Consider the following 111,329-nt stretch of genomic DNA (forward strand, 5'->3'; position numbering starts at 1 on the left):
ACACGATCATGAATTGCGTCGACGTGTGCCCGAAGGGGCTCAACCCGACCAAGGCGATCGGCAAGATCAAGGAATTGATGGTGCGCCGGGCGGTTTGAGGAAAGGCAAGCAGTCAACGCGAAAGGCGCGGTCCCTCAAAAGGCCGCGCCTTTTTGTTTGGCGTGCACAGAAGGGCTCCTGGTCCGGCAGAGTACTATTCCCGCTTGCGAAGCCAACCGTCCCAGGTGCGTTCATGCCGCGCTCACTTCATCTCAGCAACCTTCGCCTGGCCGATGGCCAGCGCGTGTCCGTCACCATCGAAGACAAGCGCATCGCCGCGCTCGGTTCCGACCTCGCCGCGCCGCCTGGCATGCCGGTTGAAGACGGCGGTGGCGCATTGCTGTTGCCGGGCTTCGTCGAGGGCCACACGCATCTCGACAAAACCCATTGGGGACTGCCGTGGTATCGCAACGAAGTCGGCCCGTTGCTGACCGACCGCATCAGTAACGAACGCGCGTGGCGCAGCACCTCAGGACACAGCGCAGAAGCCCAATCGCTCGCACTCGCGCATGCATTCGTGCAGGCCGGGACCACGCGTTTGCGCACGCACGTGGACATCGATACCGATGCGGGCCTGCGCCATCTTGACGGCGTGCTCGCCACGCGCGACACCTTGCGCGAGATGCTCGACATGCAGATCGTCGCGTTCCCGCAGTCGGGCATGCTGATTCGTCCGGGCACGGCCGAGCTGCTCGATCGCGCGCTCGCCGAAGGTGCGGACGTGCTCGGCGCGCTCGATCCCGCCTTGATCGACCGCGATCCGGTTGCCTCGCTAAACATGACATTCGCGCTCGCGCAGCGCCATGGCAAGCCCATCGACATCCATCTGCACGAACCGGGCGAAGTGGGCGCATTCACGCTGCGGCTGCTGCTGGACCGCGTCGAGGCAACGGGCATGCAAGGGCAAATCGTCATCAGCCATGGCTTCTGTCTGGGGGCGCTTCCGGAACGCGAACGCGAACCCTTGCTCGATCGCATCGCGCACCTGCGCGTGGCATTGATGACGAGCGCGCCGCCGTCAGTTACCGTGCCGCCCTTGAAAACATGCGTCAACAAGGGCATCACGATATTCGGCGGCAACGACGGCATACGCGAGACCTGGACACCCTACGGCGTACCCGACATGCTCGAACGCGCGATGCTGATCGGCATGCGCTACGACCTGCGGCGCGACGACGATCTGCAGCTTGCGTTCGATACCGTCAGTGAAGCCGGAGCGCGCGGCTGCGGTTTTGCGGACTACGGCCTGCGCGTCGGCGCGCGCGCGGATCTCGTGCTGGTCGATGCGGAGTCCGTCGCACAGGCGGTCGTCGCGCGGCCGAAGCGCAAGCTCGTGATGGCGAACGGGCGCATCGTCGCGCGCGACGGCGCACTCGTCGCGTCCTGAAGCGATATCAACGCCGCGCGCCGAGCGTGAGCTTCACGTGGCGGTTGACGTCCTTGTACAACAGATAGCGGAAGCGTCCCGGTCCGCCTGAATAGCACGCCTGCGGACAGAAGGCGCGCAGCCACATGAAGTCGCCGGCCTCGACTTCGACCCAGTCCTGATTCAGCCGATACACCGCCTTGCCTTCCAGCACGTAGAGACCGTGTTCCATCACATGCGTTTCCGCGAACGGAATCACGCCGCCCGGCTGGAATGTGACGATGTTCACGTGCATGTCGTGACGAATGTCCTCGGGATCGACGAAACGCGTCGTCACCCAGCGGCCTTCGGTGCCGGGCATTGGAATCGGCTCGACGTCGAGTTCATTGGTCACGAAGGCGTCGGGAAGCGGCACGCCATCGACGGCTTCATAGTGCTTGCGCAGCCAGTGAAAGCGCGCGGCATCCTGATGACGATTGCGCAACTGCCATGGCACGCCCGGTGGAATGAACGCATAGCCGCCGGGCTTGAGCACATGCAGCGCGCCCTGCAGCGTCAGTTCGATTTCGCCTTCGACGATGAACAACACGCCTTCGGCATCGGGATCTTGTTCGGGCTGCTCGCTGCCGCCACCGGGCGCGACTTCCATGATGTACTGCGAGAACGTCTCGGCGAATCCGGTCAGCGGGCGCGCCAGCACCCATAGACGTGTCTTGTCCCAGAACGGCAGATAACTGGTGACGATGTCGCGCATCACGCCTTTCGGAATGACGGCATAGGCTTCGGTGAACATCGCACGGTCGGTCAGGAGTTCGGTCTGCGCCGGATGGCCTCCATGCGGCGCATAGTAGGGTTGGCTTGACATACGAGAGTCTCCGTAAGGGTGGACGTCGCATGCGCGTGGCGGAGCCGTGATCGTTGCGCCGTGCCGCGCATCGAACCATCATAGTCTTTTCGGCGCTTCCCGATGGCGCCTTCGCCGTGACCGCTTACAGCGGGACGTCTTCGATCAGCGCGAAGCGCAGTGCGCGAATGCGACGATCCACGAAGTAACCGCCGCCTTCCGTGTAACGCAGATAGAGGCGCCCGCAGACCGAGCATTCCCACACGCCGCAGCGGTTATACGGGAAGTAGCGCGGCGCGATGGGCGCATCCGCTGACCAGTACTGAATCTTGTTGGGCAAGTATTCAGCGAAGGTGGGCTCCGGATCGTCTTGCGGCCACAAGGTGCCGATCTCGCGCAGCAACGATTCGTCGAGAGAAAGCGGTTGTGATTGCCAGCCGTCGAGCGGAGTCTTTGTGCAGGCGCACGGGCCGGGATCGCCGGCCTCGGCGCGTCGTGCTAGTTCGATGAGTGCTGCAGTGTCCAGAGTGTCGGGCATGACGCGTGAAGTCGAAGAGGCGAACGCGTCATCATGCGCGCGCACGCCTGGGTTCGGCAAGTCCTCAACCGTTCATCATCCGGTCACGCTGCAGCGCGACCCATGCGCGATCGAAGCGGCCTTGCGCGATGGCTTCGAGCTGTGCCGCTTCCTTCTCCGCCTGCTTGCGTGCGCCAGCGATGACCGCTTCGACATCGCCGGGCGCGATGGCCAGCACGCCGTCCTCGTCGCCCACGACGATATCGCCTGGATGCACCACCATGCCACCCACTGTCACCGGCACGTTGATCTCGCCGGGTCCGCTCTTGTAGGGCCCGCGATGCGTGACGCCGCGCGCATACACCGGAAAATCACGCTGGCTCAGTGCGCCGACGTCGCGGATTGCGCCATCGATCACGAGGCCCTGCACGCCGAGGCTCGCGGCATAGCTCGCCATGATGTCGCCCATCAGCGCCTGCGTGAGTTCGCCTGCGCCATCGATCACGAGCACGTCGCCGGGGCGGCAGTAATCGAACGCGCGATGAATCGCGAGATTGTCGCCACCGCGTGTGCGCACCGTGACCGCGGTGCCGGCCATCGGCCGCGGCCGATGATACGGACGCAGCCCGGTCGTGCCGCTCACGCGGGCCATGTTGTCGCTCAGAAGCGATACCGCGAGTTGGCGCAACGCGTCGAGCGTCGCGGGGCTCGCCTGTACCGCTGATTCATGTTCGCGCCAGCCGGCCGGGTTCATGTCGTTGCTCCTTCGATGGATGGTTGTTGTCGGTCGAGCTGCGCGTTGAGGCGTCCATACACAGTCCGCGCGTTGTCTTCGTAGATGCGCTGGCGGTCTGCATCGGCGAGCCATTCGATGGCGTCGATATAGCGGCGCGTATCGTCGTAATGATGGCCGGTCTCGGGATCGATGCCCGGCACCGCGCCAATCGTCTCCGATGCAAACAGAATGTTCTTCGCAGGAATCACCTTGGCGAGCAGTTCGGCGCCGGGCTGGTGATAGACGCAGGTATCGAAGAACACGTTGTTGAGCAGATACTCGGTGAGCAGCGGCCGCTTCATGTCCTGCGCGAGTCCGCGATAGCGTCCCCAGTGATAGGGCACCGCGCCGCCGCCGTGCGGAATGATGAACTTGAGCGTCGGGAAGTCGGCGAACAGGTCGGCGCTCAGCAACTGCATGAACGCGGACGTATCGCCATTGATGTAATGCGCGCCTGTTGCATGAAAGTTCGGGTTGCACGATGAAGAGACGTGGATCATGGCCGGCACGTCGAGTTCGACCATCGCTTCATAGAGCGGATACCAGGACCGGTCCGTGAGCGGCAGCCCGGACCAGTGCCCGCCCGATGGATCCGGATTCAGATTGCAGCCGATAAAGCCCAGCTCTTCCACGCAGCGTCGCAGTTCGGCAATGCAATTCTCCGGCGCCACGCCGGGCGCCTGCGGCAACTGACACACGCCGACGAAGTTACGCGGAAACAACTCGACCACGCGATGCACGAGGTCGTTGCATGCGCCTGACCAGACGGCGTTGGCTTCGGCGGTGGCGAGGTGATGTCCCATGCCGGCGGCGCGTGGCGAGAAGATGGTGAGATCGGTGCCGCGTTCGCGCTGGATGCGCAACTGTCCGCCTTCGATGCTCGCGCGAATCTCGTCATCGGACACGCTGGGCAGCGGGGGCGGCGTATGGCCGTCCTTCAGCGCGGCGATCTGTTTCGCGCGCCATGCTTCGTGCTGCGGGGGCGAGGTCGTATAGTGGCCATGGCAATCGATGATCATGCGTTAAGTCCGTTGCGTTGAATGCGGATTCAGGTGCGCGCGGCGGGGTCGCCGGCGGGCAGGGTGGAGGCTTCATCGTCGGCGGGCTTGACGCGCATGACCAGCGCGATCACGGTGGCCACGACGAGGAACGCCGCGATGGTCAGCAACGCAAGCTTGAAGTTGCCGGTTGCGTTGCGCACGAGGCCGATGCTCCACGGCCCGACCAGCCCGCCGAACTGCGCGATCGTGTTGATGAGCGCGATGGTCGCTGCGCCCGCCGCGCCGGTCCGGAACGACGACGCGAGACTCCAGAACAGCGGATTGCCTGCGTAGATAAAGAGGCCGGTCACGCACAGCAGCACATAGGCGATGACGGGGTTGGGCGCATAGGCGCTGCCCGCGATGGCCACGGCGCTCATGCCATAGACGAAGGCGAGATGCTTCTTGCGGTCGCCGGTGCGGTCGGAGCTGCGGCTGATGATGAAGGTGCCGAGCACGCCCAGCAGCGGCGGTGCGGCCGAGAGAAAGCCGACTTCGATGTTGCTCAGGTGGCCAAGGCTCTTGACGATCTGCGGCAGCCAAAGAAAGAGCCCGTAGATGCCGACCAGCGCGCAGCCGAACAGGCAGGCGAGGCTCCATACGCGGATGTCGCCCGCGACGCGCAACAGCGGAAAGTGCGTGGCCCCGCCCACGGCTTCGCGTTCGGCGGCGAGCGTGGTTTCGAGCCACTGCTTTTCGTCGTCGCGCAGCCAGTCGGCTTCGGCGGGCCGCTCCGTCATGATGCGCAGCGTGAGCAGGCCGAGCAGCATCGCGGGAATGCCTTCGAGGATGAACATCCACTGCCATCCTTGCAGACCCAGCACGCCGTTCGCATAGGTCATGAGCATGGTCGATATCGGGCCGCCGAGCACGGCCGAGAACGATCCCGCGATGATGTAGCCGCCCACCGCGCGCGCCCGGTAACGCACCGGAAACCACTTGGTCAGATAGACCGCGACGCCTGGCAGGAAGCCCGCTTCCATCACGCCGAGCAGGAAGCGCAGCACGTAGAAGCTCTTGTCGTCGAAGACGAAAGCGGTGGCTGCGGCCACGGCGCCCCAGGTCAGCAGGATGCGGGCAATCCAGCGGCGCGCGCCCACGCGATGCAGCAGCAGATTGCTCGGCACTTCGAGCACCATGTAGCCGACAAAGAAGATGCTGCCCGCGAAGCCGAACACGGCCGGGCTGAAGCCGAGCGCCTTGTTCATGTCGAGCGCCGCGAAGCCGATGTTGATGCGGTCGAGATAGTTGAAGAACATCATCGCGAAGAGCAGGGGCATGAGGCGCCCGTAGACCTTTCGCATCGTCTCCGCTTCATTGAAGGGGGTCATGCCGTCTCCAGGTTCTTTCATCGGATCACAAGGGCTCTGCGGCCCCGCTTTACAAACAGCCTGCGCCGTCCTTGCATTCGGGCTGGCTGACGCGCACAGCAAGCCAGCCTGTACGTTCGATCGATGATAAGAAGCGCGGCGGCGCGCGTCCAAGACGCGTTGCTTATGCTTCTATAAGCTTTCGCTTATAGTGCGGGAGGATCGAGGGAGGGCGGAAGACAGTGCAGGAAAGCGTGCAGATGCGCTGAATCGTCCTCGCTGCGAAAGGTGGCGGCGAGCGTCGACCAGAGCGATGCGCCGGGGCCCGCGAGCGGGCGGAACACGACGTCCGCGCGCCCGTGCCGCGCCACGGATTTTCCGACGAAGGTCACGCCGAGCCCGGCGGCAACGAGTGCGATCGCGGTCTGGATTTCATAGGCCTGATGCGCGATGAACGGCGTCACGCCCGCATCGCGATACAGCGACTGCACGGTGTGCTTGAACTGCGCGTTCTGGTGTTTCGGATAGACGATGAGCGGGGTATCGGCGAGTTCGGCGATGCGGACTTTCTTCCGTGCCGCGAGCGGATGATCCGGCGAGAGCACGGCCACCACGTGCTCGCGCAGCAGCGTGTAGGAGGTGCAGCCCGGGATATCGAGTGGCTGTCGCCCGATGCCGACATGGATGCGCAAGTCGCGCAAGGCATCGGTCTGCTCCTCGGTGAGCATCTCGAAGAGTTTCAGTTCGACTTCGGGGTAAGCCTGATGAAAGGCTTTGAGCGCGGGCGGGAGGATGCTGTACATAGCGGAGCGCGTGAAGCCGATTGCGAGCCAGCCCCGTCGCCCGACGCCAATCTCCTGTGCGCCGAGGCTCGCCTGCTCCCATGAGCCGAGGATCTGGCGCGCTTCCGTGCAGAGGTAGTGGCCTGCTTCGGTAAGCCGCAGCGGCCGTCGCGCGCGGTCGACGAGTTGCGTGCCGAGCCGGTCTTCCAGCAGGCGGATCTGCTGGCTCAAGGCGGGTTGCGCGATGTGCAGGCGCTCCGCTGCACGGCTGAAGTTCAGTTCCTCGGCGAGAATGACGAAGCATTGGAGGGATCTGAAGTTCATCGGGCTGTTCCTTGGGACAAGACCTCATGATGTCACAAGGCATACCTGACGCGCGCCGCTCGCTAGCCCAATCCCCCGACCAGCCGCGCCAGAAACGCATCACACGCATCCAGCTGCGCTAGCTGGACATACTCATCCGGCTTGTGCGCAACAGCGATATCCCCGGGACCGCACACCAGCGCCGGTACCGAGAGCCGCGTCGAGAACAACCCGCCTTCCGTACCGAACGCGACCTTGCGCGTGTCCGTTCCCGGTGGCAACAGCGCCTCCAGAAAGCGCACCGCGTCGCTTGCGAAGTGCGTATCGAGACCGGGATAAGCATTCACTTCCTCGATCTCCGGCAACGGCGCGCTACTGTCCGCCGCGGCGCGCGCCCGAATGCCATCGAGAATCGCTTCCGCGCGATCCGCTGCCAGCGTGCGGATCTCGAAGTCGAGCGTGCATTCGTTCGGCACGATATTCAGCGCACGGCCGCCGTGAATCGTGCCGACGTGAATGGTCGAATAAGGCACGTCGTAGCCATCGTCCTGTGCGCCGTGTTGCGCAAGCTGCTGCTGCGCCGCGCGCATCGCCGTGATCCAGTCGGTGGCGACGTGAATCGCGTTCGTGTACTGCGGCGCGAGGGCCGAATGACCTTCCTCGCCGCAACAGACCGCGCGATACGCGGCCTTGCCCTTGTGACCGGTGGCGATCTGCATCATCGTCGGCTCGCCGACCACGCACAGCTCGGGCCGCACCGGCGCGCTCTCCAGTACGTCGATCAGCCGCCGCACGCCCAAGCAGCCGATTTCCTCGTCATACGACAGCGCGAGTTGCAGCGGCTTCCTGAGCGTGCGCGTCGAGGCATCGAGCATCGCCACGACTGCGCACGCCACGAAGCCTTTCATGTCGGCCGCGCCGCGTCCGTACAGGCGTCCGTCGCGCACGGTCGCCTCGAAGGGCGGCACGGTCCACGGCTGGCCTTCGACCGGCACGACATCGGTATGGCCCGAGAGCATCACGCCGGGCACATGCGCCGGTCCGGTGCTCGCGAACAGGTTGGCGCAGGTGCCCGCATCGTTCCTGACGAGCGTGCAGGCAATCCCCGCCGCGCCGAGCAGCCCCGCGACATGCTCGATCAACGCGAGGTTGGGCGTGCGCGAGATCGTCGGGAAGGCGATCAGCGCCTTCAGCAACTCGGCGCTACGGCTTGCTGTCATGCCGGCTTCACCGCGGTCACGTCAATCTCGACCACCCATTCGGGCCGCGCGAGCGCCTGCACGACGATGCCCGTGGAAACCGGAAACACGCCCTTGAGCCAGCGGCCCATCACGTTGTAGACGGCCTCGCGATAGCGCGGATCGATGATATACACCGTCACCTTGCAGATGTCTTCGAGCTTGCTGCCGCATTCGTCGAGCAGCATCTTGACATTCGCCATCGCCTTCTCGGTTTGCGCGGTGACATCGCCGATGCCCACCGACTCGCGCGTGTCGAGGTCCTGGCCAATCTGGCCGCGCAGATAGATCGTGTTGCCGGCGATCACGGCCTGGCACAGGTCGTTATCGAGCTTCTGTTCCGGATAGGTTTCGCGCGTATTGAACTTGCGGATGCGGGTATGCGTGGTCATGTCGTGTCGAAAAAAAGTGGAATCAGTGCTGAAGAATTTTCGAAAGAAAGCGTTTCACCGCAGGGCTGGCCGCGTCCTGGAAGAACGCATCAGTGGGGCTGTCCTCGATGATCGCGCCGTCCTCCATGAACACAACGCGATGCGCGACACGTCGCGCAAAGCCCATCTCGTGCGTCACCACCATCATGGTCATGCCTTCACGCGCGAGCTCCACCATCACGTCGAGCACCTCGTTCACCATCTCGGGATCGAGCGCGGAGGTCGGTTCGTCGAACAGCATGGCCATGGGGTCCATCGAGAGCGCACGCGCGATGGCGACGCGCTGCTGCTGGCCGCCCGACAGTTGCCCGGGATGCTTGTGCGCATGCGCCGAGAGTCCGACGCGATCGAGCAGTTCGCGCGCCTTCTCACGCGCACGGGTCTCGTCGCGGCCCAGCACGATGCGCTGCGCGAGCGTCAGATTGCGCGTCAGGTCGAGATGCGGAAACAGCTCGAAGTGCTGGAACACCATGCCGACGCGGCTGCGCAGCTTCGGCAGGTTGGTCGACTTCGCGGCGAGCGAGGTGCCGTCGACGAGAATGTCGCCTTTCTGGAACGGTTCCAGCGCGTTCACCGTCTTGATGAGCGTCGATTTTCCGGAACCGGAAGGCCCGCAGACCACGACGATCTCGCCCTTGTTCACGTGCGTGGAACACTGCTTGAGCACGTGATGCGCACCGTACCATTTGTCGATGCCGCGAATCTCGATGACCGGTGTCGTCATTTGTCGAAATACCCCGCGCGGATCGACGCGCCGATCAGATTGAGAATCAGGCGGCCCGCCGTGATGCACGAGATCAGGTTTTTATCGTCCTTCTCCGGCTGGATCTCGACGATATCCATGCCGACCACGCGCCCCTTCTTCACCAGACCGTGAATCAGCTTGCGTGCCTGTACGAAGGTCACGCCGCCCGGCGCCGGTCCCGCGACCGCTGGCATCACCGAGGGATCGAGACCGTCCGCGTCGATGGTCAGGTAGTAGTTGCCGCCATCGGGAATGCGGGCGAGCACCGCTTCCATGCCGATGTCATGCAGCTCGTAAGCCGTCACCAGGTCCGCGCCATACGCGCGTGCCGCGACCAGTTCCTCCGGACGGCCGCTGCCTTGCGCGCGCAGACCGATCTGGATGATGCGATCGACGTGCGCCATTTCGGAGGCGCGGCGGATCGGGCTCGAGAGGCCTTCACGCACGCCGTTGACATCGTCGCGCCAGTCGAGGTGGGCATCGATATGCACCAGCGTGATCGGGCCTTTCTGGTCGAGGCCGCGCAGCACCGGCGTAGTGATGCCGTGATCGCCGCCGAGCACGATGGGCATCGCGCCGCCCGCCGCGATGCGGCGCACTGCTGCTTCGGCGCGCGCATAGTGTTCGCCGGGCTTCGTCAGGTCGGGGATGATGTCGCCGCAATCGACGAAGCGCACATCGGTGCGGCCTTGCAGCAGCGGACCGTCGATATCGAAGTCGTAGTGATAGGGCTTGCGCACGACGCGATCGGTCGCCTGGCGGATCGCCGAGGGCGCGTTGGTCTGGTCGTTGCTGAAGTCGGACGGGTCATAGGGCGCGCCATACGGCATGCCGAGCACGGCGATATCGGCCTTCAGGTTGTCGATGTCGAGATCGAGTTCCGAGTACAGCAGCGTGGGATGACCGACGCGCGGCGCGACAGTGTATTGGGTCATGGGGTGTCTCCAGAGTGAGGGGAGGGCGCGTCAGACATGACGCGTGCGGCGGCCGATCACGGTCTCCAGGCGCCGGCCGACGCCCGCCAGCAGAACGCTGCAGATCCAGTACATCAAGGCCGTCGTGCCGAGCACTTCGACATAGGCGAACGTGTTCGCGGTGAGCAGGTTGCTCTGGTACGTCATCTCCGGGAGGCTCATCACGGAGAAGATGGCGGAGTCCTTGAACATCATGATGACGAGGCTCGTGGTGGGCGGCGTGATGAAGCCGAACAGCTGCGGCGCGATGATGTGACGCTGCGCCTGCCAGAAGGTCATGCCGAGCGACAGCGACGCGAAGGTCTGGCCGCGCGGCACGGAGCGCAACGCGGCGCGCAGGATCTCGCAGAAATAGCCGCCGGTGTAGAACACCGTGCAGCCGATCGCGACCGACATCGCCGAGGCCGGCACACCGAGCTTCGGCAGGCCGAAGAACGCGAGATACACGAGGATCAGGTACGGAATGTTGCGCACCAGTTCGACGTAGGCGAGCGCCACGGGCCGCAGCACGGTACGCGACTGCGCCGCATAGGCCGCGGCGATGCCGGCCACGATGCCCAGCGGAATCCCGGTCACGCTGACGAGCGCGGTGATGCGCAATCCTTCGAGCAGCGGGGGAATGGCTTCACGGACGATCGAGAAATCAATGGCCATGGGGAAGCATCCTCGCAACGCGGCGTTCGCATACTCGCGAAGCAGCGGAAATCAGGAACAGGATCACGAAATACACGGCGGCCGTGATCGCGAAGACCTGCAGCGGCAAGTCGGTCTGCAGTGTCGCGTTGCGCGCGACGGTCGCGAGCTCGGGCACCGCGATGATCGACATCAGCGACGACGCTTTCAGCAGGATCGTGAACTCGCTGGTGAGCGGCGGAATCGAGCGATAGATCACTTGCGGCAGCAGTACATGACGCCAGACCTGCGAGGTGCGCATGCCCACCGCATAGCCTGCGGCGCGCTGACCCCAGGAGATCGTGCCGAGCGCGCCGCGCAGGATTTCGACGATATACGCGCTGGTGTTGCAAGCCAGCGCGGCGATCCCCGCCGTGACCGGCGAGACCGAGATGTCGAGCAGCGCGGGCACCATGTAGTACGCGATCAGCATGTGGATCAGCGCGGGCGTGCCGCGAATCAGGCTGACCCACAGAATGACCAGCGAGCGCAGCGGCGCGAATGGTGAAATGCGCGCGAGCAGCAGCACGATGCCGAGTGCGAGCCCGATCACGAAGGCGCACGCCGACGCGCCCAGCGTGAGCGCCGTGCCAGACACGACGCCGTCGAGGAAGGGCGCAATGACGCCGCCCGGGTCGATCCAGTCGAACATGGCGTCAGATCGAACCGGCCGGCAGATAGCCGCTGCGCGGCGTGTCCATCGCGGCGCCGAACCACTTCGTCTGCAGCGCGGCGAGCTTGCCGTCGTTCCGGAAAGATTCGAGCGAATCGTTGATGAATTTGCGGATCTCGAGATCGTTCGGATTCGCCACCCACGCGAGCAGCTTCGGCTGGCCGATGGTGCCCGCGATACGGAACGCGTTCGGCTGGCGCTTCATCTGCACCGCGGCGATGTTGGACGGCATGAGCGCGACATCGATGGTCTTGTTCGCCAACGCGTTCGATACGTCCGGATAGGCCTGGAACAGCTTGGTGTCCGCGTAGCCCTTGCCGGTCTTGACCTTCAGTTCCTTCTCGAACTCGGTGGCCACCGGCTGCGACGACGAACCCATCTGCGTGCCGATGATCTTGCCGCCGATGTCGAGATCGCGGTTGATGCTCTTGTCGTCCGCGCGCACCATCAGCACCGAACGCACGACGCCCACCGGCTCGCTGAATGCGAAGCGCTTTGCGCGCTCCGGCGTGATGCCGACGCTCGTCGCGACGAAATCGAACTTGTGCGACATCAGGCCCGGCAGCAAACCCTGGAACGGCAGGTTCATTTGTTCGAGCTTGACGCCGAGTTTCGCCGCCATCAGTTCCAGCACGTCATGCCCATAGCCGACGATCTGGCCGTTCTCGACGAATTCGAACGGCTCGTACGCGGCCTCGGTGCCCACCACGAGCTTGCCGCGCTTCTTGATATCGGCGAGCGTGCCGCCTTCGGCGCGCGCGATACTCGGCAGCGCCAGCGCGGCGCCCGACGCGAGCGTCGCTTTCACAAAGGATCGTCTGGACCAGTTTTTCATTGCTTTCTCCGCTTGAGGGACGGCTTGAGGGACGCTCGGGGGCGAGGCAGCCGAAATGTATGTCGCCATAAAGAGAGTGAAAAATGATTTTTTTATCGGTATGGTTCCGAAAAACGTAACCTTTTCCCTGAATTTTTTTCTCGCTGCCATGTCCGAACGATGTGCCGTCAAACATCCCGCTACCAAGCGCCCCGACTTCAGCGAACGCGACCTGCGCTCGTTGCGCATCTTCTGCTCGGTCGCGCAAGCGAACGGTTTCGCCGCCGCCGAGAAGCAGCTGAACATGTCGAAGGCGTCGATCAGCCGGCATATCCGCGAGGTCGAAGAGACGCTCGGCGCGCGGCTGTGCGAGCGCGGGCCGTCCGGTTTCGTGCTCACGCATGCGGGCAAGGTGGCGCTCGAACTCGCACGCGATGCGCTGATGTCGCTCGCGCGCATCCGTCCGGAAATCGATGCGGTGCGCGGCGTGCTGTCCGGAACGCTCGCCATCGGCATGGTCGAGCACATCGTCAGCGACGAAGGCTGTCATCTGGCGGAAGCGCTGGCCTCGCTGAAGGAACTGGCGCCGGACGTGAGCGTGGAATTGCGCGTGATGACGTTCAACGAACTCGATCTCGCGTTGCGCGAGCGTCGCGTGCAGGTTGCGATTCGCGGGATGTACCGGCGCGAGGCCGGCTTTCACTACCTGCCGCTTTTCATCGAGCGTCAGCAGCTTTATGTGGTGCGCCGCAGTCTCCGCGATGCCGCGACGCTGCCGCTGGTGTATCGCTCGCAACCCTTCGTGCACGAGGCGCTCAACACGCTCGGCATGGTGCGCGGGCCTTCGGCTTCGGGTCTGGAGGCGGTTGCGATGCTGGTGCTGTCAGGGCACTATGTCGGCCTGCTGCCGCAGTTCTATGCGGCTTCGTTCGCGAAGCGGCAGGCGCTCGTCAAGGTGCCCGGCGTGCCGGTGTACGAGAATACGATCAGCGCCATCACCGAGATTTCGCGACCACGCACGCGTGCGCTCGATCTGTTCCTGGATCTCTTGCAGCAACTGCATGGCAATGTATAGAAGGAGGGTGCCATGTGCTCAGACGACGCGGTTCATGCGATCGACGACGAGCTCGCCACAGGCGGCAATCGCGCCGGCCACGACAGGAACGAGATGATCGGGCACGTGCCACTCGGCGGCGGTCGTATCGGAGAGCAACTGCTCGGAGAACAAGTGGAAGACTTCGGAGCAGGCAACCTCGGGTCGCGGGTCACGGCTGCCGTGCTCCCGGTAAAGACAGGCAAAGTGCAATACGCACCGGCTGAGCGAAGCACTGGTCAATTGCGCCCATGAACAATCCTCCCGGCCCGCCAGACTCATCTGCATCTCGCGCACGGTAGCCCACAGCACGCCGGCCAGACGCTCGGGAATCCCGAGATAGCTGTAACCCACGCTTCCGCTTTCCATGATTTCGTTCTCCATCCAAACGTGTGACTGGCGCGACCAATGTGCAATCGTCATGCCGAGTAATACGCCGGTAAGGCGGGATTCCTTTTCTAACCACGCGTCCTTTCCGTTACTCGCGATATGCAGCGGCGGAGAGGGCCCATTCCCGTTCCTTTCGCAGGACCCACCGATAACATCCTGGGTCATTAATGCAATACGTACGCGCGGGACGAATGGACGTAACACCTGTGTGCATGTAACGTAACGGACCCCGTGACGCCCGCCGCGCATGGGTTACGCGGCGCCCGTTTTTGGTAAGACAATTGGCATGGAACCTGCATAAAGCTTTATTCGGAAACAGACCGTTCGAACGTTTCATCACGGGCTGATTTAGTGCACGAAAATGCTGTGACAGTTGCGCACGTTCGGTTCAGAATGTCGCGTGCATCTGTTTCGGACGCAGATAGGCACGAGGTTGAAGCTGTTCATTCTTGGAACACCAGCAACACACAAGCGTTGCTGAAAAAAAAGCAATCCGGAATAAATGCTCGCCACTTCCTATAATCCGCTCCTCGTCGTCTGCTCGCTGCTCGTAGCGATCCTGGCTTCCTATACGGCGCTCGACATGGCCGGCCGCGTGGCATCGGCCAAAGGGCTGGCCGGCTATCTCTGGCTCGTCGGCGGCGGTTGTGCAATGGGGCTTGGCATCTGGTCCATGCACTTCGTCGGCATGCTCGCCTTCGACCTGCCCATCCCCGTGGGCTACGACCCGACCATCACTTTTCTTTCGCTGCTGATCTCCGTCGCGGCGTCCACCTTTGCCTTATGGCTCGTCAGCCAGTACGGCTTGCCGTGGCGCCGGCTGATGCTGGGGTCGCTGCTCATGGGCCCTGCCATCGCCGGCATGCACTACACGGGCATGGCCGCCATGCAGATGAACCCGGTCATCGACTACGACTGGAGCCTGGTCGCGCTGTCCGTTGTCATCGCCGTTGCCGCTTCGGGCGCGGGCTTGTGGACGGCTTTCCATATACGCGGCAGACAAGCCGGAGTATTCCTGTTTCGCGGCGGTGCGTCGCTGCTGATGGGATCGGCCATCGTCGGCATGCATTACACCGGCATGGCGGCCGCGCATTTTCCGCTGGGCACCATTTGCGAGGCGGCCAGTCATGGGACCAACACGTCATGGCTGGCGGCCATCGTGATTGTCGTGACCGTGGCGGTGCTGAGCATCGCGCTGATCGTATCGGTGCTGGAACTCAGGCTCGAACTGCGTACTGCCGCGCTCTCCCGGTCGCTCGCGGAGGCCAACAAGGAGCTGATCCATCTTGCCCTGCATGACAGCCTGACCAAGCTGCCCAACCGTGTCCTGCTGGATGACCGCCTGAACCAGCTCATCCAGCAGGGCCGGCACTTCACGCTGATGTTCCTGGACCTCGACGGCTTCAAGGCGGTGAACGACGCGTTCGGGCACCAGATGGGAGACCGCCTGCTGGTCGATGTCTCGCGGCGCATCGGCGCGAGCGTGCGCGCGAATGACACCTTCGCCCGCGTGGGCGGCGACGAGTTCGTCCTGTTGTGCGACGTCACCCGGCCGGCGGACGTGGCGAACATCGCGGCCATGCTGATCCGCATCGTGGAGGAACCCTATTCGGCGGGCGAGCATGAGATTCAGGTGTCCACGAGTATCGGCATTGCCTGTCATCCCGAGCATGGCAGGACCCAGAGCGAGTTGCTGACGAGCGCCGATACGGCGATGTACCGCGCCAAGGCCATGGGCCGCAACAACTACTGCTTCTTCGAGCCCTCGATGCACGCCGACGCCTACGAGCACATGCAGCTGGCGCGTGATCTGCGCGTGGCGCTGTCGGGCGGCGAACTGATGCTGCACTATCAGCCGAAATTCCAGGCGCGGGGCGGCCCCGTGGTGGGGGCTGAGGCACTGCTGCGCTGGAAGCATCCGTCGCGGGGCCTGATGGCGCCGGACGAGTTCCTCCCGATCGCCGAAAAGAGCGGACTGATGGTGCCCATCGGCGAATGGGCCCTCAATGAAGCCTGCCGTCAAATGCGCATCTGGGTCGAGGCGGGGCACACGGACTGGAGCGTCGCCGTGAATCTCTCGGCCACGCAGTTCGTCCACACCAGCCTCGTGCAGGTCGTGCGTCAGGCGCTCGTTCAGCATCGGCTCGAACCGCGTCACCTGATTCTGGAGATCACCGAATCCACCGCGATGCACGACGTCGAACTCAGCCTCAGCGTGTTGAAACAGTTGCGCGAGACAGGCGTGCGGATTGCTATTGATGATTTCGGAACGGGTTATTCCAGTCTTCTTTATCTGAAGCGCTTGCCTGCCCATGAACTGAAAATCGACCGGGGCTTCATCCGCGATCTGCGGCGCGATACCGAGGACGCGGCCATCGTGGCGGCGATCGTCGCACTGGGACGCACCCTGAATCTGCGCGTCGTTGCGGAGGGCGTCGAAACAGAGGAGCAGCAGGCCTTCCTGGGCCAGCTGGGCTGCGACATGTTGCAGGGTTTCCTGCTGGGACGGCCCATGGCGCCGGAACAGTTCATGAAAACCGTCGAAGCCGGCAGGGTCGTGTCCGATTAGCCCCAAGCAGCCGCTGTCCACCGGAATGGCGTCCGAAACGTTAGGATGCGAGGCTGTTCCGGAAAAAACCGGAACGGCGGACGAAAAATTATTCAAACGAGAGAGGGCGCGCGGTCTCGAACAGAGCCGCGTTCGCGAAGGAGAGCACGGTTGAAGCAGTCATCAACCCTCGGAAAGGAATCACGCTGGACGATGTCCTGGGTCGACAGGCACGCGATTCTTATCGCGCTGTGCACGACCTTCGTCTGCTTCGTGGTTCTGGTCACGACCGCCGTGGTCCTGGTGTCCGGCAGGCAGGAGGCGGTGGACAAGGCGCGCGAGACCTCAGCCAACGTGGCCGCCGCTCTTGCGCGCGACATGAGCCGCAACCTGCAGGTCTACGACCTTTCCTTGCAGGCCGTGGTGGACGGCGTGTCGAATCCGGAGATTCTCGCGTTGCCGCCGGAGTTGCGCAGGCAGATGCTGTTTGACCGCGCGACCATGGCGCCCCACGTGATGGGCATCTACGCCGTGGATGAGGAGGGCCGGATCGTGCAGGGACGCGCACGGCTCTTTCCGACGCTGAACTTCGCCGATCGCGATTACTTTCTCGTGCACAAGAACCGCGACGACTTGGGGCTGTACATCTCGAAGCCGTATGAATCGCGGCTGAGGAACGGCAGCCCGTCCATTGCGTTCAGCCGCCGCATTTCGAAGGCTGACGGCAGCTTCGGCGGCATCGCGCTGATTGCGCTCGATCTCGACTACTTCCAGCAACTGGTCGATGGCGTCAAGCTGGGCAAGCATGGCGCCGCGACGATCATGCAGACCGACGGTTTCATCCTCGCGCGCTATCCGCAGGTGAGCCGCAACCGGCTGCTTTCGGTTGCCTCGCCTTCGTTCCTGTCGATGCTCGGACCGAAGGGCGGCTCTTTCGTCGCGACGTCGCCGGTAGACGGTGTCGAACGCCTGTCCACCTTCGCGAACGTGGAGGGCAGCAATCTCGTTGCCATGGTCGCGCCGGCCATGGATGAAGTCACCGAGGAGTGGAAACATCGTTCGCTCATCATCGGCGCATTGAGTGTCGTGGTGTCGTGCGCGTTCACGATCGTCGTGTGGCTGCTCGTGTTCGCGGTGCGGCAGCGCGATGCGGCGCAGGCGCGGCTCATCGCGATCGCAGACACGGACGGACTCACGGGCGTCGCCAACCGTCGCGGGCTGGACGCAACGCTGCCGGCAATGTGGGCGCGGGCCGTGCGGCATCGGCTGCCGATGGCGATCATGTTCGTCGATGCCGATCACTTCAAGGCCTATAACGACACGCATGGCCACGTGGCGGGCGACCGGGCGCTGCGCTTCGTCGCGCATTGCCTGACGAGACGGGCGCGCCGGCAGAACGACATCGTCGCGCGCTATGGCGGCGAAGAGTTCATCGTCGTGCTGGCCGACTGCACGCCGCGCCGCGCCGAGGATGTCGCCGACGCCATCCTCACCGACGTCGCCGCATGCGCGGAAGAAAACGACACGCCGCAGACCATGCCGCTCGCGCCGGTGACGGTGAGTATCGGCGTGGCGCTTTGTCAGCCCGATGACGGCGCGAGCCTCGAAACCGCGATGCGTCGCGCCGATGAAGCCCTGTATGACGCAAAGCGCGACGGCCGCAATCGCGTATCGATCGTCACGGTGGGAGTGAACCCGGTCCGCAAGGCGAAGGTTTCGCGCGACACGCTTCACGCCGATCCGGCGCGCGGATCCCGCAGCCTCGCGGACGAGGCCGTCAAATGACACGCGTCTCTGCTCTCGACATCGAACGATGCGTGCTCGATCTGCTGCGCAGTCGCGCCGGGACGGCTTCCATTTGTCCGTCGGACGTCGCGCGCGCGCTCACCAACGATGAAGACGGCTGGCGCGAACTGATGCCTGCAGTGAGGGACGTGGCTGCACGGATGGCGCATCGGCAGCGCTTGCGGATCACGCAGGGAGAGGCAACGCTGGACCCGGATCAGATCAGCCATGGTCCGATCCGGTTGCGGCGCGGACCGGGCTTTCCGGCGCGCGACTGACGCCAGGCTCAGAGGTCGTGCAACGGATCGGGCGACGGCCGGGCAGCGCGCGCGCTTCATCTGCCAGACGGTGCAGGGAAACCCCGGTACGTTCGCGCCCTCGCGTGGCCAGCGTCATCGACGTATCGAGTTTCTTGCTGTCCGTATCCCTCACGTCCCATGCGCTGAGCCTGGAACATGCCGTCGTCCGACATTCGTCCATGACCACGCACCCCCCGCGTGAAAGACGTTCCTTTTCCCGCCCGACTCGCGCGCAAGCTTATGACATGCTTCTGAAAGAAAGCGCGTCCTGAGCGCTGCGGCCTCATCCCACAGGCACCGAATTTGCGGACCGTGAAAGCTCATCGATCACGCCATCCGCACCCAACACGAACATGCTTTCGTCTGTTACCTCCTGGCTGAGAGACATGGCCGGTACCGCTGTGCCTGTCCTTGCGCTGGTGGCCATCGCGGGGGGCACCGACGCGCTCATCATGCTTCACAGCAAGGACCTGCTGGCTGTGTACATGACCGGCAATTCGACCAGGCTCGGCCAGTCATTGATCGCCGGCGCATGGAGCAAGGCGCTGCCGCTCGCGAGCGTGATCGCCTGCTTCTTCGTAACGGCGACGTTTGCCGCGTGGCTCGCATCACGGCTGCCGAACTGGCGCGCGCCTGTTTGCCTCGCATCCACCGCATTGCTGCTCGCATGCGCCGTTCCGTTGGCGGGCACAGCGTATCCAACGACGGCGACCTGTCTGATCGCGGCGGGCATCGGTGCGATCAATCAGACACGCGCCGATGAACCGGGCATTTCGTTCATCACGGGCAATTTCATCCGCGTCGCGCGGCATCTTGGTGAAGGGAAGTTCAGCGCGGCAGCAGCCGGCGTCGTGCGATGGATGGCGTTCGTCGCCGGCGCGGCGCTCAGTACGTTGCTCGATTTTTTATATGGCACGGGTGCGCTTGCGATTCTCGCGGCGACGGTGCTCGCGGGTGCATGCGTCGCGCTGCTCGCACGCGACGCGCAGCAAGCCCGAACCGAATGAATCACTCAACGCAGGAGGATGCTTCATGTCCACACACGACAAAACCGAGTTCAACGTCACCGGTCCCGGTACGCCCGATGGTCCGATGCTCCCTGCATCCGGGCAGCCGCAGCCGCCCGCCGCCATCGATCTGGGCACGGTCGAGGACGGCAAGGTTCGCTTCGGGAACTGGAAGGGCGACGCCGACAAACCTTCGCCGCCACCGCCCGCGCCTTCAGCGCCGGAGCAGCGCGTGGGCTTTGCGGTCGTCGGTCTGGGCCGTCTGGCGCTGGAGCAGATCCTGCCCGCCTTCAGCGCCTGCAAGCACGCGCGCGTGACGGCGCTCGTCTCGGGCAGCCCGGACAAGGCGCGGGCAGTGGCGAAGCAATACGGCATCGACGAGCAGTCGATCTATTCCTACGCCGAGATGGCGCGCCTCGCCGGGAATCCGGATGTCCACGCGGTGTACGTCGTCACGCCCAACGGTCTGCATCTGGAACACGTGAGCGCTGCGGCGCAGGCGGGCAAGCACGTGCTGTGCGAGAAGCCCATGGCCAACACCGCCGACGAGGCGCGGCAGATGATCGACGCCTGCGCCAAGGCGGGCGTGAAGCTGATGATTGCCTATCGCTGTCAGTTCGAAGTCTTCAACAGCGAGGCCATGCGCCGCGTGCAGTCGGGCGAACTCGGCAAGGCGCGCGTGATCGAGGCGACCAATGCGCAGGTGCAGGGCTCGGGCGAGCAATGGCGCCTGCGGGCCGCGCTTGCCGGGGGCGGCGCATTGCCCGACATCGGGCTGTATTGCCTGAACGGCGTGCGCCATGTGCTCGGCGAAGAGCCTGTGGAAGTCTTTGCGCAGATCGTCAATCCAGCGGCGGACGAGCGCTACCGCGAAGTGGAAGAGACGATTGCGTTCATGCTGCGCTTCCCCTCCGGCGCGCTTGCGAACTGCGCGGCGAGCTATGGCGCGCATGAGTCGAAGGACATGCGCATCCGGCTTGAGAAAGGCTGGATCGACGTGGAGAATGCCTTCGCTTACAAGGGACAGCGCATGCGGATCGCGCATCGCGCAGGTGACATCGAACAGGTCGATGAGCCGCGGCTCGAATTCAAGGATCAGTTCATGCTCGAAATCGATCACTTCGCCCGCTGCGTGCGCGACGGAAGCGAACCGGACACGCCCGGGGAAGAAGGTCTGCGCGATCAGGTGCTGATGGAGGCGCTCTACCGCTCGGCGCGGGAAGGCCGGCCAGTGCGGCTCGACGAGTAAGGGGCCTGCATGCCTCGTTCAAGCACCTGAGAACCGCTCGGCCCGAAACGGAAACGGGTCCGCCACCGGCGCGGCGCCCGTCATCATCTCCGCGATCAACCGCCCGGTCACGGGGCCGAGCGTCAGCCCGTGATGCGCATGACCGAACGCGAACCACAGGTCCGCATGACGCTGCGCCCGGCCAATGACCGGCATCATGTCCGGCGTGCATGGACGCCGGCCGAGCCATGGCGTGTCATCGAGACGTTCGCCCAGCGGGAAGGTCGCGCGCGCGATGGGTTCGAGCGCGTCGAGCTGCGCCGGCGTGGCGGGCGCGTCGCAGTACGCCAGTTCCGCGCCCGTCGTCAGGCGGATGCCGCGCGCCATCGGCGTGATCAGATAGCCGCGCTCCGCATCCAGCACCGGTTGATGCAGTTGCGCGCCATCGGCCGCCGCGTAGTGCATGTGATAGCCGCGCTTCACGGCAAGCGGCAGCGTATAACCCAGACGTGAAGTCAGCCGGTCCGACCATGGCCCCAGCGCGATCACGGCCGCACGCGCCTCGATGCGTCCCGCTACCGTCTCGACCTGCCATTGCGGCGCGAGCGTCGCAGCATCGCCGCTGAAAACACGGCCCCCCAGCTGCTCGAAATAACGCGCGTAGGCGGTCACGAGTGCATTGGGATCGCTGACGGACACGGCGTCGGTATAACGCAGCGCCCCGCTCAGCCCGTGACTCAGCGAGGGTTCTTCACGCTGCAACTGCGCAGCATCGAGCACCTGAAACGAGACGCCGTATTCGTCATGCCAGCGCTGAGCCGTGCGCCATTCCGCGTCCTGCGCGGCCGCGCTGCGAAAGACCTTGAGCCAGCCGCCCGGACGCAGCAGCGCTTGCGCGCCCGCTGCTTCGGCAAGCTCCCGATGTTCACTGACGCAGTGCTCGATCAACGTGGCGTATGACCGCGCAATAGCCGCATGCCGGTCCGCGCGCGAGTGATGCCAGTAGCGCAGCAGGAACGGCACGTAGCTGGGCAGGGCGCGCGGGTGATAGCGGACATCGGGCGAACGGTTGCCGGCATAGCGCATCAATGTGGCGGCGTCGCGGGGCAGCGCATACGGATACACGCCTTCGCGCTGGATCAACCCCGCATTGCCCAGCGAGGTTTCGTTGCCGGGCGCCTTGCGGTCGACCAACGCAACCGCGAGCCCGCGGCGTTGCAGATGCACGGCAACCGATACGCCCACCATGCCGGCGCCGAGTACGAGGGTATCGAACTTCATTGCAAAGGCTCCGTGCAGGCGTGGCGCATAAGATGTCCCGGAAGGTGTGAACGGATTGTCTCAGGTCAAGCCCGTTTCGGGTGACGTGACGATCAACGCCGAGTTGCTTTCATTGAGCAGAGGTGAAACAGGCTAGACTGATGCCGCGCTGCTTCCTTTCAATTTTCTGCGACGGCCCTGCGGCCATTCCGACAGCCCGATCATGCCCGGCTCCCCGTTCGACAGCGGTCCTGCCGACGACGCGACAGCAGTGGTCTATCTGTTCGCGTCGTTCAGGCTCGTTCCGTCGCAGCAGATGCTGCTCGATGGCGATGTGCGCGTGCTCATCGGCGGGCGGGCGTTCGAGCTGTTGACCGCACTGGTGGAACGTCGCGGGGAGCTCGTCACCAAGCAGGAACTGATGGCGCGCGCCTGGCCGCGCGCCGTGGTGGAAGACAGCAACCTCAAGGTGCATATCGCCGCGTTGCGCAAGGCGCTGGGCAAAGCGCCCAACGACCAGCGTTTCGTCGCGACGGTAGTGGGCCGCGGTTATCAGTTCGTGGCGCCCGTCGAGCGCGAGGCGATTCCATCCGGCGCAGATCTGCCGCAGGCCCCGCACGCGGCGTCGCACAACCTGCCTGCGGCGCTGGTGCGTCCCGTCGGCCGCACGGGGACGATCCGCACCCTGCTGGACCGGCTGACGCGAGCGCGGATCCTGACGGTGGCCGGTCCCGGCGGGATCGGCAAGACCACGGTCGCGCTGGCGGTCGCGCATCAGAGGGAGCAGGCGGGACGGCACGATGTCTGGTTCGTCAATCTGTCGCGGTTGTCCGATGCGCGTTTCGTTCCTCATGCCGTCGCGCACGCGATGGGTCTCGCCGTGCATTCGGACGACATCCTGCAGGCGCTGACGAACACCTTCCGCTTGCAGCGCCGCCCGCAACTCGTGGTGCTGGATAACTGCGAGCACGTGATCGAAGCCGCGGCGGTCGTCGCCGAGAAGCTGATCGCGGCGGCGCCCTGCCTCACGGTGCTGGCGACGAGCCGCGAGCCGTTGCAGGCAACCGGCGAACATGTGTACCGGCTGGAGCCGCTCGAAAGCCCGCCCGACTCCGTCAGCCTCACGATGGCCGAAGCGCTGCGCTATTCGGCCGTGGAGCTCTTCGTGGCGCGTGCCGAGGCCGCGCGCGGCGGCTTCATGCCGACCGACGAGGAAGCGCCGCTGCTCGCCCGCATCTGCCGCAGGCTCGACGGCATTGCCCTGGCGATCGAACTGGCCGCCACGCGTCTGGATGCGTTCGGCGTCCGCGAACTTTTCGAGCTGCTCGACGACCGCTTCGGGACGCTCGCTCAAGGCCGCCGCACCGCCCCCGAGCGCCAGAAGACGCTGCTCGCGACACTCGACTGGAGCCATCAGCTATTGCCCGAGGCCGAACGTGTCGTGCTGCGGCGGCTGGGCGTGTTTCCGGCGGCGTTCTCGCTGGAATCCGCCGCGGCCGTGGCGAGCGACGCGCAGTTGACGCACGCCGGCGTGATCGATGCCATCGCAAGTCTCGTGGCGAAGTCGATGCTGTCGGCGAATCTGAGCCATGCCAGCGTGCGCTACCGCTTTCTCGACACGATGCGCGACTACGCGCGCCGCAAGCTCGCGGAGGCGGGCGAGCTGAATGCGCTGCGCCGCCGCCACGCGGAGCACTTCGTGGCGCTGTATGCACGCGTGGAAGACTGCTGGAACCGCCCGCCAGACGAACGCTGGCTGAGCGACCATCTCCCGACCATCGACGACGTCCGCGCGGCCCTTGGCTGGGCCTTCTCGCCGCAGGGCGACGCAGCGCTGGGCATTGGACTGACGGTGCTGGCGATTCCGGCGTGGATTCGTGCGTCATCGCTGGAAGAGTGCCGCGGCCGCGTGGAGGAGGCGTTGCGCCATGCGCAAGCGTTGCCCGCGCTCGAAGCCGAGCGCATGCGGCTCTATACGGCGCTGGCTGCGTCGGCGCTGTACACGCGCGGCATGGTGAGCCAGGTGGAGGCGGCGTCGCGCCATGCGCTGGCCATTGCGCAGCGGCTGGGCGATACCGGTTTTCAATTGCGCTCGCTGTTTCCGGCCTGCTGCGGGCTCGTGTATGCGGGCAGGCATCGCGATGCCGATGCGCTCCTCGAAACCTTCCGCGCGATTGCCAGCACGTCTGGCGATGAAGACGCGATGTCGGAAGGCAGCCGGCTCACGGCCTTCGCGTGGCATCACATGGGCAGGCAGGCCGAAGCGCGGCAGTTGCTTGCCGGTGTGCTCGAAGCCTTCGACGCCCAATGCCGCCAGTCGCAACTGTCCGACAACCACGTGAGCGGACGCGAGGGAACGCGTTCGCTGATGGCAAGCGTCCTGTGGTTCCAGGGCTGCGCGGAACGCGCGCTGGAAGAAGCCTACCGGGCGCGCAGGGATGCCGAGGCGAGCGGTCATGCGCTGACCATCGGCTACGTGCTGGTGTTCGCGTTCATTCCGCTGACCTTCCATGCAGGCGATCTCGACGCCGCTGAAGAAGCGCTCGACATCCTGCAGGACTGTGTGGCAAAGAACGGGCTGGCGCTCTTCGATGCCATGGCGCGCGGTCTTCATGGCGCCTTGCTGATCGAGCGGAACGAACGTCAGGGCCTGACGATTCTTCACGATGCGCTGGCGCAGCTCGAACGCGAGCATCTCGGCATGCGCCAGACGCTGTTTGCCGGGCTGTACGCACATGGTCTGCTGCGCTTCGGGCGGCGTGCGGATGCGCAGGCGGCCATCGACGACGCCCTTGCGCGCGCGAAGCAGCACGACGAACTCTGGAATCTGCCGGAGCTGTTGCGCATTGCGGGCGAGATTCGCGCGGCATCCGGCGGCGGCGCTGCCGAGGGCTTGTTCACGCAGGCGCTCGACGTCGCGCGCCAGCAGGGTGCGCTGTTTCTCGAACTGCGTGCGGCGAAGAGCCTTGCGCGTCTCAAGCACGCACAAGGTGAGAGCGATCATGCACACGCACTGCTATCCGCTGTGTGCGAGCGGTTTCCGTCGAACTGCGCGATCGTCGATGTCAGGGAGGCGCGGGCGCTGCTCGACAGCTTGCGCGCAGCTGATTGATTGACGGCCGGGTGACCGCTTCAGAACCTGCGCGGTCTCAGTCCGCCCTGGAACCACTGCACCATGCTCACGATGTCATAGACCGCCACGCCGAAGCGCTCCGCAATCAACCGCTCGACATCAGCGCGCCCGAGGGATCGATCCTCAACGTGCAACGGCCCTGGCCCGTGTGCGCGCGACACATCATCGGGCAGTTCCTTCCGGATGTCGTGTTCGGTGCGCTTGCCGGCGTGCTGCCGGATCGGGTGCCGGCCGAAGCCGCGTCGTGTGTCTGGGGCGCGCAGTTGCGCGGCGGCGCGGCGGCGTGGATGGCGGCGGACGAGGCCTTGCCCGATGCATCGTCGGCGCAGCAGCCGCGCGCGTTCGAGACGCTGTTCTTCAACAGTGGCGGCGCGGGCGCGCGTACCGGCGACGACGGCATGTCGGGCACCGCATTCCCGAGCGGCGTGCGGGCGATTGCATGCGAGATCGTCGAATCGCTTTATCCGGTGGTGATCTGGCGCAAGGAATTGCGGCCCGACAGCGGCGGCCCCGGACGCTGGCGCGGCGGACTGGGACAACGGCTGGAGATCGCATCCGTCGATGGCGCGCCGTTCCAGTTTTTTGGCATGTACGACCGCATCGTCCATGCAGCGCGCGGTCGCGACGGCGGAGGTTCAGGTGCGCCGGGCGCCGTGACGCTCGATGACGGCACGCCGCTGGCCGCAATGGGCCTGCAAACCGTGCCGCGCGGACGGCGCTTGTGTCTGGACCTGCCGGGCGGCGCGGGCATTGGCGCGGCGCGTGAGCGGTCACGCGAACAGGTTGCGGAGGATGTACGCCTCGGCTATGTCAGCGAGGCGTGCGCCGTGCAGGCGTATGGCCTGGGTTGAGCCTGGAATATTGGCTCGTTAGAAGCCATCGCTAGAATGGACGCCCTGTTTCCGACGATGGAACCGCGCCGCGCGGTGGCATTCATGGATCGAGCTTCAACTTCTGGCAACGCTTCCGTGGAAGCGCAATCGCTGGACCTCAACGACGAACAACGCGCCGGTCTCTTTCGCACCGCGCTTGCCCATGCAGGCGCGCCGCTGACCGAAGCGTACCGGCGCCTGCGCAACGATGCGCGTTGCGTCGAAGCGCAGGCGCTGGGGCTGTATGGACGCATCGTCGAGGTGCCGGGCGACGGTCAGGAAGGCGCCTGGAAGATGATCTCGATCCGCGATGAGATCTACGTCGCGGTCTCCGATTGCTGCTACGCGCACGCGCGCACCGAGCCCGTGCCGCCCGAGGGCTTGATCGAATTCCACTATCTCGTGACCGGGACGGCGAGCGTCGGCGTGGACGATGCGGATGACGTGCAGGTCGAGGCGCCCAATTTCGTCATCTGTTATCAGGGCAGGGAGCTTCGCTATCAGATCACCTGCCCCGAAGGGCCGCGCCGCACCGCGCGCTTGCGCTGTATGTCGCGCCTTCGTGCTTCCGGCGCGTGCTCGACGCGCTGGGCGGCGAAGGCGAGGTCATCCGCGCGCGCCTGGCCGCCGTGCAGCCCGACGAGTTGTATCACCGCCGGATGCGTCTTACGCTGGACGCGGTGCAGGCCATCGAGCGGCTGCTCGCGAGTCCATACCAAGGGGCGCGTGACCTGTTGTTTGTCGAGGCGAAATGCATGGAGATCTTGTATGCGAGCGTCGGTGTATGGATCGACGGCTTGCAGAGCGATGCACCCGACGAGATTCTCTCGTCACGCGACCTGACGCTGATGGAGCGCGCCCGCGCGATGATCGACGCGGACCTCAAGCGCACCATGACGATTCCCGATCTGGCGCGCGCGGTGGGCACGAACTCGTCCAAGCTGAAGCGCGGCTTCAAGTTCCTGCATGGCGTGACCGTGTTCGACTACAGCCTGCGGCGGCGGATGCAGGAAGCCTTGCGTCTGCTCGTCGATGAACGGCAGTCCGTGGGCGAGGTCGCGGCGGCGGTCGGCTATCAGCATCCGACCAGCTTCACGACTTCGTTCCGCGACTTCTATGGCTTCGCGCCCAAGGACGCGCGGCAGTTGCGGGGCGCGCAGCGGCCGCGCTAACGTTGCGCGTTGGCGTTCAGCCCGGCCCGTCGCTGGCGGCGGCCAGCAGCGGCACGATGAGATCGCTGATGGGTGTCGCCATGCCGTGCGCGCGGCCACGGCGCTGCACCACGCCGTTGCGGCAATCCCATTCGAGCGGGCGGCCCGCTTGCCGGTCGGCGAGGATCGACGTGCCCAGGTCGGCCGGCGAACGGCGAAAGCCATCGACGACTTCCTGCGCCACTTCATCATCCAGTGTCGCGCCCTCGGCCCGCGCCACCGCGAGACATTCCTTTGCGTAAGCGAGCGCCAGCGCGGCGATATCGTCACGGGCAAACATGCCGGCGCGGCGGCCGCTCAGCACCATCAGGCCCGCAACCGCATTCAGCAGCAGCTTGCGCCAGGCGAAGGAGGTGTAGTCTTCGGCGATGTCGGCCCGGCAGCGCGTGCCGTGCAGCGCTTCGATCACGAGGCGGCTTTCCGGCAGGTCCGGCAAGGTGAGACGCGCCTCGCGGCGCAGCCACACCGAGGCGTCCGGTTCGCGTTGCGCGGGAAACCAGACGACCGAAGGCAGCACCGGATTGCCCGACAGATACGGCGCGAAGAGCTGCTGCTGTTCGACGCCGTTCTGCAGCACGCAGACCACGGTCTTGTCATGGCACAGGACGGAGAGCCAGGGCGCTGCGGCTTCGATCTGCGTCGACTTGACGGCGACGAACACCAGGTCGTAAGTGTCCGCGATCTCTTCCGGACGGGTCAGCACCGGTCCCGGCACGATGATGCGCTCGCCTTCGAAGCGCAGTTCCAGTTGCGGGAGCGCGGAGCGGCCGCACAGGGTGGGCGTGCGGCCAGCCTCATGCAGCGAGGCGGCGACGGTGGTGCCGATCGCCCCCGGGCCGATCAGAGCGATTTTCATGGTGTCACGCTGGGTCATCGTCTCTTGGCGTCCCTTGTGTGTTTGCCGGGCGAAGGCCCGGGCGTCAGCACGCGAGGGTAGCGCAACTTGCTTCGGGCTGCCCGAGGATGCGCAGGCTGCATGCTTGCTGTAAGCGTGGCTGCCCAGATACCCGATGCGGCACACGTCTCTCACTCACACGCCGCCCGAATGAACTCCGGTATCGCCACCGCCTTGAGCGTGCCATCCGCCTGCTTGACGCACAGCGCGCGCGTCGCGCGAAACTCGCAGATCAGCGTCTCCCCGCGCAGGATGCGATGCGCCTGAATGAAGACCTTGTTGCGCCATTCCTCGGTGGCCGTATGAATCTCCAGCGTCTCGCCATACGTGGCCGACGCATGAAAGCGGCTGTGGATTTCCAGCAGCGGCGCACCGACGCAACCGGGCAATGCTTCCAGATTTCGCCACGGCGGCAGACCGCATTGCATGAAGTAATCGTGCGATGCGGCATCCATCCAGCGCGAGAAGTTCGGGAAGAACACGATCCCCGCAGGATCGCAATCGCCGAACTGCACCTCGACACGAAAAATCGTTTCCTTGAGCACGCGTTCGACCTCGGAACAAGTTGAGCAAGCCGTATGGTAGTGCGCTGGATCGGCCAGCGTCCAGCCAATCCGTCCGTGAATTCATCGACTTGCTAGATCGATCTACTTGGCATAGAGTAACGCTCACGGATCAGCCGATCACGGCACTGAAACGCAGGTTCACAACCGAGGAGACGAGGTGATTCTGTCCACCGAGCATCAACAGGTCGCCGACATGGCCCGGCGCTTCGCCAACGAAGTCATTCGTCCGCAAGCGGAGCGGCTGGACCGCGAAGAAAGCTTTCCGGCGGAGATCTACCGGCAGATGGGCGAGACCGGCCTGTTCGGCATCACCGTGCCGGATTCACTGGGCGGCGCGGGGCTGGATTGCCTCGCGTATGCCATCGTGATGGAGGAGTTGAGCCGTGGCTATGCGTCCGTCGCGGACCAGTGCGGGCTGGTCGAATTGCTGGGTACATTGTTGAGCCGGCACGGCACGCCGGCGCAGATCGACCGCTGGCTCGGACCGCTGGTGCGTGCCGAAACACGGGGCGCGTATTGCATCACCGAGGCCGGCGCGGGCAGCGATGTCTCCGGCGTGAAGACCACGGCCGTGCGCGACGGCGAAGGCTGGCTGCTCAGCGGCTCCAAGCTGTGGATTCACAACGCGCCCGTCGCCGACGTGGCGCTCGTGCTGGCCCGCACGGACCCCGCGGCGGGCAAGCGTGGCATGAGCATCTTCATCGTCGATTGCGCGTCGCGCGGTGTGTCGCGCGGACCGAAGGAGCACAAGCTGGGGCAGCGCGCGTCGCAGGTCGGCGAACTGCATTTCGATGAAGTCAGGCTGCCCGCCGATGCACTGCTCGGCACCGAAGGCCGCGGCTTTCACATGATGATGAGCGTGCTCGACAAAGGGCGCGTAGGCATCGGTGCGCTGGCCGTGGGCATCATCCAGGCGGCGCTGGAGGCGGGCATCGAACAGGCGAAGATGCGCAAGCAGTTCGGCCAGGCGATCGCCGAGTTCCAGGCCGTCCAGTTCATGCTGGCCGACATGGCCAAGGATGGCGAGGCGGCGCGTCTGCTGGTGCGCGCCGCCGCAAGCAAGATGGACGCGGGCCTCGAAGCGACCGCCGCTGCCTCGATGGCCAAGTGCTTCGCTGGCGACGCAGCCGTTCAGCACACCAGCAACGCCATTCAGATCTTCGGCGGCAGCGGCTATATTCGTGGCTACGAAGTGGAGCGCCTGTACCGAGACGCCAAGATCACGCAGATCTACGAAGGCACGAACCAGATCCAGCGCATCATCATTGCGCGTCAGTTAATGAAGGCATGAGCATGAGCAGAACTGCAGTCGTCACGGGCGCGTCGCGCGGCATCGGACGGGCCGTCGCACTGGCGCTGGCCGCGGAAGGATTCGATATCGCCGCCATCGCGCTTGGCGACACGGAGCGTCTCCAGACGCTCGTCACCGAAGTCGAGGCGCTCGGGCGCGCCTGCCTGCCGCTGGATCTCGACATCGGCGACATCGACCGTCATGCGGGCGCGCTGGAGGCCGTCACGGCGCGCTTCGGCGGCATCGACTGTCTGGTGAACAATGCGGGCGTTTCGGTGCTCAACCGTGGCGACCTGCTCGACGTGAATCCGCAAAGCTATGACCGCTGCTTCGACATCAACACGCGCGGCACGTTCTTCCTGACTCAAGCCGTGGCCCGGCAGATGACGCAGCAGACGCCCGCGGGCGAGGGCGCGCGCAGCATCGTATTCGTGACGTCGTCGAACGCGGTGGTCGCTTCGGTCGAGCGCGGCGAATATTGCATGTCGAAGAGCGCGCTGTCGATGGCGGCGCGCCTCTTTGCGCTGCGTCTGGCGTCGCATGCAATCGGCGTGTTCGAGGTGCAGCCCGGTTTGATCCTGACCGAGATGACCGCGCCGTCGAAGGCGAAATACGACGCGCTGATCGCCGAGGGCATGACCGCGACGCCGCGCTGGGGCCAGCCCGACGACGTGGCGCGCGTGATCCGCACGATGGCGGCCGGACTGTTGCCCTATACCGTCGCGCAGGAAGTGCGCGTGGACGGCGGCCTGATGATCCAGCGCTTCTGAGGCACGCCATGCGCGAACTGAACGGACGCGGCGATCTCTGCTGCATCAATACGGCGACGCTGGGCCATCGCGAGGCCATAGACGTGACGGCGGCGCGGATCGCGGAACAGGGCTTCGGATGGATCACGCCGTGGCGTCATGAGGTGGACGAGACGCGCCCGCACCTTGCTGCCGCTGCGATTCGCGCGGCCGGTCTGAAGGTGAATGCCTATTGCCGCACCGCGTACTTCGCGGCGCCTGACGCGGCGGGTCGTCGCGCTGCGCTCGATTCGAACCGCCGGGCGCTGGAAACCGCGGCGGTGCTCGGTGCGCCGGTGCTGGTCGCGGTGGTGGGCGGCCTGCCGCCCGGTTCGCGCGACATCGACGATGCCCGCGAGCAGATTCTTGACGGCCTCGCCGCCTTGCAACCGACGATCGACGAAACCGGCGTGCGCATCGCGCTCGAACCGCTGCATCCGGTCTACGCCGCCGACCGCAGCCTGCTCAACACGCTCGATCAGGCGCTCGACTGGTGCGAGCGGCTCGACCCGTCGCACACGGGCAGTTTCGGTGTGGCCGTCGATGCCTACCATGTGTGGTGGGACCCGGCGCTGATGCCGGCGATCGCCCGCGCGGGGCAACGCATTCTCGCGCTGCATGTGTGCGACTGGCTGCTTGAAACCCGTGACCCGTTGCAGGACCGGGGCATGATGGGCGATGGCGTGATCGATCTCAAACGCCTGCGCGCGGCCGTGGAGTGCGCGGGCTACGACGGTCCGGTGGAAGTGGAGATTTTCTCGCGACTGGACTGGTGGACACGTCCCGTCGACGAAACGCTGCGCGTCTGCCGCGAGCGTTTGTTCGAGTGCTGCTGAAGCGCTCGAATCGCGTCAACGTCCCTCATAAACCGGCGGACGCTTCTCCCGGAAACTGCGAATGCCTTCCGCCGCGTCTTGCGTGGTCGCGGCGAGCGCGCCTGCCATTGCTTCAAGCGTCGCAGCGGATTCCTCGCCGCTGGCGGCGTTCAACAATTGTTTCGTCAGCTGCAATGCAACCGGCGCGCGCGCGGCCATCTCCAGCGCGAGTTCATGCACGCGCGCCGTCAATTGCTCACGCGGCACGACTTCATGAACCAGCCCGCAGGCGTGGGCATCGGCGGCACTCACGCGCATGCCGCTCAACGCCAGATACTTCGCGCGACTCCCGCCGATGAGCCGCACCAGCCGCTGCGTGCCCGACCATCCGGGGCACGTCGCGATGGACGCTTCCGGCAGCGCAAAGCGGGCTTCCATGGCCGCGATGCGCACGTCGGCCGTTATCGCCAGTTCGAGTCCGCCGCCGAACGCATGGCCGTTGACCGCCGCGATCACCGGTTGACGCAGCCGCGCCCATTGATCGAAGATTTGGTGTCCCCGGCGGACCCAGCGCCGCCACATGTCGAGCGGTTCGAGCGTCGCCCATTCGTTGATGTCCGCGCCGACGCAGAACGCTTTGGCACTGCCGCCCGTGAGGATGACGACGCGTGTTTCATGGTCGGCTTCGAATTCGCGGGCGATCTGTTCCAGCCGTTCCAGCATCGAGGGCGTCAGCGCGTTGAGCTTGTCCGGCCGCTCCAGCGTGACGGTGGCGACGCAAGCCTCGCGGGCGACGGAAACAAAATGGTCAGTCATTGCGGGTCTCGCGAGGTTTTCAGGCGCAATCCGAAGGGCGCGTCGGTGAACAGCGCGGGGTCCATCGTGCGCAGGTCCGTCGCCACGTTCAGCGCGACTTCGGCTTGCTCGAGAATGTCGCGTTGCAGGTCCACGCCGGGCGCGATCTCGGTCACGGTGAGGCCATCTTCGAGCAGGTCGATGACGCAGCGCTCGGTGACATAGGTCACGCGCTGCCCGCGCTCGCGACCGATGCGCCCGCTGAAGGTGATCTGCTCGGCGGCCTGCACGAACTTGCGGGTGCGGCCTTCCTTCAGGATCGCGAGCTTGCCGCCGCCCGCTTGCAGTTGCGCGCCAGCGGTAAAGAAGCCGGAAAACACGATGCGCCGCGCGTGGGCTGTGATATCGACGAAGCCGCCGCAGCCGGCAGTCAGATACGGTTTCGACGCGAGCCGCGAGACGTTCACGCTACCGTCGCTGTCCACTTGCAGGAAGGACAGCAGCGCGATATCGAAGCCGCCGCCTTGGAAGTACGTGAACTGATTCGGCGAAGGCACAATGGCATCCGCATTCGACGCACAGCCGAACGCGAAGCCAAGCAGCGGCATGCCGCCGACGGCGCCTTGCTCGATAGCCCATGTCACCGCGCCATGCAGGCCCTCTTCGAGCAGGATGCGCGGCACATTCGCCGAGATGCCGAAGCCCAGGTTGGCGGCATGGCCGTGCGCGAGTTCCATCGCCGCGCGTCGGGCGATGACTTTCTCCGGCCCCCACGGCGTAGGCTCGAAAGCGCTCGACGGCAGCGCGATCTCGCCGCTGATTGCCGGGTCGTAGGGCGTCTGGGTGGTCTGCCACTGTTCCGGATCCACGACGATGTAATCCACCAGATTGCACGGCACGCGCACATCGTGCGGACGCAGCGTGCCGGACTTCACCACGCGCTTGACCTGCGCGATCACGATGCCGCCGTGATTGCGCGCGGCCAGCGCCTGATCGATCCCGCCCAGCAGCGCGCCTTCGTGCTCATAGCTCAGGTTGCCTGCTTCGTCGGCGGTGGTGGCGCGGATGATCGCCACGCGCGACACGAGCGCGGGGAAGTAGAGCCAGTCCTCGCCGTCGAAAGACACGCGCCGCACGATCGGCCGCGCGGACGCAGCGGCGTTCATCGCGCAGCCTTGCAATTCCGGATCGACGAACGTGCCCATGCCGACTTTCGTCAGCACGCCGGGGCGTCGCGCGGCGGCGTCGCGATGCATGTCGAACAGGATGCCGCTCGGAACGTTGTAGGCCTCGATCCGGTTCTCGACGATCATGCGCCAGATGTCCGGCATCGGCAGCGAAGAAGGCCCGCTTGGATACGAACCCGCCAGCGTGCGCGCGAGCAGCCCGGGCCGCGCGAGATGGTCGATGCCCTTTACGCCGTACATGTCGCCGGCGGCGATCGGGTTCAGCGTCGTGAGATTGCGCGGCTGGCCCTCGCGCTCGAAGCGCGCGCCGATGGCGGCCAGTACCTTGTCCGGACAGCCGAGCGCACTGGACGAACTGATGCTGACCACATCGTTCGTGCGGATCAGCCGGGCTGCTGCTTCGGCGGTGATGAGTTTGTTCATGTCGTGAGGAAGAGGAGGCGTGTTCAGCGGTGCAGGTCGAACAATGCCGCGCCGCGCTTCAGCGCATTGCGCGCGATGATGCCGCGATGAATCTCCGAGGTGCCGTCGAAGATGCGGTAGACGCGTGCATCGCGGTAATACCGTTCGATGGCCAGTTCCTTGCAGAAGCCCATGCCGCCGAACACCTGCACCGCGCGGTCCACCACGCGGCCGAGCGTTTCTGACGACTGGACCTTGACCATCGCGATCCAGTCGCGCGCGTCCAGCCCCGCGTCCATCATGCTGGCTGCGTTGAGCAGCATCAGCCGCGCGGCGTTGATCTCCATGACGCTGTCGGCGATGAGCTGCTGGATCATCTGGAAGTCGCCGATGCGTTCGCCGAACTGCCGCCGCTCGCCCGCATAGCCGATCATCATCTCCAGCACATGCGCTGCCTTGCCGATGCCGCGCGCGCCCACCAGCGCGAGGCGCACGCGGCCGAGCATCCGCATCGCGAGCCGGAAGCCCTCGCCTTCACGTCCGAGCAGCGCGAGCGGCTCCAGCGGGACGTCGTCGAAGAAGAGCTCGTGATGCGGCGTGCCGCGCAGGCCCATCATCGGTTGATCGCGGCCCACGATGAAGCCGGGCAGCGCCTTGTCCACCACGAACAACGAGATCTCCTGTTCGCCAGTGCGGGCCGAGACGAGGAAGAAGTCGCTCCATTGCGCGTCGCTGATGAAGTGCTTGCTGCCGTTCAACACCCAGCCGGACGCGGTCTTGCGGGCCGTGGTTTTGATGGCTTGAGCGTCCGAGCCCGCGCCGGTTTCCGTGATCGCGAGACCGCATGTGCGCTCGCCGCGGATCGCGGGCGCGAGCCAGCGCTCGATCTGCTCGCCCTCGCAGGCCAGCAGCGCGTCGTAGACGTTGCCGAAGGCGCGCCGCACGAGGATGTCCGAGCTATGGCCGAACTGTTCCTCGCACAGCATGGCATCGACCGTGTTCAGTCCGCCGCCGCCCAGTTCGGCGGGCATGTTGACCGCGAACAGGCCGAGTGCTTGAGCGCGCCTTTGCAATTCGCGCGCATGCTCCGGCGACAGCGCGCCCTCGTCCTCCACCTGTTGTTCGAGCGGCTGCAATTCGGTCCGCACGAAGCGGCGCGCCGTTTCGATCAGCATCTTCTGCGTGTCGCTCAGCGTGAAGTCCATCGGCTTCCGTGCTCCTTCTGCCTGTGATTTAACCGCTGCTTCGCTTCAGCCCGCCTACGCCGTGGCCGCGCGCTCGCGCAGCGACGGATGCAGCGCCACCTCGAAGGGCATGCGTTCCAACACGTCGCGCACGAGATCCACGCCGGGCGCGACCTCGATCAACTGCAAGCCTTGAGCCGTCAGTTCGAACACGGCGCGCTCGGTCACGTAGAGCACTTGCTGGCCGTCCGCGCGGGCACGCTTGCCGCTGAACGTGATATGGCGCACCTGCTCGACCAGCTTCGGCACCGCGCCATGTCGGCGGATATGGACCTTGCCGTTTTCGTGCTCCACCTCCAGTCCCTTGGCTTCGAACGCGCCGCAGAAGACCACCTTGCGCGTGCGCTGCGTGATGTCGACAAACCCGCCCGGCCCGACGATGTTCTCGCCCAGCCACGAGACGTTGACGTTGCCTTGCGCGTCCAGTTCGCCCATGCCGAGAAACGCAATGTCGATGCCGCCGCCGCTGAAGAAGTCAAACTGGTCGTTGGATTTGAGGATCGCGCTCGGATGACGCGTCGCGCCGAACAGATCGCCGCCCAGCAGTTCGCCGTTGTGCGAGCCCTGTTCGATCACGGTCCAGCTGATCTCGCGGCCTTCAGCGTGTGCGACGGCGGGAATGCCATCGGGCAGGCCGTAGCCGAAGTTGACGCACGCGCCCGGCGCCAGTTCCTGCGCGGCGCGTTTCGCGATCAGATAGCGGAGGCCCTCGGGCAACGGCGGTGGCGTGCGCGTGCCGGGCGCGGCCAGTTCGCCGCTGATGGCCGCGTCATAGGCCGCGCCGGTGGTCTGCTTCTGTTCCGCATGCACGCAGATTTGATCGACCAGCACGCCCGGCACCGTGACCGCGCGCGCGGGCGCGATCGGCGTTGAAGATACGTCGCGCACCTGGGCGAACACGCGGCCGCCGCTGTTGTGGGCGGCGAGCGCGGCGGCGAAGGCGTCGATGTCGGCGGGCTCCTCGCGCGAGGTCAGATTGCCTTGCCCGTCCGCCGTGGTGCCGCGCACGATGGCGAAGTCGATCCGCAAGGGCTTGTACCAGAGCAGTTCCTTGCCGCCGAGCGTGACGACCTCGACCAGATCCTCGCGGGCGCGGGCGTTGACCCGGCCGCCGCCGTGACGCGGATCGGCGAAAGTGTCGAGGCCGATATGCGTGACGAGTCCATGACGGCCCGCACCGGCTTCGCGGATCAGCGTCTGGATCACACCGGCAGGCAGCGTATAGGCCTCGATGCGTTCTTCCCGCGCAAGCGTCTGCATGCGCTTCGACCAGGTCCAGTGGCCGCCGATCACGCGCCGCACCATGCCCTCGTGTGCAAAGCGGCTGACACCGCTTTCCCGGCCGTCGCCGATGCCCAGGCCATGGATCAGCGTGAGATCGCAGGGATGACCCGTCGCGAGAAAGCGCCGCTCGATGGCCGCCGCGATGTGATCCGGCTCCACCAGCCCGCCGCCCGAACCGCTCAGCACGATCACCGCGCCGTCGAAGACCGCTGCCGCCATCGTGTCGGCGTCAACCAGATTGGCTTGCTTCATTTCATCGTTCCTCGTTGCTCGTCTTTTCGGCGTGCGCGCGCGTCCGCACCATCAGCACGTTGACACCTTCCTGAATCACCACGTCGTCCTGATTGCGCACCTCAACCTGCAAGCGCACGATGCCCCGGTCGGCGCGCTTCGTCGGACGCTTGTCGAGCACGCTGATGCGCCCCTGAATGCGGTCGCCTATCATCACCGGCTTGTGGAAGCGATAGGTCCATTCCAGCGTCGCGACCGAAGCGAGACGGGTGGCCGCGCGGTTCTTCAGTCCGTCGACCATCGCGAGGCACAGCAGGCCATGCGCAATGCGGCCGGGGAAGCCGACACTGCGCGCGAAGTCGTCGTCCATGTGGACGTCGAAGAAGTCGCCCGAAAGGCCGGCGAACTGCACCACATGGCTCTCGGTCACGACGATGCCCGAGGTTGCGAAGCTGAGCCCCGGCTCGATCTCTTCGAACAGCAGCGCTTGGGTCATGAGGTTTCCTTCAGTCGAAGTCGGGCGCGTCGGGCATGCGCTCGCGATTGACGATGCGGTAATTCGTCGAGTTGAGCGCGTCGATGCGATCCATGTCGATGCTCGACAGCGTGAAGTCCATCACGTCGAAATTGGCCTGGATGTTTTCGCGCCGGGTGGACATCGTGTTGATGGTCACGCCCTTCTGCAGGATCCAGCGCAGCGCGGCCTGCGCGGCCGTCTTGCCATAACTCGCGCCGATCTCCTCGAACAGCGGGTATTTGAAGATCTCGCCGCGCGCCACCGAGCAATACGACGACAGCGGAATGCCCGTTTCCGTGGCGGTGCGCAGCAGCACGCGCTGATCGAGCAGCGGATGGAACTCGACCTGGTTCGTGATAAGCGGGCGCTTCGTCGCGGCTTTCGCGGTGCGCATCATCGCGGCGGTGAAGTTGCTGATGCCGATATGACGCGCGAGGCCCGCCTGCACCGCTTCTTCGAGCCGTTGCACCGAGGGCGCGACATCTCCATGAGCGGGCGGCCAGTGCAGCAGCAGGATATCGACCCGATCGATTTGCAGCTTCGCGAGGCTCTCGCGCAGCGATGGCAAAAAGGCTTCGGCGGAGTCGTTGGCGGGCGCGATCTTGGTCGTGATGCACAGCTCCTCGCGCGTCACGCCGACGGCTTGCAGCGCTGTACCGACATCGGCTTCGTTGCCGTACATCTGCGCGGTGTCGATGGCGCGGTAGCCGGTTTCGACCGCCATACGCAACGCGTCCTGGAGCGCCTGACCTTGCAGCGGCCAAGTGCCGAACGCACGTTGATGAGTACCCTGGAAGAGTGGATTCATGGTGTCAGAAGGAAGCAGTGGTCTTGTCGATGAACGCGCGGATGCCGCGTTCGGCGTCCGCGCTGGAACGGATCGCGAGCGCGGCCACCGGATAGGCCGTGCGGGCGTCCTTGTGGTCGTCGATGATCAGCGCCTTCGCCAGCGCGGCGGCGCGCGGCGAGACGCGGCACAGGCGCGTGGTCCAGTCGGTGAGGCGGGCAGGCAGGTCCGCGGGCGCGCAGACCTCGTTGAGCACGCCCCAGTGCAGTGCAGTCTGCGCGTCGATCTCCCGCGACAGCAGCACGGCTTCGAGCGCGCGTCCCCGGCCCGCGATGCGTTGCAGCCGGTCGCCGCCTTCCCAGCCCGGAATGGCGCCGATGGCGACTTCCGGGAAGCGCAGGCGGGCAACGTCGGTGGCGAGCCGCAGATCGCAGCACAGCGCCAGTTCCAGTCCACCGCCGAAGCACAGGCCCTCGATCACGGCGACGGTCGGGCAACGCAAGCGCTCGAAGCGTCCGAACAACTCGTTGCCCTTGCCGATCCATTGCTGCGCGAAGGCCTCCGGATCGAGCGCCGACCATTCGCGGATATCGGCACCGGAGGAGAACACGCCGCCTTCAGTGCCGTGCAGCACGACGGCGCGAATCGTGTCGTCCTGCTCGACGCGCGCGATGGCGTCGTCGAGTGCGGCGAGCATCGCGAAGTCGAGCGCGTTGGCCTTGCCCGGGTTGCTCAGTTGCAGCGTGAGCACCGCATCTTCGCGGCGTGCGAGTAGCTGTCCCATGCGCGTCGCCTCAGTCCTGGGTGACGCCGTGGACGGCGAGGAAAGTTTTCATGCGCATGACCGCGAGTTCGGGTTGCCGCAACAGACCGGCGGCATCGGCGAGTTTGAATAGCTCGACGAAGTACGGCAGCGGACGCATGGCCTGATGGCCGGCCAGCATCGTCATGTGCGGCTGATGGCCGTTCAGATGCGCAAGGAAGACGATGCCGGTCTTGTAGAAGCGCGTCGGCGACCGGAAGATATGGCGCGACAGCGGCACCGTGGGCGCGAGGATGTCGAGGAAGCGCTCGCGCCGTCCCGCGGCCAGTTCGCCGAGCGCGGCCGATGCGGCAGGCGCGATGGCGTCGAAGATACCCAGCAGCGCGTGCGAATAGCCTTGCTCGTCGCCGGCAATCAATTCCGGGTAGTTGAAGTCGTCGCCGGTGTACATCTTCACGCCAGCGGGCAGCAGGCGGCGCATGTCGATCTCGCGTTGCCGGTCCAGCAACGACACCTTGATGCCCTCGATCTTCGAGGCGGACTCCGTCATCACTTCGAGCGCGACGTCCCGCGCGGCGCTCAGGTCATCGGCGCCCCAGTAGCGGACCAGCGCGGGATCGAACATGTCACCGAGCCAGTGCAGGATCACTGGCTGGTCCACCTGCGCCAGCACCCGCCGGTACACCGAAACATAGTCCACCGGCGTGCGCGCCACGCGGGCCAACGCGCGGCTCGCCATCAGGATCAGGCGGCCGCCTGCGGTCTGGATCGCATCGACTTGTTCGAGCCAGGCGCTCACCACGGCGTCGAGCGAAGTGACGGAGGCGGGATCGAGATGATCGGTGCCGCAGCCGTTGAAGACCGGCACCGGACTGTCCGACAACTCGGCGCGCGTGCGGCGGATCAGTTGCAACGAGTCTTTCCAGCTCAGGCCCATGCCGCGCTGGGCGGTATCCATTGCTTCGGCGATGCCCAGACCCAAACCCGCCAGATAGCGGCGGTATTCGAGCGTCCGGTCCCAGTCGATGGCGCCGCCCTCGGACGGTTCGACGTCCGCGAACGGATCGGCCACGACGTGCGCCGCCGAAAGCGCGATACGGTTGAACGGCGCGGCGGGGCGAGCTTCTGGAAGCGGCGTGCCGGTAAGCGTGTAGCGCTCGAGCGCACCGGTCGATGTGGGCAGTTTCAAGCTGTTCATAGGGCGTTATCCGGGGTAATCGGAAGAAGAGGGAACGCGCTCACAGGCGCGGAACCGACAGCGCGCCGTCGATGTTGAGCACGCTGCCCGTCGCGAACTGCATCTGTCCGGAGGCCAGCGCCGCGACCGCTGAAGCGACGTCGGCCGGAACGCCCCAGCGCCGCATCGGCACGACGCCGTCGGCGATGCGTTCGTCATGGCGCGCGGCGACGGCCTCGGTCATCGGCGTGCGGATGATGCCGGGGCGAATCTCGAACACGCCGATATCCAGCGGCGCGAGGCGCAGCGCGAACAGCTTGGTGAGCATGCCGAGGCCGGCCTTCGACATGCAGTATTCGCCGCGCTCCGTCGAGGCCAGTTCGGCGCTCACCGACGACACCGTGACGATGGTGCGCGCGTGTTGTGCAGGGTGCGTGTCCTCTGCCATGTGGCGCGCCACGGCCTGCGTGAAAAAGAACGTGCCGCGCATGTTGATGTCGATGACCTTGTCATAGGAGCGTTCACCGAGTTCGAGCAGGTCGCCGCGCGCGTCGGCGGACACGCCCGCGTTGTTCACCAGGCAGGCGATCGGCCCGCATGCCCCGACGATGCGCTCGACCAGCGCGCGATGCGCGCCGCTGTCGGCGAGATCGTGCTGCCAGAAGGCCGCCCGTGCGCCGTGCGCTTCGGCGGCAGCGAGAACCTCGTCAGCGCCGTCTTCCGCGATGTCGAGCAGCGCGAGATCGAAGCCCTGCCGCGCCAGTTCCGCCGCGATGCCCGCGCCGATGCCGCGTCGCGCGCCGGTAATCAGCGCCAGCGGCCGGACGGCGCGCGCCGCTAGTAGAGAAGATGAGGAAGCCATTCGGAGAACGCGGGCACGAAGGCCAACAGGAGGATGGTGACGAACATGATCGCCATGAAGGGCAGCATCGGGCGCATCAGGTTGACCATCCTGATGTTAGCGACGCCGGTGACGATGAAGCATGCGGTGCCGATCGGCGGCGTCACGAGCGAGATGCCCACGATGGCAATGGCGAGGATCGCGAAGTGCACGTCGCTGTAACCGGCGTCCTGTGCGATCGGCAGGAACAGCGGGATCAAAAGGATGAGGGCGGGAATGCCGTCGAGCAATGCGCCCAGCAGCCAGAACACGACGACGATGAACACCGTGAAGACGAAGCGGTTGCCGGTCAGGTGCGAGGCGAACTCGGCGACCTGCTCGCCCACCGAGTTGTACGCCAGCATGTAGCCGAGAATCTGCGCGACGCCCACCAGCGACAGCACGATGGCGCTGGTGCGGCCCGCCTTGATGAGAATGCCGGACCAGGCGCGCGTCGGAATGGAGCGTTGCAGCAGCGTGATGATGGTCACGTAGGCCACTGCTGCCGCCGCCGATTCTGTCGCGGTGAAGAAACCCATGAAAATGCCGCCGAGGATGATGACGGGCGCGCCCAGGGCCGGGATCGCGAGCAGGAAGGCGCGGCCCAGTTCGCGCACGCTGATGTGGACCGGCGCCACTGGCGGCTCCGAACGCGCGCGGTACATGATGATGAACATCTTCGTGACGCCGACCAAAATGGCCGGCAAGGTGGCCGCGAGGAACAGCTTGGTCACCGACATGTTCGCGACCGTGGCGAGCACGATGATGGTGATCGACGGTGGAATCAGGATGCCGGTGCCGGCCGCCGCCGCGATGATCGCCGACGACCATTCCTTGCGATAACCGGCTTTCTCCATCGAAGGCAGCATGGCCGAGCTGATGGCAGCGGCATCGGCGTTGACCGAGCCGCTCAGGCCGGAAAACACCATGGTCGAAGCCACGGCGCTGACGCCCAGTCCGCCCGGCACGCGGCCCACCAACAGGTTCATGAAGCTGACCAGCTTGCCGGCCGAGCCCGAGTGAAACAGGATCTCGCCGGCAAGGATGAACAGCGGCACGGCGAGCAGCGTGAACGAGTCCACGCCGTGATACATCGCCTGCGCGATGTTGGTGAGCGGCAGGCCCTGCATCAGGCCGTCGATGGTGCCGACCACGCCCAGCGACGCGATGATCGGCGCGCCCGCCAGCACGAACAGCGCGAGAAGTCCGATGGTCAGAATCATTGCGTCCTCGTTTCGGCGGAGCCGTGTGCGTGGGCATGAGCATGGTCGGCATCGGCATGGGCGAGCAGGTCCCAGGCATGCGCCAGCAGATGCAGCAGGCCCAGCGCGCTGCCGGCCGGGATGGCGGCGAACGAGATCCATTGCGGGATGCCGCTCGGCGTGATCTGGTCGAAGCCCAGTTGCATGAACTGCCAGCCGCCCCACGCGAGCGCGACGAGCAGCGCGCCCATCAAGAGCATTTGTACAAGCGACGCAAGCACGAGCCAGCGGCCCGAGAGCCGGTCTTCGAACAGTTCGAAGGCCACGTGCACCCGGTCGCGCACGCCGACCGCGATGCCGATGAAAGTCATCCAGATCATCAGCGTGACGCTGACCTCGATGTTCCACGAGAGCGACACATGGAAGACGAAGCGGGACACGATGCCCGCCAGCACGACGCAGAAGATCGCGAAGACCAGAACGGCGATCAACAGATCTTCGACGCTCGCGAGCACGCGGAACGGCGCAGTCTGATTGATGCCGTCCCTGCGCGCGGAGGAACGCGAATCGGGTTTCATGGCGGGCACCTGGGGCGGTTGATCAGAGGTCCGGCAGGTACTTCGCCAGTTCGGAGAAGTTCGAGCGGTACTTGGCATAGATCGGTTTGACGGCTGCGCGGAACGCGGCGCTGTTCGTGTCGTTGAATTCGACGCCGTTCTTCTTCGCTTCAGCGAGATACTTCGCGTCCGACGCCAGCCACAAGTCGCGCTCGTGCTGCTGGGCCTGCGCGGCGGCCTGCTTCACGGCGTCCTGCTTCTTCGGGTCGAGCGAGTCGAACCACTTCTTGCTGGCGAGCATCGGGTCGATCGAGAAGAAGTGATTGGTGTACGAGTAATGCTTCGCCACCTCGCTGTGATGCTGCTGGACGAAGAAGGTCACCGAGTTCTCGGCCCCGTCCACCACGCCCTGCTGCAATGCCGAATAGATCTGCGTCGTGTCCAGCGGCGTGGCCTGCGCGCCGAACTGGTTGAACGTCGCGATCATGATCTGGTTGCCCTGCGTGCGGATCTTGAGACCCTTCATGTCGTTCGGTTCGTTGATGGCGCGCGTGCGGTTGTAGACGCTGCGCAGACCCGAATCGAACCAGCCGAGCAGCACGAAATCGAGCTTCTCCAGAATGCCGCCGTAGGCCTCGCCCAGCGCGCCGTCCTGCGCGGCGAACAGCGTCTTGCGATCCGGAAACGCGAAGGGCATCGCGAACAGACCGAGGCGCTTGTCATAGCCTTCGAGGTCCGCCACGTTCGCCACCGTGATTTCCAGCGTGCCATTGCGCAGTTGCTCGTTCATGCGGGTGTGCGAACCGAGCACGCCGTCCGGGAACACGCGGGCGTCGAAGCCGGTGGTCTCCTTGAGACGCTTCGCCATCAGGTTCTCGGTGATCACTTCCGGGTTGTGCCGGTCCACCACGTCGCCGATGCGGATCGTCTGGCTGTCCGCGCGGGCTAAACGCGGCAGGCAACCGGCCGCCGCCGAGGCGACCGTGAGCGTCAGGAGTTTTCTGCGAGAGAGGAGGTAGTCGCGCATGCGTCGGATTCCTGTGGTTCTTGTGGTCGTGACGCACGACGGGCGGCACGGATGGGCCTATGGCCGTCGTGTTTGCGCACACGCTTCCGGCCGTCAGGTCGATTGAGTAGATCGATCTACCTGAAAGGTTAGGGGCTGCGCCGGTGTGACGCAAGCGGATTTTTATAAGGGAAACCCGAACCGGGCGAAGGGGTAAAGCGAGCGATCAGGCCGCGTCGGGACGTCCGCCGCAGGTGCCGCGAATGATGAGCACCGGGTCGGAGAGGATGCGCGTGACGGTGCGCGACGGCTCCGTCATGCGCTTGAGCAAGAGGTCTGCGGCGCTCTGGCCGATTTCGTCCTGCAAGACCTGGACCGTGGTGAGCGGCGGCTCCCAGAGTGCGGCTTCGGGGACGTCGTCGAAGCCGACCACGCCGAAGTCGCGCCCCGGTTCGATGCCGTGCGCGCGCAGACCGAGCATCACGCCGAACGCGACGATGTCGTTGCCGCAGACCACAGCCGTAGGCGGATTCTTCAGGCGCAAGAGTTCGGTGATGATGCGCTTGCCGTCGTAACGCGTGAGCGGCGAGGGCACGAGCAGACGTTCGTCGAACTTGATCTTCGCGGCCTGCAAGGCTTCGCGATAGCCTTCGGCGCGGTCGCTGCCGGTGGAGGCGCGCATGATGCCGCCGATCATCGCAATGCGCTTGTGGCCGAGCCCGATCAGATGCGAGGTTGCGAGCGCCATGCCGCGGCGGTTGTCGACGCCGACGTAATCGGCCTGAAGTCCGCTCACATAGCGCGACGCAAACACGCACGGGATGCCCCACGCCAGCACCTGGCGCATCTGCGCGGCCGTGGTGGATTCGGTCGGACAGACGATGAGGCCGTCGATGTTGTGCTGCCTCACGGTTTCGAGAAAGCGGCTTTGCCGGTCGAGTGACTCGTCGGTGTTGCCGAGCAGCGTCATGAATCCCTTCGTGCTGAGGCTCGCCTCGATGGCGCGGACCAGCATCGTGAAGTAGGGATTGGCGAGGTCGTTGACGACCACGCCGACTGTATGCGTCTGGTTGCTGCGCATGCCCGCCGCATGGCGGTTGTAAACATAACCCTGGCGTTTGAAGGCTTCCAGTACGCGTTCGCGCGTGGCTTCGGAGATGCGGGGGCTATTGCGCAGCACGAGGGAAACCGTGGCGCGGGACAGGCCGAGTTCGTTGGCGATGTCCAGCAGCGTGACGGGAGAGCCTGGTTTGCCTCGGGACATGGGGAGCGCTTGAAGATTCGTATGTCCGGAGTGTATATGAATCAGATGCGCCGGCCGGGGCGCACTACATCGGTTTCAGGCCAAAGAATTCAGCGACGATCTCCGCCTGGTTCTCCAGCAAATGCCTTCCCAGATGCGTGCGATGGCCGCGTTCTTCAGCGCGGCGCAGCAGCGGCGTCCATTCGGGCTTCATGATGATGTCGGCCACGAGCGCGTTGCGGTCCAGTTGCTCGATGGAAAAGGGCAGCGCATCGCCTTCGGCCATGCCGCAGGGCGTGGCGTTGACGACCATGTCTACGTCATTGGGTTGAGGTTCGCCGGACGCGACGTTCACCTGCGGATACGCCTGCGCGATCTCCGCGACGAGCGCGTCCTGCTTCGTTCGGTCAACATCGATCAGGCGCAGCGACTTCACGCCGGCGCTGGCAAGCGCGTGCGCCAGCGCCTTGCCCGCGCCGCCCGCGCCGGCCTGGAACACGGCCATGCCGCGCGGGTCGTGGCCCTGCTTGCGCAGGCCGCGCGTGAAGCCTTCGCCGTCGTACATCTCGCCGACCCACTCGCCGGATTCCGCGCGGCGCATGCAATTGATGGCGCCGACCTTCTGCGCGATCGGCAATAGCCGGTCGACCCAGCTGGTCATCGCAATCTTGTGCGGCACCGTGACGACGATGCCGTCGAGATTGGCGATGCGCTTCAATCCGGCAATGGCGGTTTCGAGCGATGCCGCTGGAATCTGCATCGGCACGAGCACTGCGTTCACGCCCATGCGCTGGAAGATGGCGTTGAACACCAGTGGTGAGCGCGCCTGCGCAATCGGATCGCCGACAATGGCGAACAGGCGTGTGTCACCGCTAACGGCGGCATTCAGGGCAGAAGTCATGATGTCGAACCTGGGCTGACGTGCATGGGTTGGCGGGCGGCCGACGAAGCGATCAGCGCATCGATCAGCACATGGACATCCAGTGCGCTGCGCAACGAGGCAACCGGTTCGACGCCGCGCGTTGCGGCCTCGACGAAGCTGGCCATCACGGCCCGGTGTGCATGATGCGAGAAGGCCATCGGGTCCGCGCCAGAACCGAGCGAGGCCGTTTCGCCTTCTTCGAGCGCCGAGCCGTCCATGTATTGCACGCTGAGCTTGCCGCCGCCGAGCGTGGCGCCGCCCTTGCTGCCGCTGATCTCGATGCGTTCGGGAAAGCCGGGATAGATGGCCGTGCTGGCGTGCAGCGATGCCACACAGCCATTGCGATAGCGCATGACGCCCGCGACCGTGTCCTCGCATTCCATCCGGTGCGCGGGACTGGTGACCGCATAGGCGAAGACTTCATCCGGCAGCCCGACGAGCCACACGAACAGGTCCAGCGTATGGATGGCCTGGGTCATCAACACACCGCCGCCGTCGCGCGCGAGCGTGCCGCGCCCCGCTTCGTCGTAATAGGACTGCGGACGCCACCACGGCACAGCCACGCTAACGCTGTGAATCTCGCCGAGCGCGCGTGCATCGAGCAACTGGCGCAGCTTGCGCGCTGCATCGCGCGTACGGTGCTGCAACACCGCCGCCGCGACGATGCCATGCTGCTCGCAACACGCAACCAGTTCGCGTGCGCGCGCAGTGGTGACGTCGATGGGCTTCTCCACCAGCAGATGCTTGCCCGCCGCCGCGATCCGCGCGCCGAGTTCGAGATGCGTGTTCGGCGGTGTCAGCAGCAGCACGCCGCTCACGTGTTCGTCGTTGAGGGCCGTGTCCAGATCCAGCGTGACGCGCGCGTGCGGGAAGCGGCTGGCGAAGGCGCCCGCGCGTTCCGCCGAGCGCGCCACGACGTGACGCACGCTCACCCGGTCCTGCAAGTCGAGCAGCCCCGCCAGATGCGGCGCGGATGCCATGCCCGCGCCCACGACGGCAATGCCAAAGCCAGTCTCGTTCATAGAATGTCTCCGTGCGAAGACATTAAGGTAGATCGATCTAATTGTCCAGTAGGCTTAACGCCGACTGGGCGATCCGCAGCGTGTACGAGAGACTTACCGGGTGTATTTCGCGAGCACGACGCGCGAGAACGAGTTCATGAACTGTTCGACGCGTTCGAAGCCGCCCGCGTCCTGCGCGAACACCGAGAGGCTGTCGATCAGATGCGTCAGCAGAAGAATCAGGTCTTCCTTCGGCGTATCGCGTTTGAGTTCACCGCTGCGGCTCGCTTGCTCGACGGCCACTTCGACCGCCGCGTGAATCTCGGTGGTGAAGCCCGCGAGCGCGGCGCGCGCTTCGTCGGTCAGCACGTCGCTTTCCATGCGCAGGCGTCCGATCAGGCTCCACGGCTTGCGTGTCTTGCCGCCGGGATTGTATTTGCGGAACAGGCTGCGGTTGTAGCCGATCTCGGCCTGCAACTTGTCCTGCAAGGAGAGCGCTTCATCGAGCCAGATCTTCTTCTGGCCTTCCGTGGCGCCCGCCACGTAGTCCTTCACCACTTCCTCGACGAGGCTGTTCTTGTTGCCGAAGTGATAGTGGATGTTGGTCGTGGTGATGCCGAGTTCCTTGGCGATCACGCCAAACGTTGTCTTGTGATAGCCGTGCGCGATCAGGAGCCGCTTCGCCAGGTCCTTGATGCTGTCGTACATCGACGAGCGCTTCGGCGCGGCGGCGCTCGGGTCGCCCTTGCCGGCCTTGGTGGCTTTCGCGGGCTTCGCGGGTTTCGCGGCTGCTGTGGTCTGACTCAACGTGGCACCTCGGTGAGGATCGGAGGGTTGACTGGGCCTCACACGGGGCGAGAAGAAACGGGCGTGACGGGCGGGAACCGGAGCATGCCGCGTTCTGCGATCCGGCACTTTTCCGCGGCTGATTTTACACGACCCTCATTCTTTTCCCTTGGCCGTCCTTGCCGAAAAAGCACTGCGCCGCCTTCGTTCGCTGCGCCTCAAATTTCCGTTGCATGACGCCCGGGATTGATGATAATGTCCGCTAAAGCTACTTACTAGTAAGTAAGTATGAGGGAAAACGCGAACAGCGCGAGACTGCTCCGGCGGTCGATAAAACAGGAGGCGCGATGCAGGTGAACATGGTGGTGCGGCGTCACGGCGCGGTGGCCGAGATCGTCATCAACCGTCCGGAGAAGATGAACTCGATGACGCCCGAGATGACGCAGGCGCTGGTCGAGATCCGTCAGGACATCGAGCGCGATGCGGCGATCCGCGTCGTGCTGCTGCGCGGCGAAGGCGAGCGCGCGTTCAGCGCGGGCAGCGACCTGCACTCGCTCAAGACGTACCAGACGGCGTGGGAGTTTCGTGCGCGCACCGACTACGCGATGGTGGTGCGCGACTTCACCAAGCCCGTCGTCGCGGCCTTGAAGGGCTGGGTGCTGGGCGGCGGGCTGGAGATGATGCTCGGCGCGGATATCCGGGTCGCGGGCAAGAGCGCGAAGTTCGGCGCGCCCGAAGTGCTGCGCGGCTGGGTGGGCGGCGGCGGCGCGTCGCAGATGCTGCCGCGTCTCGTCGGTTACGGTCAGGCCATGCGTCTGCTATTGACGGGCGATACCATCGACGCCAACGAAGCGCGCGATATCGGGCTGGTCGAGATGGTGGTGGAAGACGCGGAAGTCGTCGATAGCGCCATGGCGCTATGCCGCAAGATGGCCGAGTTCAGCCCCATCGCGACGCAATCGGTCAAGGCCGCCGTGCGCGCGGCGCTGTCGATGAGCGTCGAGCAGGGCATCCGCTACGAGAACGAATTGACCTCGCTCTGTTTCGCGTCGGGCAATTACGAGTCGGGCGCCAACGCGTTCGGCAACCGGGCGAAGTCAGACTGATTCATGCAGCAGTACCGTCCGCCGCAACAGGCGGAGGGATTTCCGTCAACGTGCACCGCGAGATCGCGGTGTCGCACAAAATCAAAAGTGAAGCAGGAGACAGCGCCATGCAACCAGCACACGCGCAGAAGGCAGACCGCAGGAATATCCGACGCGCCGTGTTCGCGTCGACCCTCGGCACCATCATCGAGTGGTACGACTATGGTCTGTACGCCGCGGCGTCGGGCCTCATCATCAACAAGCTGTTCTTTCCGCACCTCTCGTCGCTGGCCGGCACGCTGGCCGCGTTCGCGACTTTCGCCGTGGGCTTCATCATTCGCCCGCTGGGCGGCATCGTCATTTCGCACATCGGCGACAAGTACGGCCGCAAGCCGGCGCTCGTGTTTTGCGTGACCATCATGGGGGCGGCCACGGTCGGGCTGGGAATACTGCCCACCTGGGAACAGGCGGGCATCATCGCGCCGCTGTTGCTGGTGCTGATGCGCATGATGCAGGGCTTCGGCGCGGGCGCGGAACTGGCGGGCGCGATCACGCTGATCGCCGAATACACGCCGCCGAGCCGGCGCGCGTTCTTCACGTCGATCCCGAATGCGGCCACCAACTTCGGCGTGATGATTGCAATCGCAACTTTCCTGCTGATCTCGTATGTGCCCGAGGACATCCTGTTCTCGTGGGCATGGCGCGTGCCGTTCCTGCTGTCGCTTGGGTTGTTCGGCGTCGCCATCTACATTCGCTCGAAGCTCGATGAAACGCCTGAGTACGTCGCGGCCATGGAGAAGGCCAGCAAGAAGTCCAAGGCCGAGAAGGTGCCGTTGGCGCAACTGTTCCGCAACAGCCGGCGCGAACTGCTGTGCGGCTTCTTCGCGATGGGCGGCCATCAGGCGCTCAGCTACGTGCTCAATACCTTCGCGCTCAGCTATATGACGAACACGGTCGGCATGGCGAAGTCGGACAGTCTGGTGGTGCTCATCATCGCGCTGGGCTTCTCGCTGTTCTGCGCGCCCATCGGCGGCATGCTCGCGGACCGCTTCGGCAGCGCCAATATCTTCGCCGCCGGCGCGATGATCGCACTCGCGCTCGTGTACCCGCTGTTCCTCGCGATCGATTCGAAGAACGTCGTGCTCGCCACCATTGCCATGAGCGCGGTCTACGGCATCAGCTGGGGCTGCACCTGCGGCGCGCAGGGCGCGTTCCTCGCCAACCTGTTTCCCACGCAGTACCGCTTTTCAGGCATAGCGATGTGCCGCGAGATGTCCGGCGCACTCATAGGCGGGCCGACGCCGTTCATCGCCACCGCGCTCGTGGCTTATGCGAACGGCAAGCCGACCTACGTGATGGTGTTTCTTGCGGTCTTCAGCTTCCTGACGCTGGTCGCGGCGGTGCTCGGCAAGCAGCTCTCACGGCATCGGGACGATGAGCTCGCCCTGCCGGAAGCGCGCACGGCGGCGTGACGAGAGCGACACTGACACATAGAAACAAGCAGAAACGAACGGAGTTGAAACCATGCAAATCTTGACCGCCGACCAGGCTGCATCCCTGCTCAAGGATGGCGATACATTGATGATCGGCGGATCGGGGAGCGGGCATGCCGTGCCGGAAACGCTGATCGAAGCGCTCGAACGGCGCTTTCTTGCGAAGGGCGAACCGCGTCAGTTGACGTCGGTGCATCCGGTCGGTCTGGGCGATCGCGGCGAGCGCGGCGCGTCGCGGCTCGCGCATGCCGGTCTGCTCAAGCGCGTCGTGTGCGGCACGCTGGTCGATTCGCCGCCGCTCGCGCAGATGGCGCTGAACCAGGAGATCGAGGCGTGGACGCTGCCGCAAGGCGCGCTCTCGCTGCTGACGCGCGAGATGGCGGCGGGGCGTCCGGGGCTCATCAGCCATGTCGGCCTGCATACTTTCGTGGATCCGCGCAACGGCGGCGGCATTCAGGGCGCGCCGAGCGACGACAAGCTGGTGAGCCTGATCGAACTCGAAGGCCGCGAGTGGCTGTTCTACAAACCCTTCGAAGTCGATGTCGCGTTCCTGCGCGGCACCACGGCCGACGAGGACGGCAACATCTCGATGGAACACGAAGCCGTGTTCGGCGACATGCTCTCGATGGCGCAGGCGACGCGCCGTAACGGCGGCATCGTCATCGTGCAGGTCAAGCGGCTGGCGAAACGCGGCACGCTGCCGGCCAAGACGGTGAAGATTCCCGGCATGCTGGTGGATGTCGTGGTGATCGATCCCGAGCAACCGGTCACCTACCAGACCGCCTACGACCCCGCCTTCACCGGCGAGATGCGCATTCCGCTGGAAGGCTTTCCGCGCCTGCCGCTCGACGAACGCAAGATCATCGCGCGACGTCTTGCGATGGAACTGCGCGTTGGCGCGGTGTGCAATGTGGGCTCTGGCGTGTGTACCGGCATCGGGCTCGTGGCGGCGGAAGAGGACGTGCTGCATCACATCGTGCTCACCAACGAGCAAGGGCTGATTGGCGGCGCGCCGGCGGCCGGGCTCGATGCAGGCGCCGCGCGCAACTACAGCGCCATCGTCGACATGCCGTATCAGTTCGACTTCTACGACGGCGGCGGCATCGACATTGCGTTTCTGTCTGCCGTCGAGATCGATGCGCAGGGCAGCGTCAACATCAGCCGCTTCGCGAACAAGCTGATCGGCGTGGGCGGCTTCATCAACATCAGCCAGAACGCGCGCAAGATGGTCTTCGGCGGCACCTTCACGGCAGGCAGCCTGAAGGTGGCATGCGAAGGCGGCCAGTTGCAGATCCTGAAGGAAGGCACACATCGCAAGTTCGTGTCGAAGCTGCAGCAGGTGTCGTATAGCGGACCTTATGCGCAGGAACGCGGCCAGACCACGCTGTTCGTGACGGAACGCGCGGTGTTCCGCGCCATCGACGGCGCGCTCGAACTGATCGAGATCGCGCCGGGCATCGATCTCGAGCGTGACGTGCTCGCGCACATGGCGTTCCGTCCGGTCATCTCGCCGGACCTGAAGCTGATGGACGAGCGCCTGTTTCGCCCCGAACCGATGGGGCTCGACGCCGCGATGGACGAGCAAAGCTGGCCGTCGCATCCGCGCCTTGCCGTGTTCAAGGAGCAGCAGTCGTGACGAAGCACGCGCAGCAGGGACCGCGCATCGGCGGCGCGACGCGGCTGTTCGGCATTCTCGGCAATCCCGTCACGCAGGTGAAGACGCCGCAGTTGATGAATGCGCTCTTCGAGACCGGCGGCATCGATGCGGTCTGCCTGCCGTTCGATGTTCCCGTGAACGTGTTCGAGCCGGCGGTCGCGGGTCTTCAGGCGCTCGGCAATCTCGATGGCCTCGTGGTCACGGTGCCGCACAAGGTGCGCGCGATGTCGATGGTCGATGAAGTCTCCGACACCGCCGGCCGCGTCGGCGCGCTCAACGTGATGCGCCGTCAGCCGGACGGCAGCTGGTACGGCGACCTGTTCGACGGCACCGGTCTCGTGCAGGGTCTGACGCGTATCGGCTTCGAGGTGCGCGGCAAGCACGTGAAGCAACTCGGTGCGGGCGGCGCGGGCGCGGCTGTCGCGCATGCGTTAGCGGACGCGGGCGCGGCGAGCATCGCGCTGAGCGATCCGCAGCGCGAACTGCCCGAGCAATTGTCGGCGCGGCTGAATCGTTACTATCCGGGCTGCCTGGCGAGCGTGGATGTCGATCCCGCCAATCTCGCGGGCGTGGACGTGCTGGTCAACTGTTCGCCTGTCGGCATGAAGCCGGGCGACGGTATGCCCGTGGCGTTCGGCGCGTTCCCGCCTGCGCTTCAGGTGGTCGACATCATCATGACGCCCGCTGAAACGCCGCTGCTGAAACATGCGCGGGCATGCGGCTGCCGCGCAACCAACGGCCAGCCGATGATCGAAGGACAGCTCGCGGCCTTCGCGACGTTCTTCGGCATCGAGATGCCCGCGTCGTAACCGAACCATCAAGCCTTCGACATCATGCAAATCGTTCTTCCGGCCGCTTCCGGCCAGTTGGAAAACTACCGGCTCACGGGCAATCCGATCGGCGGCGCGCCGGCGGGCGCGAAGTTCAATCGCATCGCCTACTCGGCGGCGCACGTCGTGGCCGATCCGCAGCGCAGCGGCGAACTGAACCAGCCCGCTGCACTCGACTGGGCGCGCACGATCGAATACCGGCGCTATCTGATCGGGCAAGGCCTGGGCATCGCCGAGGCCATGGACACCGCGCAGCGCGGCATGGGCGTGACGTGGGACACCGCGCGCGAACTCGTCGAGCGCACGATGCAGGAGACCCGCGATCTGCACGGCGCACTGATCGCTTCGGGGTGCGGCACCGATCATCTGCCGGCGCACGAGGCCACGTCCTGCGACGACGTGATCCGCGCCTATGCGCTGCAACTCGATGCCATTCAGCGCACCGGCAGCCGCGTGATCCTGATGGCGAGCCGCGCGCTGGTGCGTGTGGCGCGGCATCGCGACGACTATCTGCGCGTGTACCGCGAAGTGCTGGCGATGTGCTCGCAGCCCGTGATCCTCCACTGGCTCGGCGACATGTTCGATCCCGAGTTGAAGGGCTACTGGGGCAGTAACGATCTCGACGCGGCCGCCGATGTCTGTCTCCAGGTGATCGCGGAGAATGCGCACAAGGTGGACGGCATCAAGATCTCGCTGCTGGACGACGCACGCGAGATCGCGTTCCGGCGCCGCTTGCCGGAAGGCGTCAAGATGTACACCGGCGATGACTTCAACTATCCGTCGCTCATCAAGGGCGACGAGCAAGGCTATTCCCATGCGCTGCTCGGCATCTTCGATGCCATTGCGCCCGCTGCATCGCAGGCGCTCGCTGCGCTGGCCGCGGGCGACGTCGCACGCTATGACCGCCTGTTCGAACCTACCGTCGCGCTGTCGCGGCACATCTTCCGCGCGCCCACGCAGTACTACAAGACGGGCGTCGTGTTTCTCGCGTACCTGAACGGATTCCAGCCGCACTTCTTCATGCCGGGCGGACATCACGGCGCGCGTCCGCCGCTGTATCTCGCGGATGTGTTCCGTCTCGCGGATGCTGCGAACCTGCTGCGCGATCCCGACCTCGCGGTGCAGCGCATGCGGCTCGTGATGGAAACCTTCGGACTGTAAGCGGAGATACGCATGGAGATCCTTGAAAACCGGCTCGACCGCTGTTCGATTAATACCGCGACGCTCGGACATCGCGAGTCGCTCGACGTCACGCTCGAACGCGTGGCGCGTGCCGGCTTTGGCGGCGTCGCGCCATGGCGGCACGAAGTGGAGGCCATGGGCGCCGCCGCCGTGGCGCGCAAGCTGCGGGCGCTGCAACTCACGGTGACCGGGTATTGCCGCTCCACGTATCTGACCGGCGAGACGCAGGCCGCGCGGCGCGCGAGCATCGACAGCAATATCAGGGCGCTGCATGACGCAGCGGAACTCGAAGCGCGCTGCTTCGTGATGGTGGTCGGCGGCGTCAGCGCGAACGGGCGCGATCTTCCCGGCGCGCGTGCGCAAGTGGAAGAGGGCATCGCCGAGTTGCATGCGGAGGCGCGCAAGCTCGGCGTGCCGCTGGCCATCGAACCCTTGCATCCGATGTACGCAGCGGAACGCGCCGTCATCAACACGATCGGGCAGGCGCTTGCGCTGTGCGAGAAGATTGCGCCGGGCGATCCGTCGATGCTGGGTGTCGCCATCGATGTCTATCACTGCTGGTGGGATCCGCTGCTCAAAGAGTCCATCGCGGCGGCGGGACGCGCGCAGCGGATCCTCGCGTACCACGTGTGCGACTGGCTCGCTGATACAAACGACATGCTGCTGGACCGCGGCATGATGGGCGACGGCGTGATCGATCTGGCGGGCTTTCGTGGCGAGATCGAGCGCGCGGGTTACGCGGGCAGGGTGGAAGTCGAGCTGTTTTCGCGCGACCGCTGGTGGAAGGTCGAGCCGGACGAAGTGCTGAAGGTGTGTGCGCAGCGACTGCAAACGGTCTGCTGAAGCCGCCGCTTATCATCAAGAATGGAGACAAGTACGCTCATGCAAGTACGACAGGATACCGATGCCATCGCTCAAGGCCGTGCACTCGCGCCGGGCATGTACGACCTCAACGATATCGAGGCCGGCGACCACTTCGCGACCTCGGGCATGACGGTCACGGAAACGCACGTGGTCAATTTCGCGGGCGTATCGGGTGACCTCTACGATATTCATCTCGACGACGTCGCCGCTCAAGAGGCTGGTTTTCCCGGCCGCATCGCGCATGGGCTGCTGGGCCTCGCGCTCGCGGACGGCCTCAAGACCCGTTGCGCGGTCCGCCTGAAGGGACTGGCGACCTTGAGCTGGAACTGGTCGTTCCGCGCGCCGCTGATGATCGGCGACCGGATTCATGTCGAGGTCGAAGTCGTCGGGAAGCGGCCGACCAAGCGCGCGGATCGCGGCATCGCGACGCTCCGGCTGAAGGTGCTGAACCAGGCCCACGAGGTGGTCCAGGATGGAGAAACGCTGCTGCTGATGGCGAACCGGGCCTGACTCCGCCTGTTGTCAGCGGCCTTCGGCCGTCGCTGTCGAATCGCGCACGATCAGACACGGCTCGATGGTCACATGCTCGATGTGATCCTTCCCGCCCAGCATGTCAACGAGCTTTCGCATCGCAACTTCGCCGATCGTCTCGCTCTGCGTGTCCACGCTCGTCAACGTGGGCGCGGACAGCTCGCCATAGGGAATGTTGTCGATGCCGGTCACGGCGACATCGTCGGGCACGCGGATGCCCAGCGCACGCGCGGCCTTGATGAAGCCGAGCGCGATCAAATCGTTGTAGCAGATCACGGCCTGCGGACGGCGCGGCCCCAGCATCACGCGCGAGCACGCATGCTCGCCGGCGCGGCTGGTCGGCGCGTGGGCGTCGTGTACGTCGAGTTCGATGCCGGCGTCCGCGAGGCCGTTGCGCACGCCCGCAATGCGCGCGGCGTTGATCTGCGCGTGACCGAATCCCAGGTAGGCGAAGCTGCGGAAGCCGCGCTCCAGCAGGTGCCGCGTGAGCATGTAGGTCGCGAGGCTGTTGTCGATGCCCACGCTGGAGATGGGCAGCGTCTCGCTGTGGCGGAGCATGACCAGCGGCCGGTCCAGATCGAGCAGCCAGGGCGATTCGTCTTCGGGCAGGCGCGAGCTGAGAATCAGGCCATCCACGCGGCGCGCGAGGGCTTCGACGAGCGGACGCTCGCGGGCCTGGTTTTCATCGACGTCGACGAGCAGCAGCGTGTAGTTGTGTTCGAGCGCGATGCGGTTCGCGCCCTTCACGACGCTGGAGAAATGCGGATTGCTGATGTCGAGGATCGTGAGGCCAATGGTGCGCGTCTGCTTCGTCACCATCGAGCGGGCAAGCGGATTGCCCTGGTAGCCGAGCCGCTCGATGGCGGCCTTGATCCTGGCTTCAACGGGGCCGGTGAAACGCTGCGTGCCGTTGACGAACTTGGAGACGGTGCCCACGGAGACGCCGGAGTGGGCGGCGACGTCGCGAATGGTTGGCAACGGCTTCCTCATGAGCGAGGCCTTGCGGCTTTTACCGCCCGTGCAACGAGATTGCGCGTCATCTGACATCTCCTCACGAGCGGAAACAAGCGGTGCGGAATGGTCTCGACTATATAACAGCCTGCTCCGCTTCCGCATGAGCCGTTACGGTTGGCAGACAGCCGGCTGACGAGAACCTGTTTTACCCTTCTTAACCTTAATTTATTTGGAAACCGTTTTCCGGGCGACCATACTCGATCTCATGCTGCAACGGAGAACCGAGATGGCCGAGCGATGCCGCCAGAACGACATGCACGAAGAAGCGCTCGAAGGCTTTCATATCGAGTTCATCAAGGAAGACCGGCGGGCGGATATCGTGTTCGACAGCGTCGGCTTCCAATCGATCACCCACCGGCAAGGCCGGCAGCTCGACCATGCGTTCCGTGCACTGGAGGCGCAGGCGGAGGTTCAGGTGATCGTGCTGCGCGCGAGCGGCGAGCATTTCTGCCGCGGAGGGGCCGGCGCGCCCTGGCATGCGGGTCATGCGGCGGACTGGAAGACCGATGCCCCCGCGCGTTGCACCAAGCCCGTGATCGCCGCGTGCCGGGGCTATTGCTTCGACGCGGGGTTCGAGCTGGCGCTGGCGTGCGACTTCCGTATCGCGACGCAAACCACGCTGTACGCGTTTCCTTCGGATCAGGTCGTACAGATTCCGGGCGCTGGCGCGTTGCAGCGGCTTGCTGGAATCGTGGGCGGGGGACGGGCGCGGGAGATCCTGATGCGCTCGCGCTATGTCAGCGGGTCGCAGGCGTATGAATGGGGACTGGCGACCGACTTCGCCGTGGATAGCGATCTGGAAAGCGCGACCGATTTGCTGGTTCAGGAACTGCTGTCGCTTTCGCCTTCGGTCCAACGCGCGGCCAAGATGTTCTTCAACGAGATCGACGACGAACCCGAGCCTCTCGCGTTGGCTCCTGCTATCGAAGCCTGTACCTGAGGCTCGGGTCTCTGTTCAGCTGCGCAGGAATTCGAGCAGGTCGGCGTTGACCTTGTCGGCGTCGGTGGTGCACATGCCGTGCGGCGCGCCCGGATACACCTTCAAGGTCGCGTGACGCAATATCTTCGCCGACATCTTGCCGGCCACGTCGATCGGCACGAGTTGATCCGCATCGCCATGCAGGACCAGCACGGGGATATCGATCTTCTTCATGTCGGCGGTGTAGTCCACCTCGAACTGCTGCACGCATTGATACTGCGCCAGGATCGAACCCGCCATGGCTTCGCGTCAGAACTCGTCCACTGTCGCCGGGTCTGCTTTCGCGTCCGGCTTGTTGAAGCCATAGAACGGACCCGCGAGCGTCTTGTAGAACGCCGAGCGGTTGCCGGTGAGATTCTTGCGGATGTCGTCGAAGGCCGATGCCGGCAGGCCTTCGGGATTGCTTTCGGTCTTCAGCATCAACGGCACGACGGCGCTGATCAGCACCAGCTTAGACACGCGCGAGGCGCCATGACGCCCGATATAACGGACCACTTCGCCGCCGCCCATCGAGTGGCCGACGAGCATTGCATCCTTGATATCGAGCGCATTCATGACGGCGGCCAGATCGTCCGCATAGGTATCCACGTCGTTGCCGCCCGACGACTGGCCCGAGCGTCCGTGACCACGCCGGTCATGCGCGATGACGCGATAGCCATTGCGCACCAGGAACAGCATCTGGGCGTCCCACGCGTCTGCATCGAGCGGCCAGCCGTGCGAGAGCACGACCGGTTTGCCGGCGCCCCAGTCCTTGAAGAAGATGCGCGTGCCATCCTTTGCCGTGACCGAATCGGCCGATGCGCCGCCCGGCGTCCGGTGCGCAGGCGCCGCGCGTTCGGCAGCCGATGCCAGCGGTACCGCCGCGGCCGCCATCGCGGCGATGGCGGTGCCGGCGCTCACGGTGAGCATGTTCCGGCGTTCGATCATGGGTGTTTCGATCAGCTTTGCCACAGTGTCCTCCCTGGATGCTGCTGTGAGATCAGTCAGGACCGGGCTTGAAGCGCGTGAACACGTGCGTGGTTCAGGTCCCGGCTCTCGAAGGGATTCACCTTCGAGCCGGGTTCATGCTAAGTCGGGAAACCCTTTTCGTTCTTTCGGCAATGCACGCTATTCGCCGAAACCGTCTTGAGTTAAAGGCCTGTCAGGCGAGCAGACGCGTGATGAGTTCCGGCGTCGCCCTGACGCCGTACTTGCGCAACAGACTCGCACGATGAATATCCACCGTGCGTGGGCTGATGTTCAGTTCCTTGCCGATCTCCTTGCTCGTCAGGCCATGCACGAGACAGGCGGCGACGTCGCGTTCGCGTTCCGTCAGCGTGCTGGTGACATCGGGCGGCTTGGCGCTGTCCGACAGATCCGTGAAGGTCCAGACGGCGAGTTCGAAAGGGCGCTGCGGGTTATAGCCGAAGCCGCGCACGGTGACCCAGAAATGACTGCCGTCGATGCGGCGCATGATGCGGTCGTCGCTGAAGACCGCGCGCTTCGCGATCAGTGGCCCGAGACGGTGGCCGGTGCTCGCGAAGTCCTTCTTTTGCGGGTAAAGCTTGGAGAACGACTGATCGACGATATCGTCGCGTTCCGCCCGGAACAGTTCGAGCGCGCGCGCATTGCAGTCCACCATGATGCGCTCGCGGGCCACGATCACCGCAACGGGCAGATGCCGGAAAAGATCCTCATAGTCCAGCTTGGACGTCGTCTCGCTCGGGTTCGGCATGATGGCGTGCATTGGGGTACACAGGCGTCGGGATTGTACGCCCGCGCAACTGGCCAGCACGTTCAGACGTTCCACACTTCGCCGAAGAAGCGCATCCAGTTCTCGCCCATCACCTTCTTGATGCGTGACTCGCTCCAGCCCGCGCGTTCCATCGCGGCCGTGAGATTCGGGAACTCGCCAATGGTGCGGATGCCTTCCGGATTCACCACCTTGCCGAAGTTCGTCAGACGGCGATAGCGGCCCTTGTCGTGCGTGATCCAGTCGAAGAACTCGGTGCTGTAGCCCTGCGTGAAGTCCGTGCCGATACCCACCTTGTCTTCGCCGATCACGTCGATCGTGTATTCGATCGCCTCAAGGTAATCATCGACGGTCGCATCCGGGCCTTTCTTCAGGAACGGCGAGAACATCGTCACGCCGACAAAGCCGTTGGCATCCGCTATCTCGCGCAACTGGTCGTCGGTCTTGTTGCGCGGATGATCCTTCAGGCCCGAGGGGCAGCAATGCGAATACGTGACCGGCTTCTTCGAGCACGCAATCGCGTCCGATGACGTCTTCGCGCCCACGTGCGAGAGATCGACCATGATGCCCACGCGATTCATCTCGTGGATCACTTCCTTGCCATAACCCGACAGTCCGCCATCGGGTTCATAACAGCCGGTGCCCACCAGGTTCTGCGTGTTGTAGCAGAGCTGCACCACGTTCACGCCGAGTTCCTTGAACACTTCGATATAGCCGAGGTTGTCCTCGAACGCATACGAGTTCTGGAAGCCGAAGATGATGCCGGTCTTGTTCTCTTTCTTCGCGCGCAGGATGTCGTCGGTGGTGCGCACCAGCGTCAGGATCTCGCTGTACTCGCGGATCTGCTGCTTCATTTCCGCGATGTTGTCGATAGTCTTCTGGAAGTCTTCCCACACCGAGACAGTGCAGTTCACAGCGGTGACGTTGCCTTTGCGCATGTCCTCGAACACGGAGCGCTCGAACTTCGAAATGTTCAGGCCGTCGATGATGATGCTCGAATCGTGCAATGCACTCATGGTCGTGGTCCGTTAGTGAGTACGGGAGAACGCGTCGGCGCTCGCGGTGCCGCCTGCGTTCCGGTTCGCGAAGCCGGCTTCTTCCAGCGCCGTCTTCGACGTCTCGCGCAGCGAGAGGCCGCCGATCATCGCGAGAATGGACACGGCGATCAGGTAATACGCCGGCGACAGGTTCGTGCCGGTGACCGAGATCAGCCAGGTGGCGACGAGCGGCGCGGTGCCGCCGAAGATCGTGTACGCGAGGTTGTAGGTGATGGCGGACGCGGTATAGCGCGTCTTGGTCGCGAACACTTCCGACAGCAACGGCGCCGTCACGACGCCCGACAGCACCGCGCCCACGGCCAGCAGCGCGACGCCGAACAACGACTGCGGCAGGTCGCCCGAACCGCCCAGCGCGAAGGCTGGATAGACCGATGCGATGATGAACACACAGGTGCTGCCGATCGTCACGCGGCGGCCCACGGCATCGGAGAACAGGCCTGCCAGCGGACACAGCGCGGCGGCGAAGAAGAGCGCGAGCACGGTCACGAGCAGCGATGTGCCGCGCGACAGATGTCCGGCCACCTGGAGATAGGTCGCGAAGTAGGTGGTGAAGGTGTAGAAAGACAACGCGGTCACCGAGACGAACGCGCCCAGTTTCAGGATGTTCCAGGACTGCGAGCGCAGGGTTTCCGCCAGCGGCGCATGCGCCACTTCATGCTTGCCTTCGAGCGCCTTGAAGGCGGGCGTTTCATTCAGATTGACGCGCAGATAGACGCCGATGAGACCGATCGGCGCGGCGATCAGGAACGGCACGCGCCAGCCCCAATCGACCATTGCCGACGAGGACAGCGACGATTCCAGCGCATAGGCGACGACGGCCGCGCAGGCGAATGACGAGAACGTCGAGACCGGCACGAAGCTGCCGAAGAACGCGCGACGGCGGCGCGGCGCATGTTCCATCACATAGGCACAGGCGCCCGCGTATTCGCCGCCGGCCGAGAAGCCCTGCACGCAGCGGATGATCGTGAGCAGCAGCGGCGCCCAATAGCCGATGCTCGCGTAAGTGGGCAGCAGGCCGATCAGCGTAGTCGAGCCGGCCATCAGCAGGATGGTGAAGGCGAGGGTGCGCTTGCGTCCCACCCGGTCCCCGACGACGCCGAAGAACAGCCCGCCGAGCGGCCGGAACGCGAAGGCCACCGCGAACACCGCGAAGGTCTTCAGCAGACCCACGGTGGGATCGCCGCTGGGAAAGAACTCGCGCGTGAGGATCGTCGCGAGAAAGCCGTATGCGGCGAAATCGAACCATTCGACGAAATTGCCAACGGAGGCCGCCGCGATGACGCGCCGCAGCGTTCGGGTGTCGACTTCCTGGCCTGGTTGAGCTGACATGGTTCGCCTTTTCACGTGTCGATGTGCATCGGAGGGGTGAAAACGAGAGTAGGCGCTCAAATTACCTAGGTCCATACGTGTCAATTACCTAGGTAATCCGGGTGTCGAGGCGCAGGATTGCGCGATTGCTTCGCGCAGGCGATATCATCGCGTGCCCGGATTCCACTAGCGCCGCACCTTACGCCGACATGAACAAAGCTTTCAGCGACACGGATCGCGACGCCGTCTACCGCGCCATTCACGAGCGTCGCGACATGCGCCATTTCGTCAGCGATCCGGTCGATCCGCAGGTCATGCGGCGGCTCATCGACGCGGCGCTGCATGCGCCGAGCGTCGGCTTCATGCAGCCGTGGCGCATCGTGCGGGTCACATCGAAAGCGTTGCGCGCGCAGTTATGCGATGCCGTCGAGCGCGAACGCCTGCTCACCGCCGACGCGCTCGCCGAGCGTCGCGACGCGTTCATGCGTCTCAAGGTGGAGGGCTTGCGCGAGTGCGCTGAAGTGCTCGTGATGGCGCTGATGGACGGCCGCGAACAGCATGTGTTCGGCCGTCGCACACTGCCGGAAATGGACCTGGCGTCGGTGGCGTGCGCGGTGCAGAACATATGGCTCGCGGCGCGCGCGGAAGGGCTCGGCATGGGCTGGGTATCGCTGTTCGATCCCGCCGCCGTGGCCGCTTTGCTGAACATGCCGACGGGCGCGCGGCCGGTCGCCATCCTGTGCGTGGGGCATGTAGAACGCTACTACGATGCCCCGATGCTCGAAACCGAACGATGGGCCGCGCGCCGCTCCTTCGACGAATGCGTGTTCGAGAACGCGTGGCCGGCGGCGCAGACGCTGTAGCGGCTCAGTCGGCGGCGCCGAGGTCACGCAGGCGCTTGCCGGCCATCAAATCGTTGCCCAGCTTCTCCAGCGATACGCCGCGCGTCTCCGGCACATAGAAGAACACGATGACCGCGAACAGCGCGTTGAGAAACGCGTACAGCACGAAGGTATTCGCTTCGCCGATCGTCGAGAGCAGGCTCAGGAAGGTGGCCGCAACGATCATGTTCGCCACCCAGTTGACCAGCGTGGAGGCGGCGACGCCGAAGTCGCGTCCCTGTTGCGGCTGAATCTCAGAGCACAGGATCCACACGAGCGGCCCGGCGGACATCGCGAAACCCGCGATGAACAGCAGCAGCGACACGACCGCCATCCCCTGCGCCGCCGTACCCGAGACGCCTGCATGCAGCAGGAAGCCCAGCGCGCACATGCCGAACGCCATCACCGCGCAGCCGGCATAGAGAATGGGCTTGCGTCCCCAGCGATCGACGAAGGCAATCGCGCCGAAAGTCGCAATGACGTTCACGAGGCCGACGATCACGGTCGCCCACAGTTGCTGCTCATGCGTTGCGAATCCGGCCAGCTGGAAGATGCGCGGGGCGTAGTACATCACGACGTTGATGCCGGTCAGTTGCTGGAAGATCTGCAGCACGATGCCCAGCGCCACCGAACGGCGAAAATTGGGATTGCTGCGTAGAAGGCTCCAGCCGCGTTGCGGTTGCTTGTTGTCGTCGCCGACCTGTTCGAGTTCGCTCTGCACATCGGCGGGATTGGCATACAGGCGTTGCAGAACGGCACGCGCCTCGTCGCCGCGATCGCGTTGCAGCAGCCAGCGCGGACTATCGGGAAGCGCGAGCACGCCTGCCAGAAAAAACGCCGCCGGAATCGCGATGACGCCCAGCATCCAGCGCCAGTCGGCGATATAGGTCAGCGCAATGTTGGACAGGAAAGCAGCCAGGATGCCGACGGTGATCATCAACTGATACGTCGAGATCATTGCGCCGCGCCATTGCCTCGGCGCGACTTCCGACAGATACAGCGGCGCCGTGAACGACGCCATGCCCACCGCCAACCCCAGCACGAGGCGTGCGCCGATCAAATGGGCGGGTCCGCTCGCGAACGCGGACCACAGCGAGCCGATGATGAAGAGAATGGCCGCGAGCACCAGTGAATAGCGGCGTCCAAGACGCCACGAGAGCCAGCCGGCCGCGAGTGCGCCGAGCGCTGCACCGACCATCATCGAGCTGACGATCCATTCCTGCGAGCGATCGTTCAGAACGAACTGTTTCGCGATGAAAGGCAGTGCGCCGGAGATCACGCCGATATCCAGCCCGAACAACAGGCCGGCAAGCGCGGCCATGAAGCAGACGAAGAGGCCGTAGCGTTTGGATTGCGCAGCGGCGGGAGCGCGGCGGTCGGCGAGGGTGCTCATGTGAGGATCTCCAGGTGAGGTTCAGAGGATCGTGGCGGCCCGCATGCGATCGGCGCGAGATCGCTTCGCCGAAACGATCTTGCGCTTATCCGGACGTGTGCGCTCTTTTCCTGCGCAGGCACGCGATGGCTCAGGTTCCGCAACGGGAAGACGCGCGCGTCGCAGCGGATGTTCATTGGACTGCCTGGGTGCAGATTTCGGACCTGACGTGCTCGCCGTTCCATTGAGGCTGTCGCATCGGGTTTTCCCTTACTTGCTCGTTCTGTTTTGGCCGTGAACAATCGATTCATCCCAATGAATCGAGTTCGTATATATGAACGACGCAGTCCGATCAGCCGCCCGGGTCCTCGACCTGCTCGAATATTTCGCATCGACGGAGGAGGGCGTCGCGCTGACCACCGTATCCACGATGTTCGCGATGCCCAAGAGCAGCACGCTGGCGCTGCTGCGCACGCTGCTTTCGCGCGGGTACCTGGAACGCGACGACCACAACCTCTACCGCTTGAATCCGGCGTTCCGCAGCGGCGGCTTTGGCTGGAACGGCGACCTCGGCGCGCGCCTGACCGCCATCGCCAAGCCGGCCATGGACGATCTGTGCGTGGAAGTCGGTGAGACTGTCGTGCTCAGCGTGCTCACCAACGACGGACAGTTCAGAACAGTCGCGAAGTCGCTCGCGCAGACCGTGGTGCGCTACGACCTCGAAATCGAGAAGTCGTATCCCGCCTATTGCGGCGCGATGGGCCGCGCGATGCTCGCCTGCCTGCCGCGCGAAAAGCGCGACGAATTGCTGGCGGTCTGGCCGCTGGAGCAGCGCACGCCGTACGCGCTGTCCGACCTTGCCCGCATCAACGAGAAGATCGATCAGGCGGCCATCGAGGGCGTGGCCATCGTCGAGGAAGAGTTCGCGCTGGATGGCGTCGGTATCGCGATGCCGATCTGCGATGCCAGCGGCGCGCCCATCGCGGCGCTGGACGTGGGCTGCGTCGCCAGCCGCTATCCGGCGAAGCGCGAGAAGATCCTCGCGGCGATGCGGGCCTGCATCGACCGCTTGCCGCCGCCCTTCGGCGCATTGACACCGGCGGCGGCGCCTTCGCCTTCGCCGCGCGAATCGGCTTAAGAGTCGCTTGACCAACATCGCATGCCGGGTTCCGGCATCTCCACATCGAAAAATTAGGGTTCCTGTATGCTCAATCAGGCTGATACGCAAGCTGCCGTCCCGCCTCTAACGGCAGACGCCCCGCAAGCCCATTCGACACGCCAGCAACTCATGGCCGCCATGATCGGCAACGTGCTCGAGTACTACGACTTCATCGTGTACGCGTTCCTCGCCGCCACGCTTGCGCGCAACTTCTTCCAGGGCGACAAATACGGCGGCCTGCTCGCGAGTTTCGCCGCCTTCGGCGTCGGCTTCCTGGCGCGGCCGGTGGGCGGCGCGATCATCGGTCGCATTGCCGACGTGCACGGCAGACGCGCCGCACTGCTCATCACCATCTTCGGCATGGCGGTCGGCACGGCGGGCATCGGCCTGTTGCCGACGTATGCCACGGCGGGCGCGCTCGCCCCCGCGCTGCTCGTGTTCCTGCGGCTCGTTCAGGGCCTTGCGGCGGGCGGCGAATGGGGCAGCGCCACGTCGTTCATCGTCGAATCCGCGCCGCCGGGCAAGCGCGGTTTTTACGGCGGCATGGGCCAGGCGTCGATTGCCGCCTCGTCGCTGGCGAGCAGCGTGGTGGCGACCATCGTCAGCGCGTCCTTCACCGCCGATCAACTCGATGCCTGGGCCTGGCGCCTGCCGTTCCTGTTCGGCGGCATCCTGCTGCCGATCGGTCTCTACATGCGCCGCAACATCGTCGAGACGCCTGCGTTCACGAAGGTGCAGGAGAACCTGGAGCAGGTCGAACGCACCAGCAAGTCTGACGCGCTCGGCATGATGTCGAAGGCCTTTGGCTTCACCATCATCTGGACCGTGTCGTACTACGTGATGCTCAGCTACATGCCGACCTTCCTCGGCAAGTACGCCGGTCTCAGCACGACGCAGGCGCTCATGTCGAACTCGATCGCGCTCGCCGTGCTGGTCGCGGCCACGCCGTTCTTCGGCGCGTTGTCGGACCGCGTTGGCCGCAAGCCATTGTTGCTCGGCTGCTGCGTCGGCTTCCTGCTGTTCTCGTATGTGCTGTTCCGCGTGGTGCTCGGCGGCGCGAGCTTCGGCTCGATCCTGGCCATCCAGATCTTTTTCAACCTGTTCATCGCGGCGTTCTCAGGCGCGGGTCCTTCGGCGCTCTGCGAGCTGTTTCCGACCTATGGCCGCACCACGCTGATGTCGATCGGCTACAGCCTCTCGACCGCGATCTTCGGCGGCTTCGCACCGTTCATCTCGACCTGGCTCATCGGCGTGACCGGCTCGCCCATCGCACCGGCCTTCTATCTGACGGCGGCGGCGATCGTCTCCGGCATCGTCATCTCGACTTTCCGCGAAACCGCTCGCGAGCGGCTTCGCTAAACCAACGGGCAAACCTTCAATGAAACAACGCATTCTGATCTGGGGCGCGGGCGCCATCGGCGGAACGATTGGCGCGTACCTCGTGCGCGCGGGTCACGACATCACCTTCGTGGACATCGACCGTGAGCATGTGGAAGCGATCCGCGATCCGGCGCGCGGTTTGTCGATCACCGGCCCGGTAGATCGATTCACGGTCAGTGCGCCGGCCTTCCTTCCCGATGAAATCGACGGGCAATGGGACCACATCTTCCTCGCGGTGAAGGCGCACCATACACGCGACGCGTGTGAAGCACTGTGGCCGCATCTGACGAAGGACGGCTATGTGCTGTCGCTGCAGAACGGACTGTGCGAGCACGTCATTGCACAGGTCGTGGGACGCGAGCGGACGGTCGGCGCATTCGTCAACTTCGGCGCGGACTGGATCAAGCCGGGCGAGATTCACTACGGCAACCGGGCTGCGGTGGTGGTCGGGGAAATCGATGGCGCCTCCACGGAGCGTATTCGCGCGCTGCACACACTCATGCAGCAATTCGAGCCCGACGCGGTCCTCACGAACGAAATTTTCTCCTATCTGTGGGGCAAGCTGGCCTACGGTTCGCTGCTGTTCGCGCAGGCGGTTGGGCAACTGGGCATCGCGGATTGTCTCGAACGTCCCGAACTGCTGCCGCTGTGGCGCGAGATGGCGACCGAAGTGTTGCAGGTAGCGCAAGCGGAAGGCGTGAAGGCGCGCGGCTTCAACGGCTTCGATCCGGCCGCGTTCACACCGCAGTCCGACGAAGACGCGGCCCGCGCAAGCGTCGCGGCGATGGTGGCGTTCAACCGGCCGAATGCTAAAACGCACTCTGGCGTGTGGCGCGATCTTGCGGTGCGCAAGCGTCGCACGGAAGTGGACATGCAGATCAAACCGGTGGTGGAGACGGGCCGTACGCACGGCATCGATTGCGCGAAGCTGAATGCCTTGTGCGACATGATCCACGAGATCGAGGACGGCGAACGCCAGCTTTCCGACAGCAACCTCAACGAACTACTCGAGACATGAACATTTCCTTCGAAGGGCAGGTGGTGGCCGTCAGCGGCGCGGCCATCGGGTTTGGGCGTGTGATCGCCACGACGTTCGCGGAACTCGGCGCGCAAGTCTATGCCTGCGATATCCGCGCCGACGAACTCGCGACGCTCGCCGCGCCGCGCATCCAAACGGAGGTCGTTGATCTGACGGATCGCGCGGCGGCTGCCGCGTGGATTCGCGGGATCGAGGCGCACAGCGGCCGCGCGCTCGACGTGCTCGTCAACAATGCGGGCGGCGTGGCGGGACAGGCGCCGCGTCCCGTCGATGAAGTCACCGACGAACAATGGGACCGCGTGATCGAGATCAATCTGGGCACGACCTTTTCGCTGAGCCGCGCGGCCGCGCCCGGCATGAAGCGCGCGGGACGTGGCGCGATCATCAACATCAGTTCCGGCGCGGCCTTGCAGGCTTCGCTCACCGGCGTGCAGGCGTACTGCTCGGCCAAGCATGCGGTGCTCGGCCTCACGCGGCAACTCGCGCATGAACTCGGACCATATGGCATTCGCGTGAACTCGGTCGCGCCCGGCTTCGTGCGCACCAACGACGCCACCGAAAAGCAATGGGCCGCGATGGGCGAAGCGCGCCAGCGCAGCCTGCTCGACGGCATCGCGTTGCGCCGCTTCGGCACGCCCGAGGACATCACGCGCGCGGTGCTGTTCTTCGCGTCGGAGCTGTCGGGCTTCGTCAACGGGCAGATCCTGTCCGTCGATGGCGGCCGGTGAAGCCGGTCCCAAACTGAATCAAAGGAAACCACGATGACAAACGATCTTTCGAAGCAGACCCTCGAACCCTGGCAATGGCCGGAAGAAACCTGGCGCGCGAAGGTGAATCACACGCGCGCGGGACGCAGTCTGCGGCCTGCGCACTGGCCAAACGGGGCACGTTGCGCGGTGGCTCTGTCGTTCGACAGCGATCACGAAACCAATGAACTGCGCGACGGCGGCAAGTCCATCAGCCGGATGAGCTGGGGGCAATACGGCGCGCGCGTCGGCATGCCGCGACTGCTCGAACTGCTTGAGCGGCATGGTGTGAAAGCAAGCTTCTATGTGCCCGCGGTCGCGGCTATGCTGCATGAGGACGAACAGCGTCGCGTGATCGCTGAAGGACATGAGATCGGTATTCATGGCTGGATTCACGAACTCAATTCAGTGCTGCCCTACGAGGCCGAGCGTGATTTGATGCTGCGTTCATCGGACGCGCTCGAGAAGATCACCGGCGTGCGTCCGGTCGGCCTGCGCACGCCTTCGTGGGACTTCAGCCCGCATACGCTGCGCATCGCGAAGGAAATGGGCCTGCTCTACGATTCGTCGCTGATGGCCGACGAAGACTGCTACGAGCTGATGCTCGAAGGTGAGCCGACGGGCGTGGTTGAACTGCCGGTGGAATGGATTCGCGACGATGCCGTGTATTTCAGCATGCATCGCTTCCAGTCGCTGCGGCCGTACACGCCGCCCACCGATGTCTTCGAGATCTTCCGCCGCGAGTTCGATTACGCGCACGAGAGCGGCGGTCTGTTCCAGCTGACGATGCATCCGCACATCATCACGGCGCGCTCGCGCATCTGGATCCTCGACGAGTTGATCCAGTACATGAAGACCAAGGATGCCTGGTTCGCCACGCACGCGGAAGTCGCCGCGTATGCGAAGGCGAACGCGGCTTGATTATTTCGACTCTCCGCGATGCTGACGTGGAGTGCTTTCAACTATCTGGACCAAGCATGACGAGCATTCTTTTTTCCCCATTGCGCATGGGTTCCGTCGAACTCGATAACCGTATCGTGGTGGCGCCGATGTGTCAGTACAGCGCCAACGATGGTTGCGCCAGCGACTGGCATCTGATGAACCTCATGCAACTCGCTGTCTCGGGGGCGGGTTTGGTCATGCTCGAAGCGACCGCCGTCGAACGGCATGGGCGCATCACGCACGGCTGCCTCGGGCTTTATAGCGATGTCACCGAAGCCGCGCTCGGGCGCGTGATGGCGGCGGCGCGTGGCGTCGGGCAGGGTGTGCGCTGGGGCATCCAGTTGGGTCACGCCGGCAGGAAGGCTTCGGCGCAACGACCGTGGGAAGGACGCAGCGCGCTGGCTGAGGGCGAGGATCCGTGGCAGACGCAGGGGCCATCGGCGCTTGCGTTCACGGACGGCTGGCCTATTCCGCAGGCGATGACCAAGGACGACATCCGCCGCGTGCGTGACAGCTTCGTCGATTCGGCTAAGCGTGCGGCGCGCCTCGGGTTCGAGGTCGTCGAGATTCACGCGGCTCATGGCTATCTGCTGCATCAGTTTTTGTCGCCGCTGGCGAACCAGCGTGATGACGAATACGGCGGTAGCCTTGAGAACCGCATGCGTCTGCCGCTCGATATCGCCGCCGCAGTGCGCGACGCGCTCGGCGCAGGCGTCGCGCTCGGCTTTCGCATCACCGGCACGGACTGGAAGGATGGTGGGATTACGATCGACGAATGTGTCGCGTTCACGAACGCGCTCAAGGCCGTCGGCGCGGATTATGTCTGCGTGACGTCGGGGGCGGTCATGCCGGCTGCCATTCCCGTCGAGCCGGGCTATCAGGTGCATCTCGCCGAAGAGGTGAAGCGCCGTACCGGCATGGTGACGCGGGCGGTCGGCTTTATTGCAGACGCGCATCAGGCAGAGGCCATTCTCGCGAACCAGCAGGCCGATTGCGTGGCGCTCGGGCGTGCGTTCATCGATGACCCGAGATGGCCGTGGCATGCCGCTGAAGTGCTCGGCGAAGTCGGGCGGATTCGGTATCCGGGGCAATACGAACGCGGCGGTGCGCAGTTGTGGCCGGGGGTGGCGTTGCGGCAGAAGAAGCGGGAGACGGTAGTGAACTGATGCGTCGGGCCGCGCGCGATTCTTCTTGCGCGCGGCGTTGATGTGTCATGAGGGCATGTCCGTGAACTGCGGAATGTCGGGATGCTTCAGCCAACCATGACGGCGCTTCGTGAACATTTCGAGCATCGGCTGGATCGTTTCGGCATTGTCCAGGCTGCCCAGCATCACGAACACCGTTCCGGGGAAGGCTCCGGCGTGGTTCGTGAAGAGGCGCGAGCCACAGTCGGGGCAGAAGTTGCGGTCGATTCCCTTGCCGGAATCGGCGATATAGGCGAAGGACTTGGGCTTGCCGCTGAGCACAGTGAAGTCGGTTTCGGGGACGCCGAAGAAGGTGGCCATCACGCCGCCGCTCGCCCGTTGGCAGTCCCGGCAGTAGCAATCCGCGATGAATCCGGGTTCGGTGTCGAATTCGAATCTGACCGCGCCGCATGCGCAGCCGCCTGTGTGTTTTTTGGGCATTTTGGTGCACCTCCGACGTGGGGTATCGATGTTCGGATAGCGTCGCAGATGTGGGATCTTCAGGTGGTGTCGCAGTGCGAATGTGAAGGCGTGCGGGCTGAATGAGAATTTCGACGTGGTGGAAGGCGCTCAGGTGAGGTCGACGATCGGCTGTGCTTTCACGCGGTCGTGCAGGGCGCCGATTGTTGGTTGATATCTTCGAATCTGATGCGCCGGGTCAGCGGGCGGTCCCACGACAGGCGTCCCTGGGCTACAAGCTCATGTAACGGGAATGTCCCGCGACGTTTCATCGGTGCTGTTTTCGCCGCCCTTGAGCGTGCGTTTTTCGCCGACTGGCTTCGTCCCGGACTGTCCGAACGATGATGTGATGGATGGCAGTCGGGGCGTCGCAGTGGGCGGGGACCAACGAAGGGAAGTTAAAAGCCTGAATTCTTGCGCGGCGTGCTTTTGTGCGGCTTGAATAAACTAGTTTCCTCCGCTGGCCTGAATTCCAGGAGGGTCACTTGAACGGCCGGGCCGGCTCGAAAGCCGTCCGACGCTCAACCAGCGCATAGCAACGAATGCTTAGACTGCACTGAGTGTCGTTCTCCAACAATGAAGAAGCGATTAAGAGCACGGCTTGAACCGGGTGAGATCAAACAACGCCAACAATCTACTCCACTTCCGACCCGCTTGTTTGCGTCATCCGCGCGCGACCACGGCCTTCGCCACCGCATTCGAGATGTTGTAGATAAGATCTTCGAGTGACAAGCACAGCATCGTCATTTAAAAAGATCTTATCCTCCATGGTTTCCAGTAAGGCGAGTTCGGCGATCGGACCTTAGTGTGACGGGCGTCGTCGCGGTACGTCCCGCTGGCGACACCAAGATGCCACGTCTTATGCCGGCTTTTTGCAGGCGATCAGCATGGTCCGCATGCGCAACGTCGAAGCGAAGAAGCTCGAAGAACTGTTGCCACCAAACCCCGCGCGACTGCCGGAAATTGACGCGCCTGCGTTACCGGCTGCAAGGTAGCCGTCCTCCGAACTCGCCCGCATCACCTCATAGCCTCGCGTATTGCAGAGGTCTCCAGCTTTCTCAAGACACATACCCCAGTTCCGAGCGGAGCCTGAGCAGTCGAGCGAGAACGCTTCACGGCCATCTGGCGCGAAGGTATGGGACGCCGTCGCGCAGGCGCACAAGAGTAGGGGAAAAAAGGAAGGCGATTTTTTCATGGGATTTCCGTTTGGCGTATCAGCCTTGATATCGGCCAGGGCCCGTGAGGTCTTGAGTTTCAGTTGAGGTACAAATGGCCCAGACGTTGTCTTTGAACAAGGGAAGACTATGACTTTGCACTGTCGAAGTTAGAGCCGCAGGGCGGAGGCAGCGATTCTATTTGCAAACAAGGTTAATTTTTGGAGCTTCATTGAGGCGGAATTCTTGTTCCTGAATGCCGACTTGCATGAATGGACCACGTTTTTTTGCCTTGCGATGTCCGCCCGATCGGCTGCTGTGGGTGACGCTGCCTTCCTCGGACGATTTATGGCCGTCCACGCCCGTCCGTCTATGTTGGACCGCGAACGGCCACAAATCGCCATTCATCTAACGCCGGAAAATGACCGGTCGCCGCGCCATTGCGGTCGTTGAGCGGCGATGAATCGTATGGAATCACCGCTCTCGACATCAAGACAGGCGCGGAGTACACGGCGCGACAGCGTCGACAGCCAATTCCGGGCCGAGCACGCGCGGCGAATTCACGCTCAAACCGCCAATCGTCGCGTAGCCTGTGGTCGACCAGAGCCATCCAGGCAATCGATTCATGCAGGTGGGCCGCTCTAACGCTGCTGTCGAGAGGCTATCGCGCAAACTGTGCCCATGCTTTCGGGTCGGCGCGCTCGCCAACCACATCGTTCTCGCGAGAACGTGCTTGCTTTTTTCGTCCGCACGTAACAGGCGAACGAGCCGCTTTGACCATCAGCTTCGACCGCATGCATCAGCGTTACGATCTTGGCTTTTGCTCAACGCTAGAAGATCCGCATGAAGCTCAGCAGATAGAGTGACACCGTGTTTGACACTTCGCTCACGAGCTTCAAATCGTCGTTGGGATGGTAGGCGCGCTCCTTGTCCTACGATACCCGCAAAAAGCGCTTCGGCTCGGTGTGCATTGTCGCCTGCGTCTGCTCCGCCAAACACCGAAGGGTCGAAGGCAATGACGAGTTCGCCGTGACACGGCGCTGCTCCCAAGCCTTCATCGAATTCGAGCGATTCCTGGCTAATCATGTCGCCGATCAACGGACCCGCCAGCAGTTCCACCATTGCTGCCAATGCGGAGCCTTTGTATCCACCAAACGTCATCATGGCGCCCTTCAGCGCTCTTTCGGGATCGTCCGTCGGTTGCCCCTCGTCGTCGATCGCCCAGTCATTAGGAATCTTCAGGCCAGCACGTCTATGTAACTCAATTTCGCCTCGTGCAATCCTGCTGGTCGCCATATCGAACACGAACGGAACCCCTTCTGGACGCGGCCAGCCAAACGCTATCGGGTTTGTTCCAAACAGTGGCCGGGTGCCTCCGGCAGGCGCCACGCAGCTATGACTGGGCACCATCGCGAGTGCGGCTACCCCTTGCGCGGCAAGGGCTTCGATCTCCGGCCACAATGCGCTGAAGTGAAAGCAATTGTTGATCGCGAGCGCCGCAATGCCCGTTTTCCTTGCCTTCTCAACGAGGATCCGGCTGCCGATTTCAAATGGAAGCGGAGAGAACCCGAATTGCGCATCGACCTTTACAAGCGCGGGCGCGACATCATGCACTCGAGGTTCGGCGCTGCCATTCAGCTTGCCAGTGCGCAGCGTCTTGACGCAGCCAAGCAGTCGCCAGACGCCGTGGGATTGGCATTCGTCACGCTGACCCGCCACCAGCACTTTGGCCAACGCTTCTGCATGAGAGTTATCAAGACCATTTGAAGTCAGCACATCGACAGCGAGCGCGTGCAAGTATTCCAGAGAAAGGGCGACGTCGGCCATTGTTAGTACCGCTCCAGCGCAGGTTCGAAAGAGTCGAAGGAATTTGTTTAGCCAAAGCGATCCAGAACCGGCTGATTCGTCTCGCCATGCCGGCGCTCAACTGGAAATCAAAACTTTGCAGTAGCGTTATGAAGGAGTCATTTGGGCGCGATGTCGCGTCGCACGCGCTTGATGTGTTGCTCGACATAAAATGCCGCGGCGTCAGCATCGCCGAGGACGATGGATTCGTAAATGAAGCGGTGTTCCGACGCATACAGGCGAATCCGATTCGGCTCGTAGATTCCTTCGTCTTTCAGTCGCTTCCAAAGGGGTTGATCCATTGTTTTTGCGACTTCGTCGGCGATTTTCACCAGCAAGGCGTCCCCGGTCATGACCGCCAACTGGCGGTGAAACATCCGGTCACTGTTATTCCATAGAGCGCGTTGTTCGAGATTGTCTATATCGACGATCGTTTCCATCTGGCTGAGATACTGTTCGGCGAGTCGATCGCGCTTTCCTCTCGCAGCAGCGCGCCGCGCAATCGCGGGCTCCAGAATGAACCGCGTCTCTAGAGTGCCAGTCGGACTAAAATCGGGTTCGCTTTGACCCGCTTCCTGATCGGCACTTCCGCCGTCGGTCAGAAACTGGGATGCGGACGCCGTCACGTAGGTACCCGAATTCCGCCTCGTCACGACTAGCCCTTCGTTCTGCAGGGCTCCGATCGCTTCGCGGACAGCGGGTCGGCCGACCCCATAGAGCGCTGCGAGTTCACGCTCGGAGGGAAGACGAGATTCCGGCGCGAACCGTCCGGTCCGGATCTCGGCCTTGATTTTTTCTTCGACCTGTTCGTACACCTGCAAGGGCCGAAAGTAAGACTCCAAATCTTGTCTCGTTGCGCTCATGTTGCTGTCCTTACGCGTTTCTAGGGCTCGGTTCGCTGCTTTCCTCGGGAAAGCAGCCGTGCAGGAACGTATGATAAGCGCCCTCGAACGACGACTTGCTTACCGAACAAGAAATCCGTAGGTGAGAGGATCGCGTTCGTCGATAAGCCAGGTCCCGTAACCGCAGATGAACGCATTTCCCTCGATCTCCGGGATGACCGCGTCGAATTCACCGCATTGAGTTTCTTTGAGCACTCGTCCGTTGAAGACGGTGCCGATAATCGACTCGTTGACTAGCGTTTCCTGCGCGGATAGCTCGCCTCGTAGATAAAGCTGCGCGACGCGTCCCGCGGTGCCGGATCCGGTGGGCGACCTGTCGACCTCGCGATCCGCAAAGATGCAGCAGTTTGATTGCGTCGATCCGGGGTGGCGCGCAAGGCCCGAGATGATCGTGCCGTACAGACCTCGAATCTCCGGAACCTCGGGATGCACGATGTCGAATTGAGCGTTCACTGCCTGCTTGATCTCGTCGCCGAATTTCTTCAACAACTCCACGTTGTCTTCCCGAACCGCGACATCATATTTGCGACCGTCGACGTAAAAATAAAAGGCCCCGCCGTAGGCGATGTCACCCGTGACGGGGCCGAAGGTGGGCGTGCTCACAGTGACATCCTGTTTCCAAATAAAGGAAGGCACGTTTACAAAGCGCACGTTTCCGGCGTGCTCACCGTCCCATTTGACGAATGCCTCGATAAATCCGCAGGGTGCATCGATCCCGACTCGCGTCTCCGGAGATGTACGTTCGATCCAGCCCAGCTCGACCGCCGCTGTCGACAGGGCGATCACGCCGTGGCCGCAGTGCGGACTGTAGTCTGCGTTCTGCATGAAGATGATTCCAAAATCGGCGCCGTCGGTTACCGCTTCGGTCAGAAACCCGCCATACATGTCAGCGTGTCCGCGCGGCTCGAGCATCAAGGCTCGTCGCAGTTGGTCCGCGTTCTCCTGGATCCAGGCGCGGCGCTCGTTGATGGTTTTTCCCGTGAGGCGTGGAAAGCCATTCGTCACGATCCTGAAGGGCTCACCGCCCGTGTGAACTTCAACCGTATTGAGTGTTCGGGTAACTTTCATAACTGCTCCACAAGCGTATGTTTAGTGTTCTAGACCATTACTTGTCGTAGGTGACGACCGAGCCGTCCTTGAACGTGTACACGGTCGTGGCCGATGCCTTCAGGTCGTGATGAGCGTCGAAGGCGTACTCGCCCGCAATCCCTTTGTACGGCGTTTTTTCCAGTTGAGCGACGATCTTCGCGCGGTCGGTTGTCGTTCCTGCCTTCACCATCGCATCGGCCAGCAATTTCAACCCGTCATAGAAGCTGACGCCATACACTTGTGTATCGACATTGAACGTCGTTTTGTATTTCTTCAGGAACGCGCTGCCTGCAGGCGATTTGTCGAGTGAAACGCCGCCTTGAGAGCAGTAGGCAGTGGCTGCATCAGGGCCGCCGATTTTCGCCATGTCGGACGTGCAAATGCCATCTCCGCCCAGCAGCTTCGCGCGGATGCCGAGCTGTCGCATCTGCTTGACGAGGGGAGCACTCTGCGCCGCATATCCGCCATAGAAAATCACCTCCGGGTTGACGGACTTGATTTGCGCCAGTATCCCCTTGAAATCGATCGCCTGGCCGCTCGCGTATTGTTGCTGCACGATCTTGAGCCCTCTGGCCTTTGCAACAGTAATGAACTGTTCGGTGACCCCCTGACCATACGCGCTTCGATCGTCGATCACCGCAGCGGTCTTTGCTTTCAGCTTGTCGACCGCAAAGTCAGCCATCGCTCCGCCAAGCTGCGAATCACTTGCCCCGATCCGGAATACCTCGGGAAATCCTTGCAAGGTGAGCGTGGGATTTGACGCCACGGACAGCATCGGAATTCCGGCGTTGTGGTACAGCTGCGAGGCAGGGATGGCGACGCCGGAGTTGTATGGGCCGAGGACGGCGCTGACTTTCGCGTCGACTAGCTTTTGCGCGACTTGCACGCCGATACGCGGATCAGCCTGGTCATCTTCTGATACCAATTTAAAAGTGACTGTCTTTCCCGCCACCTTGATCCCATTCTTGTTCAGCTCCTCGACAGCCAGCCGCGCGCCATTCTCGTTATCCTTCCCTTCAGAGGCCTGCGCACCAGTCAGAGGCCCGGATATTCCGATGTTCACGACTTCCTGGGCGCCGACCGCTGGCGCCGCCGCAAGTGCCAAAAACGCCAGACAAAAGCCAACTGTCTTTTTCATCGCACCCTCGAGTGGTTGGAGAATTGGATCTATAATGACCACGTTTGGTTCTATTTACAACCCTTAGAAGATCTGATCTCTTTCAGAGTTAACCCTTAACCCTTAACCCTTAACCCTTAACCCTTGATCTTTCATCACGACGCTTGCTCAACTCACGATGAGTGCGATAACCATGGAACCTCGAAACAGCGGAACGCCCCCGATCGTTGGCTACGTCACTCCGTGGAGTGCACACGCGGGGCAGGAACTCGCTTTCAAGATCAGTTCTCGCCACGGGCGGCCGTTCGTGGCGCAAGTGCAGCGCGTGGATTGCTGCGACCCGAATCCGCTCGGACCGGGAATGAAACTCGTACCTGTCGATGTTCCGCTCGAGGCTTCGTATCCAGGACAGGACCAACCCGTGTTCGCAGGCTCGTGCGCGGTGGGTCCCTTATCCATGCCGGTCAGCGCTCAACAGTTGAGACTGGAGTTAAATATTTGCTCCACACTGGACACGATAGCGCCCCAGACAGTCGTTTCGCTTCAAAACGAATCGGGCACGAGTGGCTTCGCCGTGGTTCTTACCGAGGGGCGGCTTGGGTTCCAGGACCTGCAGACAGGGGAACTGGTCTATGCGGATGTCACCGTTCACACCGACAGATGGACGAGGCTGCGCCTTTTACTAAGCCAGGATGGCCGGGTACATGCATCCTCCGAGACGACCATTACGTTTGAGCGCTCCGTCACGACCATTGAGACTGAGGTTTCGTGCAGCTTCGCGTCGAAGGCGTTCGAGGCGACGATGATCTGCTTCGCAGCGGTGTGGAACGAGCATCCCCAAGCGGCATTCGATGGGTCGATCGAAAATCCGTCGCTATATGTCGTTCGGCGAGACGCGGTCGCACCTGATTCGAGCGAGGCACAGGTCTTCGCGAGCTGGGACTTTAGCGCGACGCTCGATCTCAACCGTGTCCCCAACACGCTTGACGCAAACCAGCCGCTGACATTGGTGAACTCCCCGATGCGAGCGATCCGATCTTCCACATGGACCGGAGAAGAGATGAATTGGCAACGTGCGCCCGACCAATATCGGGCCATGCGTTTTCATTCGGATGATCTTGCCGATTGCAAATGGGACACGTCGGTCACCCTTCGAATCCCTTTGGAGCTGCCGTCAGGCGTCTACTGTCTGCGCGTCGACAACGGTGAGGGAGTGGATTCGATTCCGTTTTATGTCACGGTTGCGCCGGGCTGCGAACGGCAACGAATCGTCTTCCTCGCGCCCACACTGACGTATCTTGCGTACGCCAACAACGCGCGCGGGAATTTTCGGGGGCCGCTGGCTCAACGAGTAAAGGAGTGGGGTGGGTATCCGCACAACCCTGATGTTGTAAGAGCGTTTGGGCTTTCGACTTACAACAACCACATCGATGGTTCGGGCATTCACCTGTCCTCGCGCTTGCGTCCTGTCCTCACGATGCGTCCTGGATATCTCACGTTCTTCGATGAGCACGGCTCCGGGCTCAGGCATTTTTCGGCGGATTCGCATCTTACGAACTGGTTGAAGGAGAAAGGTTTCGGCTTCGATGTCGTTACCGACGAAGACCTGGACGACCTGGGCGTCGAGGCCCTCAAGCACTATGACGTAGTGTTGACCGGATCGCATCCCGAGTATCACACCCGCCGCATGCTTGATGCGATCCTTGCATATCGTGCTGCAGGTGGCAGGCTTATGTATCTTGGAGGAAACGGCTTTTACTGGAAGATCGCCCGGCCCACATCGATGCCGCACATGTTGGAAATAAGACGCGCGGAGGGTGGCATGCGCGTTTGGGCAAGCGAGCCGGGCGAGTACTACCATCAGTTGGATGGTGAATACGGTGGGATGTGGCGTCGAAACGGATTACCGCCGCAGGCCGTTGCCGGAGTCGGCTTCACTGCTGAGGGCGATTTCAAAGGCACGCATTACGTGCGCGCGCCGGCCTCATTTAAGCCGGAATTTGAATGGCTATTCGATGGCGTAACAGCAGGTGCAGGCCAACCCATCGGCGATCACGGGTTGTCGGGCGGAGGAGCGGCTGGATTTGAAATTGACCAGAGTGCTGCCGACCTTGGTACGTCGGCGTTTGTCTCGGTCGTTGCCTATTCGGAGGGCCACGATGAGAGCTATGCGACCACGCCCGACGAGGTGCTGACGCCTGATCGAATTGTTGGCAAGCCGCGTCAATTCGGCGGAATTCGTGCACACATGGTATGCGGCTTTGCGCCGAACGGTGGCGCCTTGTTTGCCGCCGGTTCGATTTGCTTTATCGGCAGCTTGTCTGAGGGTGGGGAGCGTAACGACGTTTCCATAATAGTTGAAAACTGCCTACGCGAGTTTCTCGCGCGGGACGCGGGTCGACGGCGAGTGGCCCCTGATTACGCGGGAGCGGACAGTGGGGCACGAGCCGCTGAATGACTCGGAAGGGTCGACTGCCAACAGTCGCGCTACCCCGGAGCTTGCAGATCTAGCCGGAGCGCTTTGAGTCGAGCAAGAAGCGAGATGTTTTGAAGAGATGTGAACCAGCCATTCAGAGTTGATTGATCGAGATGAGTGACGCACAACCGTCGCATGGCCCAAGCTCAGAGCTAGCTGAATCAACAACTCGCGCCCGAAAAACGGGCGCTTTCCTGCAGATCAAACAATGCCCTTAATGGCAGCGACGTTCCCAATGATGATGCACGCGCACCTTATGGCACACGACATGATGATGGGGCGGCGCAGCGAAGGCGGGAGCGACGGACAGGAATGCGAAGCCGGAGGCGAGCAAGGCGATGACTGCTTTCTTCATGGGTTGAGGGGTTATTCGAGTGGAAAGAGGCGCCATGCTAGCAACTGGAGATTACGTCCGGCTTTGGGTAATTTATGCCGTGCTTCCAGAGCTACAACTTCCTCGAACTACCGACTTCAACCAACCAAAATCGCCCCCGGCGCAAGCACGACCGGCGCTGCGCCTTGCTCGAAATACCTTGCGTCATGCAAGCCACGCAATGTCATCCCCGCAGGCGTCACCTCGAGCCAATCTCCTTCCGGCAAACCAAGTACCTTCGCTCCCGGATTCGCCACCAGAAACTCCTCGATGCGCTGATCGCGCGTCTCGCCCTGATGCCCTTGCGGCAGCGCGTTGGTGTAATGCGGGTTGATCTGAAAGCCAACGAGATCGAGCGCATCGAAGCCACGAGGATCAACGATCGGCATGTCATTGGTCGTGCAGATAGTGGGACACGCGAGATTCGCCCCGGCGCTCCAGCCGAGATAGCGCACGCCGCCCTGCACGGCCTTTCGAATCGCCTGAAGCAGACCACGCGCGCGGCATTGCGCGAGCAACTGGAACGTGTTCCCACCGCCCACCACGATCAATGCCGCCTGCGCAACAGCCGCCTGTGCCTCGGCATCGCTCGCAAAAGCATGTACCGAACGCAGCTCGATGTTAGCCGGCGCCAGCGCCGCGGCGACCGTGCTCGCATACTCATCCCAACTCAACGTAACGCCAGCGAACGGCACGAACAGCGCCTGCGTCGTGGTCTGCGCGCGGCTCGGCGTGAGTGCGCGGATGGCGTCCAGCGCATGAACGAGGTAAGCGCCATCGGGACTTCTTGAATTGCTCAACAAAAGGGCGTTCATCAAAAGTCTCCGGAATCAATCGCGCAATCAGCGCAAGGGAAAGCCAAGTCACGCTCCGCACTCACCGGACATCACACGCGACGCCCTTGAGATGCACAAGCGAGCCGTAAAGTTCAAGCAGACGCGCATAGTCCACTTCATCGTAGAACGAACACGTGCCGCGCCCGAACTCCTTGGCGACCTCGACCGCGAACTTCACCACCAGCGCAATGTTGGTTTCATGACTCGCGCCCGTGCCGCAGCCCGGCACCGCGACCTGCGTCGTGAGCGCAACACCGACCACTGGTGCGCTCGTCGCGATCGACGGCTGCATGATGCTGTTCAGATGATGCACACCGTTGTCATAAGGCGTGATGTCCTGCGTCGTCACCGGAAAGGTGATGGCGGGCTTGCCGGTCGTCATCTCCATGATGCGCAGCAGGTCTTCGGAGACACGCAGGATATACCCGTCCTTGACCGTCGGCGAGAGGGCATAGCCGCTGTGATTGATGATGCGGTTGCCCTTGGTCGTGTCGAGCGAGAGCACGGCGTCCATTTCGCCCCGGACTTCATACGCAAGAAGGCGGTCGGTCTCCACCGGCGTGTCCATGAATTCGACCGGATCGTGCGGGCGCGTGGGCGCGGTCGGGCAGATGTGCGTCGTCAGCACGACGTCGCCCGGCAGCGGGTCGCCGTTGCGGCGCATCTGCGCAAGCTTGAGCGCGGTGGCGACGGTGGCGATGGCGCCGTCGGCGTCGGACACCATGCCGATCCGTGACGGCCGCGCGCCAATGCCGCCCAGCCGCCCGATGACGCCAAGCGTCTTCGCATGGCGGCCGCTGTGCTTGCCCCAATCGCCCGGAATGCCGATCCGCACGAAGTCGGTCGTGCCCTTCGGGCCGCTCAGTTCGAGCACCTCCACACTCACGCCGACGTCGGCGAACGGCGCGAGCAGATCGATCACAGTCTGGCCGCTCGCATGGCGGCTGTCGAAGGCTTCGAAGACTTGCAGGGTTTGCGCGAGGCTCATGAAGGCGTTCTCCGTGTTGGGCACTGCGTTGAAAGGGTGGATGAATCAGCGCGACTTGATGAGCGAGCCGCAGAAGCCGGTCAGCGCGTCTGCCGCAATCACGCCCGCTGCGAACACTTCCGTGCGACTCTTCGCGCCCGGTCTGAGGCGTCCGATCACGAGGCGCATGCCGATCCCCACGAGCAGCGCCCAGCCCGCGAGTGGGCTGGCGATCAGCAGGCCCGTCGCGAACAGCACGCCCAGCTGGCGCTTCGGCCCGCCGGCCCACTGGAGCGCCGCGCCGGCCACGGCCCACACGAGCAGCGCATGGACGACGCCGGGCGCGATGCCCGCCTGAATGGTCGAGACGTAGACCCGCGCAACAGGCGGGATCAGCCCCTTCGCAAAGAGCCCGCGATACGCGAGCAGCACGACCGGAATGGCGATGACGAATGCGAGCATCGCGGCGATCAGCTGCTGGCGTCGGCCCGCGAGTTCGAACGCCGGATCCTGGCCGTGACCGCGCAAGATGAAGCCCGCCTTCAGGTCATAGCCCATGTCGGCGAAAGCCGGCCCGGTGGCGGCGGAAAACCCGCACAACATCACGAGCGACACCGCCGGAAAGCCGATCAGCATGCCGATCAGCAACGTGATGAGCGCCACGGCGAAGGCCGGGAACCAGCCCGAGTGCATGGCCGCAATGCCGACGATCAGTTCATGCACGAACGCGGCCGCCGCCGCATAGAGAACGAATGCCGCCAACATGCCCGGCGACATCTCGCCCCACAATCCGCTCAACAGCGCGACGAGCGCGGCGAGCACGAGGTAGGCGATCCCGCCGAAGCGCAGCGAACGCGCGATGACCGAATCCGTACCCGACGCGAGCGGCGCACGGCCTGGCGGATTCCGGTCGCGCAACACGAGCATGCCGACCTGGAGCAGCGCGACAAGCCCCGCGCCGATCATCATGCCGTGCGGAATAAGGGCCTTGCTGATGTCGAAGTGGAACAGCAGCGTCGCATAGCCGCGAATCAGGAAGCCGATGCCCAGCATGCCGAGCGCCCACACATTGCCGATGAACGCCGTGCCGAACGCGGACATGGGAATGCCGAGCCACGAGCCGGTCAGGCCCATCACGATGCCGGCGCCGAGCAGACGCGCCTGCTTGCCGCCCTGGTCGCCGGCCTTGATGGCTTCCGCCGCCGCGACACCATGCGGCCACGCGCCGGAGGCCGGAAACACGCTGGTGTTGAACAGCCGGTACAGCATGTAGCCATCGAGCAGCATGCCGAGCGCGACGCCCGCGAGCATCGGCGCGACGAGATCTTCGCGGCCGAACAGGAACGGAATGGCGATGGGCAGCAGCAAGCTGTTGGCCGCGCCGAACGTGGCGGCCGAGATGGCGCTTTGCGCCAGGTTCTGCACGTGCACCGAGCGATACGCCCGAAAGAAACGCAAGGGCACGCGTGCGCAGAACATCGCGGCCAGCGCGCCGACGATGGACGTATTCGGCGTCACGCCCACCCGCACCAGCAACTCGACCCCGATGATCGCGCCGATCACGCCCAGCACCGCGAGCAGCAGCAGGTTCGACGGGTTCAGCGCCGAGGGATGGATCTGCAACGCGCGCGGCGCGTCCTGGAGGACGGATGCCGTCGCGCAGGACCGACGGTGTTTGGGCAATTGTGATCCATGCATGGCGTGTTCTGGTTGAATGCCCGCCGCGATGGCGGTCGTGAAAGCAGGTTTATCTTTCGGCGCCGACCCAGAACGGGTCGCCGAGCGAGCGCCCGATCGTGCTCGCCTGCTCCAGCAGCGCCTGCCCCAGTTCAGCGAGCGCGGCGTAGTCCCGCGTGCCCGCCGGGAAGCTCAGGCAGAACGCCAGGCATTCGCCGCTCGAAGGATCCGCGACCGCGCAGCCGAGCGAGCACACGCCGTACAGCGCTTCGTTTTCCGCGATCGCATAGCCACGCGTGCGGGTCACGGCGATCTCCTCGAGCAACGCGTCGAGCCGGGCGGGGCCGCGCGCCACGGCGTATGCGTCCTCCAGCGCGGCGCGGGTGTCCGCCAAGCCGGCGGTGAGTGGCGTGTTGCCGCCCGGCAGTCCGGACGCGAAGCGCGCGCGGATGGCCTGGTCGGTTTCGCGAGCCAGCAGCGCGCGCCCCGTGGACGTGGCCCAGGACGCCGAACGATGGCCGGGATGCGTCGTCGCGCGGAAGGCAAGCGAGCCGGGCTGCACGCGCAATACCACGACATCGTTGCGTTCCAGAACCGAGATATAGCCGGTGTGGCCATAGCGTGCGCCGAGCGTTTCTAGCGCCTGTGCGCACATGTCGATCAGCGGACTGGCCGAGCGCACGAGATGGCTCAGTTCCAGCAGCAGCATCGACGGCCGATAAGCCAGCGATTGCTTGTCGCGTTCAAGCAGACCGCAGTCGGTCATCTGCTTGAGCACGCGCGATGCCGAACTCTTCGGCATCTCGAGGTGATCGACGAGGTCGATCATCCAGACTTCCCGCTGATGCCGCGCCATGAGGCGCATGACGGTAGTGGCTGTGTCCAGGATGCTCATGTGTCTCGCTCTCCTTATCATGGTTCCGTAAATTGGAACCGGGTTCCAGCGCTTGATTTATGGTAGCGAAGGACACGCGCGGCGAGAAGCGGCACAAGAGTGTTTTGTGTGGATTGGTCCTGCTTTTCAGAAACTGCGACGTCGTTTCTTGCGGACGCGGAAACGGGTCTTCAGCGTGAGCCCGCAGAAACGGAGAGAAGAGCGTCCAGTGTTCAATACACCGGCGTCTGTTTGGCGAGAAAGGCTTGCACGCCGATGCGCGCGTCGGCGCTCGACCGCATGTCCGCAGCCCGTCGGCGTTCCGCGGCTTCGAGCGCCTGCCAGTCGGATGCACGGCGCAGCAGCGCGGATTCCTTGGTGAAGCGCACGGCCTTCGGGCTATTGCCCGCGATCCGCCGGGCCAGCGCAAGCGCGGTGTCCAGCACGGCATCGGCCGGCACCACGCGATTGACGATGCCGTAGTCCCGCGCCTCTTCAGCGGAGATGAGTCCGGCGGTCAGCAGCAGTTCCATCGCGCGCGCGTGGCCGATCTGTTCGATCAGCTTCATCGCGCCGCCGCCCGACGGCACGATGCCCCAGTGCACTTCCGGCAGGCCGAGCCGCGCGTCCTCGCTCGCGATGCGGATATCGCTCGCCATCATCAGTTCGAAGCCGCCCGCGACGCAATGGCCGTTCACCGCCGCCACCAGCGGCTTCGGGAAGAACACGGTCTTGAGCAGCGCGCGGCAGACCATGTCGTCCACCTCGGCGATGCCCGAGAAATCCGCGCCCAGTTGCGCGCCGGAACAGAACGCCTGCGTGCCGCGTCCGGTGACGACCGCGCAGCGCACCTCGGGGTCGTCGGCCAGGCGCGGCCAGGTCTCGCCCAGCGCGATGAAGTCGTCCGGCGCGAGCGCATTGCGGCGTGCTTCGTTGCCAATGGTGACGAGTGCAATGCCGGCTTCGGGACGCGTGACCTCGATGCTCATCGTGTGGGCGGCTCCGGTTTCGCGCCCGCGATGCGCAGTGCATAGCGGGCCATGTGATCGGTCAGTTCGTCGACGCTCAGGCGTCCGGTAGGCCGATACCAGCTATACGTCCAGCTCAGCATGCCGCCGATCGCGAGCGTGGCCGTGCGGGTGTCGTCGAGTTCGAATTCGCCGCTCTGCACGCCGATGTCGAGCAGCGACGCCAGCGCGTCGTCGAAAGCGCCCTTGCGCTCGTTCATCACTTGCAGATGCTCGGGGTCGAGCGAACTCTCCTCGCGGAAGAAGATGGTCACCGATTCCCGATGCTCGATACAGATCAGCGTGAGCTTGCGTGCGACCTGTGCCAGACGTTCGCTCGCGCTGCCTTCGCCGTGCAGCGACTCGTTCACGGCGTCGAGCGCGAGCGTGATGTTGCGCAGCACGATGTCGAAGAGGATGTCGGTCTTCTTGTCGTAGATGCCGTACACGAACGGCTTGGTCACTTCCATGGCGTCGGCGATGGCTTCGAGGCTCGTGCCCTTGAAGCCGCGCTCGAAGAACAGCTGCCGCGCCACGTCGAGAATGCGTTCCTTCTTGAAGTGGCGCAGTTGCTCGCGCATGTTTTGCGAGCCGGTGGGTGGCGTATCGGACGATGTCAGCATGGAAGGTAAGGATGCGGCTAGGGCGTAACCTGGGCAGGCGCGCGTGCCTGCCGGGCCAGCAGGAAGCGCTGGATCTTGCCGGTGGGCGTGCGCGGGAATTCATCGACGAAACAGATGCGGCGCGGCACCTTGTAGTCGGCCATGTGCGAGCGGCAATACTCGATAAGCGCTTGCGCCGCCGCTTCTTCGTGTTCTTCACCTTCCGGCGCGTCGTGCAGTTGTACGAAGGCGTGGCCGACTTCGCCCAGCCGATGGTCCGGCACGCCGACCACGACAACCTGCTTGACCTTCGGATGGCTCTGCAACATGCGCTCGATCTCCGCCGGATACGCATTCGACCCGCCGACGATGAACATCTCCTTCAGCCGGCCCGTGGTCTTCAGATAACCGTGTTCGTCGAACAGGGCGAGGTCGCCGGTGCGGAACCAGCCGTCGGGCGTCATGACTTCGGCGGTTGCCTCGGGATTGCGGTAATAACCGAGCATGACGATATGGCCGCGCACCCAGAGTTCGCCTTCGCGATTCACCGGCATTTCGCGGCCTTGCGAGTCGCGAATGGAGAGTTCGAAGTCGCCGATGGGCTTGCCTTTATTGTCGCATAGGACCTCCAGCGGCGCATCCCATTCGCTGAGCGCGGTGCAGGCCGTGGTCTCGGTCATGCCATAAGTGCATTGCAGTCCTTCGATGGTCAGCGCCTCGCGCGCCGCGAGCGCGATCTCCGGCGTGACCGGCGCACCGCCGATCCACGCCGACTTGAGACACGTCGTATCGCGCGGCTTCTTGCGCAGCGCATCGAGACAGTCGATGAAGTGCGTTGGAATGCCGCCGAAGATCGTCACGCGTTCGCGCTCGATGATGTCGAGCACGTCGTCGGCCACCCAGTGCGGCACCGGCACGAGCGTGCAGCCCGCCATCATCGACAACGCGACCTGCGCGACGCAGCCCGCGACGTGATAGAAGGGCATGTGGCCGAGCAGCACGTCGTCCGCGAAGACGCGTTCCGCGCGCGCCATGTTGGCGGCGTTGCGCAACAGGATGTGCGAATGCATCGCACCCTTCGGATGCCCCGTCGTGCCCGACGTGTAGACGATCACGATGGGATCTTCCGCATGCGCTTCGGGCAGCGTGGCCCCGGCCGCGACCCGCGCCTCGCCGCGCCCGGCGATCTCGTTCAGGCTGAAGAAGCCCGGCGCCTGCACGTCCTTCCAGACGATCAGCGAGCGCAGCATCGGCAGGTCGTCTGCGTGCAGCGCGCCCGGCGTCATGTTCGCCACGCCCGGCATCATCTCGCGCGCCATGCCGAGGAAGTCGATGTTCCAGAAACGGTCCATCATCACCAGCGCGCGGGCATCGGACTGCTTCAGGATGTAGCGCACTTCGTCAGTCTTGAAGCGCGTGTTGATCGGCACGACCACTGCACCGATGCGTGCGCACGCCACCCAGCACGCCACCCAGTCCGCGCAGTTCGTGAGCCACACCGCGACATGCTCGCCGCGCCCGATGCCAAGATCGCGCAGGCCATGCGCGAGCGCATCGACACGATGATCGAGCTGCGCATAGCTGATGCGTTCGGGACCATCGATGATGGCAAGCGCGTCCGGGCGGTCGCTCGCATTGCGCGCCAGCGCCTCGCCGAGCGTGAACGTGTTCCAGTCCATGGTCTAGTCGTCTCCTGCTGTCGCGTGGATGTCGGGGCGGCCGCCCAGATAGTGCTGCACGAGCGCTTCGTTCTGCATGATTTCATCGCGGCGGCCGCGCAGCGCGATCTCGCCGTTCACCAGCACGATGGCCGAATCCGCGAACTTCACGGCCATCGATGCGTTCTGTTCCACCAGCAGCACGGAAAGGCCCGTGCGGCGCAGACGTTCGAGCGTCGCGTAGATCTCGCGGAACACGATGCGAGCCAGCCCGAGCGAAGGCTCGTCGAGCATCAGCAAGCGCGGCCGGCCGAGCAGCGCGCGGGCGATCGCGAGCATCTGCTGCTGGCCGCCCGACAGATTGCCGGCGGCTTCGTCGCGGCGCGTGGCTAGCAAGGGAAACAGGTCGAACACTTCGTCGAAGGCATGCCGCGCATTCGACGGCTCGTTGAGGTTGTCGAAGGCCACTTGCAGATTCTCGAACACCGTCATGCCGCCGAAGATGTCGCGCGTCTCGGGCACGTGCAGCACGCCCAGGCGCGCGATGCGGTCGGGCGAAAGCCCGGTCAGTTCGTCCGCGCCGAAGCGCACGCGGCCCGAACGCGGCCGCAGGCAGCCGGAGATCGCCTTCAGCAGCGTGGACTTGCCCGCGCCGTTCGGTCCCACGACCGCCAGCACTTCGCCCGGATTCACGCTGAAGCTGAACTGGTCGAGCACGAGCGAGCGGCCATAGCCCACGCTCAGGTTCTCCACATGAAGCGCCGGCGCGACGGGCGGCGCGGCGCGCTCGACGGCGGTATCCCGTGCGTTCATGCGTCGTCGCTCCCGAGATAGGACGCGATCACGTCCGGATTGCGCTGCACTTCGGCGGGCGTGCCCTCGGCGATCTTCCTGCCGAAGTTCAGTACGACAACCTTGTCCGACACGCTCATTACCATCGACATGTCGTGCTCCACCAGCAGCACCGTCACGCCTTCGTCGCGGATGCGCCGCACGTCGCGCACGAGCTGCGCGGTTTCCTTCTCGTTCATGCCGGCGGCCGGTTCGTCGAGCAGCGCAAAACGCGGCCGGCCCATCAGCGCGCGCGCCAGTTCCACGCGGCGTTGCGTGCCGTAGGGCAGGTCGGTGGCGATTTCGTCGGCGAGCGCGGTGAGGTCGAACATCGCGAGGACTTCGTCGGCGCGGCGGCGGCCGGCGGCGTCGCCGAGGTTCATCGGCAGGAAGCGGTGCAGCCAGCGCCACCCCGACAACTGCCGGTAGCCGCCGACCGTCAGGTTCTCGCGCACCGTGAGCTTGTCGAACAGCCGCACGGTCTGGAACGTGCGCCGGATGCCGAGGCTCGCGACCTGATGCGGCCGGCGTCCGGCAATCGGCTGGCCGGCGAACAGCAGCGCGCCGCGCGTCGGCGCGAGCACGCCGGTGATGACGTTGATCATCGTCGTCTTGCCGGCGCCGTTCGGACCGATCAGCGAGGTGATCGAATTCGGTTCGATCCGGAAGCTCACGTCCTCGATCGCGTGGATGCCGCGGAATGCCTTCGATACGGCCTGGACTTCAAGCATCGTCGGCTCCTTGTCCGGTGACGGGCACGGGCAGGCGTTTAGCGGCGCGGCGTGGCGGCGCGCTGCGGCGCGGCTTGAACCAGCGGCCCAGCCGGTGGCGCGGCAGCAGACCCTGCGGCATGTAGATGGTCATCAGCATGACGATCACGCCGTACAGCGCGGGCGCCCATTTCTCCAGCGAGGTCACGACCTGCGGGATCGCGCTGAGCACCGCCGCCCCGAGCACCGCGCCCGCCGGCGTCAGCCCGCCGACAATCAGGAACATCAGCACGTCGGTGCTGCGCAGGAAGCCGAAGTTGGCCGGCGAGATGAAGCTGTAGAAGTGCGCGAAGCAACCGCCCGCCAGGCCCGCGAGCGCGCCGCCCAGCGCCAGCGCCGTGAATTGCAGCGCGGGCACGTTCAGGCCGTGGCACGCGGCCACCGTCGGGTCCGAACCGACCGCAACCAGCGCCTTGCCGAAGCGCGACGCGAACAGCAGCCCCGATATCAGCGCCGCGACCACGGCCAGCGCGAGGATCGGCACGGCGCCGAGATACGGAATGCCCGCGAGTCCCATCACGCCGCCGGTGGTCTCGTAGTGCGAGAAGAACAACTGGATCAGCTCGGCCGCCGCGAGCGTGGCGATGGCGAGATAGATGCCGCGGATGCGCAGCGTGAGCAGCGCGAAGGGCAGCGTGACGAGCGCGCCGGCGAGCGCGCCCATCGGCAGGGCGGCGGCGACGGGCCACGCATGCGACACCGTCAGCCACGACGCGGTGTAGGCGCCGACCGCCATGAAGCCCGGCAGGCCGAGCGACCACACGCCCGCCGCGAACGGAAAGAGCAGGCTGAGCGTGAGCAGCACGTTGATCGAGATGAGCGCCTGTACCGGCTCGGAAAGAAGAACGTCCAATTCAGATCTCCCTCGATTCGACGCGTGCGCCAAAGATGCCGGACGGCTTGATCAGGAACACGGCGATCAGGAACAGCCAGATGAAGGCCTCCGACCATCCCGGCGAGCCATACGCGGCGAACAGCACTTCGCAGACGCCGAGCAGCAGGCCCGCGAGCATCGCGCCGCGCACGTCGCCCAGGCCACCGATGATGATGATCGCCAGCGCCTTGATCGCGTAGGTGTCGCCCATGAAGGGTGTGATCGATTCGAAGCGCATCGCGACCAGCAGGCCGGCGAGTCCCGCAAGCCCCGACGACAGCAGGAACACGAGGATCACCGCGCGCTGCACGCCGACGCCGAGCAGCGCCGCCGCCGTGGGATTGAGCGCGATCGCGCGGATGTTGCGGCCGAAGCGCGTGCGGCGGATCACATACAGCAGCGCGAGCATCAGCACGGCGGCGATGCCGAGGCTCGCGAGCTGCATCCCCGAAAGGATGACGTTGCCAATGGACCAGTCGGGCAGCGCGAGCTTCGCGGGAAACGGCTTCGAGAGTCCGCCCCAGCGATTCACGGCGATCACCTGCAACACGATGCCGAACGACAGGCTCGCGACGAAGCCGCCCAGTGCGTGCTCGCGCGGGATCGGCCGGAACACCAGCAGATACAGCACGAGCCCGAGCAGCGCGGCGCCGACGAGTCCGAGCGCGAGCGCGACGAACGGCGGCACGCCCGCCTCGACCGCGCCGAGCACGATGAACGGCGCGGCCATGAACACATAGGCGTGCGCGAGATTGAGCATCCTGAGCACGCCGAACACCAGCGTGTAGCCAATGCCGATCAGCGTGTACACGCTGCCCAGCATCAGCCCGTTGACGATCTGTTGCGCGAGCATCGGGCGGTTCCTCGTGATGACTGCGGCGCGGCGGCCGGGCTTACTGCCGTTCCCACTTGCCGTTACGCGTGCGATAGACCATCGTGTCCTTCAGCGCGTCGCCTTCCGGTCCCATGGTGATCGTGTTGCCGAGGCCCTTGTAGTCCTTCACCGCGCCCAGATAGTTGCGCAAGCCCTCGCGCACCTGCTTCGGGTCCGAGGCGGCCGTGGCCTTCAGCGAGCGCAGGCCGTCCGCGAGCACGTAGATGCTCTCGTATGCGCTAGCATCGATATAGGTTGGCGACGTGTACTGGCCCGGCAACTGTTTCTCGACGCGCGACTTGAACTCGTTCACGAACGCGACCACCTTCGGGTCCTTGATCTCGGGATCGAACGGCTGGCCCGCCCACAAGTCCACGCCTGCCGCCGCGCTCGCCGTCGAGGTCGTGATGAAGCCCTGACCCGCGAACATCGGCGCGGCGAGTTTCTGGCGGTTGGCCTCGCGCAGGAAGCCCTGGCTCGGCTCCTGGTTCATCTGGATCAGCACGAGATCCGGATTCAGGCTCTTCACGCGCGTGACGTAGACGCTGAAGTCACTGGTGTCGGCGGGGACGTCGATATTCGCGCCCTTGTTGATCAGCGTGAGGCCGTTCTTCTCGGCAATCGGCGGGATCACCGTGTTGGCGAGGAACTGCGAGTAGGCGTCGCGCGGATCCACGACGATCGCAACCGTCTTCGCATTCGGATGCGCCTTGCGCATTTTCTCGACGACGTTGGTCATCGTCACCGAGTCGATCGCGGAGATGCGGAAGGTCCACGGCCGATTCTGCGCGGTCAGTCCGGGCGCGCTCGATCCCGGCGAGATGGTGGGCAGCGCCGCGCGGTTGGCCGCCGGGAACGCGGTGCGGCATTGCGAGGTCTGGATCGGCCCGAGCATGGCGACGACTTTCTCGCGCTCTAAAGTGCGCGTGACGATCACCGCCTGTTCCGGGCTGCTGCGGTTGTCCTCGATCACCAGCTTGAGCGGCGCGCCGTTCACGCCGCCTGCGCGGTTGATTTCATCGATGGCGATCTGCGCCGCGATCAGCATGTGCGTGCCGTAGCCGGTCGCGACGCCGGTGCGCTCGACGTTCACGCCGAGCGGGATGCTCTCCTGCGCCATCGCGGGCGCAGCGCTGTACAGGGCCGTGGCGAGCACCACGGCCAGGAAGTGTCTCCTGCTCCTCATTCTTCAGTCCTTCGATATGGGTTGAAGGTCGTGATCGACTGCGGTTTCCTTGCACAGCGGGTCGTGTCGGGCGGTGCTCCTTGTTCGAGTGTTCGGGTGTTTGTTATCAGCGTGCGGCCGGTTCGACGCTGCGTGCGTGAACCATCGCCATCGCCATGGCGGCGAGCTTTTCGCCGATCTGTTCGGGCGTGTCGCGGCCCTCTTCGGAATACCATCGATGCGTCCAGCTGACCATTCCGGTTATCGCCAATGCGGTGACGCTGGCATCGTCGATATCGAAGTCGCCGCTGCGCATGCCTTCTTCCAGCAACGCGCGCAAGCCCTGATCGAACTGGTTCTTGGCCGCGTTGATCTCCGCGAGCTTCGCCGAAGGCAAATAAGGCTCGTGGTGAAAGAAGCTGCGCGTGACGGGCGAGTGCGCGAGGTTCAGCGAGGTGAAGCTTTTGACGAACATGCGCAGTTTGTCGGTGGGCGAGCCGGCGTGCGCGGCCGCCTGATCCACCGTCTTGATGGACTGCGCGACCGTCGCACCGTATTGCTCGATGGCCGCGCTGTTGGCCTGGATCAGGCTGGCCCATTCGCCGTCGAGGAACAAGAGCGGATGGTCGCCCGGATTGACCCGCAGCGCGCGCACGTCGCCGATCAGCAGCAGATGCGTGCCGATCTCGACCGCCGATTCGATCACGCAGTCGAACGAGGCGGCGGCGTCGTGCAGCACCGGCGCACCGGTGTCGAGCACGCCCCAGGCGCCGTGTTCGAAGCGCGCTTCGCCGCGCGTCTTGCTGCTCGCGAAGCGGCTGGCGATGGCGTCCTGGTCGTAGCGCAGCACGTTCACCGCGAACGCGCCCGCGCCGAGGATGAAGGGCAGCGCGCTCGCGCTTTTGTTCACGGCGATGGCGAGACGCGGCGGCTCGGCGCAGACCGACATCGCGGCGGTCGCCGTCAGTCCGTTGCGCGCGCCTTCGTGCGCCGCCGTGATGACCGTGACGGCGGCCGCGAGTTGCCGCATGCCCTGCCGGTAATGTGCTTCGCTGACGGCCATGATGTCTCCTTCCTACGCTTCGGCCAGCGCCCGTTGCTTCTTCAGGCGCGGCAACACATGCTCGGCGAACGTGCGCATGTTGTTCTTCGCCAGGTCGAAAGGCATGCCGCCGTAGCTGAAGATGCCGAGCACGGCGTCGGCATCGACCATGTCGACGTATTCCATCAGCTTGTCGTGCACCTGGTCCGGCGTGCCGCGCACTTGCAGGTTGGCGAGGAACTCCACGAACTTGTCGATGCCGTGCTTGTTGATGTTGTTCGCGAGCGCGGCGTAGTACTCGTAGCCCTTGATGTCGGCGAGACCTTCGTTGTTGAACTCGTAGTGTTCCAGCGCCGAGCGGCTGTAGCGCAGCACGTACTTCTGGTACATCTCGTTGGCCATCGCCTCGTCTTCATGGCAGGCAATCCAGCACGCGATGATCGGCTTGGGCGGCTCGCAGTTGTTGATTTCGCGATAGATCTCGCGATACATCTCCAGTTCCGCGACGGTCTTCTCCCACGGCTTCTGCGCGATCACGAGCAGCCCGATGCCGAGTTTCGCCATGATCCGTGCCGATTCCGGCGACACCGCCGCCGCGTAGGTGCGGCCGCGGAAGCTGCGCAGCGGCGCGGGGCGGATCTGCACGCGCGGCTGCCGGTAGGCGGGCGAGTCGCTTTGCAGATAGCCGGTTTCGAGACTGTTCAGGATGGCGTCCGCATAGGCGACGAAGCGGTCGCGCGATTCGCCCATCGGCACGCGGAAGCCTTCGAACTCGATGCGTCCAAGACCGCGCCCGACGCCCAGGATGGCGCGCCCGTTCGACATGTGCTCCAGCACCGCGACCTCTTCCGCGACGCGGATGGGGTCGTGCCACGGCAGCACGTTGACCATCGAGCCGAGCTTCACGCGCTTCGTGCGGCCGGCCATGTAGGTCAGGAACTGCGTGACGTTGGGGCACATCGTGTAGCCGTTGAAGTGATGCTCGGCGGCCCAGATGGAATCGAAACCCAGCGGCTCGGCGAGATCCGCCATCGAGAGCTCGTGCTGGTAGATCTCCTCGTCCGTATGCCCGACGCCGAGATTCTGAAAGATCGTCGTCATTCCCACGTGCATGTGCTGCCTCCCTGTCGTCGGCGCCGCCGGTTGATCTCGCTAAAGATCCGCTTGTGAATTTTTACATTCCAACCAGTATCAAAAATGCTGAGTGGAATGTCAATGATCTTTTCAGAATGGAAAGGGTGGGGATTTCCCGCGTATGGGAAGTCGGCCCGACGAGGAGGGAGAGGTGTAGCGTGTCGCGCGAACGGCGACGAGAGGAATGCGCCCGGCGGCAGAAAACAGCCGCGCGGGCGCGGGCAGCGTTAGCCCAATGCGATTACGGCGATTTCAACCAGCAAGGTCGGCGAAGCAAGTTGTGCCTGCACCGTCGCGCGGGCGGGCGCGCAGCCTTCCGGCACCCACGCGTCCCACACTTCGTTCATGCCGGCGAAATCGCGCGCGATATCCGAGAGCCAGATTTGCGCCGACACGAGCCGCGTCTTGTCGATGCCGGCCTTCTCCAGGAAGCCGTCGATTTTCTCGAGCACCTTCGACGTTTGCAGCTTGATGTCGGGCGTGGGATCGGCGGATGTCTGGCCGCCGACGAACACGAGACCCGCCGCCTTCACGACGCGGCTCATGCGCTGATTGGTGTCGATGCGAACGATATCGCTCATGGGTTGTTCTCCAAATGGGATGAGTGAAACGAAGCCGCAGTCGCGAAAGCCCGCGAGCGTGCGGCGCAGGAAAGGGCGATCAGTGGACCGCAGCGCCGCGTCCGAAGCGGTCGATGGCAAACGCATCGAGCGACAGCGAAGGCGCGCCGTCGAGCATCAGTTCGGACACGAGCTTGCCGCAGCCCGGCCCAAGTTGGAAACCGCTGCCGCAGTAGCCGAACGAGTAGTACAGATTCGCGGCCGTGCGGCTCGCGGAGATCACGGGCAAGTCGTCTTGAATGAAGGCTTCGACGCCGGCCCACGCGCGGTTGACGCCGAGATGCTTCAGATGCGGGAACAGGTCGGTGACGGTGCGGGCGCTCTTCACGAGCCGCACGAAGTCCACTTCGCCATGTCGGTTCGGCAGATCCGCGATGCCGATCAGCTTGCCGCCGATCACCACCGTACCGTTGTCGAACTGCTTGAACGACAGCGGCCGGCCGGTGCCGATCAGCGTCGAACGGCAGAACGGCGCGACGCGCTGCGTCACCATCAGCATCAAGCCTTCGGGACGCACCGGCACCGTTTCGCCGACTTGCTGCGCGAGTTCTCCGGACCACGCGCCCGCGCTCACGAGCAGCTTTTCGGCGCTGAACACACCGCGCGGCGTCTGCGCGATCCAGCGGTTGCCACGCTGTTCGATACGCTTCACCGGCATGCCTTCCAGAAAGCGCGTACCGAGCCGCTGCGCGGCGCGCCGGAAAGCGGTGGTCGTGCGGAAGGGCAGCGCATAGCCGTCGCGCGCGGCCCAGATGCCGCCGGTTACATGCGGCGCGATGGCGGGTTCGAGTTCGAGCACGGTCTTCCGGTCCACGAGTTTCTCGTGCGTGAAACCCTGCGCTTCGAGCAACGCAACGCGCTGACGGCAGGCTTCGAGATCGTCCTCGGATTCGGCGATCTTCAACTGGCCCGACGCCACGAAGCCGCCGTTCTCGCCGATCAGATCGGTCATGCTGTGCCAGATTTCGCGCGACATCAGCGCAAGCGGAATTTCCGGCAGCGGCCGTCCGAGCGTGCGCACGCCGCCGGCATTGACGCCCGACGAATGGCGCGCGACGTAATCGGCTTCCAGCACGATGACCTTCGCGCCGCGCCGGGCCATGTGGAACGCGCTGCTCGTGCCGTGCAGCCCGCCGCCGATGACGAGCACATCGGCTTCGGTGACTTGATTGGCGTCATTCACCGGCGAGTTCCCCGAGCGTGAGCGGCTTGATCGGCGGACGGATGCGGTAATAGCCGACTTCGGCGGGCGACACACGCCGCGCATCCGCGATGACTTCCGTTACGGTCAGCCCGCACATGCGGCCCTGACACGGCCCCATGCCGCAGCGTCCGAACGACTTTGCCTGATTCGGCCCGACGCAGCCGAGCTCGACGAACTCGCGCAACTGGCCCGCCGTGACTTCCTCGCAGCGGCACACGACGGTTTCGTCGCGCGGGATGCGGTTGATGTCGCGCGGACGATAGAGGCTGTCGAGGAATGGCCGGATGCGCATCACGCCCGCGAGCGCGCGGCGCAGTGGCGCGGCTTCTGCATCGCGCCGGGCGATGTCGAGCGCGCCGAGTTGCGCGGTTACGCCAAGCGCCGCCAGCGTGCCCTGCAAGGCCGCTGCCTGCGCGCCGCCGATGCCCGCGCCATCGCCTGCGACGAAGATGCCGGGCACATCCAGCTCGCCCCATGCATCGACCTTCGGCGTGAAGCACAGCTGCGCATCGTCCCAGCGATGCGCAGCACGCAGCGCCTGCGTGAACTGCGTGTTCGGCACGACGCCCTGATGCAGCAGGATCACGTCCGCCTCGATGCGATGCGCCGCGCCTTGCGTCGTGAAGCTGAGCGCGGCCGCGCGTTCGACTCCGTCCGCGCCGATACTGGACTCCACGCGCAAATCGTCGGCGGCTTCGAAGATCGGCACGTTCGCTTCGCGCAGCGTGCGGATCAGCTGCAATCCCTTGGACAGGAACGGCCATGCGCGCAGCGCCGACAACATGTGCTTCTTCGCGCGCCAGCGGTCTTCATGGCGCGTTGTGTCGACCAGCGCGCGGATCGGCACACCGGCGCGCACGTATTGCCAGCCGAGCAGATACAGCAAAGGCCCGCAACCCGCCAGCACCGGCGGCGCGGCGGGCACTTCGCCCGCGCTTTTCAGCAGGATCTGCGCGGCGCCCGCGCTCAGCACGCCGGGCAGCGTCCAGCCGGGAATCGGAAACGGCCGCTCCAGCGCGCCGCTCGCGAGGATCACGCGTTGCGCCTCGAACGAACCGATCTTGCCGTCCTTCAGATAATGGACGCCATGCTCGCGCGTGACCTGCCAGACGCTGGCCTGTGTCACGTGCCGCGCGCCGGATGCCGCGAACGCTGCCGCGATCGCCGTTCCCGCCGCGTAGTCGGGACCGAGGATTTGCTTGCGGCGCGCATCGGCCTTCCCGATCGCGCGATAGATCTGTCCGCCCACGGCGTCCTGCTCGTCGATCAGCACAGTCGAAAGACCCGCGCGCGCGGCGCGCGTCGCGGCGCTCATGCCGGCGGGACCGGCGCCGATCACGACGACATCGACGGCTTCGGAAGTGAAATCAGCGGCCATGGACGTTCTCCAGCGGAGCATCGAATTCAACCGAAGGCGGCAGGTCGCGCGCGCCTTCCTGCGAGCGCACTCGCATACCGGCGCGCACTTCCACCATGCAGCTCTGGCGGCTCGGCACGCCGTCGATCTCGACGAGGCATTCGAAGCACGCGCCCATCATGCAGAACGGCGCACGTGGCGCGCCGGAAACCGGCGTGGCCCGGAACCGCGAGACGCCCGCCGCAAGCAGCGCCGCCGCGACCGAACAACCGGCGGGCACGGTGAGCGGCTGATCGTTGAAGGAGATGTCGAGCGTGGCCACGGCCTCGCCATCCAGGGTCTTGAAGAGTGGGTGATGCGTGTGGACTGTCATGTCGAACTCAATGTGCGGGAGTCAGTTCTTGTGCATGTTCGAAGCGGCGCGCGGAGAAGGTGGGCAGTTCGTCCGGGATCGGCGCGCCGGTGATCCACGGCGCGACGCGCATCGCATGCGCGGCGGCGAGCGTCACGCCGCTATGGCAGGTGACGACGAACGCCCCCGGATGCGCCTCCGACTGGTCGTAGACCGGAAAGCCGTCCGGGCTGTAGACGCGCAGCGCGGCCCACATGCGCACGAGCCGCACGTGTTGCAGCATCGGGAACGCGCGCACGCCGCGACGGGCGATGTCCGACAACACGGGCGTCGTCGTGAAGTCGTTGAAGCCGACTTCCTCCATCGAATCGCCGAACTGCACGCTGCCTTCGTCGGTCTGGCGCACGTTGAGCGTCGGATAGTCGAGGAACGGCGCGACGCGCTCGCTCACCAGCACCTGTCCGCGATTCGGCGCGACCGGCGCATTCAGTCCGACGAACGGCGCAAGCGTCCGGTTGCCAAGCCCGGCCGCGAGCACCACGCGGGCCGCGCGATGCGTCCCGCGCCGGCCATGCACGGTGAAGCCGCCGCTCTCCGGCACGATGCGCTCCACGCGCTCGCCGGAGACAAGCCGCACGCCGCGCGACTGCATCGCCCCGTGCAGCCCGCGCAACAGCTTGAGCGGGTTCACGTGGCCGTCCATCGGTGTATAGCTCGCGCCGATCACCGCCGGGCCGATCTGCGGAATGCGCGCGCGCACCTCGGCGGCGTCGAGCATCTGGTACGGGTAGTCGCCGAGTTCGGCTTGCAACGTCGAGAGGCGCTTTTCGCGTTCGGCGAGTTCGGCGTCGTCGAAACAGAAGTGAAAACCGCCGGGCTGGCGCAGCGCGACATCCACGCCGGTTTCGGCCCGCAGCGCCGCTGCGAAGTCCGGCCAGCGCGTCGCCGAGCTGCGCGACCAGCGCGCATACGGCGACAGGCCGTAGCCCTTGCCCTGGATCCACACGAGGCCGAAGTTGCCGCGTGAGGCGCGCAGGCCGCCGTCGTCTTCGTCGAGCACGGTGACGCGCGCGCCTTCGCGGGCGAGTCCGTAGGCCACGGCCGAGCCGACCAGCCCGCCGCCGAGAACCAGGACGTCGGGGCTGGCGGAGGAGGAAAGAGTCATCGGGCTTCTCCGATCAGGATTCGGTCCAGTCCGACCATGCGGTCGAGCAGGATCATCAGCAGGACCGTGCCGACGATCAGCACCGCCGACACGGATGCCACCAGCGGGTCGATGGTCTGCGCGATCTGGTTGTACATGGCGACGGGCAGCGTCGTGGTGCCGGGCGTCGCGACGAAGATGGTCATGGTCAGCTCGTCGAAGCTCTGGATGAACGACAGCACCCAGCCGCCCGCGACGCCGGTACGGATCATCGGCAGGACGACGCGCCGGAACGCGGTGAAACGGCTCGCGCCACAGGAGAGGGCGGCGCGTTCGGCGTCGCGGTCGAGGCCAACGGCCGCGGACAACGCAAGCCGCAGCGCATACGGCAGCACGATGATCACGTGCGCCGCCACCAGCGACCAGAACGATCCCGACAGATGCAGCAGCGACAGGAAGCGCAGGAACGCGATGCCGAGCACGACGGCCGGGATCATCATCGGCGAGAGGAAGAAGCTCGTAAGCGCCGCGCGCCCCGGAAAGCGATAGCGCGCGATAGCCAGCGCCGCCGGCACCGCCAGCAGCACGCCGATGCTGGCCGCCGCGAACGCGAGCCGCACCGAGAGCCAGAACGCCGAGACGATGTCGCCGTTCTCGATGATCGCGCGGAACCAGCGCAGCGACGCGCCGTCGAAGGGCATCGAGATAAAGCCCTTGTCGGTGAACGCGACGAGCATCACCACGACGAGCGGCGCGGCGATGAACGTCAGGAACAGCGCATTGAAGGTGAGGCCGAGCCAGCCGTTTTCTTTCATGACGGGAGTCCTCCGCTCAGTCGAAAATGTGCTTGAAGCGGCGTTCGGCGAGCCGGCTGCAACCCATCACGATCGCCACGTTGGCGATCAGCAGCAGCACCGCGATGCTCGCGCCGAGCGGCCAGTTGAGCGTGCCGAGGAATTCGTCGTAGGCGGCGGTGGCGACCACCTTCAGGCGCCGTCCGCCGATCAGCGCAGGCGTCGCGAACGCCGAGGCCGACAGCGCGAACACGATGATCGAACCGGACAGCACGCCCGGCATGATCTGCGGCAGCACCACGCGGCGGAACACCTTGAACGAAGAGCCGCCGAGCGAGCGGCCGGCCCATTCCACTTGCGGATCGAGCTTCTGCATCGTGGCCCAGACCGACATCACCATGAACGGCACGAGTACGTGTGTCAGCGCGATGATCACGCCGGTCATCGTGAAGACGAGGCGAATGGGTTCGTCGGTGATGTGCAGCGCCTGAAGCACGTTGTTCAGCACGCCGTTGTTGCCGAGCAGGATCTGCCAGCCGAGCGTGCGCACGACGACGGAGATCAGCAGCGGCCCGAGCACGATCAGCAGGCACAGCGACTGCCAGGGCCGCTTCATGCGCGCCAGCACGATGGTTTCCGGCACGCCCAGCACGATGGACAGCAGCGTCACCGCGAAGGCGAGGCCGGCCGTGCGCAGGAAGATGGTGCCGTAGTACGGGTCGCTGACCACTTCCCAGTAGTTGCCGAGCGTGAATGCGGGCAGGACGCCGGCCGTGTCGCTGAAGACGCGGAACGACAGCATCAGCGTGAGCAGCAGCGGCACCAGCAGCAGGCCGATGAACAGCAGCAGCGCGGGGCCCGACAGCAGCCACGGCGCGGCGCCGGGGCGGGCGTCTTCAAGCGTGGCCATGGGCGTTCCCTTGCGGTTCCTGCGTGAGCACGCGCAGGTCGTCGTCGGTCCAGTCGAGGCCGACTTCGTCGCCTTCCTCGGGCGGCGGCGCGCCATGGTTCGGCTGCGCGACACGCAGCTTGCCGAGCCCGGTCTCCACTTCCAGAAGCCACTGATTGCCGACGAACACGCGCGTCGCAATGCGGCCGCGCACGCGGGCCTCGCCGTTGCTGCCATTGGCGAGATGGACCTTCTCCGGACGGATATAGACGTTCACCGCGCCGTCCACGTCACGGCCCTCGTGCGGAACGTGCAGCGTCGTCCCCGCGACTTCGACGATCGCGCAGCGCGGATTGCGTTGCAGCACTTCGCCGGCGAATGTATTGGTGCGGCCGAGGAACGTCGACGCGAACGGCGTGGCCGGACGCTCATAGGCGTCATAAGGCGTGGACAGCTGCGCGATGGTGCCGCGATGCATCACCGCGATGCGATCGCTCATCGTCATGGCCTCGACCTGGTCGTGCGTGACGAGAATGGTCGTGATGCCGAGACGCTTCTGGATCGCCCGCAATTCGATGTGCATCTCTTCGCGCAGTTTCGCGTCGAGGTTGGACATCGGTTCGTCGAGCAGGAGCAGTTGAGGCTCCATCGCGATGGCGCGCGCAATCGCCACGCGCTGCCGCTGCCCGCCCGACAGCTCCTTCGGATAGCGATGCCCGAGGCCGTTCAGACGCACCAGCGCGAGCGCTTCGGCCACGCGCTCATCGCGTTCCTTGCGCTTCACCTTGCGCATCTCCAGACCGAAGCCGACGTTGCCGGCCACGGTCATGTGCGGAAACAGCGCATAGCTTTGAAACACCACGCCGAGGCCGCGTTTCTCCGGGCGCTCGTGGGTGATGTCGCGGCCATCGAGCAGGATGCGGCCGGTGGTCGGCGTGACGAAGCCGGCCACCATCTGCAGCGTGGTGGTCTTGCCGCAGCCCGACGGGCCGAGCAAGGACAGCAGTTCGCCGCGCTCGACCGAGAGATCGAGTTGTTCGATCGCCGTGAAATCGCCGTAGCGTTTCGAAATGCCTTGCAGTGTCAGAAAGGCCATATGCCTTGCTCCTTCGTCACGTCAACGGATCGCGTGTGCGGCTCAGCGCTCGACCGAACGGTTCCAGCGCTCGGTCCACTCGGTGCGATGCTGGTTGATCGTGGCCCAGTCCATCGCGGTCAGCTTGGCGACCTGATCGGGACCATAGGGCACGCGCGCGACGACTTCAGGCGTGAGCTTCACTGTCTTGTTGACCGGACCCAGGCCGATGTTCTGCGCCTGGAGCATCTGGACTTCGGGCGTCAGCAGGTATTGCACGAACTGCTGCGACAGCTGCGGCTGCGCGTTCTCCGCGATGGCGCAGGCGGCCACCTGCAAGGCCACCGCGCCTTCCTTCGGGTAGATGAACTTGAGCGGGAAACCGGTGTTCTGCAACGCGACGGCGCGGCCGCTGCCATACGGCGCGAGGATCACGTCGCCGGACTGCATCTGGCCGTCCATCTCGCCGGGCGTCGGCGCCCACGAGAGGACATTCGGCGCGACCTGCTTCGTCATTTCGGTGAAGCCGGGATCGATGTTCTTTTCGCCGCCGCCCGACAGGCGCGCCAGCATCACGAGCGTGTGCAGGCCGTAGGTGTTGGTGATCGGCGGGACACCGAGCTTGCCCTTGATGCGCTTGTCGGTGAGCACCTTCCACGAATCCGGCGGCGGCAGGCCGGCCTTCTTGAAGGCTTCCTCGTTGTAGCCGATACCCGTCGCCACCATGCCGACGCCCACGGCAGTCGGCCCGAGTTTCGCGAGCGGATACACGTCCTGCATGATCGGCGCGTCGTCGAGCTTCGCGCACAGGTTCATCTGCATGGCCTGGTACATGGGGCCGTCGTCCATCACCGCGACGTTGATCTGCTGATGACCCTTCTGCGCCTGGAGCTTGGCGAGCGTGTCGCTGGAATTGCCCGCGACGTAGACGATCTTGACGTTGTGCGCCTTCTCGAAGGGCGGGATGATTTTCTGCCGGTAGAGCTGTTCGTTCGAGCCGCCGACATTGGCGACATAGAGCGTGGTTTCAGCGTGGGCAAGGAGCGGCGCAGCCAGCGCGCCGGTGATCGAGACGCCCGCGATAGCGGTGCGGGACAGGACAGACAGACGGCGGTTCAGCGCGCTTCTCATGACGACGATCTCCAGATCCGGTATGTGGGGGAGCGGGCTGTTGCGCCCGTCGCTGAAAAGCAGTGTCGCGCCGTCAAACCATATCGTCCAATACGAATAAAATAGCTATCCATGCAGGAATGATATGGATTCGGCTTAACGAGAACAGGGAAAACACGAGGAGAAACCCACGATGAACCTGAAGCACATCGAGGCATTCCGGGCGGTCATGGTGTCCGGTTCGATGACCGCCGCAGCCAAGGCGCTGTTCACATCGCAGCCCAATGTGAGCCGCCTGATCTCGCAACTGGAACGCGAAACCGGCCTGCAATTGTTCCAGCGCAGCGGCGTGCGGCTGATCCCGACCAGCGAGGGCACCGCGTTCTTCCGCGAAGTGGAGCGCGCGTTCGTCGGCTTGCAGGGACTCGCCAACGCGGCCGCGCAGATTCGCAATCTCGGCAGCGGCCGTCTGCGTATCGCGGCGATGCCCTCGGCGGGCATCACGCTCGTGCCGCACGCGATCAAGCGCTTCGTCGAGCGCTTTCCGGAAGTGACCGTGTCGCTGCACGTGAACACGTCGGGCACGGTGAACCACTGGACGGCGTCGCAGTTCTGCGATCTCGGCGTGGCCGTGTACGTGAGCGAGGCATCGGATTGCGAAGTGGAGCAGCTATCCAGCGTTTCGGCCGTGTGCGTGATGCCCGCGCAGCACCGGCTCGCGAGCAAGCGTGCAATTCGGCCGGAAGACCTGGAAGGCGAGTCGTTCATCTCGCTGTGTCACGGCGACGGCACGCGCGCGCTCATGGACGACGTGTTCCAGCGCGCGGGCGTCAAGCGCGTGCTGGCCATCGAGGCGCAGTACACGGCGATGTGCTGCGAAATGGTGCGGCATGGAATGGGGGTGACGCTGGCGCATCCGATCGTCGCGCGGGACTACCGGGGGCCGGATATCGCGATTCGGCCGTTCTTGCCGGACACGCGCTTTCCTACGTATCTGCTGTTTCCGCCGCATCGGCCGCGCGAACGGTTGGCGTCGGCGTTCGTGGACGTGCTGCGCGAATTGCACGAGGAACTGCTGGAGGATGTCGTCGGGCCGCCGCCGCGGCGGGCGCGGCGCGCGGTGGCGGCCGGTCGCTGACGAGGCACGCGCGGGCAGGGCGCCCGCGCGTCTGGACGCTTAGCCGGGCTGGCGCTCGGTTTCGGCCACGCTGTGCGCGTTGTACGAGGCCGCGCCGGCATCGTCCGGAAGGGACGAGCCTTGCGCCGCCGAGAGGAAATGCTCGACCGAAGGACCAATGGCATCCGTGAAGGTCTTCGGATGCACGCCGATGCCGAGCACCAGCACCGCCATCGCGCCGAACAGCACGAACTCGCGCTTGCCCAGGTCGCGCAGCGAAGCCACGCGGTCGTTGCGGACCGCGCCGAACATCACGCGCTTGACCATCCACAGCGTGTAGGCCGCGCTCAGGATCAACGTGCTCGCGGCAATCGCGCCGATCCAGAAGTTCAGGCGGATCGCGCCCATCAGCACCAGGAATTCGCCGACGAAACCTGACGTGCCCGGCAGGCCGACATTGGCCATCGAGAACAGCATCGCGTAGGTCGCGAACTTCGGCATGGTGTTGACGACGCCGCCGTAAGCGTCGATGGAGCCGTTGCGCGTGCGGTCGACCAGCACGCCGGTACACAGCAGCATCGCGCCCGAGACGACGCCATACGACAGCATCTGCACGACCGCGCCTTCGGTGCCGAGGCGGTCGAAGGTGAAGAGGCCGAGCGTCACGAGGCCCATGTGCGCCACCGACGAATACGCGAGCAGCTTGCGCATGTCGGTCTGTGCGAGCGCCACGAGACTGCCGTAGATCACGGCGACCAGCGCCAGCGTGATCATCGCGGGGGCGAAGAAATGCGACGCGTCGGGCACGATGGGCAGCACGAAGCGCATCAGGCCATAGCCGCCCACCTTCAGCATGCCGAGCAGCACGGCCGCGCCGGTCGGGCCTTCCGCGTTGACGTCGGGCAGCCAGGTATGCACCGGCCACATCGGCACCTTGACCGAGAAGGCCGCGACGAAGCACAGGAAGATCACGACCTGCGGCGTGAAGTCGAGCTTGAGCGCGCGCCAGGATTCGATGTCGAAGCTGTGCGCCTGCGTCCACAGGTAGACGAGCGCCGCGAGCATGGCGAGCGAGCCGACCAGCGAGATCAGGAAGTAGCGCAGGGCCGCATAGACGCGCCGTTCGCCGCCGCCCCAGGTGCCGATCAGCAGATACAGCGGAATCAGCGAGGCTTCGAAGAACACGAAGAACAGCATGCCGTCGAGCGATGCGAACACGCCCTGCATGCAGCCCGAGAGCACCAGGAACGCGCCGTAGTACTGCGCCACCTGCTTCGTCACCGATTGCCACGACGCGATGAAGATGATGAGCGTGGTGACGGCGGTGAGCACCGTGAACCAGAGCGAGATGCCGTCCACGCCGAGGTGGTACGAGATGCCGAACTGCGGCAGCCAGTCCATCTGCTCGACGAACTGCATGGCGCTGGAGGATGCATCGAAGTGGGCGACGAGCGGGACCAGCGGCAGGATGCCGAGCACCGCGCCGAACAGGGCGACGGCTCGCGAAAGGGTGGCCGACGCGCTGAAGGTCAGCACGAAGATGCCGGACACCACGGGGATCCAGATAAGAAAGCTGAGAACGGACGGCAGATGCATACGGTTGCTTTAGTTCGGGCAAAAAAACGCGGCGGGCACGCGGTGGGGCGGGCTCGCGACGGACTGCGCGGCGGCTTGAGGGACGACGAGCGGGAAAGTTGCGCGTAAGGAAAGGCCTCGCGCGCGTATGAAATGGAAATGAAAGTCTGTTGCCTAGGGTTAACGAGAATAACTCAAAAGAAATAGTTTCGTGGAATTTGCCGCGTATCAAGTTCATTGCGCGGCATGGCGTTGACATGGCGGGCGATGTCCGCATGGGGCGGCGCAATCGTTTGCTGCATGGGCGGGCACGTGTCTCCGGGCTTGCCCTGATTTGCCTTCGGGAGTCTGGCCCTTAGCCTAGAGCCAAGGAGACAAGCATGAGAAAAGCATTCAACATTGCTGTATTCGCGCTCGTTGCGTATCTGGTCGCCGATCGCACCGCGCTGCACGCGCAGGGCCGCGATATCGATAGCGCGTCTTGTGTCCGCCACGCCTCGCAGGTGGAGCTCGACGCGCTCGGCAAGGGTTTGAGCCATGCCGCCGCGAGCAGTCAGGGGGAAGCGTTCCGGGCGCAATGCCTGGTGATGGGGGCGGCGGAGCGGGTTCGCTGACAGTTGCCTTTCCGTTTTTTGCTTGCAATCCCTTTCGTTTTTCTGACGCGGTGTGGCGGACTTCGTCAAGTGTCGCTGTCGTTCTTGTCGAACGAACGCATGCGGCGTTCGAGCTCGGCGATATCGGCGGCGTCGCGCAGATATGAATCGCGACGGCCGTGCTCAGCAAGTTCGAGCGCCTTCTCGAACAGCACATAGAGATAGAAGATCATGCGTTCCTCCGAACCATGATGTCGCTGCGCGCCTTGCCGAGGCCACCGGGCCAGGCAAGGCGCGCAGCGTCAGGCCGCTACGCCATATACCGAAAGCACGAAACGAAACGCGAAGAAGCACATCGACGAGCACAACGGCAGCGCGACCAGCGTGGAGCCGTAGCGGAGCCTCGCGAGGAACACGAGCGAACACAGGTGCAGGCAGACGTCCGGCGCCCCAGAGAAATGACGTTTGAGCAGGATCATTTTCGTTCCACCACCACTTCGAGATATTCACTGGGCAACACGAGCGTCCGGTCGCCGGAGCAGTTGCGGCTGTCGATCAGCGCGGTCAGATCGCGCAGAAACGCGGCTTGCCGTTCACCTTCCAGCGCGGCGAACGCCTTGTTCATCGGGCCGTAATACGTGCGGAACACGTCGATGAAATGCGCCGCCGAGCGATAGCGGAACACGAACTGCCGGCTCATCGTCGAGATGCGCGCCGCATGGCCGCCGAACAGTTCCGCGAGGCGTGCCTCGCTGCCCCATAGCGCCGGCGACATGACGCCCGCAGGCGGCGCGATGTATTTGCCGATCGTCTTGAACACCTGGCCGATGAAACTGTCCGGCGTCCAGTTCGCGAGCCCGATCTTTCCACCCGGTCTGCATACGCGCATGAGCTCGCTGGCGGCGCGTTCCTGATCCGGCGTGAACATCACGCCGAAGGTGGACATCACGACATCGAACGAGGCGTCTTCGAACGGCAGTGTTTCGGCATCCGCTTGCTCGAAGTGCACATTGAGTCCTTCCGCCTGCGCCCGTGCGCGGCCTGCATCGAGCAACGCGGCGACGTAGTCGGTGGACGTGACCTCGCACCAGCGTCGCGCGGCAGCGAGGGTCGCGTTGCCGTTGCCCGCCGCGACGTCCAGCACGCGGCTTCCCGCACGCAGGTCCAGCGCCTCGCACAGTGCTTCGCCGACGATCTGCAACGTCGTGCCGACCACGGCATAGTTGCCCGTCGACCAGGCGGCTTGTTGACGGCTTTTGACAGCGGAGAGATCGGTGACGGACGGGATAGCGGAAGCAACTGCGGACATGTCGTGACTCCTGATGGATGAGTTGAGCGAAGGCAGCCGGACGTCTCGAATCAAGCTTTTGTCTTCGGCACTTCCTTCATCGTCTCCGGACCGCACTGTCCCGTTGCGCCGCATGCGGCGACCGTTTGCGGGCATCCCCCGCAGTTGCGGGTTGGCGTTTCGATCCGGTGCGCTTAACCTCTTGTCGAAGAGGCATCGCGTGAAGAGAAGTATTGGCGCGCGGGCGAATTTTATGAATGACCGTGCGTCCAGATGTCTTGCGCAGGACGCCGGATCCTGGACTCCTCATGGATGCGCTTTCCGACGTTCTCCGCCTGTTGCGTCTCAGTGGCGCGGTGTATCTCAACGGCGAATTCACCGCGCCGTGGTGCGTGATCGGTCACGTGTCGCCCGCGCTGTGCTCGGCCTTCCTGCCGCGTGCCGAGCGCGTCGTGTCGTATCACCTGATTGTCGAAGGCAGTTGCTGGGCATCCCTGACCGATGACCCCGCTTCGGCCATGCGTGTCGATGCGGGCGAACTCATCGTGGTGCCGCAGGGCGAAGCGCATCTGATGGGCAGTTCGCTCGCGCTCGCGCCCGTGCCGGCGGACGTCATGGTGGCGAGATATCTGGAAACCTCGCCGGGCGAAGTGATGCGTCTGAACTATGGCCCGGACCCGACGAGTGTGGCGCATGTGGAAGAGGGCACGCGCACGCGCATCATCTGCGGCTTTCTCGCGTGTGACGACATGCTCGCCAATCCGGTGCTGTCTTCCTTGCCGCGTCTGTTCAAGGTCGACATGCGCAACGATCCGCACTCGGCGTGGCTCGAATCGTCACTGAAGTTCGCGGCGGCGGAGGCGGCCGAGTGGCGGCCCGGCAGCGCAACGGTGCTGGCGCGGCTGTCGGAACTGCTGTTCGTCGAGGCCGTGCGGCGCTGCATCACTGCCATGCCCGCCGACCGGCGCGGCTGGCTGGCGGGCGTCGGCGACCGCTTCGTCGGCAAGGCGCTCGCCGCGCTGCACGCGCAGCCCGGTCATGACTGGACCGTCGATGAACTCGCGCGCCGCGTCGGCCTGTCGCGCTCCGCGTTCGCGCAACGCTTCACGCAACTGCTCGGGCAAGCGCCCATGCAATACCTCGGCAGCTGGCGCTTGCAAATCGCAGCGCAAGACCTGTTGTCCGGACTACACTCCATCGCGGCGGTCGCCGAGCGCGTGGGCTACGACTCGGAAGCGGCATTCAACCGCGCGTTCAAGCGCCAGTTCGGCATGCCGCCCGCCAGCTGGCGGCGCAGTCAGGGCAAGGGCGTGATCGATGGAACGGCATCGGACGGCATCGCTGCATAAAGCTCATGCGCGCTCGCGCCGTTGCTTCCTCGTGCGTTGCAGCGACGGCGACCGTTCGGTCAGACGAGCCGCTTCATCCTGCGCGGCGCCACGTTCAGTCACGAAGCGCCGCCTATATTCAGCCGGCGTCATCAGCTTCGCCGCCTTGAACTGCCGGTTGAAATTGGCGACGTTCGCGAAGCCTGAACGGGTGGCGATCACCGAGATGGGCAAGGACGTGTCGCCGAGCATCCGGCACGCATGGCCGATGCGAACCCGCGCGATATACCGCCCGACGCTCTCGCCGATGTGTTGCACGAAGTAACGCGTGAGCGTGCGTTCCGAGAGGCTCGCAGCCGCGCTCAGGTCCGCGAGCCGCAAGGGTTCGGCGAAGCGTGCATCGATGAGGGACAACACCCGGTTGATGCGTTCCGGCTCATGACCGGAAGGGCCGGTATCGGTCTGATTGAAGGCGCTGGGCGAAGCGAGCGGGCGGCCGGGTGCATCGGCGAGTGTGCAGAGGATATCGAGCGCGGCGCTCAGGCGTTCGCGCGCCACGTTCGACAGCAACGCTTCCAGACGGCCGCGCATCCATTCGCCCGCCGGCGGCTCGAACGCCAGCCCGCAGGCGGCGCGGCGCAACAGCCTGCGCAGCGGCTCGTATTCGCGGCAGCAATCCGCCATGCGCCGCGCCCAGTCGCCGTCGAACCAGATGACGATGGCCACCTGCGGCGCGGATGGCTCGACGGATCGGTTCGATGACCACGTATGCGGCAAATCCGGCGGCACGAGCACGAGATCCTGCGCAGTGTAGTCATCGACGGAATCGCCGATATAGCGCTTGCCGTGACTGTTCATCGTGAGCGTGAGTTCGTACTCGGGATGATGGTGCCATTCGAACGGAATGCGCGGCAGCCGCCGATGGTATACCCGCACCGAACAATCCTCGCCGAACTCCACGTGTTCGTACGCTGGTTTCATGACCGGATACGCGAAGAGATTGCCTGAATAGTATCACCGGCGTTTTGGCGCGCGTCATATGCTTTCGCTCAAGCTATTCACGAGGGAGACGATCATGGCGCTGCATATCGACGACTTGCCGGGCGCGATCCGTCAGGCAAAGAAGGAACTGCGCGCGGCCTTGCCGAACTATCGCGAGGTGTTCGCGGAAGTGGAGCAAGCCATTGGCGAGGAAGCGCGGCGCATTGCTGCACAGCGCGATCGCGGCGAGAACGTCATCCCTGAAATCCAGTATGCGGATATCGCCGGCAAGTGCGTCTCCGATGCGCACATCGCGCTCGTCAAGGCGCGCGGCGCGTGCGTGATTCGCGGCGTTTTTCCGCGTGCGCGGGTGCAGGACTGGGACGATGACATCGCGGCCTATGTCGAGCGCAATCATCTCGACCAGCGTCTCGAACATCGCGCTGAAGACAAGTATTTCGGTCAGCTGGCGTCCAGCAAGCCGCAGATCTACGGCGTGTACTGGTCGAAGCCGCAAGTGCTCGCGCGCCAGTCGGAAGCGCTGACCGAGGCGCGCATGTTCCTCAACGCGCTATGGCGTCACGAGAGCGAAGGACGCGTGCATTTCGATCCCGCGCGCGTGCCCGTCTATGCCGACCGTTTGCGTCGCAGGCCGCCGGGGTCGGCATCGCTCGGGCTCTCGGCGCATTGCGACGGCGGCTCCGTCGAGCGCTGGATCGAGAGCAATTTCCGCAAGGTCTATCGTCACGTGTTCGCGGGCAACTGGCGCGCCTACGATGCCTTCGACGCCGCGCGTCGCACCGAGGTGGAGGAGATCGCATCGCCTGCCGTGTGCTCGATGTTCCGCACCTTCCAGGGCTGGACCGCGCTGACGCCGCAAGGTCCGGGCGACGGCACGCTGCAACTCGTGCCCATCGCCAACGTCATGGCGTACATCCTGTTGCGCGCGCTTCAGGACGATGTCGCCGATGACGACCTGTGCGGCGCGATGCCCGGCCGCGCGCTCTCGATCCAGCCGGAGTTTCATGCGCCGCTGTTCGAGGCCTTGTCGTCGATCCCGAAGATGGAGGCAGGCGACACCGTGTTCTGGCACAGCGACGTGATTCATGCGGTCGAGGACGAGCACAAGGGCGCGGGTTACAGCAACGTGATGTATATCGCGTCGGCGCCCGCGTGCGCCAAGAATGACGCTTATCTCAAGCGCCAGCGGCCGAGCTTCCTGAAGGGCGAAAGCCCGCCCGACTTTCCCGCCGATCACTTCGAAACCGACTTCATCGGCCGCGCCACGGAGGACGACCTGACGCCGCTCGGCCGGTCGCAACTCGGGCTCGATCTGTAGTCCGGCGGCGCACACGCTGCATTGCGTTGCATCCATAAAAAACCTTCGGAGACTGGAATGAAACGACACCTGACGTCGATGGCGGCGGCAGTCGCACTGCTCGTCGCGGGCATGCAGGCAGGACACGCGGCAGAAGCGCTTTCGGTGCTGCACTGGTGGACATCGGGCGGCGAATCGAAGGCCATCCGCGTGCTCAAGGACGACATGAGCAAGCAGGGCTACGAATGGAAGGACTTTGCCGTGGCGGGCGGATCGGGCACGGCTGCAATGACGGCGCTGAAGACGCAGGTGATTTCGGGCAATGCGCCATCGGCGGCGCAGATCAAGGGGCCGTTGATCCAGGACTGGGCCGACCAGGGCGTGCTCGTCACGATCGATCCGGCCGCCACCGACTGGAAGAGCCATCTGCCCGCACCGATCGATCAGGCGATGAAGTCGCGCGGTCACTACGTGGCCGTGCCGTTCTCGGTGCATCGGATCAACTGGCTGTGGATCAACAAGGCCGACCTCGACAAGGTAGGCGGCCAGCCGCCGGCCACCTGGCCGGAGTTCTTCGCGCTGGCCGACAAGTTTCGTGCGGCGGGCATCACGCCGGTCGCGCACGGCGGACAGCCGTGGCAGGACATGACCATCTGGGAGACGGTCGTGCTGTCGCAGGGCGCGGAGTTTTATCGCAAGGCGCTCATCGATCTGGATCAGAAGACGCTCACGTC

Annotated in this window: 107 protein-coding genes and 2 pseudogenes (1 of these 109 running past the window's edge); 35 read left to right on the forward strand and 74 right to left on the reverse strand. The window is 64.6% G+C overall.

Annotation, left to right across the window (positions count from 1 at the left end):
• Window positions 1-98, forward strand: a pseudogene (gene sdhB / locus QCE63_RS14995) (succinate dehydrogenase iron-sulfur subunit); the annotation flags it as partial.
• A gap of 134 nt (window positions 99-232) precedes the next feature.
• Window positions 233-1,426 carry an amidohydrolase family protein gene (locus QCE63_RS15000; RefSeq protein WP_309834059.1) on the forward strand — a complete coding sequence of 398 codons (1,194 nt, stop codon included), beginning with the start codon at window positions 233-235 and terminating at the stop codon, window positions 1,424-1,426.
• A gap of 7 nt (window positions 1,427-1,433) precedes the next feature.
• Here QCE63_RS15000 and QCE63_RS15005 read toward each other — a convergent pair whose 3' ends face one another.
• The 13 genes from QCE63_RS15005 to QCE63_RS15065 all read right to left on the reverse strand — a co-directional run bounded on the left by QCE63_RS15005 (window position 1,434) and on the right by QCE63_RS15065 (window position 12,544).
• Window positions 1,434-2,270 (reverse strand): bifunctional allantoicase/(S)-ureidoglycine aminohydrolase, encoded by an 837-nt coding sequence (locus QCE63_RS15005; protein ID WP_309834060.1) that lies wholly within the window; start codon window positions 2,268-2,270, stop codon window positions 1,434-1,436.
• Between the two features lie 124 nt (window positions 2,271-2,394).
• Window positions 2,395-2,787: a hypothetical protein gene (locus QCE63_RS15010; RefSeq protein WP_309834062.1), complete on the reverse strand. Its 393-nt coding sequence runs from the start codon at window positions 2,785-2,787 to the stop codon at window positions 2,395-2,397.
• Between the two features lie 64 nt (window positions 2,788-2,851).
• The gene (locus QCE63_RS15015; RefSeq protein WP_309834064.1) at window positions 2,852-3,520 is read right to left on the reverse strand and encodes an RraA family protein; all 669 of its coding nucleotides are present in this window, start codon (window positions 3,518-3,520) and stop codon (window positions 2,852-2,854) included.
• A complete protein-coding gene (locus tag QCE63_RS15020; RefSeq protein ID WP_309834065.1) occupies window positions 3,517-4,560 on the reverse strand; it encodes an amidohydrolase family protein in 1,044 nt (347 codons plus the stop codon). The genes QCE63_RS15015 and QCE63_RS15020 overlap by 4 nt, the downstream gene beginning before the upstream one ends.
• Before the next feature lie 29 nt (window positions 4,561-4,589).
• Window positions 4,590-5,912: an MFS transporter gene (locus QCE63_RS15025; RefSeq protein ID WP_309834066.1), complete on the reverse strand. Its 1,323-nt coding sequence runs from the start codon at window positions 5,910-5,912 to the stop codon at window positions 4,590-4,592.
• A 185-nt stretch (window positions 5,913-6,097) separates the two neighbouring features.
• Window positions 6,098-6,997: a LysR family transcriptional regulator gene (locus tag QCE63_RS15030; RefSeq protein WP_309834067.1), complete on the reverse strand. Its 900-nt coding sequence runs from the start codon at window positions 6,995-6,997 to the stop codon at window positions 6,098-6,100.
• Window positions 6,998-7,059: 62 nt separating this feature from the next.
• Window positions 7,060-8,196, reverse strand: coding sequence for an acetylornithine deacetylase (gene argE, locus QCE63_RS15035; protein ID WP_309834068.1), 1,137 nt, complete (start codon window positions 8,194-8,196; stop codon window positions 7,060-7,062).
• Entirely contained in the window at window positions 8,193-8,606 is a 414-nt protein-coding gene (locus QCE63_RS15040; protein ID WP_309834069.1) for a RidA family protein, read from the reverse strand. Before QCE63_RS15040 ends, argE begins: the two co-directional genes overlap by 4 nt.
• Window positions 8,607-8,628: 22 nt before the next feature.
• On the reverse strand, window positions 8,629-9,369 hold the full coding sequence (locus QCE63_RS15045; protein ID WP_309834070.1) for an amino acid ABC transporter ATP-binding protein: 741 nt from the start codon (window positions 9,367-9,369) through the stop codon (window positions 8,629-8,631).
• Window positions 9,366-10,325: an agmatinase gene (locus tag QCE63_RS15050; protein WP_309834071.1), complete on the reverse strand. Its 960-nt coding sequence runs from the start codon at window positions 10,323-10,325 to the stop codon at window positions 9,366-9,368. The genes QCE63_RS15045 and QCE63_RS15050 overlap by 4 nt, the downstream gene beginning before the upstream one ends.
• Window positions 10,326-10,355: 30 nt before the next feature.
• Entirely contained in the window at window positions 10,356-11,018 is a 663-nt protein-coding gene (locus QCE63_RS15055; RefSeq protein WP_309834072.1) for an amino acid ABC transporter permease, read from the reverse strand.
• Complete coding sequence (locus QCE63_RS15060) at window positions 11,008-11,688, reverse strand: amino acid ABC transporter permease (protein WP_309834074.1); 681 nt, start codon at window positions 11,686-11,688, stop codon at window positions 11,008-11,010. The genes QCE63_RS15055 and QCE63_RS15060 overlap by 11 nt, the downstream gene beginning before the upstream one ends.
• A 4-nt stretch (window positions 11,689-11,692) precedes the next feature.
• Entirely contained in the window at window positions 11,693-12,544 is an 852-nt protein-coding gene (locus QCE63_RS15065) for a substrate-binding domain-containing protein (protein ID WP_309834076.1), read from the reverse strand.
• Between the two features lie 148 nt (window positions 12,545-12,692).
• On the opposite strand from QCE63_RS15065, the gene QCE63_RS15070 reads away from it, so the two are divergent.
• Entirely contained in the window at window positions 12,693-13,598 is a 906-nt protein-coding gene (locus QCE63_RS15070; protein ID WP_309834078.1) for a LysR family transcriptional regulator, read from the forward strand.
• A gap of 18 nt (window positions 13,599-13,616) precedes the next feature.
• On the opposite strand, the gene QCE63_RS15075 is transcribed toward QCE63_RS15070, so the two are convergent.
• Entirely contained in the window at window positions 13,617-13,985 is a 369-nt protein-coding gene (locus tag QCE63_RS15075; RefSeq protein WP_309834080.1) for a hypothetical protein, read from the reverse strand.
• A gap of 523 nt (window positions 13,986-14,508) precedes the next feature.
• Between QCE63_RS15075 and QCE63_RS15080 the strand changes: the two genes are divergently transcribed.
• The 5 genes from QCE63_RS15080 (at window position 14,509) to QCE63_RS15100 (ending at window position 20,894) form a co-directional block, all read left to right on the forward strand.
• Window positions 14,509-16,575, forward strand: coding sequence for an EAL domain-containing protein (locus QCE63_RS15080; RefSeq protein ID WP_309834083.1), 2,067 nt, complete (start codon window positions 14,509-14,511; stop codon window positions 16,573-16,575).
• Window positions 16,576-16,767: 192 nt separating this feature from the next.
• Entirely contained in the window at window positions 16,768-18,339 is a 1,572-nt protein-coding gene (locus QCE63_RS15085) for a sensor domain-containing diguanylate cyclase (RefSeq protein ID WP_309834085.1), read from the forward strand.
• The gene (locus QCE63_RS15090) at window positions 18,336-18,617 is read left to right on the forward strand and encodes a DUF3253 domain-containing protein (RefSeq protein ID WP_309834086.1); all 282 of its coding nucleotides are present in this window, start codon (window positions 18,336-18,338) and stop codon (window positions 18,615-18,617) included. The genes QCE63_RS15085 and QCE63_RS15090 overlap by 4 nt, the downstream gene beginning before the upstream one ends.
• A 407-nt stretch (window positions 18,618-19,024) precedes the next feature.
• Window positions 19,025-19,645: a YoaK family protein gene (locus tag QCE63_RS15095; RefSeq protein ID WP_309834087.1), complete on the forward strand. Its 621-nt coding sequence runs from the start codon at window positions 19,025-19,027 to the stop codon at window positions 19,643-19,645.
• A gap of 25 nt (window positions 19,646-19,670) precedes the next feature.
• Window positions 19,671-20,894 carry a Gfo/Idh/MocA family oxidoreductase gene (locus QCE63_RS15100; protein ID WP_309834088.1) on the forward strand — a complete coding sequence of 408 codons (1,224 nt, stop codon included), beginning with the start codon at window positions 19,671-19,673 and terminating at the stop codon, window positions 20,892-20,894.
• 18 nt (window positions 20,895-20,912) lie between these two features.
• Here QCE63_RS15100 and QCE63_RS15105 read toward each other — a convergent pair whose 3' ends face one another.
• A complete protein-coding gene (locus QCE63_RS15105; RefSeq protein ID WP_309834090.1) occupies window positions 20,913-22,154 on the reverse strand; it encodes an FAD-dependent oxidoreductase in 1,242 nt (413 codons plus the stop codon).
• A gap of 202 nt (window positions 22,155-22,356) precedes the next feature.
• Here QCE63_RS15105 and QCE63_RS15110 point away from each other — a divergent pair, with 202 nt between their 5' ends.
• Both QCE63_RS15110 and QCE63_RS15115 read left to right on the forward strand, forming a co-directional pair.
• Window positions 22,357-25,245 (forward strand): winged helix-turn-helix domain-containing protein, encoded by a 2,889-nt coding sequence (locus QCE63_RS15110; RefSeq protein WP_309834092.1) that lies wholly within the window; start codon window positions 22,357-22,359, stop codon window positions 25,243-25,245.
• Between the two features lie 149 nt (window positions 25,246-25,394).
• A complete protein-coding gene (locus QCE63_RS15115; RefSeq protein WP_309834094.1) occupies window positions 25,395-26,117 on the forward strand; it encodes a hydantoinase B/oxoprolinase family protein in 723 nt (240 codons plus the stop codon).
• Between the two features lie 96 nt (window positions 26,118-26,213).
• Here QCE63_RS15115 and QCE63_RS15120 read toward each other — a convergent pair whose 3' ends face one another.
• Complete coding sequence (locus tag QCE63_RS15120) at window positions 26,214-26,534, reverse strand: hypothetical protein (protein WP_309834096.1); 321 nt, start codon at window positions 26,532-26,534, stop codon at window positions 26,214-26,216.
• A 179-nt stretch (window positions 26,535-26,713) separates the two neighbouring features.
• On the opposite strand from QCE63_RS15120, the gene QCE63_RS15125 reads away from it, so the two are divergent.
• Window positions 26,714-27,310: an AraC family transcriptional regulator gene (locus tag QCE63_RS15125; RefSeq protein ID WP_309834097.1), complete on the forward strand. Its 597-nt coding sequence runs from the start codon at window positions 26,714-26,716 to the stop codon at window positions 27,308-27,310.
• 16 nt (window positions 27,311-27,326) lie between these two features.
• Here the strand turns inward: QCE63_RS15125 and QCE63_RS15130 are convergent, their stop codons facing one another.
• Together QCE63_RS15130 and QCE63_RS15135 are read right to left on the reverse strand one after the other, a co-directional pair.
• Entirely contained in the window at window positions 27,327-28,223 is an 897-nt protein-coding gene (locus QCE63_RS15130) for an oxidoreductase (RefSeq protein WP_309834100.1), read from the reverse strand.
• A gap of 152 nt (window positions 28,224-28,375) precedes the next feature.
• Complete coding sequence (locus QCE63_RS15135) at window positions 28,376-28,789, reverse strand: thioesterase family protein (protein WP_309834101.1); 414 nt, start codon at window positions 28,787-28,789, stop codon at window positions 28,376-28,378.
• A gap of 178 nt (window positions 28,790-28,967) precedes the next feature.
• Between QCE63_RS15135 and QCE63_RS15140 the strand changes: the two genes are divergently transcribed.
• Genes QCE63_RS15140 through QCE63_RS15150 form a run of 3 tightly spaced genes read left to right on the forward strand, consistent with a single transcriptional unit; the run spans window position 28,968 to window position 31,725 of the window.
• Window positions 28,968-30,101 (forward strand): acyl-CoA dehydrogenase family protein, encoded by a 1,134-nt coding sequence (locus QCE63_RS15140; protein WP_309834102.1) that lies wholly within the window; start codon window positions 28,968-28,970, stop codon window positions 30,099-30,101.
• 2 nt (window positions 30,102-30,103) lie between these two features.
• Window positions 30,104-30,871, forward strand: a complete 768-nt coding sequence (locus tag QCE63_RS15145) for a 3-ketoacyl-ACP reductase (RefSeq protein ID WP_309834104.1) — start codon at window positions 30,104-30,106, stop codon at window positions 30,869-30,871.
• Window positions 30,872-30,879: 8 nt separating this feature from the next.
• Window positions 30,880-31,725 carry a sugar phosphate isomerase/epimerase family protein gene (locus tag QCE63_RS15150; RefSeq protein ID WP_309834106.1) on the forward strand — a complete coding sequence of 282 codons (846 nt, stop codon included), beginning with the start codon at window positions 30,880-30,882 and terminating at the stop codon, window positions 31,723-31,725.
• Between the two features lie 15 nt (window positions 31,726-31,740).
• On the opposite strand, the gene QCE63_RS15155 is transcribed toward QCE63_RS15150, so the two are convergent.
• The 16 genes from QCE63_RS15155 to QCE63_RS15230 all read right to left on the reverse strand — a co-directional run bounded on the left by QCE63_RS15155 (window position 31,741) and on the right by QCE63_RS15230 (window position 47,709).
• Complete coding sequence (locus QCE63_RS15155; protein ID WP_309834107.1) at window positions 31,741-32,520, reverse strand: enoyl-CoA hydratase/isomerase family protein; 780 nt, start codon at window positions 32,518-32,520, stop codon at window positions 31,741-31,743.
• A complete protein-coding gene (locus tag QCE63_RS15160; protein WP_309834109.1) occupies window positions 32,517-34,109 on the reverse strand; it encodes an acyl CoA:acetate/3-ketoacid CoA transferase in 1,593 nt (530 codons plus the stop codon). Before QCE63_RS15160 ends, QCE63_RS15155 begins: the two co-directional genes overlap by 4 nt.
• Window positions 34,110-34,132: 23 nt before the next feature.
• Window positions 34,133-35,293, reverse strand: a complete 1,161-nt coding sequence (locus QCE63_RS15165) for an acyl-CoA dehydrogenase (protein ID WP_309834111.1) — start codon at window positions 35,291-35,293, stop codon at window positions 34,133-34,135.
• A gap of 54 nt (window positions 35,294-35,347) precedes the next feature.
• The gene (locus tag QCE63_RS15170) at window positions 35,348-36,868 is read right to left on the reverse strand and encodes a CoA-transferase (protein WP_309834113.1); all 1,521 of its coding nucleotides are present in this window, start codon (window positions 36,866-36,868) and stop codon (window positions 35,348-35,350) included.
• Between the two features lies 1 nt (window position 36,869).
• Window positions 36,870-37,343 carry a MaoC family dehydratase gene (locus QCE63_RS15175; RefSeq protein WP_309834115.1) on the reverse strand — a complete coding sequence of 158 codons (474 nt, stop codon included), beginning with the start codon at window positions 37,341-37,343 and terminating at the stop codon, window positions 36,870-36,872.
• 10 nt (window positions 37,344-37,353) lie between these two features.
• The gene (locus tag QCE63_RS15180; protein WP_309834116.1) at window positions 37,354-38,172 is read right to left on the reverse strand and encodes an aldo/keto reductase; all 819 of its coding nucleotides are present in this window, start codon (window positions 38,170-38,172) and stop codon (window positions 37,354-37,356) included.
• Between the two features lie 4 nt (window positions 38,173-38,176).
• Window positions 38,177-38,935: an enoyl-CoA hydratase/isomerase family protein gene (locus QCE63_RS15185; protein WP_309834118.1), complete on the reverse strand. Its 759-nt coding sequence runs from the start codon at window positions 38,933-38,935 to the stop codon at window positions 38,177-38,179.
• A 10-nt stretch (window positions 38,936-38,945) separates the two neighbouring features.
• A complete protein-coding gene (locus tag QCE63_RS15190; protein WP_309834119.1) occupies window positions 38,946-40,112 on the reverse strand; it encodes a dihydrodipicolinate synthase family protein in 1,167 nt (388 codons plus the stop codon).
• 40 nt (window positions 40,113-40,152) lie between these two features.
• Window positions 40,153-40,953, reverse strand: a complete 801-nt coding sequence (locus QCE63_RS15195; protein WP_309834122.1) for a 3-ketoacyl-ACP reductase — start codon at window positions 40,951-40,953, stop codon at window positions 40,153-40,155.
• Window positions 40,929-42,194: a TRAP transporter large permease gene (locus QCE63_RS15200; RefSeq protein WP_309834123.1), complete on the reverse strand. Its 1,266-nt coding sequence runs from the start codon at window positions 42,192-42,194 to the stop codon at window positions 40,929-40,931. Before QCE63_RS15200 ends, QCE63_RS15195 begins: the two co-directional genes overlap by 25 nt.
• The gene (locus QCE63_RS15205) at window positions 42,191-42,751 is read right to left on the reverse strand and encodes a TRAP transporter small permease (protein WP_309834125.1); all 561 of its coding nucleotides are present in this window, start codon (window positions 42,749-42,751) and stop codon (window positions 42,191-42,193) included. The genes QCE63_RS15200 and QCE63_RS15205 overlap by 4 nt, the downstream gene beginning before the upstream one ends.
• A 22-nt stretch (window positions 42,752-42,773) precedes the next feature.
• Entirely contained in the window at window positions 42,774-43,757 is a 984-nt protein-coding gene (locus QCE63_RS15210; RefSeq protein WP_309834127.1) for a TRAP transporter substrate-binding protein, read from the reverse strand.
• 205 nt (window positions 43,758-43,962) lie between these two features.
• The gene (locus QCE63_RS15215; RefSeq protein ID WP_309834128.1) at window positions 43,963-45,000 is read right to left on the reverse strand and encodes a LacI family DNA-binding transcriptional regulator; all 1,038 of its coding nucleotides are present in this window, start codon (window positions 44,998-45,000) and stop codon (window positions 43,963-43,965) included.
• A 64-nt stretch (window positions 45,001-45,064) separates the two neighbouring features.
• Entirely contained in the window at window positions 45,065-45,880 is an 816-nt protein-coding gene (locus QCE63_RS15220; protein WP_309834129.1) for a shikimate dehydrogenase, read from the reverse strand.
• Window positions 45,877-46,923, reverse strand: coding sequence for a Gfo/Idh/MocA family oxidoreductase (locus tag QCE63_RS15225; RefSeq protein ID WP_309834130.1), 1,047 nt, complete (start codon window positions 46,921-46,923; stop codon window positions 45,877-45,879). Before QCE63_RS15225 ends, QCE63_RS15220 begins: the two co-directional genes overlap by 4 nt.
• Window positions 46,924-47,016: 93 nt before the next feature.
• A complete protein-coding gene (locus QCE63_RS15230) occupies window positions 47,017-47,709 on the reverse strand; it encodes a TetR/AcrR family transcriptional regulator (protein WP_309834131.1) in 693 nt (230 codons plus the stop codon).
• A 326-nt stretch (window positions 47,710-48,035) separates the two neighbouring features.
• Between QCE63_RS15230 and QCE63_RS15235 the strand changes: the two genes are divergently transcribed.
• The 7 genes from QCE63_RS15235 (at window position 48,036) to QCE63_RS15265 (ending at window position 55,309) form a co-directional block, all read left to right on the forward strand.
• Complete coding sequence (locus QCE63_RS15235; RefSeq protein ID WP_309834132.1) at window positions 48,036-48,794, forward strand: enoyl-CoA hydratase/isomerase family protein; 759 nt, start codon at window positions 48,036-48,038, stop codon at window positions 48,792-48,794.
• A gap of 107 nt (window positions 48,795-48,901) precedes the next feature.
• Window positions 48,902-50,245 (forward strand): MFS transporter, encoded by a 1,344-nt coding sequence (locus tag QCE63_RS15240; protein ID WP_309834133.1) that lies wholly within the window; start codon window positions 48,902-48,904, stop codon window positions 50,243-50,245.
• Between the two features lie 52 nt (window positions 50,246-50,297).
• Window positions 50,298-51,902, forward strand: a complete 1,605-nt coding sequence (locus QCE63_RS15245) for a CoA-transferase (protein WP_309834134.1) — start codon at window positions 50,298-50,300, stop codon at window positions 51,900-51,902.
• Window positions 51,899-52,732, forward strand: coding sequence for a shikimate dehydrogenase (locus tag QCE63_RS15250; RefSeq protein WP_309834135.1), 834 nt, complete (start codon window positions 51,899-51,901; stop codon window positions 52,730-52,732). Before QCE63_RS15245 ends, QCE63_RS15250 begins: the two co-directional genes overlap by 4 nt.
• Window positions 52,733-52,756: 24 nt before the next feature.
• Window positions 52,757-53,914: a dihydrodipicolinate synthase family protein gene (locus tag QCE63_RS15255; protein WP_309834136.1), complete on the forward strand. Its 1,158-nt coding sequence runs from the start codon at window positions 52,757-52,759 to the stop codon at window positions 53,912-53,914.
• Between the two features lie 12 nt (window positions 53,915-53,926).
• Window positions 53,927-54,778, forward strand: a complete 852-nt coding sequence (locus QCE63_RS15260) for a sugar phosphate isomerase/epimerase family protein (protein WP_309834137.1) — start codon at window positions 53,927-53,929, stop codon at window positions 54,776-54,778.
• A gap of 39 nt (window positions 54,779-54,817) precedes the next feature.
• Window positions 54,818-55,309: a MaoC/PaaZ C-terminal domain-containing protein gene (locus tag QCE63_RS15265; protein ID WP_309834138.1), complete on the forward strand. Its 492-nt coding sequence runs from the start codon at window positions 54,818-54,820 to the stop codon at window positions 55,307-55,309.
• Between the two features lie 12 nt (window positions 55,310-55,321).
• On the opposite strand, the gene QCE63_RS15270 is transcribed toward QCE63_RS15265, so the two are convergent.
• The gene (locus QCE63_RS15270; RefSeq protein WP_309834140.1) at window positions 55,322-56,320 is read right to left on the reverse strand and encodes a LacI family DNA-binding transcriptional regulator; all 999 of its coding nucleotides are present in this window, start codon (window positions 56,318-56,320) and stop codon (window positions 55,322-55,324) included.
• A gap of 250 nt (window positions 56,321-56,570) precedes the next feature.
• Between QCE63_RS15270 and QCE63_RS15275 the strand changes: the two genes are divergently transcribed.
• On the forward strand, window positions 56,571-57,284 hold the full coding sequence (locus tag QCE63_RS15275; RefSeq protein WP_309834141.1) for an enoyl-CoA hydratase/isomerase family protein: 714 nt from the start codon (window positions 56,571-56,573) through the stop codon (window positions 57,282-57,284).
• A 15-nt stretch (window positions 57,285-57,299) separates the two neighbouring features.
• On the opposite strand, the pseudogene QCE63_RS15280 reads toward QCE63_RS15275, so the two are convergent.
• The 4 genes and pseudogenes from QCE63_RS15280 to QCE63_RS15295 form a co-directional block, all read right to left on the reverse strand.
• A pseudogene (locus QCE63_RS15280) lies at window positions 57,300-58,250 on the reverse strand (alpha/beta fold hydrolase).
• Between the two features lie 214 nt (window positions 58,251-58,464).
• Complete coding sequence (locus QCE63_RS15285) at window positions 58,465-59,037, reverse strand: PAS and helix-turn-helix domain-containing protein (RefSeq protein ID WP_309834142.1); 573 nt, start codon at window positions 59,035-59,037, stop codon at window positions 58,465-58,467.
• 62 nt (window positions 59,038-59,099) lie between these two features.
• Complete coding sequence (locus QCE63_RS15290) at window positions 59,100-60,071, reverse strand: dipeptidase (RefSeq protein WP_309812403.1); 972 nt, start codon at window positions 60,069-60,071, stop codon at window positions 59,100-59,102.
• Between the two features lie 12 nt (window positions 60,072-60,083).
• Window positions 60,084-61,442 (reverse strand): MFS transporter, encoded by a 1,359-nt coding sequence (locus QCE63_RS15295; protein ID WP_309834143.1) that lies wholly within the window; start codon window positions 61,440-61,442, stop codon window positions 60,084-60,086.
• Window positions 61,443-61,630: 188 nt separating this feature from the next.
• Here QCE63_RS15295 and bluB point away from each other — a divergent pair, with 188 nt between their 5' ends.
• A complete protein-coding gene (gene bluB / locus QCE63_RS15300; protein ID WP_309834144.1) occupies window positions 61,631-62,284 on the forward strand; it encodes a 5,6-dimethylbenzimidazole synthase in 654 nt (217 codons plus the stop codon).
• A gap of 4 nt (window positions 62,285-62,288) precedes the next feature.
• Here the strand turns inward: bluB and QCE63_RS15305 are convergent, their stop codons facing one another.
• Window positions 62,289-63,695, reverse strand: coding sequence for a sugar porter family MFS transporter (locus tag QCE63_RS15305; protein WP_309834145.1), 1,407 nt, complete (start codon window positions 63,693-63,695; stop codon window positions 62,289-62,291).
• A 313-nt stretch (window positions 63,696-64,008) separates the two neighbouring features.
• Between QCE63_RS15305 and QCE63_RS15310 the strand changes: the two genes are divergently transcribed.
• The 6 genes from QCE63_RS15310 (at window position 64,009) to QCE63_RS15335 (ending at window position 70,106) form a co-directional block, all read left to right on the forward strand.
• On the forward strand, window positions 64,009-64,812 hold the full coding sequence (locus QCE63_RS15310) for an IclR family transcriptional regulator (protein WP_309834146.1): 804 nt from the start codon (window positions 64,009-64,011) through the stop codon (window positions 64,810-64,812).
• Between the two features lie 150 nt (window positions 64,813-64,962).
• Window positions 64,963-66,192 (forward strand): MFS transporter, encoded by a 1,230-nt coding sequence (locus QCE63_RS15315; protein ID WP_309834147.1) that lies wholly within the window; start codon window positions 64,963-64,965, stop codon window positions 66,190-66,192.
• Window positions 66,193-66,211: 19 nt separating this feature from the next.
• On the forward strand, window positions 66,212-67,231 hold the full coding sequence (locus tag QCE63_RS15320) for a 2-dehydropantoate 2-reductase (protein ID WP_309834148.1): 1,020 nt from the start codon (window positions 66,212-66,214) through the stop codon (window positions 67,229-67,231).
• Complete coding sequence (locus tag QCE63_RS15325) at window positions 67,228-67,980, forward strand: SDR family NAD(P)-dependent oxidoreductase (protein ID WP_309834149.1); 753 nt, start codon at window positions 67,228-67,230, stop codon at window positions 67,978-67,980. Before QCE63_RS15320 ends, QCE63_RS15325 begins: the two co-directional genes overlap by 4 nt.
• A 33-nt stretch (window positions 67,981-68,013) precedes the next feature.
• Window positions 68,014-68,919 carry a polysaccharide deacetylase gene (locus QCE63_RS15330; protein WP_309834150.1) on the forward strand — a complete coding sequence of 302 codons (906 nt, stop codon included), beginning with the start codon at window positions 68,014-68,016 and terminating at the stop codon, window positions 68,917-68,919.
• A gap of 56 nt (window positions 68,920-68,975) precedes the next feature.
• Window positions 68,976-70,106, forward strand: a complete 1,131-nt coding sequence (locus QCE63_RS15335; RefSeq protein WP_309834151.1) for an NADH:flavin oxidoreductase/NADH oxidase — start codon at window positions 68,976-68,978, stop codon at window positions 70,104-70,106.
• A gap of 45 nt (window positions 70,107-70,151) precedes the next feature.
• On the opposite strand, the gene QCE63_RS15340 is transcribed toward QCE63_RS15335, so the two are convergent.
• The 6 genes from QCE63_RS15340 to QCE63_RS15365 all read right to left on the reverse strand — a co-directional run bounded on the left by QCE63_RS15340 (window position 70,152) and on the right by QCE63_RS15365 (window position 76,711).
• Window positions 70,152-70,565 carry a GFA family protein gene (locus QCE63_RS15340; RefSeq protein ID WP_309834153.1) on the reverse strand — a complete coding sequence of 138 codons (414 nt, stop codon included), beginning with the start codon at window positions 70,563-70,565 and terminating at the stop codon, window positions 70,152-70,154.
• Between the two features lie 877 nt (window positions 70,566-71,442).
• Window positions 71,443-71,778: a hypothetical protein gene (locus tag QCE63_RS15345; protein ID WP_309834154.1), complete on the reverse strand. Its 336-nt coding sequence runs from the start codon at window positions 71,776-71,778 to the stop codon at window positions 71,443-71,445.
• 739 nt (window positions 71,779-72,517) lie between these two features.
• The gene (locus QCE63_RS15350; RefSeq protein WP_309834156.1) at window positions 72,518-73,564 is read right to left on the reverse strand and encodes an Ldh family oxidoreductase; all 1,047 of its coding nucleotides are present in this window, start codon (window positions 73,562-73,564) and stop codon (window positions 72,518-72,520) included.
• A gap of 137 nt (window positions 73,565-73,701) precedes the next feature.
• A complete protein-coding gene (locus tag QCE63_RS15355) occupies window positions 73,702-74,445 on the reverse strand; it encodes a GntR family transcriptional regulator (RefSeq protein ID WP_309834158.1) in 744 nt (247 codons plus the stop codon).
• A gap of 99 nt (window positions 74,446-74,544) precedes the next feature.
• Window positions 74,545-75,552 (reverse strand): trans-3-hydroxy-L-proline dehydratase, encoded by a 1,008-nt coding sequence (lhpH, locus tag QCE63_RS15360; protein WP_309834159.1) that lies wholly within the window; start codon window positions 75,550-75,552, stop codon window positions 74,545-74,547.
• Window positions 75,553-75,589: 37 nt separating this feature from the next.
• Window positions 75,590-76,711, reverse strand: a complete 1,122-nt coding sequence (locus tag QCE63_RS15365; protein ID WP_309834160.1) for a branched-chain amino acid ABC transporter substrate-binding protein — start codon at window positions 76,709-76,711, stop codon at window positions 75,590-75,592.
• Window positions 76,712-77,051: 340 nt separating this feature from the next.
• On the opposite strand from QCE63_RS15365, the gene QCE63_RS15370 reads away from it, so the two are divergent.
• A complete protein-coding gene (locus QCE63_RS15370; protein ID WP_309834161.1) occupies window positions 77,052-79,148 on the forward strand; it encodes a N,N-dimethylformamidase beta subunit family domain-containing protein in 2,097 nt (698 codons plus the stop codon).
• A gap of 489 nt (window positions 79,149-79,637) precedes the next feature.
• Here QCE63_RS15370 and pepE read toward each other — a convergent pair whose 3' ends face one another.
• From pepE to QCE63_RS15485, 23 genes are all read right to left on the reverse strand, one after another.
• The gene (pepE, locus tag QCE63_RS15375; RefSeq protein ID WP_309834162.1) at window positions 79,638-80,354 is read right to left on the reverse strand and encodes a dipeptidase PepE; all 717 of its coding nucleotides are present in this window, start codon (window positions 80,352-80,354) and stop codon (window positions 79,638-79,640) included.
• Window positions 80,355-80,415: 61 nt separating this feature from the next.
• Window positions 80,416-81,363: a DUF1177 domain-containing protein gene (locus QCE63_RS15380; RefSeq protein ID WP_309834163.1), complete on the reverse strand. Its 948-nt coding sequence runs from the start codon at window positions 81,361-81,363 to the stop codon at window positions 80,416-80,418.
• 45 nt (window positions 81,364-81,408) lie between these two features.
• Window positions 81,409-83,025, reverse strand: a complete 1,617-nt coding sequence (locus tag QCE63_RS15385; RefSeq protein WP_309834165.1) for an OPT/YSL family transporter — start codon at window positions 83,023-83,025, stop codon at window positions 81,409-81,411.
• Window positions 83,026-83,089: 64 nt separating this feature from the next.
• Window positions 83,090-83,914: an IclR family transcriptional regulator C-terminal domain-containing protein gene (locus QCE63_RS15390; protein WP_309834166.1), complete on the reverse strand. Its 825-nt coding sequence runs from the start codon at window positions 83,912-83,914 to the stop codon at window positions 83,090-83,092.
• A gap of 212 nt (window positions 83,915-84,126) precedes the next feature.
• Window positions 84,127-84,882 (reverse strand): enoyl-CoA hydratase/isomerase family protein, encoded by a 756-nt coding sequence (locus QCE63_RS15395; protein WP_309834167.1) that lies wholly within the window; start codon window positions 84,880-84,882, stop codon window positions 84,127-84,129.
• Entirely contained in the window at window positions 84,879-85,523 is a 645-nt protein-coding gene (locus tag QCE63_RS15400) for a TetR/AcrR family transcriptional regulator (protein ID WP_309834168.1), read from the reverse strand. The genes QCE63_RS15395 and QCE63_RS15400 overlap by 4 nt, the downstream gene beginning before the upstream one ends.
• A 17-nt stretch (window positions 85,524-85,540) precedes the next feature.
• A complete protein-coding gene (locus QCE63_RS15405) occupies window positions 85,541-87,181 on the reverse strand; it encodes an AMP-binding protein (RefSeq protein ID WP_309834169.1) in 1,641 nt (546 codons plus the stop codon).
• A 3-nt stretch (window positions 87,182-87,184) separates the two neighbouring features.
• Window positions 87,185-87,973, reverse strand: coding sequence for an ABC transporter ATP-binding protein (locus tag QCE63_RS15410; protein ID WP_309834170.1), 789 nt, complete (start codon window positions 87,971-87,973; stop codon window positions 87,185-87,187).
• The gene (locus QCE63_RS15415; protein ID WP_309834171.1) at window positions 87,970-88,722 is read right to left on the reverse strand and encodes an ABC transporter ATP-binding protein; all 753 of its coding nucleotides are present in this window, start codon (window positions 88,720-88,722) and stop codon (window positions 87,970-87,972) included. Before QCE63_RS15415 ends, QCE63_RS15410 begins: the two co-directional genes overlap by 4 nt.
• Entirely contained in the window at window positions 88,715-89,614 is a 900-nt protein-coding gene (locus QCE63_RS15420) for a branched-chain amino acid ABC transporter permease (protein WP_309834173.1), read from the reverse strand. Before QCE63_RS15420 ends, QCE63_RS15415 begins: the two co-directional genes overlap by 8 nt.
• A 1-nt stretch (window position 89,615) precedes the next feature.
• Window positions 89,616-90,488, reverse strand: a complete 873-nt coding sequence (locus QCE63_RS15425) for a branched-chain amino acid ABC transporter permease (RefSeq protein ID WP_309834174.1) — start codon at window positions 90,486-90,488, stop codon at window positions 89,616-89,618.
• A gap of 40 nt (window positions 90,489-90,528) precedes the next feature.
• Window positions 90,529-91,695 (reverse strand): ABC transporter substrate-binding protein, encoded by a 1,167-nt coding sequence (locus QCE63_RS15430; RefSeq protein ID WP_309834176.1) that lies wholly within the window; start codon window positions 91,693-91,695, stop codon window positions 90,529-90,531.
• 106 nt (window positions 91,696-91,801) lie between these two features.
• The gene (locus QCE63_RS15435) at window positions 91,802-92,737 is read right to left on the reverse strand and encodes a flavin reductase (protein ID WP_309834177.1); all 936 of its coding nucleotides are present in this window, start codon (window positions 92,735-92,737) and stop codon (window positions 91,802-91,804) included.
• Between the two features lie 12 nt (window positions 92,738-92,749).
• Window positions 92,750-93,817: an LLM class flavin-dependent oxidoreductase gene (locus QCE63_RS15440; RefSeq protein WP_309834178.1), complete on the reverse strand. Its 1,068-nt coding sequence runs from the start codon at window positions 93,815-93,817 to the stop codon at window positions 92,750-92,752.
• Between the two features lie 260 nt (window positions 93,818-94,077).
• The gene (locus tag QCE63_RS15445) at window positions 94,078-94,431 is read right to left on the reverse strand and encodes a RidA family protein (protein WP_309834179.1); all 354 of its coding nucleotides are present in this window, start codon (window positions 94,429-94,431) and stop codon (window positions 94,078-94,080) included.
• 79 nt (window positions 94,432-94,510) lie between these two features.
• Window positions 94,511-95,653, reverse strand: a complete 1,143-nt coding sequence (locus QCE63_RS15450; RefSeq protein ID WP_309834180.1) for an FAD-binding oxidoreductase — start codon at window positions 95,651-95,653, stop codon at window positions 94,511-94,513.
• On the reverse strand, window positions 95,646-97,052 hold the full coding sequence (locus QCE63_RS15455; RefSeq protein ID WP_309834182.1) for an FAD-dependent oxidoreductase: 1,407 nt from the start codon (window positions 97,050-97,052) through the stop codon (window positions 95,646-95,648). Before QCE63_RS15455 ends, QCE63_RS15450 begins: the two co-directional genes overlap by 8 nt.
• On the reverse strand, window positions 97,042-97,404 hold the full coding sequence (locus tag QCE63_RS15460; RefSeq protein WP_309834184.1) for a (2Fe-2S)-binding protein: 363 nt from the start codon (window positions 97,402-97,404) through the stop codon (window positions 97,042-97,044). The genes QCE63_RS15455 and QCE63_RS15460 overlap by 11 nt, the downstream gene beginning before the upstream one ends.
• Window positions 97,405-97,411: 7 nt before the next feature.
• Window positions 97,412-98,548: an FAD-dependent oxidoreductase gene (locus QCE63_RS15465; protein ID WP_309834185.1), complete on the reverse strand. Its 1,137-nt coding sequence runs from the start codon at window positions 98,546-98,548 to the stop codon at window positions 97,412-97,414.
• On the reverse strand, window positions 98,545-99,342 hold the full coding sequence (locus tag QCE63_RS15470; protein WP_309834186.1) for an ABC transporter permease: 798 nt from the start codon (window positions 99,340-99,342) through the stop codon (window positions 98,545-98,547). Before QCE63_RS15470 ends, QCE63_RS15465 begins: the two co-directional genes overlap by 4 nt.
• A gap of 16 nt (window positions 99,343-99,358) precedes the next feature.
• Entirely contained in the window at window positions 99,359-100,231 is an 873-nt protein-coding gene (locus QCE63_RS15475) for an ABC transporter permease (protein ID WP_309834187.1), read from the reverse strand.
• Window positions 100,218-101,306 (reverse strand): ABC transporter ATP-binding protein, encoded by a 1,089-nt coding sequence (locus QCE63_RS15480; protein WP_309834189.1) that lies wholly within the window; start codon window positions 101,304-101,306, stop codon window positions 100,218-100,220. The genes QCE63_RS15475 and QCE63_RS15480 overlap by 14 nt, the downstream gene beginning before the upstream one ends.
• Window positions 101,307-101,348: 42 nt before the next feature.
• Complete coding sequence (locus QCE63_RS15485) at window positions 101,349-102,416, reverse strand: ABC transporter substrate-binding protein (protein ID WP_309834190.1); 1,068 nt, start codon at window positions 102,414-102,416, stop codon at window positions 101,349-101,351.
• 172 nt (window positions 102,417-102,588) lie between these two features.
• On the opposite strand from QCE63_RS15485, the gene QCE63_RS15490 reads away from it, so the two are divergent.
• Complete coding sequence (locus QCE63_RS15490; RefSeq protein WP_309834191.1) at window positions 102,589-103,533, forward strand: LysR substrate-binding domain-containing protein; 945 nt, start codon at window positions 102,589-102,591, stop codon at window positions 103,531-103,533.
• A gap of 39 nt (window positions 103,534-103,572) precedes the next feature.
• Here QCE63_RS15490 and QCE63_RS15495 read toward each other — a convergent pair whose 3' ends face one another.
• On the reverse strand, window positions 103,573-105,108 hold the full coding sequence (locus tag QCE63_RS15495) for an NADH-quinone oxidoreductase subunit M (protein WP_309834192.1): 1,536 nt from the start codon (window positions 105,106-105,108) through the stop codon (window positions 103,573-103,575).
• 359 nt (window positions 105,109-105,467) lie between these two features.
• Here QCE63_RS15495 and QCE63_RS15500 point away from each other — a divergent pair, with 359 nt between their 5' ends.
• On the forward strand, window positions 105,468-105,701 hold the full coding sequence (locus QCE63_RS15500; protein ID WP_309834193.1) for an adhesin: 234 nt from the start codon (window positions 105,468-105,470) through the stop codon (window positions 105,699-105,701).
• 65 nt (window positions 105,702-105,766) lie between these two features.
• Here the strand turns inward: QCE63_RS15500 and QCE63_RS15505 are convergent, their stop codons facing one another.
• From QCE63_RS15505 to QCE63_RS15515, 3 genes are all read right to left on the reverse strand, one after another.
• Window positions 105,767-105,913, reverse strand: a complete 147-nt coding sequence (locus QCE63_RS15505) for a DUF3563 family protein (RefSeq protein ID WP_309834194.1) — start codon at window positions 105,911-105,913, stop codon at window positions 105,767-105,769.
• Between the two features lie 69 nt (window positions 105,914-105,982).
• Window positions 105,983-106,159: a hypothetical protein gene (locus tag QCE63_RS15510; protein ID WP_309834195.1), complete on the reverse strand. Its 177-nt coding sequence runs from the start codon at window positions 106,157-106,159 to the stop codon at window positions 105,983-105,985.
• Window positions 106,156-106,989 carry a class I SAM-dependent methyltransferase gene (locus QCE63_RS15515; RefSeq protein ID WP_309834196.1) on the reverse strand — a complete coding sequence of 278 codons (834 nt, stop codon included), beginning with the start codon at window positions 106,987-106,989 and terminating at the stop codon, window positions 106,156-106,158. The genes QCE63_RS15510 and QCE63_RS15515 overlap by 4 nt, the downstream gene beginning before the upstream one ends.
• Before the next feature lie 287 nt (window positions 106,990-107,276).
• On the opposite strand from QCE63_RS15515, the gene QCE63_RS15520 reads away from it, so the two are divergent.
• Window positions 107,277-108,317 carry an AraC family transcriptional regulator gene (locus tag QCE63_RS15520; RefSeq protein WP_309834197.1) on the forward strand — a complete coding sequence of 347 codons (1,041 nt, stop codon included), beginning with the start codon at window positions 107,277-107,279 and terminating at the stop codon, window positions 108,315-108,317.
• 3 nt (window positions 108,318-108,320) lie between these two features.
• Here QCE63_RS15520 and QCE63_RS15525 read toward each other — a convergent pair whose 3' ends face one another.
• Window positions 108,321-109,277 carry a helix-turn-helix domain-containing protein gene (locus QCE63_RS15525; protein WP_309834199.1) on the reverse strand — a complete coding sequence of 319 codons (957 nt, stop codon included), beginning with the start codon at window positions 109,275-109,277 and terminating at the stop codon, window positions 108,321-108,323.
• Between the two features lie 94 nt (window positions 109,278-109,371).
• Here QCE63_RS15525 and QCE63_RS15530 point away from each other — a divergent pair, with 94 nt between their 5' ends.
• A complete protein-coding gene (locus QCE63_RS15530) occupies window positions 109,372-110,616 on the forward strand; it encodes a DUF1479 domain-containing protein (RefSeq protein WP_309834200.1) in 1,245 nt (414 codons plus the stop codon).
• 57 nt (window positions 110,617-110,673) lie between these two features.
• Window positions 110,674-111,329 carry the 5' portion of an ABC transporter substrate-binding protein gene (locus tag QCE63_RS15535; protein WP_404990126.1) on the forward strand. 592 nt of this gene lie beyond the right edge of the window, so 656 of the gene's 1,248 nt are visible here — the first part of the coding sequence; the start codon lies at window positions 110,674-110,676; its stop codon lies off the right edge, out of view.

It is taken from the genome of Caballeronia sp. LZ065 (assembly GCF_031450975.1).
Classification (GTDB): domain Bacteria; phylum Pseudomonadota; class Gammaproteobacteria; order Burkholderiales; family Burkholderiaceae; genus Caballeronia.

What these genes read in the sequence shown, in the direction of transcription:
- QCE63_RS15000 (WP_309834059.1), top strand. Translation starts at nt 233, where the DNA reads ATGCCGCGCTCACTTCATCTCAGCAACCTTCGCCTGGCCGATGGCCAG.
- QCE63_RS15005 (WP_309834060.1), bottom strand. Translation starts at nt 2,270, where the DNA reads ATGTCAAGCCAACCCTACTATGCGCCGCATGGAGGCCATCCGGCGCAG.
- QCE63_RS15010 (WP_309834062.1), bottom strand. Translation starts at nt 2,787, where the DNA reads ATGCCCGACACTCTGGACACTGCAGCACTCATCGAACTAGCACGACGC.
- QCE63_RS15015 (WP_309834064.1), bottom strand. Translation starts at nt 3,520, where the DNA reads ATGAACCCGGCCGGCTGGCGCGAACATGAATCAGCGGTACAGGCGAGC.
- QCE63_RS15020 (WP_309834065.1), bottom strand. Translation starts at nt 4,560, where the DNA reads ATGATCATCGATTGCCATGGCCACTATACGACCTCGCCCCCGCAGCAC.
- QCE63_RS15025 (WP_309834066.1), bottom strand. Translation starts at nt 5,912, where the DNA reads ATGACCCCCTTCAATGAAGCGGAGACGATGCGAAAGGTCTACGGGCGC.
- QCE63_RS15030 (WP_309834067.1), bottom strand. Translation starts at nt 6,997, where the DNA reads ATGAACTTCAGATCCCTCCAATGCTTCGTCATTCTCGCCGAGGAACTG.
- argE (WP_309834068.1), bottom strand. Translation starts at nt 8,196, where the DNA reads ATGACAGCAAGCCGTAGCGCCGAGTTGCTGAAGGCGCTGATCGCCTTC.
- QCE63_RS15040 (WP_309834069.1), bottom strand. Translation starts at nt 8,606, where the DNA reads ATGACCACGCATACCCGCATCCGCAAGTTCAATACGCGCGAAACCTAT.
- QCE63_RS15045 (WP_309834070.1), bottom strand. Translation starts at nt 9,369, where the DNA reads ATGACGACACCGGTCATCGAGATTCGCGGCATCGACAAATGGTACGGT.
- QCE63_RS15050 (WP_309834071.1), bottom strand. Translation starts at nt 10,325, where the DNA reads ATGACCCAATACACTGTCGCGCCGCGCGTCGGTCATCCCACGCTGCTG.
- QCE63_RS15055 (WP_309834072.1), bottom strand. Translation starts at nt 11,018, where the DNA reads ATGGCCATTGATTTCTCGATCGTCCGTGAAGCCATTCCCCCGCTGCTC.
- QCE63_RS15060 (WP_309834074.1), bottom strand. Translation starts at nt 11,688, where the DNA reads ATGTTCGACTGGATCGACCCGGGCGGCGTCATTGCGCCCTTCCTCGAC.
- QCE63_RS15065 (WP_309834076.1), bottom strand. Translation starts at nt 12,544, where the DNA reads ATGAAAAACTGGTCCAGACGATCCTTTGTGAAAGCGACGCTCGCGTCG.
- QCE63_RS15070 (WP_309834078.1), top strand. Translation starts at nt 12,693, where the DNA reads ATGTCCGAACGATGTGCCGTCAAACATCCCGCTACCAAGCGCCCCGAC.
- QCE63_RS15075 (WP_309834080.1), bottom strand. Translation starts at nt 13,985, where the DNA reads ATGGAAAGCGGAAGCGTGGGTTACAGCTATCTCGGGATTCCCGAGCGT.
- QCE63_RS15080 (WP_309834083.1), top strand. Translation starts at nt 14,509, where the DNA reads ATGCTCGCCACTTCCTATAATCCGCTCCTCGTCGTCTGCTCGCTGCTC.
- QCE63_RS15085 (WP_309834085.1), top strand. Translation starts at nt 16,768, where the DNA reads ATGTCCTGGGTCGACAGGCACGCGATTCTTATCGCGCTGTGCACGACC.
- QCE63_RS15090 (WP_309834086.1), top strand. Translation starts at nt 18,336, where the DNA reads ATGACACGCGTCTCTGCTCTCGACATCGAACGATGCGTGCTCGATCTG.
- QCE63_RS15095 (WP_309834087.1), top strand. Translation starts at nt 19,025, where the DNA reads ATGGCCGGTACCGCTGTGCCTGTCCTTGCGCTGGTGGCCATCGCGGGG.
- QCE63_RS15100 (WP_309834088.1), top strand. Translation starts at nt 19,671, where the DNA reads ATGTCCACACACGACAAAACCGAGTTCAACGTCACCGGTCCCGGTACG.
- QCE63_RS15105 (WP_309834090.1), bottom strand. Translation starts at nt 22,154, where the DNA reads ATGAAGTTCGATACCCTCGTACTCGGCGCCGGCATGGTGGGCGTATCG.
- QCE63_RS15110 (WP_309834092.1), top strand. Translation starts at nt 22,357, where the DNA reads ATGCCCGGCTCCCCGTTCGACAGCGGTCCTGCCGACGACGCGACAGCA.
- QCE63_RS15130 (WP_309834100.1), bottom strand. Translation starts at nt 28,223, where the DNA reads ATGACCCAGCGTGACACCATGAAAATCGCTCTGATCGGCCCGGGGGCG.
- QCE63_RS15145 (WP_309834104.1), top strand. Translation starts at nt 30,104, where the DNA reads ATGAGCAGAACTGCAGTCGTCACGGGCGCGTCGCGCGGCATCGGACGG.
- QCE63_RS15150 (WP_309834106.1), top strand. Translation starts at nt 30,880, where the DNA reads ATGCGCGAACTGAACGGACGCGGCGATCTCTGCTGCATCAATACGGCG.
- QCE63_RS15155 (WP_309834107.1), bottom strand. Translation starts at nt 32,520, where the DNA reads ATGACTGACCATTTTGTTTCCGTCGCCCGCGAGGCTTGCGTCGCCACC.
- QCE63_RS15160 (WP_309834109.1), bottom strand. Translation starts at nt 34,109, where the DNA reads ATGAACAAACTCATCACCGCCGAAGCAGCAGCCCGGCTGATCCGCACG.
- QCE63_RS15165 (WP_309834111.1), bottom strand. Translation starts at nt 35,293, where the DNA reads ATGGACTTCACGCTGAGCGACACGCAGAAGATGCTGATCGAAACGGCG.
- QCE63_RS15170 (WP_309834113.1), bottom strand. Translation starts at nt 36,868, where the DNA reads ATGAAGCAAGCCAATCTGGTTGACGCCGACACGATGGCGGCAGCGGTC.
- QCE63_RS15175 (WP_309834115.1), bottom strand. Translation starts at nt 37,343, where the DNA reads ATGACCCAAGCGCTGCTGTTCGAAGAGATCGAGCCGGGGCTCAGCTTC.
- QCE63_RS15180 (WP_309834116.1), bottom strand. Translation starts at nt 38,172, where the DNA reads ATGAATCCACTCTTCCAGGGTACTCATCAACGTGCGTTCGGCACTTGG.
- QCE63_RS15185 (WP_309834118.1), bottom strand. Translation starts at nt 38,935, where the DNA reads ATGGGACAGCTACTCGCACGCCGCGAAGATGCGGTGCTCACGCTGCAA.
- QCE63_RS15190 (WP_309834119.1), bottom strand. Translation starts at nt 40,112, where the DNA reads ATGAACAGCTTGAAACTGCCCACATCGACCGGTGCGCTCGAGCGCTAC.
- QCE63_RS15195 (WP_309834122.1), bottom strand. Translation starts at nt 40,953, where the DNA reads ATGGCTTCCTCATCTTCTCTACTAGCGGCGCGCGCCGTCCGGCCGCTG.
- QCE63_RS15200 (WP_309834123.1), bottom strand. Translation starts at nt 42,194, where the DNA reads ATGATTCTGACCATCGGACTTCTCGCGCTGTTCGTGCTGGCGGGCGCG.
- QCE63_RS15205 (WP_309834125.1), bottom strand. Translation starts at nt 42,751, where the DNA reads ATGAAACCCGATTCGCGTTCCTCCGCGCGCAGGGACGGCATCAATCAG.
- QCE63_RS15210 (WP_309834127.1), bottom strand. Translation starts at nt 43,757, where the DNA reads ATGCGCGACTACCTCCTCTCTCGCAGAAAACTCCTGACGCTCACGGTC.
- QCE63_RS15215 (WP_309834128.1), bottom strand. Translation starts at nt 45,000, where the DNA reads ATGTCCCGAGGCAAACCAGGCTCTCCCGTCACGCTGCTGGACATCGCC.
- QCE63_RS15220 (WP_309834129.1), bottom strand. Translation starts at nt 45,880, where the DNA reads ATGACTTCTGCCCTGAATGCCGCCGTTAGCGGTGACACACGCCTGTTC.
- QCE63_RS15225 (WP_309834130.1), bottom strand. Translation starts at nt 46,923, where the DNA reads ATGAACGAGACTGGCTTTGGCATTGCCGTCGTGGGCGCGGGCATGGCA.
- QCE63_RS15235 (WP_309834132.1), top strand. Translation starts at nt 48,036, where the DNA reads ATGCAGGTGAACATGGTGGTGCGGCGTCACGGCGCGGTGGCCGAGATC.
- QCE63_RS15240 (WP_309834133.1), top strand. Translation starts at nt 48,902, where the DNA reads ATGCAACCAGCACACGCGCAGAAGGCAGACCGCAGGAATATCCGACGC.
- QCE63_RS15245 (WP_309834134.1), top strand. Translation starts at nt 50,298, where the DNA reads ATGCAAATCTTGACCGCCGACCAGGCTGCATCCCTGCTCAAGGATGGC.
- QCE63_RS15255 (WP_309834136.1), top strand. Translation starts at nt 52,757, where the DNA reads ATGCAAATCGTTCTTCCGGCCGCTTCCGGCCAGTTGGAAAACTACCGG.
- QCE63_RS15260 (WP_309834137.1), top strand. Translation starts at nt 53,927, where the DNA reads ATGGAGATCCTTGAAAACCGGCTCGACCGCTGTTCGATTAATACCGCG.
- QCE63_RS15265 (WP_309834138.1), top strand. Translation starts at nt 54,818, where the DNA reads ATGCAAGTACGACAGGATACCGATGCCATCGCTCAAGGCCGTGCACTC.
- QCE63_RS15270 (WP_309834140.1), bottom strand. Translation starts at nt 56,320, where the DNA reads ATGAGGAAGCCGTTGCCAACCATTCGCGACGTCGCCGCCCACTCCGGC.
- QCE63_RS15275 (WP_309834141.1), top strand. Translation starts at nt 56,571, where the DNA reads ATGGCCGAGCGATGCCGCCAGAACGACATGCACGAAGAAGCGCTCGAA.
- QCE63_RS15285 (WP_309834142.1), bottom strand. Translation starts at nt 59,037, where the DNA reads ATGCCGAACCCGAGCGAGACGACGTCCAAGCTGGACTATGAGGATCTT.
- QCE63_RS15290 (WP_309812403.1), bottom strand. Translation starts at nt 60,071, where the DNA reads ATGAGTGCATTGCACGATTCGAGCATCATCATCGACGGCCTGAACATT.
- QCE63_RS15295 (WP_309834143.1), bottom strand. Translation starts at nt 61,442, where the DNA reads ATGTCAGCTCAACCAGGCCAGGAAGTCGACACCCGAACGCTGCGGCGC.
- bluB (WP_309834144.1), top strand. Translation starts at nt 61,631, where the DNA reads ATGAACAAAGCTTTCAGCGACACGGATCGCGACGCCGTCTACCGCGCC.
- QCE63_RS15305 (WP_309834145.1), bottom strand. Translation starts at nt 63,695, where the DNA reads ATGAGCACCCTCGCCGACCGCCGCGCTCCCGCCGCTGCGCAATCCAAA.
- QCE63_RS15310 (WP_309834146.1), top strand. Translation starts at nt 64,009, where the DNA reads ATGAACGACGCAGTCCGATCAGCCGCCCGGGTCCTCGACCTGCTCGAA.
- QCE63_RS15315 (WP_309834147.1), top strand. Translation starts at nt 64,963, where the DNA reads ATGGCCGCCATGATCGGCAACGTGCTCGAGTACTACGACTTCATCGTG.
- QCE63_RS15320 (WP_309834148.1), top strand. Translation starts at nt 66,212, where the DNA reads ATGAAACAACGCATTCTGATCTGGGGCGCGGGCGCCATCGGCGGAACG.
- QCE63_RS15325 (WP_309834149.1), top strand. Translation starts at nt 67,228, where the DNA reads ATGAACATTTCCTTCGAAGGGCAGGTGGTGGCCGTCAGCGGCGCGGCC.
- QCE63_RS15330 (WP_309834150.1), top strand. Translation starts at nt 68,014, where the DNA reads ATGACAAACGATCTTTCGAAGCAGACCCTCGAACCCTGGCAATGGCCG.
- QCE63_RS15335 (WP_309834151.1), top strand. Translation starts at nt 68,976, where the DNA reads ATGACGAGCATTCTTTTTTCCCCATTGCGCATGGGTTCCGTCGAACTC.
- QCE63_RS15340 (WP_309834153.1), bottom strand. Translation starts at nt 70,565, where the DNA reads ATGCCCAAAAAACACACAGGCGGCTGCGCATGCGGCGCGGTCAGATTC.
- QCE63_RS15345 (WP_309834154.1), bottom strand. Translation starts at nt 71,778, where the DNA reads ATGAAAAAATCGCCTTCCTTTTTTCCCCTACTCTTGTGCGCCTGCGCG.
- QCE63_RS15350 (WP_309834156.1), bottom strand. Translation starts at nt 73,564, where the DNA reads ATGGCCGACGTCGCCCTTTCTCTGGAATACTTGCACGCGCTCGCTGTC.
- QCE63_RS15355 (WP_309834158.1), bottom strand. Translation starts at nt 74,445, where the DNA reads ATGAGCGCAACGAGACAAGATTTGGAGTCTTACTTTCGGCCCTTGCAG.
- lhpH (WP_309834159.1), bottom strand. Translation starts at nt 75,552, where the DNA reads ATGAAAGTTACCCGAACACTCAATACGGTTGAAGTTCACACGGGCGGT.
- QCE63_RS15365 (WP_309834160.1), bottom strand. Translation starts at nt 76,711, where the DNA reads ATGAAAAAGACAGTTGGCTTTTGTCTGGCGTTTTTGGCACTTGCGGCG.
- QCE63_RS15370 (WP_309834161.1), top strand. Translation starts at nt 77,052, where the DNA reads ATGAAACTCGTACCTGTCGATGTTCCGCTCGAGGCTTCGTATCCAGGA.
- pepE (WP_309834162.1), bottom strand. Translation starts at nt 80,354, where the DNA reads ATGAACGCCCTTTTGTTGAGCAATTCAAGAAGTCCCGATGGCGCTTAC.
- QCE63_RS15380 (WP_309834163.1), bottom strand. Translation starts at nt 81,363, where the DNA reads ATGAGCCTCGCGCAAACCCTGCAAGTCTTCGAAGCCTTCGACAGCCGC.
- QCE63_RS15390 (WP_309834166.1), bottom strand. Translation starts at nt 83,914, where the DNA reads ATGAGCATCCTGGACACAGCCACTACCGTCATGCGCCTCATGGCGCGG.
- QCE63_RS15395 (WP_309834167.1), bottom strand. Translation starts at nt 84,882, where the DNA reads ATGAGCATCGAGGTCACGCGTCCCGAAGCCGGCATTGCACTCGTCACC.
- QCE63_RS15400 (WP_309834168.1), bottom strand. Translation starts at nt 85,523, where the DNA reads ATGCTGACATCGTCCGATACGCCACCCACCGGCTCGCAAAACATGCGC.
- QCE63_RS15405 (WP_309834169.1), bottom strand. Translation starts at nt 87,181, where the DNA reads ATGGACTGGAACACGTTCACGCTCGGCGAGGCGCTGGCGCGCAATGCG.
- QCE63_RS15410 (WP_309834170.1), bottom strand. Translation starts at nt 87,973, where the DNA reads ATGAACGCACGGGATACCGCCGTCGAGCGCGCCGCGCCGCCCGTCGCG.
- QCE63_RS15415 (WP_309834171.1), bottom strand. Translation starts at nt 88,722, where the DNA reads ATGCTTGAAGTCCAGGCCGTATCGAAGGCATTCCGCGGCATCCACGCG.
- QCE63_RS15425 (WP_309834174.1), bottom strand. Translation starts at nt 90,488, where the DNA reads ATGCTCGCGCAACAGATCGTCAACGGGCTGATGCTGGGCAGCGTGTAC.
- QCE63_RS15430 (WP_309834176.1), bottom strand. Translation starts at nt 91,695, where the DNA reads ATGAGGAGCAGGAGACACTTCCTGGCCGTGGTGCTCGCCACGGCCCTG.
- QCE63_RS15435 (WP_309834177.1), bottom strand. Translation starts at nt 92,737, where the DNA reads ATGGCCGTCAGCGAAGCACATTACCGGCAGGGCATGCGGCAACTCGCG.
- QCE63_RS15440 (WP_309834178.1), bottom strand. Translation starts at nt 93,817, where the DNA reads ATGACGACGATCTTTCAGAATCTCGGCGTCGGGCATACGGACGAGGAG.
- QCE63_RS15445 (WP_309834179.1), bottom strand. Translation starts at nt 94,431, where the DNA reads ATGAGCGATATCGTTCGCATCGACACCAATCAGCGCATGAGCCGCGTC.
- QCE63_RS15455 (WP_309834182.1), bottom strand. Translation starts at nt 97,052, where the DNA reads ATGGCCGCTGATTTCACTTCCGAAGCCGTCGATGTCGTCGTGATCGGC.
- QCE63_RS15460 (WP_309834184.1), bottom strand. Translation starts at nt 97,404, where the DNA reads ATGACAGTCCACACGCATCACCCACTCTTCAAGACCCTGGATGGCGAG.
- QCE63_RS15465 (WP_309834185.1), bottom strand. Translation starts at nt 98,548, where the DNA reads ATGACTCTTTCCTCCTCCGCCAGCCCCGACGTCCTGGTTCTCGGCGGC.
- QCE63_RS15470 (WP_309834186.1), bottom strand. Translation starts at nt 99,342, where the DNA reads ATGAAAGAAAACGGCTGGCTCGGCCTCACCTTCAATGCGCTGTTCCTG.
- QCE63_RS15475 (WP_309834187.1), bottom strand. Translation starts at nt 100,231, where the DNA reads ATGGCCACGCTTGAAGACGCCCGCCCCGGCGCCGCGCCGTGGCTGCTG.
- QCE63_RS15480 (WP_309834189.1), bottom strand. Translation starts at nt 101,306, where the DNA reads ATGGCCTTTCTGACACTGCAAGGCATTTCGAAACGCTACGGCGATTTC.
- QCE63_RS15485 (WP_309834190.1), bottom strand. Translation starts at nt 102,416, where the DNA reads ATGAGAAGCGCGCTGAACCGCCGTCTGTCTGTCCTGTCCCGCACCGCT.
- QCE63_RS15490 (WP_309834191.1), top strand. Translation starts at nt 102,589, where the DNA reads ATGAACCTGAAGCACATCGAGGCATTCCGGGCGGTCATGGTGTCCGGT.
- QCE63_RS15495 (WP_309834192.1), bottom strand. Translation starts at nt 105,108, where the DNA reads ATGCATCTGCCGTCCGTTCTCAGCTTTCTTATCTGGATCCCCGTGGTG.
- QCE63_RS15500 (WP_309834193.1), top strand. Translation starts at nt 105,468, where the DNA reads ATGAGAAAAGCATTCAACATTGCTGTATTCGCGCTCGTTGCGTATCTG.
- QCE63_RS15505 (WP_309834194.1), bottom strand. Translation starts at nt 105,913, where the DNA reads ATGATCTTCTATCTCTATGTGCTGTTCGAGAAGGCGCTCGAACTTGCT.
- QCE63_RS15510 (WP_309834195.1), bottom strand. Translation starts at nt 106,159, where the DNA reads ATGATCCTGCTCAAACGTCATTTCTCTGGGGCGCCGGACGTCTGCCTG.
- QCE63_RS15515 (WP_309834196.1), bottom strand. Translation starts at nt 106,989, where the DNA reads ATGTCCGCAGTTGCTTCCGCTATCCCGTCCGTCACCGATCTCTCCGCT.
- QCE63_RS15520 (WP_309834197.1), top strand. Translation starts at nt 107,277, where the DNA reads ATGGATGCGCTTTCCGACGTTCTCCGCCTGTTGCGTCTCAGTGGCGCG.
- QCE63_RS15525 (WP_309834199.1), bottom strand. Translation starts at nt 109,277, where the DNA reads ATGAAACCAGCGTACGAACACGTGGAGTTCGGCGAGGATTGTTCGGTG.
- QCE63_RS15530 (WP_309834200.1), top strand. Translation starts at nt 109,372, where the DNA reads ATGGCGCTGCATATCGACGACTTGCCGGGCGCGATCCGTCAGGCAAAG.